Genomic DNA, 99,264 nt, shown 5'->3' with positions numbered 1-99,264 from the left:
ATTACAGTGAACATTAACACTGTTTATAGTGAACATTCTACTGGCTATAGTGAATAAAGTGCTGATTACAGTGAATACTTTGCTGATTATAGTGAACACGATCACCTTCTCAGCCCTTGTCCGGTGCGGCCTGCGACGATCCGGGATCTCTTAGGATCTCTTTAAGATCTATCTATGATCTTTCTTAGAGATCTAATCACTGTATAACTGAATAACTCTCAGAAAAATCCGCTGCATAGCAGACCAATCGCATATTCAGAAGCTGCAATGCCAGGGCGATATATTCAGGATCTAAACATTAGCGCGCTGCAAGCGACACTTCATCGTATTCATTTGCAGAGAAGAACTTCCTCATTAATATTCATTTTTCATCACTCCCGCCCAGGCGTAAGGTGGTTGCCAATCACCAGACAAACTTACGATGAAGGCACTTATGACTGACAATGTAATCTCACGCAATCCCACCAACGGCGAGATCCTTGCAAACTGGCCGCTGCAAAACCCTGCTGAACTGGAAACGGCATTACAACAAAGCACTCAGGCCTTCAGCCAGTGGCGTAATACCAGCATGGAACAGCGCGTGAAAGTCCTGCGTCAGCTTGGCGAGCAAATTCGTCAGCGCCAGGACGAACTGGCGAGAATGGCAACGCTCGAAATGGGCAAACCGATTGCGCAAGCGCGTGCTGAAGTCCTGAAATGCGCCAACCTGTGCGACTGGTATGCTGAGCAAGGCCCGGCAATGCTGGCAGACAAACCTACGCTGGTGGAAAACCAACAGGCATGGCAGGCATTTCGTCCACTGGGTGTGATCCTGGCGGTGATGCCGTGGAACTTCCCTTACTGGCAGGTTCTGCGTGGAGCCGTCAGCATGTTACTGGCAGGAAACACCTACCTGTTGAAACATGCACCCAGCGTAATGGGTTGTGCCAATCTGATCACCAGCCTGTTTGATGCGACCGATTTGCCTGAAGGAGCCTTCACTGTCATTAACGTGGATAACGATGGCGTCTCCATCGCCATCAAAGATCCACGTATCGCTGCGGTGGCGGTCACCGGCAGCGTACGTGCCGGGGGAGCTATTGCAGCACAAGCCGGAGCTGCACTGAAAAAAACCGTGCTGGAATTGGGTGGTGCCGATCCGTTTATCGTCCTTGCCGATGCTGATCTGGATGCCGCAGTGGCCTCAGCGGTCACAGGACGCTACCAGAACACCGGACAGGTGTGTATGGCAGCCAAACGCTTCATCATCGAAGAAAGTGTCTCACAAGCCTTTGAGGCGCGTTTTAGCGCAGCGGTACAGGCGCTGAAAATCGGTGATCCGCTGGAGGAGACAACCTATATCGGACCGATGGCGCGTTACGACCTGCGTGATGAGCTGGATCGACAGGTACAGCAAAGTATCGCTGAAGGTGCACGCGTCGTGCTGGGTGGCCATAAAATTGAAGGGGTGGGTAACTACTATGCCCCAACAATCCTCGCCGATGTCACGCCTGAGATGACCGCTTTCCGTCAGGAGATCTTTGGTCCCGTGGCCGCCATCACCGTTGCCCGCGATGCGCAACATGCGCTGGAGCTGGCAAACAACAGCGAGTTTGGCCTCAGCGCCACCATCTGGAGTGGTAACGAAGCACTGGCAAACGAACTGGCAAGCCAACTGGAAACCGGTGCGGTATTTATTAACGGCAATGGCGCATCGGATCCGCGTGTCGCTATCGGTGGTGTGAAGAAAAGCGGCTATGGCCGTGAATTGTCCAGCTTTGGTGTCTACGAGTTCTGCAACATCCAGACGGTATGGAAAAATCGTCGCTAATCATAACGGGGCGCGCGATACTGTGCGCCCCGACTCAGTCATGATAGATCCTCAGATGAACACACCCGGAATTATCATTCTTGCCGCCGGATTGGGGGCTCGATTTGCTCGCGCCGGAGGGCTGGGCAATAAGCTGCTGGCTCCACAGCATAACAAACAACCGCTGTTGGCCTTAACCCTGCAACAGGCGCAGAACTCTGGTCTGCCATTGCTGGTGGTTACCCGTCCTGAATATCACGCGATCCTCGATCTTACACAACAACGTCACATTCCGGCGATCACCGTTGCCAGCAATGGCAGTGGCGAAAGCATCGCGGCGGCGGTTCGCCACACCAGAAACTGGCAGGGTTGGCTGATTCAACCGGGCGATATGGCGTGGGTAACGGCAGAGGATCATCGTTGTGTAGCCGAGGCGCTGGCCGCAGGTGCTCAACAGGTTCGGTTATGCTGGGACCAACGGCCAGGGCACCCGGTAGGATTTTCCACGGGTTATGGTCAGGCGTTAAGTGAGTTAACCGGTGATAATGGCGCACGCGCATTGCTGGACCCGGGTATCCTGCAAACCATCCGCGCGCACGCCGGGGTCATTCGGGATGCAGACCTGCCGGAACCTATAAACCGTTCCTGACGCGAACAATATCTGCCAGCGTTGCCAGCGCAATCTCACCAGGGGTTTTGCTGCCAATTGGCAGGCCGATCGGCGCATGAATGCGCGCCAGCGCCTGATCCGATAATCCCCCCAGTTCAGCCAGACGTTGCAGACGTTTCTGGCTATTTTTTGCCGATCCCATCGCGCCAATGTAAAACGCCGGGGTATGCACCGCTTCCATCAGCGTTAAATCATCAACCCGTGGATCGTGAGTCAGGCAGAGGATCGCCGTTCCTGCCGACGCTCCCGACTGCTCCAGATAACGTGCCGGATGCAGCTGAACGCAATGGAGATTTTCACAGCTTCCCAACGCTGCCTGTAGCTGTTCGAATTCAGCATCACGATGTTCACACACCACCACGCGGAAACCGAGCATCAGCGCCATACGGATACAGTCACTGGCGACAGCAGAATATCCGGCGATCAACACCGTGGTCACTGCGCCAACCGGGAGCACCACGCTGTCATCGTCATACCTGAGCGAGGGCAGGGGAGCGCCTTGCGCCAGGGGCTGCCACTCATGATCGCAGCCGAGGGTGATATAACGCGTCAGCAACGGACCGCCACTCAATGCCTGCTGCATGGCACGCAACAACGCCAGAGAATGTTCCTGCGCTTCAAGGCGTTCCACCAGTACGTCCAGTACACCGCCACAGGGAAGCTGAACCGGAGGCGCCAATCCCTCTGCGCCATAACGTACCCGTTCACTGGCGCGCGGATACGCACCCTGTTGTACCCGTGCCAGGAAATCTTCCTCGATACAGCCGCCCGAGAGGGAACCACTCCAGTGACCGTCAGCATCTGCCACCAGCATCGCCCCTGGCGAACGCGGCGCCGATCCCCAGCTATGCAGTACGGTGCACAGCCAGATCACCTTGCCTTGTTGCAACCACAGCAGCCCCTGGTCAATCACACGTTGATCGAGTGACAACATAGCTTTCCTCCACCTCAGTGACTGCTGGGATTCGCGCGTACCTGCGCCACTTTTTCCGTTAAGTCAGCCCAGGCGGGTTCATCCGGGGCGTAACGCTGGCGCAGATATGCGGCGATATCAGCGACCTGCTTATCGGAAAGACTGGCGGCGAAGCCCGGCATATAACCCAGGTCATCGGTGGCCGGTTTATCAATCCCGTGTAGCACCACCTGCAACAGGTTATCCGGTGTGGCGCTGGTCAGACTGCTGCTGTTCGCCATAGAAGGACTGACGCCAAACAGCTTCGGTCCCCCTTCGCTGGCGCTATGACAGGCCTGGCAAGCACCCTTGAACAGACGTTCCCCGGCGGCGGTATTCCATGCGGGTTGCGCCAAAGGTTGTGCCACGGGCGCAGGCGTCTGACCATTAATATCCGCCAGATAGCTCGCCATCGCCCGTACATCCGCCTCCGGCAGTGTCGCCAGATGACTCACCACCGGTGCCATTGGACCGGCCGCCACGCCATGTTTGTCGTCGTAACCGTTGCGCAGATAGTTGTAAAGTGATGCCGCCGTCCAGGGCTGCGGTGATTTACTCAATTGATTGAGTGCCGGAGCTTCCCAGCCATCAACCCAGCCGCCAGCAAGGAACTGATCGCCGCCTTTTTCTGCCCCCATCACGTTGCGGGGTGAATGGCAGGCACCGCAGTGACCCGCGCCATTCACCAGATACGCCCCGCGATTCCATTCGGCACTTTTGCTGGGATCGTTCTGGTATTCGCCGGTGCGCAGATAAAGCGTATTCCAGCCAGCCATCAGGAAACGCATATTAAATGGAAAACGCATCTCATTGGCGGGCGGAGCCTGCTCCACTGCCGGTTGTGACATCAGGTAGGCGTATAACGCCTGCATATCGCCTTCACTCAGCTGACGGAATGACGTATAGGGAAACGCCGGATAGAGATGATGCCCGTCGCGGCTGATGCCCTGGCGCATCGCCCGGTCAAAGGCGTTAAACGACCAGTTACCAATGCCGGTTTTTTTATCCGGGGTGATGTTGGTGGTGTAGAGCGTGCCAAATGGCGTATCCATCTTCAGCCCGCCGGCATTGGTGGCACCACCTTCGGTGGTGTGGCACACCGCGCAGTCTCCGGCTGCCGCTACCTGACGCCCTCGTTCCAGCATCTCCAACGACCAGCTCCCTGCCGCAGGCGGGGTAACCGGCGCGATAGCCGCACGCCACGGCAGGGCGTTAGTGGCGATGCCAATTGCTGCACCCAGTAATCCCGCCGCGCCACCAAACGCCCATTTGCGGCGGCGAGTGGTTTTGTTACGTGCCGGCGCAGGCAGTTGTGGTTCAGGCTGTGGATCCGGTCCGTTCAGCGCCTGGCGCAGTTTATCTGAGGTGATCGGCAACTCACGAAAACGGATACCGGTGGCATCAAATACCGCATTGGCGATGGCGGCGGCACTGGGCACCGAAGCTGACTCACCCGCGCCGAGCGGCGGCTCATACGGACGCGGCATCATCATCACATCGATATCCGGTACTTCCGGGAAGGTGAGGATCGGATAGCTACCCCATTCCTGGCTGGCGATCATGTTGCTCTCGATCGTCACCTGTTCTTTCAACACGCGGCTGGTGGACTGAATCACGTTGCCGTGAATCTGGTGCTTCACGCCGTCGGGATTGACCATCATGCCCGCGTCATGGCCGACGGTAATGCGCGTAACGGCAATCTCGCCGCTCTGCTTATCAATCGCCACATCGGCGACCCACGCCGCCCAGGCGGCGCCAAAGCCGGGAAATTTGCTGTGAATATAACGTGCATAGGCGAAGCCACGGCCACGTAACACGCCGGGTTCGCTGCTGCTTTGCATCGGTTCGGTGCGTGGTGTCCAGCCTGCGCGATCGGCGGTCGAGCGGATCAGCTCAGCCGCACGTTCGTCCTGGATATAGCGCAAGCGATATTCGACCGGATCGACCCCGGCTGCGTGCGCCAGTTCATCCATATAGGATTCGTGGGCGAAGGTATTAGGCAGTGCCGAAACGCCGCGCATCCATGAAGCGCGCACAATCGGTGCCATATCTTCAATGGTGACGCGCATATGCGGAAAGTCGTAGGGCGGGATCGAGGTGCGGTCGCCCATCTCGTAGGCCAGCGCTACCGGGTCCACTCGCCCGGTCAACAGCAACGCCAGGGTTGGTGCACCGTTGGAAGGGTAGGAGGTGGTGAAATCGTACACCTGCGGATTACCTTCAGCATCGAGGCCGCCATCCACATCCATCAACTGCGCGGTACCTTTCGGTTCCCAGACGTGTTCCTGGGCGCGCGTCAACTGGACGCGCACCGGCTGGCCCACGGCACGGGACAACAGCGCGGCATCGGCGGCGACATCATCGGCGCAGTTGCGGCCATAACACCCCGCCGCCTCCATGCGGTTCACTTCAATGTCACTTTCCGGCATCTCAAACAGCCAGGCGAGATCGGCACGCAGCAGATGGGGATTCTGCGTGCCGCTCCACACCTGCAAGCCAACTGCATCAAAGGCGGCGACCGCGCAGGAAGGACCGATAGAACCGTGTAACTGATAAGGCCAGACATAGTTGCGGGTAAAGCGTTGCGCGACATTATCCAGAGCGGCATCCACCTCGCCGGTGTCGTGTACCACGCGTGAAGTGCGCGGATTATCGCGAATCGCTTTTTCCACGTCGCGCATATCCGGCAGCATATGCTCCCAGGGTTTCCAGCGTACTTTCAGGGTTTCCATCGCGGCGATGGCCTGATCTTCGCGTTCGGCGACTACGCCAACAAAATCGGCGATTTGCACCACTTTGACGATGCCTTCCAGATGGGCAATCGAACTTTCATCGATGCTGAGAAGCGAGGTCCCGACGAATTGCCCGGTGTCATAACCGGCATAAGGTGGGCGGATCACGCGACCATGCAGCATGCCCGGCAGACGCATATCGTGCACCCAGGTGAGTTCGCCGGTGGCTTTGCCCGGAATATCGACACGTTGTGAGCTGGTGCCCACCAGCCGGTATTCGCTGGCGGGTTTCAGCGGAGCATCATCTGAAATACGTAACTGGCAGCGCTGACCGTTAACCAGTTCGGCAAAATTCAGGGCGGTGCCATTGGCCAGGCGGAATTCTCCGGCATCCAGCGATAACTCGGCTTCGCCTACCTGTAAACGTGCTGCTGCCTGTTGCGTCAGCCAGCGGCGCGCTTCAGCAGCGGCTTTACGCAGCGGGACGGCGGATATCTGTAAGGTGGCACTGGCGATGGTCGCGCCCTGATTGGGTACGCGCAACGTATCGCCCAGCACCATCTGTACCTGGTCCATACGCAGGTTGAGTTCTTCGGCAACGATTTGCGTCAGCGAGGTTTTCACCCCGGTACCAAGATCGACGTGGCCGTTAAAAGCCCACACTTTGCCTTCGCCATCGATGGCGATAAACAACGCCAGTTCTTTGGGTTTGAGGGTAGGTGTCTGGCCTTTTGGCACCAGACCGGGCGGTGGCTGGATCTCATCGACGATCAGCAGCACATTGTCAGCCGCCAGCAGTTGTTGCTGGGTGGGTACATCGGCATGGCTCATGGCTGCTCCTCCGCCTGTTGCAGGCAGAGTTGCACTGCGCGCTTCACCGCGCAGAGGATCTCCTGATGGGTGCCGCAGCGGCACAGATTGCCGCTCAGGGCGGAACGAATTTGTTGGTCGCTGGGGCAGGGGAGATCGCGCAACAACGCGGCGGTGGTCATGATCATGCCATTCAGGCAGTAGCCGCATTGAGCGGCCTGTTCTTCGATAAACGCCTGCTGCACCGGATGTAGCGCATCACGGCTGCCTAAGCCTTCCAGGGTGGTGATAGCGCGCTGCCTCACGCCAAACGCCGGGATCACGCAGGCACGCGCGGCAACGCCATCAATCATCACGGTACAGGCACCGCATTCGCCCAGCCCGCAGCCATATTTCGGACCGTTAAGGGATAATTCATTACGCAGTACCAGCAATAACGAGGTGTCGCGATAGCTGGTGACTTCTCTTTCTTCGCCGTTAACCTTCAATGAATAACAGCGTAAACCTGCAGGTGAAACCGTCGTGGCAGACTGTTGTGCCATCATTTTCATTATTGACCGCCTTACCGAGGCGGCTCACTCGCCCCGGGTTATGACTGGCTCGTGTCGTCCAGCATTTTCCTGAGCAGATAAACCAGCGCGACTCGTTCGGCTGGATTCAACTGCCCATACGTCATTTCAGTAATGCGAACTGCGTTATCGGTGGTGTGTTGAATCAGTGCCTGTCCCGGCTCTGTCAGCATCACAATCACCTTGCGTTTGTCGGTGGGATCAGGGCCAAGGCTGACCAGATCGCGCGCCTTTAAACGTTCAACCACGCCGCGGATGGTGGCCTGATCGACAGCGGTGTAACGTACTAAATCGTTCTGCGCGCTGGGACCGTGGTCGCGCAGTGCGCAAAGCGTAATAAATTGCACCGCCGTGATCTGTGAATCACCCACATGTTGTTGAAAAATCGCCACATGGCGCTGGTAAACCTTGCGCAGCAGATGGCCAACCTGTTGGGTGTAGTCGTAATTGTCTTCCGTGGGGGAAGTGTGGTCGTGCGACATAAAAAGGTCCTTTTTCCCGGATACTGCCAGGCAGTGTAATGCATTGTCACTGCGCTGACAGCCGCTCCCTGCGTATGATTAACGTGCGCGTGAGGCTTCGGGTGCCACCACTTCGCCTTCGGCGACCACCAGCAGATCATCAACTTTGATGTCACAACGGCGCAGCGCGATATCCATATGGCATGGTGTTTTACGTTTGCCGCCCACTTCGGTGTTCGGACCGGTGGAGAACAGGAAGTTGCCGTAAAACGCGCGTGCATCCATACACATGCCGTCGTTTTTGTCGTGCAGGCCCATAGCGGTCCACTGTGCGCGTGGCTGTAATCCCCAACCGATATGTGAAATGCCATACACTTCCGGGTCGTTGAAATAGCTCATGTAATCACGCAGATATTCTGCTTCGAAGCCACCGTGAATCTTTGTCACAAAGCCTTTCTCGATTTCCAGCGTGATACGTTCGCGGGCATAGGATTTAAACGGCAGCAGGATATCTCCCACTTCCAGCACCAGCACCCCTTCCGCCTGATCTTCGTTCGGCCAGGTGAACAGGAAACCGCTCGGCCAATGGTCCCAGCGGCCCGGTTCATCGGCATAACCGTACTCGGTCACCGTCGGATACTGTCCCAGCGGGGCACGGAAATCGCTGCCGGCCTGAGATTTCACCGTCATCATGCGCGCTTTCTCCAGTACCGCGGCCGCGGCCAGCACACGCGACTTGTCCTCTTCCGTTGGCAACATTCGTGCCAACACTTCCGGGGGTTCAACTGCCAGCAGGATACGGGTACCGGTTTTCAGGATCTGTTCCTGCTCCGGTGAGTGCAGCAACATCATGGTATCGACAATCAGGTCTGCTGCTTCCAGCGCGCGTTGCGCTGCAATGTTGCCGGTTAACGCGGTATCGCCGCAGTAGGCGGTCATGTCGTTGCCCATCGCGGTGGGATGATTAAAGGCTGGTAGTTCCACGCAATACACTTTCGCGCCCAATCGTAGTGCAGCATCGGTCGCGGCCTGCACGGTGCGTGCATCAGAATAGTGACTTTTCAGAATAGCGACGCTTTGTGTGGCATCGACTTTCGACAGACGTAACACCTGCTCAAACATCTGTCCTAACTGACTCTGGTTAACTGCCATTGCGGGTTCCTCTCGGGTTCGATGTTGCTGTCTAAAACTTCATCTTTTTGTAGCGAATACGCTAGATATATTTGTTATAGACGTGTTGCGAAGAAGAGTGCAAGCATTTCTTTTTGTCATAAGAAAAGCCTATTTAACGCAGCGTATATGCTGTGATTAACATCATGACATGCAGTTTTCACCACAATAATCATTGCAATTCACAAAAAAATAACGCCAATAATTATAGTGTACACACTAGATAATTTGAGCGGGGTTAGAAACCAATACCGCATGTGTACCTTCAAATCAGCGTGAGTTTTGAGAGGAAAATATGAGCAATATGAAACGCATTGCGATCGTTGGCGCAGGTCTTGGTGGCCTGGCTGCTGGCTCGTTGTTACAGAAAGCGGGCTTCAATGTGCAGGTTTACGAACAGAGTCCGGCGTTTTCTCGTCTCGGTGCGGGCATCCACATGGGACCGAACGTCCTGAAAGTGTTCCGTCGCATGGGGATCGAACAACAGCTGGAAGATCTGGCCTCACATCCGGATTTTTGGTTCAGTCGCGACGGCGAAACCGGTGAATACCTCTCGCGCATTCCGCTGGGTGAATTTGCGCGCAAGGAGTACGGCGCAGCATACGTCACGGTACATCGTGGCGATTTGCAGGCGATGCAGATGACCAGCCTGGAGCCGGGTTCGGTTCACTTTGGCAAATGCCTGAGCAGCGTGGAAGACAGCGGCAGCGATGTGGTGCTGCGTTTCCAGGATGGTAGCGAAGAACGCGCCGATATCGTGATTGGTGCCGATGGTATCAACTCCAAACTGCGCGAACACCTGCTGGGCGTGGAAGCACCGACCTACAGCGGCTGGGTGGCGCACCGCGCGTTGATCCGTGGCGAACAACTGCGTAAGTACAACCTCGATTTCGAAGATTGCGTGAAATGGTGGTCGGAAGATCGTCACCTGATGGTGTACTACACCACCAAATCTCGCGATGAATACTACTACGTCTCTGGCGTGCCGCATCCGGCGTGGGATTTCAAAGGTAGCTTTGTCGACAGCAGCCAGCAGGAGATGCTGGAAACTTTCGGCCATTACCATCCGGTGGTCCAGGCGCTGATTGAATGCAGCGAAAACGTCACCAAGTGGCCGCTGCTCAACCGCCAGCCGCTGCCGGTGTGGAGTGAAGGGCGCATTGTGCTGTTGGGTGATGCCTGCCATCCAATGAAACCGCATATGGCACAGGGTGCCGCGATGGCGATTGAAGACGCCGCCATGCTGGCACGTTGCCTGACAGAAACCGGCCTGGAAGATTACAGCACCGCCTTCCGCCTGTATGAAGTTAACCGCAAAGAGCGCGCTTCGCGCGTGCAGTCGGTGTCGAACGCCAACACCTTCCTGCGCACGCAGGAAGATCCGGCCTGGGTGTACGGCTACGATGTCTTCGCCGCACCGCTGAAAAGCGAGGGGGCGTGATGAGCACGTTTGTCAGCGGTGGGCAGGTGCAGGCGAACGGCATTCGCCAGCACTATCTGCGTTATGGCGGGAAAGGCCCGACTCTGATTCTGGTACCGGGTATCACCAGCCCGGCGATTACCTGGGGTTTTGTCGCGGAAGTATTTGGTCAGCAATTTGATACCTGGGTGCTGGATGTGCGTGGACGCGGTTTATCCAGCAGCGGTGCAGGTCTGGACTACGGCACCGAGAGCTGCGCCGACGATATTAACGCCTTCGCTGAAGCTCTGGGATTGACGCAGTACCATTTGGTCGGTCATTCAATGGGGGCGCGTTTTATCATGCGTGCTGCGGTGAAACAGCCGGACGGTGTGTTGTCGTTGTCACTGATTGATCCGCCAGTGTCGGGACCGGGCCGTCGTCTCTATCCGGGCCAGTGGCCGTGGTATCAGGACTCGATCCGCGAGGCGGAGCAGGGCATGGACGCGGAAGCGATGAAAAAATATTGCCCGAGCTGGACGGAAGAGCAACGTCAGTTGCGCGCCGAGTGGCTGCACACCTGCTACGAACCGGCCATCCGTCGTGCCTACGACGATTTTCATCAGCTCGATATCCACCAATATTTTCGCCAGTTGCCCGCTAAAACCCTGCTGATGGTGGCGGGCAAAGGTGGCGTGATCCTGGCGGAAGATGAGGCCGAGATCCGCGAACTGCTGCCCTCAATTGAAATCGCTCACGTTGAAAATGCCGGACATATGATCCCCTGGGATGACTTCCCCGGCTTCTTCGCTGCCTTTGGTACCTTCCTTGGCGCAACCCTGCAACCGGAGATTCAGTTATGATCCGCCAGTACCGTATCGGCCAAATTGTGCCGAGTTCCAACATTACGATGGAAACTGAAATCCCTGCCATGTTGCAGGCTCGCCAGTTGATCCGCCCGGAGCGCTTTACTTTTCACTCCAGCCGCATGCGAATGAAGCACGTCAACAAAGATGAACTGGCGGCGATGGATAAGGAGTCGGACCGCTGCGCGCTGGAACTGTCGGACGCCAAAGTTGATGTGCTGGGATACGCTTGCCTGGTGGCGATCATGGCGATGGGCCCCGGTTATCACCGTCAGTCACAGGCGCGTCTTACCGCGGTCACACGAGAAAATGACGCGCTGGCACCGGTGATCACCAGTGCCGGAGCGCTGGTGGATGCGCTGCATATCATGGGTGCGAAAAAGATCGCCCTGGTCGCGCCGTATATGAAGCCCCTTACGGAGCTGGTGGTGGATTACATCCAGCGCGAAGGGATTGAGGTGAAAGTGTGGCGTGCACTGGAGATTGCCGATAACCTCGCGGTCGCCCGTCATGATCCCGCCAATCTGCCGGGCATTGTGGCCGATATGCCGCTGGACGACGTCGACGTGGTGGTGTTGTCAGCCTGCGTACAGATGCCTTCACTGCCGGCAGTCGCCAAAGTGGAAGCGCAAACCGGTAAGCCGGTGATTACTGCGGCGATCGCCACCACCTACGCGTTGCTGAAAGCGCTGGAACTGGAGCCGGTGGTGCCTGGTGCCGGTGCGTTGCTGTCCGGTGCCTGGTAAGGAGCGAACTGATGACACAAAGCGCCAGTGACAACTATGCCGGTGTCTGGGGCAACCGCATCGGATTTGGCAAACGACCGGCTCTGCTGATGATCGATTTTCTGCAAGGCTACACCACGCCGGGCGCACCGCTGTTTGCGCCGGGGGTGGTGGATGCGGTCCAGGAAGCGGAAGCCTTGCTGGCAACCGCACGCCGCTGCGCCATCCCGGTGATCCATACCCAAATCCGTTACCACCCGCAGCATCAACGTGATGGTGGCATCTGGGTACAGAAAGCGCCGGTGATGCGCGACATGGTGGAGGGCAATCCGCTGGCGGCGTTCTGCCCTGGCGTGCTGCCACTCGCGGATGAGGTGGTGATCACCAAGCAATATGCCAGCGCGTTTTTTGGCACCGCACTGGCATCGCTGCTGGTGACGGAAGGTATCGACACCCTGATCATCGCCGGTTGTTCCACCAGCGGCTGCGTGCGCGCCAGCGCCGTGGACGCGTTGCAATACGGCTTTCGCGCGATGGTGGTACGTGAATGCGTGGGCGATCGCCACGCAGCGCCGCATGAAGCCAACCTGTTTGATATCGACAGTAAGTACGGCGATGTGGTGTCCAAAGCCACCACGCTGGAGTATCTCGGACAGTTCAGCGCCCGTTAAGGGCGCTTATTCACCTGCACGGAGTGCGCAGACACAACAGGTTTCACGGTCAGTGAAACGCATAACAACACGCCCATCAGGGTTTATTGCGCCCGGAGAAAATCATGACTGTTGCTACAACCCGTCCTGCTGTGCTGGCAGCCGAGGACACTGCCGCGATTTACCGCAAGATCACCTGGAAACTGATTCCTTTTCTCTGTTTATGTTATCTGGCGGCGTATCTGGACCGTATCAACATCGGTCTGGCGAAGCTGCAAATGGCCAGCGACCTGTCGCTGAGCGAGACGGCGTTTGGTCTCGGTGCCGGGCTGTTTTTTGTTGGCTACATTCTGTTTGAAGTTCCAAGCAACCTGATTCTGCAACGCGTCGGGGCAAAAATCTGGATCGCGCGCATCATGATTACCTGGGGTTTGCTCTCCACGGCAACCTTACTGGTGCAAACGCCGATGCAGTTCTACATCATTCGTTTTTTACTGGGCGCGGCGGAAGCCGGGTTTCTGCCGGGCGTGTTGTTCTATCTCACTAAATGGTTCCCCTCCTGGCGTCGCAGCCGCATCATCGCGCTGTTTATGATTGGTCTGCCGCTCTCCAGTCTGATTGGCGGACCGCTTTCCGGTTGGATCATGGGCCATTTCCATGAGGTGTACGGGATGCGCGGCTGGCAATGGCTGTTCCTGCTGGAGGGTATCCCGAGCGTGCTGCTGGGGGTGATGACCTTCTGGTTGCTGCCGAATAGCGTGGAAAGCGCCAACTGGCTGAGTGCGGAAGAAAAGCAGGCGGTGCAAAACGACCTTGACAGAGATGAAGGCGAGGCGAAAGGGGTGAAGCATCGCCTGCGTGATGGTCTGCTGAATATCCGCGTGGTGATGCTCGGCGGGATCGACTTCTCCATTCTGCTCAGTGCCTATGCGATGGGCTTCTGGATGCCGACCTTTATTAAAAACGCTGGCACCACCGATATCAGCACCATCGGTTACCTGACGGCCATTCCCAGCCTGGCGGCGTTGATCGGTATGCTGGCCATTGGCAGCAGCTCGGACCGGACGCGTGAACGCCGCTGGCATATCATTGTGCCATTTATCATTGGCGCAGCGGCGATGGGAGCCAGCACCTTTTTCTCCCATAACGTGATGATGACGGTGCTGTTATTCTCAATTGCCCAGGCGATGATCATTGGCGCGGTGCCGGTGTTCTTCAGCCTGCCTGCGACCTTCCTGAAAGGCACGGCGGCAGCGGCCGGGTTTGCGCTGGCTTGCTCCATCGCCAATATCGCCGGACTGGTGAGTAACTCGGTGATGGGGATCGCACTGGATCTTACTGGCAGCGGCAATGGCGCGCTGTGGTTCTTTGCGGTCTGTCTGCTGTTGAGCTGCCTGCTGGTGATCGCTTTACCGGCCAAACTGGTTAACCGTTAATTCCTTCCTTTTCAGCGTGTGATACTGGTTCACACGCTGCCTGCTATAAAAATTCGCGCGATAAATCGCACCGCCACGGGCCAATGCTTACCTGTAGCGGCGCGATTTATCGCGCGTTTTATCATCTCCAACCCTGTTAACCATCGGTTAAAATTATGTGGGTGAGGTCAAACTATCAGCTAAAGGTATTATAAAGGTATTGTTAGTGGTGTTAGATTGGTTCTACCAACACCGGGGAGTAAGTTCGATGAAAAATACAATGCCAAAACTGTCGTTCATGATGTTCCTTGAATGGTTTATCTGGGGGGCATGGTTCGTGCCGCTCTGGGCCTTTCTGAGTAAAAATGGCTTCACCCCGATGGAGATTGCCTGGTGCTATGCCTGCACCTCCATCGCCGCCATCCTGTCACCGATTCTGGTTGGCTCGCTGGCAGACCGCTTCTTCCAGGCACAGAAAGTCTTGTCGCTGCTGATGATTGTTGGCGCGATTCTGATGTTCTTCGCTGCGCAACAGACGCACTTCGGCAGCTTCTTCCCGCTGCTGCTGTTATATGCGCTGACCTATATGCCGACCATTGCGCTGACCAACAGCATTGCCTTCTCCCACGTTGGTGATGTTGAACGCGATTATCCACGCGTGCGTGTGATGGGGACCATCGGCTGGATCGCTTCCGGCATTGCCTGCGGCTTCCTGCCGCCGCTGCTTGGTTTTGGCGATATCTCGGCGAGTAATGTTCCGTTGCTAATCACCGCTGCCAGTTCGCTGCTGCTGGGTATCTTTGCCCTGATGTTGCCGGCCACAGAACCGAAAAGCACCGGCAAATTCAGCCTGCGCGTGGCACTCGGTCTGGATGCGTTGCATCTGTTAAAAGATCGTAGCTTCCTCGTGTTCTTTGTCTGCTCGTTCCTGTTCAGCATGCCGCTGGCCTTCTACTACATCTTTGCTGAAGGTTATCTGACCGAAGTGGGTCTGCCGCATGCCACCGGCTGGATGACCCTCGGCCAGGTATCGGAAATCTTTTTCCTGCTGGCGCTGCCGTTCTTTATCAAACGTTTCGGCATCGGCAAAGTGCTGCTGTTGGGACTGGTGACTGCCGCGCTGCGCTATGTCTTCTTCGTGTTCGGCGGCGATCAGAACCTGCTAACCTTCGGCCTGCTGTTTATGGGTATCCTGCTGCATGGCGTCAGCTATGACTTCTACTTCATCACCGCCTACATTTACGTGGATAAGAAAGCGCCGGTAGCGATGCGTAACGCGGCGCAGGGTCTGATTACGCTTGCCTGTCAGGGTATCGGCAGCCTGCTGGGCTACCGTCTTGGCGGCTATCTGATGCAGGAGATGTTTGCTTACGATAAGCCGATCAACGGTCAGACCTTCAACTGGGCCGGGATGTGGATGTTCGGTAGCGTGATGATTGTGATTATCACCCTCGCCTTTATCGTGTTGTTCCGTGACGGCAAAAAACGCAGTGATGAATTAACCGCTTTTGATACTTCAGCACCCGCTGAAAGCCATAAATAAGAGAAGTAGCGATGACAATGACACTTCAGGAAAAACGGATTTTGGGCGCCTTCTATGGCCAGGCACTGGGCGACGCGATGGGTATGCCGTCGGAACTCTGGCCGCGCAGCCGCGTGAAACAGCATTTTGGCTGGATCGATCGCTTTCTGCCCGGCCCGGCCGAAAACAATGCCGCCTGCTATTTTGGCCGGGCGGCCTTTACCGACGACACCTCGATGGCGCTGGCACTCGCCGACGCTATCATCACCCATGATGGTGACATCAATGCCGAAACCATTGGGGCCAATATTTTGCGCTGGGCAGAAGCGTTTGATGCCTTCAACAAAAACGTGCTCGGGCCAACCTCGAAAATTGCCCTCAACGCGTTGAAAGCCGGAACACCTGTCGCGCAACTGGAAAATAACGGCATGACCAACGGCGCGGCGATGCGTGTCTCGCCGCTGGGCTGCCTGCTACCGGCGCGCGATCTGACGGGCTTTATTGATGCCGTGGCGCTGGCGTCCAGCCCGACGCATAAATCCGATGTGGCGATTGCCGGGGCCACGGTTATCGCCTGGGCGGTTTCGCGTGCCATTGATGGGGCAAACTGGGCAACTATCCGCGATGAGTTGCCGTCGATTGCCCGAGCAGCGCAGGAAAAACGTGTCACCACCTTCAGTGCTTCGATGGCGGCGCGCGTGGAACTGGCGTTGCAGGTTGTGGCGCAGGGCAGGGGGACAGAATCGACCCTGCAACAGATTTATGATCTGGTCGGGACGGGGACCAGCACCATTGAATCAGTGCCCGCCGCGATTGCGATGGTGGAACTGGCTGCCTGCGATCCTAACCGCTGCGCCATTCTCTGTGCCAACCTCGGTGGCGACACCGATACCATCGGTGCAATGGCGGTGGCGATTTGCGGCGCATTGCAGGGAATTGACGGCATCGATCCGGCATTAAAAGCTGAACTGGATGCTGCCAATAATCTGGATTTCACCCGTTACAGCATTGCGTTCAGTCGTTTCCGTCAGCAGCGTGAGGCCGCCTATGCTGACGCCAGATGATCTGACACGACTGGCTGGTCGCCTGCCGGTTTGCGTGGTGGGGGCGGCGGTGGTGGATGTGATTGCCGATGCTTACTCACTGCCGCATCGCGGCAGTGATATCGAGCTGCATCAGCAGGGCGTCAATGTCGGCGGTTGCGCCCTGAATGTGGCGATAGCGCTGCATCGACTTGGTGTACCGTCGATCAATGCTTTGCCGCTGGGTAACGGCGTCTGGGCCGGGATTGTGCGCCAGAAACTGGTGGAATATGGCATCGAAAGCGTGCTGGAAACGGCATCCGGCGATAACGGTTGGTGCCTGGCGCTGGTGGAGCCGGATGGTGAACGTACCTTTCTTTCGGTCAGCGGCGTGGAAAATCAGTGGGACGCGGCGTTGCTTGATACGCTACCGCAACCGGCGCATCGCTGGATTTATCTCTCCGGTTATCAACTCACCAGTAAAAGTGGCGAGGTGTTGATTAGCTGGCTGGAACGGCAGCCACAACCCTGGCAGCTGCTGGTGGATTTTGGACCTCGCCTGGCGGATATCGCGGATGCACAATTCGCACGTATCATGGCGCTCAATCCACTGATTACAGTGAACAGACAAGAGGCGGAGTTGCTGTGGCGGGAGCGCCTTGGTGCATCCGAACTCTTTGATGCGCATACGCTGCTGGCGCGCTGGCAGCAACGTTTTGGCAGCGCAATGGTGGTGCGGCTCGACAGCGATGGGGCAGGATACAGCGATGCGGCAACCCAGGGTTGGGTGCCTGCGCTGGCGACCACGGTGGTGGATACCATTGGTGCCGGCGACAGCCATGCGGGTGGACTGCTGGCTGGTCTGGCGTCCGGTTGGTCGCTGGCCGACAGCGTGGCGCTGGGCAATGCGGTGGCGTCCTATGTTGTCTCACAGCGCGGTGGGGACTGCGCGCCGGATCGCGCAACGCTGACCGCTTACTGGCAGCAGCGTCTTACTCGGCAATAAACACGTACATATCGCTGCGACAGTAGCTGATGCTGTACTCCAGCGGATTGCCCTGTGCGTCGAGTGCCAGTTGCTTAATCACCAACACCGGCACATTGGCAGGCAGGGCAATGTGCTGTTGCAGTGCCTCATCCGGCATACGTGCGCTGACACGGCTTTGTGACTTCACCGGCAGGATTTGTCGCTCACGAAAGTAGTCGTACAGCGAGATACCGATATCGTCAGCATCGGCAATCAGCTGGGTTGAAACCCACGACTCTTCAACCGACACCGCCTGTTGATCCACATAGCGAATGCGTTTCAACTGCCAGACATCGCTGCCGTTGCTCAGCCCAAGTTTCTCCGCAATCTCCGCGTTGCAACGGATTTTGCTTTTGTTGATCCATACCGTATCGGGCTTTTTGCCGCGTAATACCGCCTGCTGCGACAAACCTTTGGGTTCTTTCAGCGAATATTCAAACTGGCTACAGATTTGCGTACCGTAGCCACGCGAACGAAACACCACACCCTCTTTTTCCAGTTCATCCATCGCCTTACGCACGGTAATGCGCGAAATTCCCAGCGACTGGCTGAATTCGCGTTCTCCCGGCAGGATCTCTTCATGGACCAGCTGGCCTGCGCGCACGGCGTCTTTAATGGCAGCGGCAAAGCGTTTATACAGCGGCGTGCGGCTTTCCTCCGCCAGAATGGCGGCAAGCTGTGCAAACAGGGAACTGTATTGATGGGTCATACTCAATCCAGAAAACGACAGATCGGGCTATGATACTGAAAATTCGCTGGCTGCGAAGCGGAATTGCGCCGCTACGCATCTTTGCCAGTACAACCGTTACAGCGTTTTAATCATCTCATGCCACGCCATGCCGCCGTGGTCAGATTCCGACGGTTTGATATAAGCGAAACCAAACTTGCGGTACAGCTCGATATGCTGGGTCTTGCACATCAGGTGAATACTCTGCTTGCCCAGCGCTCGCTGCTCATCAATAAAGGTATGCATCAGCTGCGCCGCATAACCCTTGCCCTGCCATTGCGGGTCAACCACCACCGACATAATCACCACATTAGGCGCGGCTGCATCGTGTCCCACCAGTTCCTTAAAGGCTTCGTCGGACATCACGACTTCCCAGGCACAGCCTGAGTTGATAAAACCAACGGCCTGGCCGTCCACTTCCAGCAGTAAAAAACCTTGCGGATAGTCAGCGATGCGGGTGGCGATCTTCTCGCGCGTTGCGGCTTCATCACCCTCATAGGCGGTGATTTCAATTTCAAAGCAACGGTCAACATCATTCAGAGTGGGGCGGCGGAACAACGGCAGGGACATTGAGACTCCAGAAGAAAGAAAAGTGCGTGTGGCGGCGTGATTTATCGCGCGGGTTTTCACACCCCACGCACAGAATTGCGCGATAAATCACGCCGCTATGAAGTTGTACAAGTTAAGCGGCCCTAGGGTAGCGATATTTGCAGACGGGATAAAGGTAAGAAAGGGAAATCCTGCCCATCAGGATCATGGGCAGGAGAGGGGGCATCCGTTAACGCTCGTCAAACGGAATGCCACCCTTCGATTTCATATGTAACGGCGTTTCGACAATTGACACCACCACGGAATTTGCATCGATCTCAAACGAATCAGACACGGCAGTGGTGATAGCTTTCAGCAGTTTCTTTTTCTGTTCAGTGGTGCGGCCTTCCGCGGCATAGACAACAACTTCTGGCATAACGTCTTCTCCTGTAAGGGTAAATGCTGCAATTCAGCATACTCCTGACCTTGATGGAAAAGCGTAGCCATTTGTTGCTTTCTGTGCGATTACGCGTCCACGGCGTCATGCTCGAACCATTCCGGCAGCGGATCAGGCAATGTCACCCAACTTGCCGGGCCAGCCGCCATCTCTGTGGGGGTCAGCAGGGCGTGCTCAAGCGCATTGCGTACCTGATCTTCATCCATCTCGATACCGATAAACACCAGTTCCTGACGCGCATCACCGATGCCTTCCTGCCAGTGACGGGCGATAAACGCCAGCGATTCTTCATCCTGCGGCCAGCGTTCACGCGGGATACTGGCCCACCAGTGACCGGCATAGCCGTGGCGCGCCACGGCTCCAGCCTGTGACCACATTGCCGCATACTCCGGGCGGCTTGCCAGCCAGAAATAACCTTTTGAACGGATTACCCCTTCCAGTTGATGATTCACCGCATGCCAGAAACGCTGTGGATGGAACGGGCGACGTGCACGATAGACAAAACTGCGGATGCCGTACTCCTCCGTTTCTGGTTGATGTTCGCCGCGCAGTTCCTGCAACCAACCGGGCGCCTGGGATGCAGCGTCGAAATCAAAACGCCCGGTTTCCAGTACCTCATCCAGCGGCACCTGTCCAAAGTGTGAAAATACAATCCGGGCGCGTGGATTAAGTGAGCGCAGCATGGCGTACAGCGTTTGCTGATCGTCCTGATTAATCAAATCGGTTTTATTCACCACCAGCACATCGCAAAACTCAATTTGATCGACTAACAAATCGACCACCGAGCGGGCATCGGCCTCGCCCAGTGATTCGCCTCGCGCTTGCAGGGAGTCGGTTGAACGGTAATCACGCAGGAAATTAAAACCATCCACCACCGTAACCATGGTATCCAGTCGGGCGAATTGTGACAGGCTCTGACCGTCTTCATCCGCGAATGTGAAGGTTTCCGCGACCGGCAGAGGTTCGGAAATTCCGGTGGATTCGATCACCAACTGATCAAAGCGGCCTGCCTCGGCCAGGCGGCGCACTTCCAGCAGCAAATCCTCGCGCAACGTGCAGCAAATGCAACCGTTGCTCATCTCCACCAGCTTTTCATCGGTACGGGAAAGCTCCGCACCACCATTGCGAACCAGCGCTGCATCAATATTCACTTCCGACATATCATTGACGATCACCGCTACCCGGCGGCCTGCGCGGTTATTGAGAATGTGGTTAAGCAGCGTGGTCTTCCCGGCACCGAGAAAGCCAGAAAGAACTGTGACGGGGAGACGTGAATCCTGAATTAACGACATAGCATGACCTCTGAAGTGCATATTGTTATGTTATAACATAACAATAATAACCCAGAGATGACAAGGGAGATTGTTTTTCGCGTTGCCTTTATGCCGGGAGCAGACCCGGCAAAGACAGGATTACAGCAGACCCCAGTAAGCGCCGAATTCCGGCAGGATATGTCCCTGCAATGCCACCAACGCGCTGTCGTAGTCGTTATTACGCAGCGCGGTAACGATAGTGACGTGCTGATCCCATGAACGATGCATATGTTCGTCGTTACTGCCGAGATAATTACGGATAGTCGCCATGCGCGATGAGATTAGAGTGTAGGCTTGCTCAAGATAGGGATTCTGGCACCAGGTAAACAACGCCTGATGGAACAGGTTATCCAGGCGGATATATTCGACGCTCGAGCCGTTATTGATGCAGAACTCCATGTTATCAAGAATCGCCGAAATCTCCTGCACCAGCTGTTTCGGGTTCTTTTTCAGGGCCAGTTCCATCGCTTTCGATTCCACATAGAAGCGAAATTCGAGCAAATCTTTAAATTCCAGGTCATTAAGACTAAACACAAAGGTGCCGCTTTTAGGCTTAATCTGCACCAGGCCTTCGCTTTGCAAACGACGTAAGGCATCGCGTACCGGGGCTTTACTGGCGGCTAAGCGAGTAGCAAGGGCAGATTCTGAAAGCTTACCGCCCATCGGCAGCGAACCATTAACGATCATGTCCTTGATTCGTTTGTACACCACATCTTTCAGAAGATCCTGCGCCATAGTTCTGCTATCTGCTCCACACTGATTAGAGGAGTATGTATACCAGAAATGTTGCCACACGGACATGGAGGAAATCGCGCTATGTGCAGGCAGATTACGTAGCGACGCGATTTATCGCGCGGTAAAAATACGCGCAATAAATTGCGCCGCTACCGGTGTGTGCCTGCCGCCGCTAGCTGCGCGCCATAATGCGCCACCAAAACCGAGAATGTCTCTTCCGCTTTGATGCGATAAAGTTGCTCCGAAGGATGAACACAATCTGGTGATAACAACGACTGCCAGTTATTCATGTTCAGGATACGTTGGTATTGTCTCGACAATGGTACGGATTCTGCGCGCGCCAGCTTATCCAGTTGTGTGACATAAGGTCCGATATTCCACCTGGCTGCACCGCCGCAAATAGGGTGGGGTTCCTGTAAAATCACCTCCTTACCGGCAGCACGAGCAATATTCACCAGTTGCGCCATGACCTTAATGTATTGATCCGGGCTGACGCGATAGTCAGGTTCAATATCCTGGTAATGGAAATGTCTGGCATCGTTAGTGGCAAAGTTCAACAGGATGATTCTGGCTGGAGACTTTTTCATCTCCTCGCGCCAGCTTTTATTGTTCTTATAAAAGTATTTACCGTTCAACAGATCCATCGCCTGGGATGACGATGCGCCTTTATTCACAACCTGAATCCCATCGCCGTATTTGTCTTTGATAAATTGGTTGATCAGGCCTATTTCATTATTTTTTATAAAAATGGGGTGTACTTTGCCATTTTCCCGCACCGCCATTGCACCCTGAGTGCTGGAACCACCATAGGCTTCAATAATAAACTTATTGTCGGTATTGTTTGCTGCATAAACAAACGGACTCAATGCTGTGATGACAGGAGATAACGCGCTAAGGAAATAAAATATCGCTTTCATCGCTAATCTGCCTTTTCTATTGGGGTGTGAATAGCTTCTGATGAAAAGAGTATATATGCCACGTTCAGGCATAATAAATGCCATAAGAGCATTCCTAAACCTTGCGTAATTCTAAAGATATTGTTAATTGAATCTGGTGGTTTTTCCTTGTTTTATTTAAAATCATGGTGATACAATTATTTCCCCTTTCCTTTTTGAATTATTTGTTTAGCCGTATTTATTTTTATTATTTTATTTTGATCGAAAACTGATTATATATTCTTTACATTGTCATCATATGCAAACCTCTTGTAAGGATACCTGCTTTTTAGTGAAATGCTTTTCTCACATTAGATAAATCATCCAGTTAGTGAGTTTTATCTTAACCCCGATGATATCACGTTAATTCATCAAGTTACGCTTCGCTTTATCAGGTTAAACTTATCAGGATTAATTTTTCTTTAGAGTTGGCAATATTTTGCAATAGCGATTTTCCTAAAATGTGTAAACGAACGCTAAACAACCATACGAACTGTTAGCATCAATCTCATCAGCATCACGTCCTTTAAATAATTCATCTTCGAGGTGTGAACATGAATACGCCGTCGTTTTTGTCTGGCCGAAACATCGGCCTGGATTTGCTGCGCGCGGGATTAATTCTTGAGGGTGTTCTCTTACATGCTTCAAGAAGTCTTCCGGGTGAAAATGGCTGGTATTATGTTGCGCAGCGTGATCCATCGGAGTTATTTACCGCTTTCCTCAGTATGTTCCATACTTTCAGGATGGAGGTGTTTTTCTTTCTTTCGGGGATGTTTTCTGCCCTGGTGGTATTACGTAAAGGGCAGCAGATGTTTCGTGATAATCGCTTGAAGCGAGTTCTGGCTCCGCTTATTACCGCGTATTTATTCCTGCCACCGCTGATGTACATTATTGCCTGGCAAATGAAAGGAACGCCGTTAACGTTAGCTGGCTGGTTACACAGTTATTCAATGATGCATCACTTGTGGTTCCTGGTTTCACTGTCAGTGATGTCATTAGTCATCCCCCCGGTATTTTATCAATTTGCTGCCAGACAGCTCGAACGATTATCACTGCCGTGGCTACTGGTGACCCTGATTGCGCTTGCTAACATCTGTTTCTTTCTTAAGTTCCTGGTTAAAGGGCAGGGGGAGTTTATCGAGTTGGTCCCGGTGACTGCGCGTTTTCTGGTGTACTATGCGGCTGGCTATGCGTTGTACGTTAATCGCGAGAAAATAGCCACTTACGTCAATTCCTGGGTAATAAATAAGTGGTTGATTGCGGGAATGGCGCTGGTTACCTGGCTGGGATTTTACGTCGTTGCTCATCATCATATTGCCAGCGCGTTAAAATATCTGCCGGTGCTGGCAGGTAGCGTTCTCTCGTTCCAGCTTGCTTACTGGCTGGTATTTATCTTTGAACGCCTGCCGGTAAAGGAAAATCCGTTACTTACCGGCGTGGTCGATTCCGCGCTGATTATTTATCTGTTGCATTATCCGGTGGTGATCACTTTCTCCTGGCTGATGGATGTCTGGTTGCCAGCCAATCTGTCGATTATCTATGTCCTGATCAACTGCTTCATTGGCGTCGTTTTCAGTACCCTGTGCTATTTGCTCATCAAACGATCGCGCATCGCATCAATGTTGTTCGGGTTAAAGGTGAAGACGAAGAAAGCCGCCGTGCCGGTGGCGGCAAGACTTTGAGACCGTGCCAGCCCTGTCGAAAGTGGTGAGAACGGGCTGGCACAGGATTTAACGCGCCTGGTGCAAAAAGGCCTCAACCTGCGCACGGGTGGGAATTGGCGCGACTGCGCCATAGCCGGTGGTGGTAAGCGCCGCGGCGGCGTTAGCGTAGTGCAGGGCGTTTTGCGCGGCATCGCCCGCCAGCAATCGAGTCAGGAAGGCACCCGAGAAGCAATCGCCCGCGCCGGTTGCATCGACAGTGGCGACCTGGTGCCCGGTCGCCACCACGCGTTCCTCTGCGCTGGCATACATCGCGCCTTCACTGCCCATTTTCAATACGACGTGTTTCACGCCAAGATGCAGATAAAAATCGGCAACGGCATCGGCATCCTGTAAGCCGGTCAACAGTCGCGCCTCATCAAGGCTTGGCATACAAATATCCACCAGACGCGCAACCTCATGGATCACCGCACGAGCGCGGGCCAGCGGCCACAGTTTCAGGCGCAGATTGGTATCGAAAGAAGTCAACGTTTGATGGTTACGTGCCAGTTCCAGTGCGGCAAAGACGCTGTCGCAGGCGTTGTCACTGATCGCCAGGGTAATGGCGGAGGTATGCAGCAGTTTTGCCGCGGCAATCGCGGCTTCCGGTAAGTCCTTCGGACGCAGACGCGAAGCCGCAGAGCCTTTGCGATAAAAGGTGAAATGGTGGCCGCTGGCGTCGTGACTGATAAAATAGATACCGGTCGGTGCCTCTTCGTGGCGCAGCACCCAGTCGCATCGGACATTTTCCTGCTGCCACAACGCGACAAATTGATCGCCAAACACATCGTTGCCGAGCTGTGTAAACATCGCCACCCTGGCACCCTGACGAGCGGCGCTGACGGCAAAGTTCGAGGTGTCGCCGCCATAACCGCTAAGATAGCTGACCGGTTGTTGTGCCTGCGGTAACTGACTAAATTCGTACAGCGGTTCACCGAAGGAGAGAATATCCAGATCTTTCATTATGTTGTCCTGTCAGGCGGCCACAGCAGGGTGCCGGGCCGCTTCTCACGGTTAAATGCGGCCGTATTTAGCCAGGCCTTCGCGCAGCGATCCTGACTGGATAATCAGCTTAGCCTGCTCCAGCTCGCGCTGGTCGATGGATTTGGACAGTTCCAGCACCGCATCAACGTGGGCTTTCGGCACACAAACCACGCCATCAACATCACCAACAATCAGGTCACCAGGGTGAATGGTCACTTCACCCAGCTTCAGCGCGACATTCGCATCAAGGGTTTTGAAACGACCCAGCGTAGTGCCAGGGGTAACGGTTTTGGCGTAAACCGGGAAATCGTAATCACGGCGGATCTCAGTAAGGTCGCGTACGCCGCCCATCAGCACCGCGCCTTCATGTTTATTGGCGACCGCACCTGCGGTCATCAGTCCACCCCAGACGGCAACGTTCTCCAGTGCCGGGCTACCGCCAATGACAATCACTGAGCCCGCTTCGGACTCATCAATGGCATCCAGTGCGTGTTGCGGTGGTAATTTTTCGTCTGTGACATCTTCCAGAATCGTGACGGCCGGGCCGACGATCTTCTTGTCATTGATACGGTTTTTCACCTCAAACGGCAGAAACATGGTTTGACCGACAATCTGGTCGCAGGCATCGGCAATCGATGCGGTAGAAAAAATGGCGCGATAACCGTCAATAATCTCTTTGCTATACATCTTGTTTTCCTCTTGGCAGGGCGGGTGATTAGCGATTCACCCAATTCAGGGGTTTGTTGCCTTCAAAGACACGCAGCACTTCCTGCGCGGCTTTGCGTTGCAGTTCAATCACCGACTCTTCGGTGAACCAGGCGGTATGGTCGGTACAGATCACGTTGGATAACGTCAGCAGCGGATGGTCGGCGCGGATCGGTTCCTGTTCGAACACGTCAAGGCCAGCAGCAAATAACTGACGGTTTTGCAGTGCGTGGAACAGGGCGGTTTCATCGATCAGGCCGCCGCGTGACGTGTTCACCAGCACACTGGAGGGTTTCATCAGCGCCAACTGTTCAGCACCGATCAGATGGCGGGTTTTCTCCGACAATGGGACATGCAGGGAGATGAAGTCGGCTTCGCGACACAGCGTTTCCAGCGAGACACGCACCACACCGGCATCTTCAGCGGCTTGCGCATCCAGCAGCGGATCGCACACCAGCAGGGAGCGAAAACCGATGCCACGCGCTTTGGCGGCGAGGCAGCGCGCGATGCGGCCAAAGCCAACAATGCCCAGCACTTTGCCGCTCATGCGAAACATCGGCTCGGCCTGACCAATATTCCACTGGCCGTGATGGACCTGATGATCGCGCGAGGTTATGCGGCGCGTAGCGGCCAGCAACAACGCCAGCGCGTGTTCGGCCACGTCTTCGGAGCCGTAATCCGGTACGTTCGCGACATAAATCCCTTTCGCTTTGGCGGCCACGAGGTCAACGTTATCGACCCCCACGCCGTAGCGCACAATCACCTGACATTTATCGAGTGCGGCGATCAGGCTGCTATCAAGACGCGCTTCACGCAGCATCACGGCATCGGCGTCACATAGCTGCTCCCGTTTCGTTTCCTGGGAGGCATTGGCAGGGACGACCACAAATTCAGGATGAAAGGCGGCGAGAATGGCTTCTTCTTCGCGGTAATGCTCGTAACCCGGTTCAAGAACCACAATCTTTTTCATGACGACCTTCTTAAAAACTGACATGTTAGTTTTAATTTATGTTGCCGACACCAACTGGTATCAGCAACGGTTTATTCTGATAATGGTGATTTACTTCACATTTATTGTTTTAATCTGAAATGTCAGATTAGTGACCTGGCATGGGAGCGGCAGTGGCTGGTTCGCGCTGGCGTTGCAGCCATTTGATGATCATCACGGTGCTGATCCCACCGACCAACATGACGATGCTCAGATACACCATCGGTGCGGTCGCGCTTTGCATTTGGTCACGTACCAGTGGAATGGTGTTCTGGGCGAAGAAGCCGCCGAGGTTAGCCAGCGAGTTGATAATCGCGATTCCCGCCGCCGCTGAAGCACCGGAAAGGAATTTGGTCAGATTCCAGAAGCAGGGCTGGATAGCGAACACCGACAGCACCACCCCGCAGATAAAGGCGAAACTAATGACCGGCTGGCTGGCGAACCACACCGAACCAATCAGACAGGCGGCGGAAGTGAACATCGGCAGGGCGACGTTAACGAACGGGTTATTGGTGCGTTCCGGTTTGTGCGTCAGCCAACGCAACATGATCATCACCAACGCCCAGGGGATCATATTGACGAAGCCGTTGGTCATATCAGAGACGCCGAAGGATTTGACGATGGTGGGCATCCAGTAGCTGATGCCATAGGCACCGAAACAGATAAAACCGTACACCAGCGCCAGCGACAGCACGCGTTTATCGGTCAGCGATTTAAACAGGGTATCGACGGACTTATCGCTCTCCTGGCGGCGTTCTTCCTCCAGGCGCTGCGACAGCCACTGCTTCTGCTCGCGTGTCAGGAAGGTGGCATGGGTCGGGCTAATCGGGAACCAGGCCATCACCGGGATGATCAGCAAAATCGCCAGCAAACCGGTCATCAGGAACAACCACTGCCAACCCTCATAACCCATAATCCCGTGCATACTCAGCAACGCGCCGTTCAGCGGCGCACCAATCATATTGGCGAACATGCTGGCGGTAACCAGAAAACCGACGATGCGTGGGCGATATTTAGTCGGGAACCACTGTGTTGAGTAGTAAATCAGACCGGGGTAGAAGCTGGCTTCCGCCAGACCTAGCACGAAACGCAGGCTGTAGAACATGGTCAGGCTTTGCGTGAAGGCGAGGGCGACAGTGATGATGCCCCAGGCGGCAAGGCTTAAGGCAAACCAGCGTTTTGCCCCGACCTTCGACAGGATCAGGTTGCCCGGAACGCTAAAAATCAGGTAGCCGATAAAAAATAACGACGACCCTAAGCCAAAAGCCGATTCACTCCAGCCGAGGCTGCTGACCATCTGCAACTTGGCGAAACTGATGTTTTGTCGATCGATATAGGCCACCACATACATCGCCACCATCAACGGGACCAGCATGGTGATGATTTTACGGATGGTACTGTGTTCAAGGTCGCTAACGACGTCGCGCGCCTTATTCTCTGTCAAAGTGCTCATGGCTGCTTTCCTGATTCTTATACGATTGAATGACAGCGTGAGAAGCCGCGAAAAGCGAACGTCTGCTCCCTGGTGGGTGGCGGTACAAAGCAAGGTTGAGGTAATCCCTTTGCTTTGCGCTGACGTTAACTTCGCGCTGAATGTCACTGGGTTAAAACTGACATGTCACAAATCTATCAGGTGGCGGATATAAAGTTAGCTACATGTTAGTCATTTGCTAAATTGATCACAAAAACGGCAGCGGTTGACACGTTAGTGTGATGCTTATCACGCAGAGAGACGGGTTGAGCATGGATTTTGCAGGATCAGGAAAAATTCAGAAAATTATCAGTAACATGTTAGTTTTATAATTTCATTAATTTCTTTTTTTATCATATTGATAGATTATTTTTTGTTTCTTTAAATTCACCCAGCCGACCAGGTGAGCAAATGCCGCCAGCAAACAGAAGTGGGTCCATCCTCTCATATCATCCCGACTGATGGCCGCTATAAGCCACGCTGATGTCTGCAATCGATTTTGTGAGGCCGTATGCAAAATCGCCAGTTACCCCCTTTACCTGTTGCCAATGAATGCTAGATTCTGACATGTCAGAATTCGACAAATAATCACAATAAAACCATCCTTCAGGGGTAAAACTATGTTCTATGCATCTCCCTCCTATCCGCTAAAAAAATGGTCTGCATCTCTGCTGCTGTTGACCGCAGTCGGTGTTGGCTTACCGGCACTGGCGGCGACGCAACCTAAACTGGATGTGGTCGCAGAATGGAATCGCCTGCCGTATGACCTGAGCGATCCGGCAGCGGCGGCCGCGTGGAAAAACAATGACACCAAAGCGATGCTGCACGGCGTGAAGGTTGATGCACAGGGTAACCTGTACGTCAGCACCGCCCGCTGGGGCGGCCCGGAAGTCCCGGCAACCTTGTCGAAACTGGTGAAAAAGGACGGGCAATGGTTGCTGCAACCCTTTCCCAGCGAAGCGATGAACGACGTACATAATCCACAGGGTTTAAAAGCGGTGCTGGGATTTGAAATTGATCGCAACAACGTGATGTGGATTCTTGATCAAGGGCATATTGCGGGTGCACCCAATAAAGCGGGTGATGAAAAGCTGATCGCCTGGGATTTGAATAAAAATAAAGAAGTGGCGCGTTATACCTTTACTAACGATCAAGTCGACTTTACCTGTTCGTTCCTGAATGACGTCGCAGTGGATAACGACGCAGGCGTGGTGTACATCACCGATTCCGGCATCATGTGTCATCCGCTGAAAGGCGGTTTGCTGGTGTATAAAATGAAGACCGGGGAGGCAAAACGGGTATTATCTGCGCCGGAATGGGTTAACGATCAACCCGGTTTCACCTTCAGCATCCACGGCGAAAAGGTACTGAAGGACAAAGACGGCAAAGCTAATCCGATGTTGACCGGTGCTGACGGTATCGCGCTGTCTGGCGATAAGAAAACGCTCTACTGGACTAACCTTACCGGCAATCGGCTGCTGAAAGTACCGACTTCAGTGCTGCGCAATTTCAGCAACAGCGAAGCGCAAATCGAAAAGGCGATCAAAGTGGACACGGTGCTGCCGTCCAATACCGATGGCATCACGGCAGACCGTCAGGGCAATCTTTACCTGACGGCGCTGACGCTTAACGGCCTGATGAAACGGGATGGTAAAACCGGTAAGGTCACGCCTTTCGTCACCAGCGACGCGATTGCCTGGCCCGATACCATTGGTTGGGGACCGCACGGCGATCTCTATTTTGTCAGCAATCACCTTAACAGCTGGGTCGGTGGTGAGATGAATTTTGATAATCCGCCGGTGCCGAATTTCCGCATCTATAAAGTGCATGTGGGTGGTACACCTTATACCGCAAAATAATCCTGTACTGACGGGAAATATTGGCTGATTCCGTAGCGGCGCAATTTATTGCGCAATGCTGTGCATTATGTCGGCAAACCCGAACGGTAAACCGCGCCGCTATTAATTCTGCTCCGACAACTGCACGGCCAGGGTGTTTGGCTCCAGCGCTTCAAACAGATGCGGTTCATCAGCGGGATAACAAATATAATCGCCGGGGCCGAGCAGCACTGGCGCATCGCTGGGACCGACCAGTGCGCGACCCTGCGCGATAATCACATGTTCCACCGAACCCGGTGGATGGGGTTTAGAGGCACGCGGTGCGCCTGGCTGGCTGGTGATCAGATAAAGGTCGCGGCGGCCGCCCGGTGGGCAACTGGCCAGCAATGCGGCCTGATAATCGGCCAGTTCGGCAGACACCACCATCCCTTCGCCTTTGCGGATCACCTGCAAACGCTTCACTTCCGGCTCCATCAGTCGGGCAAACGGAATATTCAGCGCGACACATAACGACCACAGTGTTTCGATGCTGGGATTGCCGTTGCCTGCTTCCAACTGAGAGAGGGTAGATTTAGCGACACCGGCGCGGCGTGCCACTTCTGTCAGCGAAAGCCCGGCGCGCTGGCGTTCACGCACTAATCCGGCGGCGATAATGTCAATCGGCGGGGTCACAGCTACTCCTGTTCGTTATATCGAACAAACGTTCATCTTGTAAAACGGTATCGAGCCGTTCATTATAACGGCTTTCTTGTTCGATATGAGATGATTTTGTTATGCGTCTGGGAGCAGTGCCTCTGGATAAAGGGGTAATAAAAGCGATATTCCTCGTCTGTCTGGCTGACGGTATCGTCGGACTTTCTTATGGTTCACTGGCGGTGGCAGATGGTTTCCCGTTGTGGGTGCCGATGGCGCTGTCTACCCTGGTGCTGGCTGGCGCATCCGAATTTCTGTTCATCGGAATTGTTGCCGGTGGCGGCAGTCCGTTTACTGCCGCCGCAGCGGGTTTATTGGTCAATGCCCGTCATCTGCCGTTTGGCATTGCGGTTAAAGATTTGGTTGGACAGGGTGGGCGGGCGTTGTTTGGCTGCCACATTATGAATGATGAAAGCGTGGTCTTTGGCATCTCACAACCCAAACTGGCGCAGCGTCGGGCGGCCTACTGGATTTGTGGCCTGGGTATCTTCGCGATTTGGCCGCTCAGCGTGATCAGCGGCGCGGTGATTGGGCGTTTTATCCCGGATGTCTCGGTGATCGGTCTGGATGCGGTGTTTCCTGCCATCCTGATCGCATTGATTTTCCCGGCCCTGCGCCAGCGCCGCACCCGTATCCCGGCATCGCTCGGTGCGTTGCTTTCGGTGCTGGCAACCCCGTTTGTCCCTGCCGGTATGCCGGTGCTGTTTTCGTTGTTAGGTTTGCTGAGCTGGCGGGAGCGTAAATAATGGAAAACGGATTAGTCATTGCGGGGATTGCGCTGTTGGCAACCGGAACTTACCTGATCCGCTTCGCCGGTTTCCGTCTCGGTAGTCGTATGCAGATGTCAGAGCGGGCGCGCAGCATGTTATCCGATGCCGCCACCGTACTGCTGCTTGCGGTAGCGGTCACCACCGCGCTGTTTGAAGGTACGCATTTTGCTGGTGTCGCGCGAATCGCCGGGGTGTTGTTTGCGGTGTTCCTCGCCTGGCGCAAAGCCCCGTTGATTGTGGTGATCATCGGTGCGGCGCTGATGACGGCGATCCTGCGTTATCTCGGTGTGCCCTGATCGCGCCAGCTCTGCGCACGTAACTCATAAACCAGACTGGCGGGTGCGCCCGGTATATCTTCAACCCGGTCATAACAGCGCAAACCCGCCTTCTCCAGCACCTGCTGCGAGGCGAGATGATCTTCCCGTACCGCAGCATCAATCACCGTTAGCTGGCAGTGATCAAAGCCATAAGCAATCACCGTACGGGCAAACTCGGTGGCATAACCGTTACCCCACGCCGTTTTTGCCAGCCGGTAGCCCAAATTGTTTACCGGCCTGCCAGCAAACTCCCGCACCGTTAAACCACCAAATCCCAGTACCTCGTCGGATCGCTCGCGCAGGCAAATCGCCCAGTTGCCAAACGGATAGCATTGCCAGTGCGCCAGCCAGCGTGTTAACACTTCTTCGGTAAAAGCGAGATCAGGAAAGGGACCGGCAGGATTAAACATTTGCGTGCCGGGATCACCATAGATGGCGAACAGCGTATGCAGGTCGCGCGCTTCAACCGGGCGCAAAAACAATCGCGATGACAACAGTTGCATAGGATGGCCTCGTTCATCTTCCTGATAGCGGTTTTCGATTATAGGCACACCAGGAGACACCATGACACCTCGTTTAGCCCGCACCGATGAAACCGCCACGTTGTGGCGGATTCGAAATCTTGCCATCCGTCACGGTTGCCAGTCGGTTTATCCCGCAGAGCTGATCACCGCATGGACACCTGATGCTCTGCCAGAGGGATACTTCGAGGCCGTGCGTGCTAATCCCTTCTATGTGGTGGACGACCCCGATTACGGTGTGGCGGCGACCGGTTTTCTCGATCTGACTGGCGGTAGCGTGGAGGCGATTTTCACCTTGCCGGTGTGCAACGGTAAAGGCTACGCCAGCGCCATTATGCATACCCTGATGATGGAAGCACGGCAGCGTGGGTTCAGCCAATTGACGCTGGCGGCGACCCCTAACGCTTGTGGCTTTTATCAACGTCATGGCTTCAGCATCGTAAGGGAAAGCCTTTATCATTCGGCGTTGGCGGGGGCGGCGTTGCCCTGTGTTGAGATGATGCGGGAGCTTTAAGACTATGATTACAGGACGTCAGCCCTGGAAGGATCTGAAAAAGATGGTGATTAACTGCGTGGTCTACCGCCACGGACAGCGTGAAGAAAATGTCGATATCAGTGACATCAGTGAGGTGCTGAAAGAAGACAACACCTTTGTCTGGCTCGGTTTATACCAGCCCGATGCGGCCTTTATGCAGACGCTGCAACAGGAGTTTAGCCTGCATGAACTGGCGATTGAGGACGCGCTGGTGGCGCATCAGCGTCCGAAGATTGAACAATACGGCGAATCGGTATTTGTGGTGGTCAAAACGGCCCACCTGGATGCTCAGCAACGGATCAGCTTCGGTGAAACGCACTTCTTCCTCGGTAAACATTTCCTGATCACCGTGCGACATGGTTCGACTGATGGTTACGGTGGTATCCGGGCGCGTGCGGAAAAAAACCAGGCGATGATGAGCGAAGGTCCGGCGTATGCGATGTACTGCATCCTGGACTGTATCGTAGATAACTACAGCAAAATCACCGCCAGCCTGAGCCAGCGCATCAGCGCGATGGAAGATGAGATGTTCAGCACCCGTTTTCACCGCGATACGCTGGAGGAGGTTTACCACCTGCGGCGCGAACTGCTGTCGCTGCGCAATGCGGCGATGCCGGTGACCGAAATCTGCCCGCAACTGGTGCGCTTCCATGAAGATCTGGTACCCAAAAATCTGCGTGCCTACCTGCGTGATGTGCAGGACCATGCGCACCATGTCATGATCGATGCTGAAGATATGCGCGAAATGCTGACCAGTGCCATGCAGGTGAATCTGGCGCTGGTTTCGGTGCAGCAGAGTGAAGTGAACAAAAAGCTGGCGGGCTGGGGCGCGGTATTGATTGTACCCACCATCATTTTCAGCATGTACGGCATGAATTTCGCCGATATGCCGGAGTTACATACCCATTTTGGTTATCCGGTGGCACTGGGCGTCACCGTGACGATATGTGGTTTTATGTGGTGGCGACTTAAACGTTCGGGTTGGTTGTGATCGGCCATCAAACGATTTTGTTATCACTGTGCACGGTAAAGCGGCGATTTGCGTATCGCCGCATACTCCGCGCAATTATCCATCTGGCAACAGGCTGGCTGACATCTGTCCCGGTCGCTGCCTTCTCGCCAGCGAAACATACAGCTAACCGTCACCTGAATAACATTTCCTGCTGTATCCCGTCATCACGCTTTCTTATTACTTACCCACAATAAATACAACATATCCCACATTAACAACATAATTCGGTCTTGCATCCTGCTGCGACTATGCCACTATCTGCTCAACAGTTAGTCAGCCGTGAAGAGTGTGAAATATGCAGGATATGCCGGATTTATTGACCGCTGCGGCGCAGGTTAGTCAGGGTAAAAGCAGCAGCGTGGCATTGGTGGAATGTTGTTTAAGTCAGATAAAAACCCACAATACCACATTGAATGCGTTTGGCGATGTTTATGACCAGCAGGCGCTGGCGGAAGCGGAAATCTGTGACCGTGAGCGGCAGCAAGGAAAATTGCGCGGTCCGTTGCACGGTGTACCGTTTGGCATTAAAGACCTGTTTGCCACTGCCGGATTACGTACCACAAAAGGTTCGCTGACGGCGCTGGATAACGTACCGGACAGCGATGCGCCGATTATTGCGCGCCTCAAAGCGGCAGGGGCGATCATTATTGGCAAAACCGCCACCACTGAATTCGGCTGGACCGGTTCCAGTTATTCGCGCGTGTTTGGTCACGGCCGCAATCCGTGGGATCCCACATTGACCAGCGGCGGCTCCAGTTCCGGGTCGGCGATCAGCGTGGCGGCGCGGATGGTGCCAGCCGCACTGGGATCGGATGGTGGAGGATCGGTACGCATTCCTGGCGCATTTTGTGGCATTTTTGCGCTCAAAGCCTCGTTGGGGCGAATCCCCACCTGGCCGTGGTCAGCCACCGAGATGCTCAGCCATGCCGGGCCGATGACCCGCACGGTGCGCGACAGCGCGTTGCTGTTTGACTTGCTTTCCGGCCCGGATGCGCGAGACCACCAGGCGCTGCCCGCCAAAACGGAAAGCTGGCTGGCAAGGTGTGATGCGCCACTGCCCCGTCTGCGCGTGCATTACAGCCCGACCTTATTCAATACGCCGGTGGATGATCGCATCGCCGCTTGTGTTGAGCAGGCGGTTGAACACATGGCACACGCGCTGCCCGTGACGCTGACAGCTAAAGCGCTGAGCTGGCAAAGCCCGTTTGCCACCTTTGACACGCTGTGGAGCGGTGGGCGAGGGGTGGCGTATGGCGCGGCCCTGCAACACCAACATCATCAGCTGGACCCCGGTTTTGCCGCGCTGATTGAACGCGCACAACGGATTGAACTGGCGGATTACCTGGCTGCGCAAAAACAGCGCGCCGCCTTTGCCGGTCAGGTGCATGCGCTCTTTGACGAAGTGGATTTGCTGATCACCCCGACGCTGCCGGTGCTGCCGTTCGCTGCCGATCGTCACGTTCCTGAAGGCCAGGCGGATGGCGACAGCGGTGTCGAATGGGCGCGCTGGACGCCCTTTACCTGGCCGTTCAACCTGAGCGGCAATCCGGCCGCCACGGTGCCGTGCGGATTTACCCCGGAAGGCTTGCCGGTGGGGTTACAGGTGATCGGTCGTCGTTATGCCGAAGGGGATGTGTTGCAATTCTGTGCCGCGCTGGAAGCGTTAATGCCGTGGGATCAGCATCAGCCCAAATTATAAACGTCGCGCGATAAATCGCGCCGCGACCATAACGCACGATCTTTTGTAGCGGCGCGATTTATCGCGCAAGGCAGAGGCAGGGGACAGGTATACTGCGGTTTTCGCCGCAGAAACAGAAGGGTAAGTATGATTAACCAGCCGCGACTCGATGAGATCAAACGGGTATTGAGCCACGACAAACGGGTGCGCGTCACCGAACTGGCGCAGAAATTTGTGGTATCGGAAGAGACCATCCGCCGCGATTTGAAGTATCTGGAGGAGCAGGGCGTGCTGCGCCGGGTGCACGGTGGGGCGATTTTACCGGTGCCAAGCGAGGAACAGCCGCTGCAAATTCGCAGCCGTATTAAACCGCGCGCCAAACTGCGCATGGGGCAGTTGGCAAGTGAGCTGGTGGAGGAGGGCATGGCGCTGTTTCTTGACACCGGCACCTCCACACTGGCGCTGGCACAGCAACTGACGCGCTTCTCGCGGCTGAAGATTGTCACCAATTCACTGGATATCGCCACGCTGCTGACGCAGCAGAGCGAAAACGCTGTGACGCTAACACCAGGGCGCGTCAGGCGAAACGATAACGCACTTATCGGTCCCCATACGCTGGATTTTGCCCGGCAGTTCCATTACGACATCGCCTTTATGGGGATCGGTGCGGTGGACCGGGAAAATGGCTTTATGGACTACGAAGAACCGGAGGCGCTATTACGGCGCGTGCTGAGCACGCACTGCCGCCAGAGCGTGATTCTGGCGGATGAAGGCAAATTTGGACTGCGCACTTTTATTAACACGTTGCCGTTCAGCGCGGTGGACACCTTAGTGACCAACGCGCCGCCACCGGCAGCTTTTGTAGCAAGTCTGGAGAACGCACATGTCAACATCCTCCATCCCGGCAACGCTGCGGATGACGCCACGCGACTATCAGGCATTTGATGCGCTGTTTGAACTCAGCAGCCGCATTGGTGCCACGGCGGCGGGTGGTCTGCACCGCCTGACCGCCAGCGCCGAAGACCAACAGGTGCGTGATGCCTTTTGCACCTGGCTGACCCGGCAGGGTTTTGACGTAAAGATTGATGAAATCGGTAATATTTTTGGCCTGATCACGTTGCGGCCGGGGGCACCCTGGTTGCTGTGCGGCTCGCATCTCGATAGCCAGCCGCTCGGTGGTCGCTTCGATGGTGCCTACGGTGTCACTGCGGCGGCAGCCACCCTCGCGGCGCTGGCGCGGCAACTGCGTGAGCAGAACGAACCGGCGCAATACAACCTGGCGGTGGTCAACTGGACCAATGAAGAGGGCGCACGTTTCCAGCCCAGCCTGATTGGTAGTTCATTTTTCACCGGCGCGGTGACGCTGGATGAGGCACTGGCCTGCACCGACGCCGATGGCATCACGCTGGATGCGGCATTACAGGCGATTGGTTATCGCGGCACGGCGTTACCCCCGTTGCCGTTGCGCGCCTATCTTGAGCTGCATGTGGAACAAGGCCCGCACCTGGAACAGCAACGTAAGCAAATTGGCGTGGTGACCGAAACCTGGGCGGCGCTGAAATGGCAGGTGACGTTTCGCGGTGAGCAGAACCATACCGGTCCGGCATTGATGAGTCGTCGGCGCGATGCGTTGCTGGCGGCGGCCCAGACTATCGTAGCGGTGCGGGCGGAAGCAGATCGTCACGGCGAGGTGCTGCATACCTCGGTGGGGCGTCTCGCCACCACCCCCAATTCGCCCAACGTGGTCACCTCCGAAGCAACGATCTGGATCGAATTTCGCTCCGCCGACGAGGCGTTACTGCATCAGTTGCGCGCCAGTTTCAGCCAGCAGATGCAATCGATTGCTCTGGCAACGGCGACCGATGTCAGCCTGGATCGGGCGCAGTTCCGTCCCCGCCAGCAGTTGGATAGCTTGCTGGCACAACGCGCCCTGCACCTGGCGGAGCGCATCGGCCTGAGCGCCATACCACTGCGCAGCGTGGCGGGGCATGATGCCATCAGCCTGAGTTATCACTGCCCAAGCGCCTTGTTGTTTGTGCCAAGCGTGGGGGGCTTATCGCATAACGAGCGTGAATTCACCGCCACCGAAGATCTCCACCGTGGCCTGGATTTGCTGATGGCGTTGTTGAGTGATCTGCTTCTGGAGGAGACGGCATGAACGCGCGTTTAGAACAGGTGTTGCAGCAATGGCAGCCCGGCCAGCGCTTCATTATTCAGCCCGGCACCGCTGGTGTCGCTTCCCCCCATCGTCTGGCGACCGAGTGGACGGGGTTCTGGCTGGAGAGCGCTGGGCAACGTTTCTATGCCAAGGTGTTATGTGATGACCAACGCGCATTGCTCGACGTACGCCGCAGCGCAGAAATCAGCCGTCAGGCCGGTGAGCTGGGGATTGCACCGGTGCTGTGCCATGCCGATGAGGCGGCGGGCGTCCTGATTTTTGCGGCGCTGGATGATGATTTTCGCTGGGCGAAGCTGGCGCACTTCAGCGATCCGAGACAGTTTGGTGCGCTGACCCGTACCCTGGATCGTTTGCATGAAGCGGCATTGCCGCTGCCTCAGCACTCGCGTCAACAGGACATGCTGGCCCTGCGCCAGCAACTTCAGCAGGCACAAGTGGTACTGCCGGAGGAGATGGTATGGCTGGGCGAGTGCGTGGATCTCGCCTGGCAGGCGTTAAATGCATCGGCTTTTACCCCGGTATTGATTCACGGCGACCCGATCGCCAGCAACTGGATGGTGAACAGCCAGGGGGAGTGGCGTCTGCTGGACTTCGATTACGCGGCGCAGGGTGATGCCTGGCACGATATCGCCACCTTAATCCATGAACAGTTGCCAACCGATGACCGCTGGCGCGATGCCATCCGTAGCTGGCGTGGTGAATGCCGCGAAGCCGATGTGGCGCGCTGCCGCCTTTATGCGCTGGTGGATGATTATCACTGGACGCTGTGGGGTATGCTGAACGGCCATACCAGCCTGCGTGGGCTGGAATTTGCCAAGCTGGGTCAGTGGATGTTATTGCGCTGTCGCCAGAGCGCACGCGATCCCCGATTCGAACGTTGGTTAACCCTGACAGCGGAGCAGACAGCATGAGTAAACAACCCGGACAAGCCGTCAGTTGGCAGGAACAGCGTCTGGAACAGGCGATTGCCGCGATGTCAGGCTGGCAGAATAAAACCATCCATTATCGTCCGGTAAGCGGCGGGATTTCCAACGCCAACTGGCATGTTGCGGTGGAAGGTGCGCCCTGTGCTTATTTCGTCAAAATTCCCGGCGAAGGCACGGAACGTTTTATTAACCGCGACACGGCACATGAAGCCAGCCTGAAAGCGGCACAAACTGGTTACGGCGTGCCGGTGGTCGCTTATCTGCGCGAGTTGGGGGTCGAAGTTTTTGAGTTTATCGACGGCTGGCGTGCCTCCTCCAATCTCGACTTTCAACAGCAGGCGGTTCGCCATCGGGCGCTGCACGCGTTGAAGAGTTTTAACGATCAGCCGCTGCTCACCGAGGACAAAACGGTGTTTGCTATGTTGAACGAACATATCGAACAGGTGCGCGCCCTGAATGCGCCATTCTCTGCCGATGCGGTATGGCTGCATAAACAGGCACAACGTGCACAACAGGCGTTGGAAGCGGCGGGTATTGATCGCGTGCCCTGTATGAATGACACTCTGGCGGGCAATTTTATGCTCAATGCCAGCAATGATATTCGGCTGGTCGATTTTGAATATGCCTCGAATAACGATCGTTGTTATGAACTGGCATTATGGTTCGGTGAGATGTTCTTTACGCCACAAATTGAGCTTGAATTGCTGGAGGATTATTTTGGTAGGGTGGATGGCGCGATATTTGCTCGCGTGCAAATCCATAAATATCTTGCCGATATGAAGTGGTCAACCTGGGCAATTATTCAGCATCAGGTCGCGGATATTGATTTCGATTTTTCTAAATATGGCCGCTGGAAAGAGTTGCGCGCCCGTAGCGTATTAAACCATCCCGACTGGGAAAATTGGTTGCGCGCACTGTAATCATCTTATTTATTTTTTAACACCACAGGGGAAGGCTGTCTGACAGCAGGTAAAGGAGTGCGCACACCGTCATTGTAAATTTCGGAGGGGATTATGAGTACCATGATCATGGCACAACAGTTGCGTGCCCGCATAAGCATCAAAAATAAAATCTTTGCCATCTATCTGCTGGCGTTATTACTTCTGGCGCTTTGTCCACCGTTATATTTAAGCGTCAGCGGAAGCGGTGCGTTATTTCTGGGTGTTCCGTTGCCAATTATCTACTGGCTTTCTATTGCGGTATTTCTTGGCGTCGGATTATGGGTGATGTATCTCGCTGAATGTGCTTTTGGCGAAATTCCCGCGGATGAGGAAGTATCATGAAAATTAGCACCGCAGAACCACATTATTTAATTACCTTTGGCATGATCGGTTTATTTCTGGCGATCATGATTGCTGTCCTGTATGCCACGAACCGTAAAAGCACCTCGTTTTCCGATTATGCGGTGGGTGGACGCTCTTACGGTCCCTGGTACATCGCCATGAGCTACACCAACTCCTGGTGGCCGGGCGCAACCTTTACCGCGTTTTTTGCGCTGTCGGTCAGCGGCGTGATTGGCTTCTATGGCGCGGTTTACTCAACGCTCGGCGTTACCGCGATGTACCTGATGGCGCGGCGTGCCTGGAAATGGGGGCAACACTTTAATTTGACCACGCAGCCCGACCTGCTGGGTATGCGTTACAACAGCCCGGCGGTGAAACGTGTGGCGTCAATTATTGGCATCATTTGTGTCTTCCCGTGGGTGGTGATGGGAATTCAGGCACTGGCGCTGCTGGTGGAGTTCGCCAGCTTTGGCCGCTGGGGCGTGACCACCTGTCTGATCGCCGGCGTGCTGCTGATCCTGGTGCGTCAGTACTGGACCGTCAGCATGGGTATGCGTGGTTTGATTATGACCGACATGTATCAGGGGATTATCGCCTATGGCCTCGGTGCGCTGGTTTGCGTAGTACTGCTGTTCAGCGGTGATCACAGCTTTGGTCAGCTCTCGTCGCTGCCGCCTGCGATGTTGCAGATTCCGGGTGCAGAAGGCTCCCATTACGGCCCCTGGTATATGTTCAGCCTGATTTTTACCGGTGTGGTTGGTTCGATGTGTTGGCCAATGAGTTTCCAGCGCATTTACACCGCCAGCGGTATTCGCGCGGTGAAGAAGGGGACATTGCTGACAATCCTGCTGGTGGGCGGTTTCTACGCCATTCTGATGTTGTTCGCTACGGCGGTGAGCCAGGATCCCAATGTGCAGGCCAATCCGCAGAACGGTTTCTTCACGGCGTTGTTTGATCAGGGTGGTCCGTGGTTGCTGGCACTGGCGCTGGTGATTGTGCTGGCGGCGAGTATCGGCCATGTTGATGGATGTGTGCAGGTGTGCGGTACGCAATTTGCCAACGATCTTGCTACCTGGAATAAGCCGCGCAGCGATCGTCAACTGACGGTACTGGCGAAGTCCGGCATGGTGGTGTTTATTGCAGCGGCAGCGCTGCTGGCTTATTTCACCTTTAACTACTCGCGTTTGCAGTTGCTGGCGCAGATCTCCTATCAGGGGATCATCCAACTGGCGGTGCCGCTGTTCTTCGGTATCTTCAGCCGCTTTGGCAACAAGCAGGGCGCGCTGCTGGGGATGATGACCGGCATCATTATTGCGATCGTGCTGACGGTGTTTTTCCCGGATGACATCCCGGTGCTTGGTTCACTCACCAGCGGCATTGTTGGCCTGGCGGGTAACCTGCTGGTGTTTGTCGCCTGCGGTGTGCTGGTGCCGGTTGATGCAAAAGAGAAAGCGCGGGTTGATGAGCTGTTTGCGCTGGCAGAACGCCCGGCCCAACCGATGGCGAAACCGGTACTGAATTAACGTGTATTGCGTAGCGGCGCGATTTATCGCGCTGTTTAAACAACGCGCGATAAATCGCGCCGCTACGAATGAATACAAATTCAGATCGCGAACACGTCAGGCCCCTTAATCGCCATCGTATTTAGTACCCGCAATGCGGCACCATTAGGTTTTTTTTCACCGCGTTCCCATTTAGATACAGTGACAACCGACATATTTACATACAGCGCCAGCATGGCCTGACTGAGATGGAAGCGATCGCGTAAAGAACGTATGGTTTCGCCGTTCATCTCTTTAATCACCGGAAGACTGGCACGTAGTTCACGTAACTGTACTCGGGCATCAATCTGTTTTACCAGATCATCGGAAATCACACCGATTTCGTTGAAGTCGTGAGCAATTTCCTGCAAATCTTTAAGATGATCAATCATCACACCTAACCTCTCTCATTTTCCCTGCCTTTAAGGCTATTTGTGTCTGCTCTGGCGTCATGCTCAGTATTTGTATCGCGATGGCTTTTTAGAACACCAGAACATCATCAGGGATCTCTTTACAGCCTTTCTTCACGACGTTGTTTATCCAGCCATTAACGAAAAACAAATCGTTGTCTGATTTAAATGCAATGATCGCGCGCGCCGCAACTTTTACCACGCATCAGCGGTATCCGTTTTTTGTAGAGATTACCGCCCAGATTCGCTTCAAACTGACCGGCTCTGAGTTCCCGTGCCGCGTTGCATAACTTTTCGTCGTCAATTCCAACACTCTTAAGGCTTCTGTCGAATGGACGCAATACGTAATTTGCCATAACGCTTCCTTGTTGAAGTTTGAGTGGAGCTTCCTTGCCCGGGAAAACACATCTATGGTGCTTAGTATTATATCTGTGTTCAATAGTTTAAAATTCGCCCAATCAAACCAGATGCAACTTTCCCCAAACAAGTCCATGATAAGTCGATAATTCCCTCCCTGGAGTCGCTCATGGCAATGTCCACCCCCTTCAATATTGGTCTGCTGCTTTTCCCGGAACTGACGCAACTTGATCTGACTGGTCCGTGGGAAGTGTTTGCCCGTATGCCAGGCGTCAGCAACTATCTGGTGTGGAAAGACCGTCAGCCTGTGATGTCTGACCGTGGTCTGGCTATGTTGCCGACGACCACCTTCGCGGATTGCCCACCGCTGGATCTGATCTGTATCCCCGGCGGGCCGGGCCAGATTGCCCTGATGGACGATGAAGAGACGTTGGCCTTTGTGCGTCGTGTGGCGGAAAACGCGCAGTGGGTCACGTCGGTTTGTACCGGGTCGCTGGTGTTAGGGGCGGCAGGGTTGTTGCAGGGCTATCGCGCCACTTCACATTGGGGATCGATTGATCAGCTCAGTTTGTTTGGCGCAACGCCGGTGCAAGAGCGTGTGGTGCGTGACCGCAACCGTATTACCGGTGCGGGTGTCACCTCGGGCATCGATTTTGCGCTGACGGTGGCTGAGGAACTCCTGGGACGTGATGCGGCGGAGGCTATTCAGTTGCAGATGGAATACGACCCCGCACCGCCTTTCGATAGCGGTTCACCGCGCAGCGCTTCAGCGGAAAGGCTGACACAGGCCCAACAGCAGATGGCCGCGTTCATCGCCCGCCGTCGTGCGGCGAGCGAAAAGGCAGGGGAGCGCCTTAAGCGTTAATCAATTGGCCCAGTTCCAGTTTCAGGCAGCGATCGGCGAGGTGAAAATAGCGATCGTCATGGGTGATCACCAGCACCGTCTTGCCGCGGGCTTTAAGCGCGGGCAACAGTTGATGATAAAACACCTCGCGAAACGCCGGGTCCTGATCGGCGGCCCACTCGTCAAACAGATAGAACGGACGATCTTCCAGCCATGCCACCAGCAGCGCCAGCCGTTTGCGCTGTCCGGTGGAAAGCGCCAGCGTGGAAAACACGCCGTTTTCCAGCGTGACTTTGTGCTGTAGCTGCAAGGCTGTCAGCAATTGCTGCGCCTCGTCATTCCAGCGCGTGACATCAATCCCCTGTAAATCATCAAACAGATGAAAATCGTTAAACACCGCCGAGAACAACTGACGATAGCGTGCGCGGTTGGCGTCGGTGACGGCGACATTGTCGAGCAGCAACGCGCCGCCATCAGGTTGATACAGGCCGGTGATAAGCCGGGCGAGGGTCGTTTTGCCGCTACCGTTGCCCCCGGTGAGATACACCAACTCGCCGGGAGTGAATTGCAATGAAATAGGCCCAACCTGAAAGCCGTTTGGTGTGCCGTGATGATAGATCAGCTCGCGCAGCGCCAGCGTGTGAAAGGTCGACGGTGGTGTGTCGACGTGAGTTTGCTCCGGCGGCAGTTGCTGCTGCATGGTATTGATGCGTTTCAGGGCAACCTGGGTCAGCGTCAGGCTTGGCAAAGTGGAGAGGGCGCTCTCAATCGGCACAATCATATAAAGAAACACCATCGCGAAACCCGAAAGCACTGCGCCACGCAGATCCAGCACCTGCGCCAGCAAAAACATCACCACGCCGATAAAAGCAAAAAAGAACACGCTGGCCCAGATGTTCGCCAGCGAGTACAACACATAACCGCGTGTGCGCTCGACGCGTACCTGTTCAATGGTGGTAAACAAGCGGTTGTGCAGAAACGCTTGTTTGCGTGCGGCGTGCAGGCGCAGTTCTTTGGCTCCGCTGAACAGTGCGTTAACATCGCCAGTCAGGGTTTCTTCGCGCTGGCGTGACTGACGCATCAGTTGCAGAGCGCGGCGATGCACCCAACTGTAACCCAGTGAGCCGATAAATACGGTCACGATAGCAATCGCCATCACCGGCAGCGACAGATAGCCCAGATACGCCATGCAGCCGACAATCACCGCCAGCGACATAATGAACGCGGGCAGCGAGACAAAAAACACCACCACCTGATCGAGATCCTGCGTCAGGATACTGAGCGCGCGCGGCATGCCGTGTGTCTCCAGATCGGCGTAGCGTGCATCGGCCACCTGCTGCACCAGCATCCGGCGCAACTGTGCTTTGCTACGCTGCCCCATTGCCATAAACAGCGACTGACTCAGGGTGCGGGTACCAAGCATCAGTAACGCCAGCAGGGCAAATTGCCACGCCAGCTGTAAACGTTGCGCATCGCTGGCGTTGAGTCCCTGGTTGATCAGCGCCAGTAGTCCGGCATTGCTTAAACCGCCCACCACGCTACAACCGAGCGCGAGAAAAAACAGCGCACCGGTGGTGCGCAGTAACATCAGGTAAATCGCCACCTCATCTCCTATGAGTTTGTACTATTCAGCGGACGCCATAGCAGCAGCGCCAGCCACGGGCCGCCAATCAACGTTGCCATCAGTCCGGCCGGAATTTGTCGTGGATACAAAAGATTATTGCCTGCCCAGTCAGCCAGCATCATTAACACTGCCGCGATCAGCACTGCCAGCGTCAGTTGTTGGAGCGGTCGGCGCGCGCCCAGTTGCCGTGCCAGTTGTGGACCGAGCAGGCCAATAAACGACAGCGGGCCGACGATTAAGGTTGCGACGCCGGTCATGGCGGCCGCCAACACCATCAACAGCAGGCGCGCCTGCGTCACATCAAGCCCCAGCGAGGGGGATATGCTGCTCAAGGGTAACAACAGTAAAGCCCGCCTCAGCAACGGCGTCAGCGCCAGCAACAGCAGTGCCAGCACCAGCGCAATACCCGCGGTACTGGCGTTAACATAGTAGGTTGAACCGGTCATCAGTTGGCGTAACATCGCGGCTGCCATGCCGTTATTACTCAGTACCACCGCTGCGACTGACTGGAACAACGCCGTGATCGCCAACCCGCTCAATAACATCCGTTGTGGATTCAGCGCGTAGTGGCGCGCCTGCCACAAGGTCAGTGCCAGCGTCAGTAACGCACCCACCGCACTGCTTGCCAGCATGGCGACGACGCCACCCAGCGGCCACAGCAGCAACTGCACGGTGATTCCGAGCGCAGCACCCGCGCCAATCCCCAACAGTTCCGGGCTGGCCATCGGGTTGCGGCTGATGCGCTGAATAATCACGCCTGCTGCCGCCAGCAACATCCCGGCGGAGATCGCCGCCAGCAGACGTGGCAGGCGGAACGGTAGCATCGCCCGCAGTTCGTTAAGGGAACTCCACTGCCAGCCGTGAATACCACGGGCAAAATCGAGCGACACCGCCAGCATCAGACAAAAGAGCAGCGCGACCGGCAGCAGCGTATAGCGAGCGTCAGGGTAGGGGGGCTGGTGTGGTTCACTGACATCGGGTTGGAAAATATGGCGCAGACGGGGTAAAAACCACAACAGCAACGGGCCACCCGCCAGCGCCGTCATCATCCCGGTGGGCAACAGCAGGCCGCTAATACCGTTAAGACGGCTAACGCCCTGATCGGTTAACCACAGCAGACCGGCGGCCAGCAGCGGTGACCAGATCAGTTTTTGTCGTAAAGTTTTTGCCCCGGCCAGCACGGCAAGATGGGGGGCGGCGAGGCCAATAAAACCAATCACACCCACCACGCTGATGACCAGGCTGCTGATCACTAACGCCGACAACAACGCCACGCCACGCACGATGCCGGCAGGCAGACCAATGGAGCGGCTCACCTGTTCATTCAGTGTCAACAGCCGCAGCGGGCGCAGAATAAAGCATACTGGCAGCGCGGCTATCACGACCCTTGGCAGTAACCACGCTAGCTGGCTGGCGTTTTCCTGCGCCAGCGTGCCACCCCCCCAGATAAATACGGCGGCCAGCGAACGGTCATAAATCACTGACAGCAGCAGATTGACCGATCCGCAATAGAGATTGACCAGCATACCCGCCAGCGTCAGCGCCAGGGGGGTGAAACCCTGGCGCAAACTCAGCAGAAACACCACGGCAAAGGCGAGCAGCGCACCGCTGAACGCCACCCATTCACGTCCGGCCAGCAACCATGACGGACCAATTAGCGCGGCCAGCGACAATGCCAGCGTGGCCCCGGAGGCGATACCTAACGTCATCGGTTCGGCCAGTGGATTGCGTAATGCTTGTTGCATCACCACGCCGGTAAAGCCGAGCGCCAGGCCGCACAGCCACGCCATGCCCTGGCGCGGTAGCCACATCTGGCTGAAGATCTGTTGTACAAGGCTGAGTTGTACGCTGCCCTGTAGCGCTTGCCAGGCGGCTGACCACGTCAGTTGTTGATGGATTTGATGCAGGCTGAGGGCCAGCGCGACGGCAAACAGCAAACCACAGAGCCAGCCTGGATGTCGTCCGGTCATGCGTGGGCTTCCTGTAGCGCGTTCACCAGCGTTTCGGCAAAACGCACCGCCGTGAGTACGCCGCCTTCCGTCGATAGCCCATCTGGCAGAACCACTCTCTGATGGCCGCCACGCATCAGGGTATGCCACAACGGAGAGGTCAGCATCGGGCTAAGATCCACTTCCGGCCAGGACGGCAGCAGCACCAGCCAGCCAGGTGGCATTTGCGCCAGTTGCTCCAGTTCCAGCGTTGCCACGCCCTGCGCACCTACGGCAAACGGGACGTGATGACCCAGGCCCAGCAACGCCAGCATGTCATTGAACAAACTACCCGGTCCGAACGCCAGTACATGCAGGGTATCCAGCGGATGCAGCAGATAGAGGGGACGAGGCTGAAAATGTGCGGCGCGCTGACGTGCCTGATTAAGACGTGCCAGCAGGGTGGCCATCACGCGATTAGCCTGACCGGGATCCCCTGCCAGTTCGGCCAATGCGTGCAGATTTTGCTGCGTCTGCTGCCAGGGATGTGGGCTGTAAGTCGCAAAGTAATGCAGCGGGGCGATACGCGATAACTGCGCTTCAGCCATGCGGTGCGCGGGCGTCACCAGCAACTGAGTGGGGCGCAGCTCAAACAAGGTTTCATAGTTGGGCTGAAATAGCAGGCCGACATCGACCACCTGTGACGGCAATGTTGGCTGGCTAAACAGGCGGCGATACCAGTCGGTCGCCGCAACCCCCACCGGCGTGATACCGAGCAATAGCGCCATTTCGGTTAATCCCCAATCGAGGATCACCCAGCGGGGCGCGCTGGCGGCCCGCAGTGGAAATGAAAGCAGGGCAGCGCTTGCCAGCGCGCCCTGGATCAGTTGCCGACGACGGATTACCACTGATAACTCACCGTGGCGATCAACTGGCGGCGCAGGCCAAAGTGGCAACCAAGATCGTTACAGTTACTGATGTACTGTTTATCTGTCAGGTTTTGCAGATTTAGCGCCAACTGCCACTCCTGCCAGCGATAACGCATCATCGCATCGTAGATGGTTCTGGCCGGGACTTTCAGGCTGTTGTCGGTGGTCGCGTAGTTGGTGCCGACATAGCGGGCGCCGCCGCCGAGGGTGATGCCATCGAAGATGCCGGGTAACGCGTACTCGGTCCACAGACTGGCGGTCTGGCGCGCAATCGCCACCGGCTGTTTGCCTTCGGTATCATCGTTTGCTGAGATCACTTTCGGGTTGGTCAATGCATATGACGCATTCACCAGCCAGCGCGAAGTAATATTGGCTTTGCCTTCCAGCTCGAAGCCCTGCGAACGAATCTCACCGGTCTGCACCGAGTAGTTGACGTGATCCGGGTCAGCAGTCAGTACATTGGTCTGACGCAGGTCGTAAAGCGCAGCGCTGAACAACGCATTAAAGCCATTCGGCTGATACTTGATACCCACTTCCGATTGTTTGCCTTTAGTCGGTTTGAAGGGGTCCCCGCCGTAAGTGGTGCCCGACTGTGGCTGGAACGACGTACCGTAGCTGATATAGGGGGCGATACCGTTATCAAAATGGTACATCAATCCGGCACGTCCGGTGGTTGCATAGTCGTTCAACTCGGTGCGGGTTCCGGTGTTCCAGTTCTGCGCCCGACTCTGCGCCTGGTCATAACGGCCACCGAGGTTCAGGATCCAGTGGTTCCACTTCATGCTGTCCTGCACGTAGAAACCAAGCTGGGTCATAAAGGAACGGTTGTGGTAGTCAATCGATGGACTGGCCACCGGAGTACTGTAATCCGGGTTGAGATAGCTGATATCGGACGCAGTACCGTAGCCGCTGTTTTGTCGCAGATCGTCATGTACATAATCCATCCCCAGCGTGATGGCATGATTAACCGGGCCGGTGTAGAGGTTGCCCTGCACATTGGTATCAACATCAAAGGCGTTAAAGGACTCGATGATGCGCATACTGTCGCGGCTGACGGTGGCCGAACCATCGACGTTGGTGCCGGTGGGATAGACCATCTGATAATCGCTGCTGGTATGCAGATAACGCAGATTCTGATGCACGCTCCAGGTGTCATCGAATTTGTGCATAAAGTCGTAGCCAACACTGGCCTGCTCACGGCGATAGTAATCAAAACCGGGCTGACCGCCGTAGAAGTTGTCGGAGAAATTCCCCTGAGCCAGGTGGATCAGGCTGCCTTCCAGCGGCATTTGGTTGTAAAAACCGGTGTAAGGGTCCTTGCGGAATTGGGAAAGCAGCGTCAGCCGCGTGTCATCATTGGGCTGCCAGGTCAGCGCCGGGGCGATGTCATAGTGCTTGTATTTAGTGTAATCGACCTGAGTATCGCTGCGTGACCAGGTTCCGGTAATGCGTCCTAACCAATGTTCATCATTATCCAGCGCGCCTGAGAGATCTAACCCGGTTTCAAACAGATTATGGCTGCCGGTACTGACAAAAATCTGGTGGATCGGTTCGGCGGTGGGGCGCTTGCTTACCATATTGACCACACCGCCAGGGCTGGCCTGACCAAAGGTGACGGAGTCCGGGCCTTTGACCACTTCGACGCGATCCAGCAGGAAAGTATCGAAATTCGGACGCGACCAGTACGTCACCGTCGGCAAGCGCAGGCCATCGAGAAACTCATCGGCTGAAAAGCCGCGAATGGTGATGTCATCAAAACGATAATCCGCACCGCCGCCCTCTGAGCCGATCCCGCTGTTGTAGCGCAACGCCTGCGCCACGTTCAACGCGCCTTGTGAGGCCATCTGCGCCTGGGTGATCACCGAAATACTTTGCGGCGTTTCGATTAACGGACGGCTGCTTTTGGTGACAGAATCGGCTTTCTTCGCCACCTGGTTCCAGCTATCGGCATCGCCGCCATCGCTATCGACATTATTATTGGCGGTGACGGTCAGCGTGGTGTCGTGCGTATTATTGTTATCTGCGGCCCATGCAGGTGCGCTGCTGAACAGAATCAGCAGCATTGCGCTCAGCGGTGTGCGCTGAAAAGTGCGATGACGCATTAAATTAATCCCCGATATAGTCCAATACCCTAAAATAGTGATACAAATGATAATCATTCCTATTTTATTTCATAGCGCCCCGCTGGCGGCTTTGCGACACCACACACCGGAATGACGCAGAGCAGACAGCAATCGGCAATCTGACAGGATTGGGTGAGATGGTATTGAACAAACCACGGTTAGCTGACGATTCCCCGGCGCTACCGTTATTGACCACACGGGAAATGCATTATCACGCGGGACGTGAGGAGCGCTGGCATGCGCATGAAGTGGCACAACTGGTGTTGTGTTTACAGGGGGTGATGCGGGTACAGACGCACACCGCATCCTGGACCTTAACGCCTGGCAGGGCGTTATGGCTGCCGGGCACGGTTCCTCATGCGCTGACGGCGTTAAGCGATATTCGCAGTCTGAGTTTGTATCTGGAACCGGTAGTGGCACGCGCCTTTTGGCCGGAAGCGCACAGCATGATGATTTCGCCGCTACTCCAGGCGTTGATGCAGACGCTGGTGGAGATTGGGTTGCAGCCACATCCCGATCTACAGCGTGTTGAACTGGTAACGCCGCTGCTACTGGATGAATTGCGCCGCGCCCCGGAGGGTCCGGTGTGTGTATTACCGTTACCCGCGGATCGTCGCCTGATGAACATTTGCCAGCAGCTACTGCAAAGCCCGGCCAGCAGTGACACGCTGGAGGAGTGGGGCAGTCGTGTTGGCGCCAGTTCACGGACTCTCGCGCGGTTGTTCCGCGATCAAACTGGTATCACCTTTACCCAATGGCGACAGCAGTTACGTTTGTCGGAAGCGTTGGTCCAACTGGCGCAGGGCCAGCCGGTGTTACGCATTGCCAGTCAGCTTGGCTATCAAAGTCCCAGCGCCTTTATCTCCATGTTCCGCCGTTTACTCGGCGATACACCGCAACGCTTTTTGCGAATTTCAGGCTGAAATCGCCAGCCTGAAAGTCGGTCGTCCCCGCGTATCACGCGGTTGAACCCAGGGATGGCGCTCTCAGGCTCGCCAGCAGTGTGGCATGGATTCTACACGCCGCGCGTCACGCCACCGTCGATAGAGCGTGAAATGAGTGGCCGGGCGGGTCCGATTGCGATGGGATTTTTTGTTCGGTAACAAAATCAGAAATGCTGATGATTCCGGGCCAGTTATGAATGTTATAACTGGTTCATTTGCCTGACGCGGTTTTTTATCCTGCTTTCGCAGGGGATTAGCAAAATATCACGAAAATTCAGCAAGTAACCCGCGAGATTGCGCGTTGCATTCTGCCAGGGGCTGTGAATAAATACAGAGACTTTCTTCATAAAAATGCCATAAAGGCCGGGCGTAAGCCTGAGAAAAGAACACCGCACTTATGACAGACCATAAAGCCACGTTGGCTCGGGAAATCAGCGCCAGAAGCGAAAGCCTCGAAGCGCATCTCATCGCTATCCGCCGTGATATTCACGCCCACCCGGAACTGGGTTTCGATACCATCCGCACCGCAAAAATTGTTGAGCAGGAACTGCTGGCACTGGGCCTGACGCCACAAACCGGCGTCGGCAAAACCGGTGTGATGGTGGATATCAAAGGTGAGTATCCCGGCAAGACCTTGCTGCTGCGCGCCGATATGGACGCGTTGCCAATTCACGAACAAACCGGATTGCCCTTCAGCAGCAACTATCCCGGTAAAATGCACGCCTGCGGGCACGATATTCATACCGCAACCATGTTGGGCGTGGCGGCGATCCTGCCGCATTACCGCCACCAGTTGCATGGCACTGTACGCCTGATTTTTCAACCCGCCGAAGAGACGCCAGAAAGTGGCGCGGAAGCGATGATTGCTGACGGTGCTGCCGATGGCATCGATCTGGCGGTGACGCTGCACAACAAACCTGAGCTGGCGGCCGGTGAAATCGGTCTGACGCGCGGGGCCAGCACGGCATCCAGCGATGAGTTTGATTTGGTAGTGCACGGCGTCTCTACCCATGCGGCACGCCCGCATATGGGGACCGACCCGATTATCGCTGCCGTGCATCTGATTACCCAGTTGCAGACCATCATCTCGCGTGAAGTCGACCCGTCGAACTCAGCAGTACTGACCGTTGGCCATATTCACGGTGGTACCACGCATAATATCGTCCCAGATAGCTGCCTGATTCAGGGCACGGTACGTGCCAAATCACCGGCCACGCGCGCGCATATCGAGACGGCGTTTAAACGTATTTGTGCCGGGGTGGCGCTGGCGCTGAACACGCGTATCGAGGTCAATTATCAGCGCGGCGTGCCGCCCCTGATGAATGATGATGCGTTGATTGATCAGCTGGAAACCATTCTGTCGCACCAGTTCGGTAAAACGATTGTGGCGAAACCCAGTGCCAGCTTCGGTGCTGAGGATTTCTCGCTGTTTACCGAACGTGCGCCGGGTTGCCAGATCCATATCGGTTCTGGCGCACCGGGTCGCGACGATCATCTGCACAACTCGGACTACCAGCCCGACGAGCGCAGTATTCACGCAGGCACTCAGGCTTTAGCCCGTTTAGCCATCGATCTACTCTCCAACAATCAATAACAAACTTTGAGGTTTTATGATGCGTAAAGGGCTTTTTACTGCTTCCGTTGGCATGCTGTTGCTTGCCTCTTCTGCTCTGGTCCAGGCGAAAGATTTCGGCACCCTGAAATTTGCTACTGAGGCGGCTTATCCTCCGTTTAACCAGTCCACACCGAGCGGCAAAATTGTCGGTTATGAGCCGGATATGGTGGCGGAACTGGCAAAGCGCGTTGGCTTTAAATATGAGCTGGTGGCGCAGAAATGGTCTGGCATGATCCCAGGCCTGGTAGACGGCAAATATGACGCAGTGGTTGATGCGGTTACCGTTACGCCGAAGCGTGAAGAGGTGGTGGATTTTACCCATCAGTACACCGTGAGCGTTTCAGGTTTCGTGACCCTGAAGGGCAGTGCGCTGGATACCCTGCCGGGTAACAACGAAGTGGTCACGGCGGGCGATGAAGCGGGTATGACCAAAGCCATCGACGCGCTGCGCGCGAAATTCAAAGGCAAAACCATTGCCGTGCAGGTTGCCACCATTCAGGCTGACTTCCTGAATAAATACCTGGCCGATGTTGCCACCATCCGTACTTATCAGGGCGGCCCGGAAACCTTCGCTGACCTGCTGAATGGTCGTGTTGATGCGGTAATGGCGTCACGCACCAACCTCAACGCCTACGTGAAAAAGCACGCGGATACCGTAAACAGCACCGGCTACGGTTTTGTCGGCGGTGTGCTGGGTCAGGGTTCGGCGATTGCCTTGCGTAAAAACAACCCGGAATTGAAAGCCGCGCTGGATGCTGCGCTGGTATCGATGATCAAAGACGGCACCCTGAAACAGCTTTCTATCAAGTGGTTCGGCGAGAACGTCGCACCTGCGGAGTAATGCCTGACGCTTATGACTATCGACTGGCAACTGTTAGGGTTTGGTGACGAAGGCTGGGGCGGCGTGCTGCTCAATGCCGCCACCGTCACCGTGACCGTTTCTCTCTGCGCCTGGCTGCTGGGCGCAATTCTTGGCAGCCTGTTGTGCTGGATGCAGATTGGTGGATCGCGCTGGCAACAAAAGCTGGCGGGTGGTTACATCACGCTGTTTCGCGGTGTGCCGGAACTGTTGGTGATTTACCTGTTTTACTTTGGTGGCCGCCAGGTGGTGGCCTTCTTTGGTGAAATCCTCGATATCCCCGGCCCTTACGATGTAAACGGCTTTGTCGCCGGGGCCATCGCTATCGGCCTGATCTCCGGTGCTTATCAAAGCGGCGTGTTTCGCGGTGCGTATTACGCCATCCCGAAAGGCACGCTGGAAGCGGCCACCGTCACCGGTATGGGCCGTTTGATGATGTTTCGCCGCATGATTGTGCCGCAGGCGCTGAAAACGGCGCTGCCCGGCATGGGTAATCAGTGGCAATCGGTGATTAAAGAGTCGGCCCTGGTTTCGGTCACTGGCCTGGTGGAAACCATGAACCAGATTTCGACCGCCTCCAACTCAACGCAAATGCCGTTCTTCTTTTACAGCGTGGGAGCGGTGATTTATCTGATCATCACCACCTGTTCCGATTTTGTCTTTCGCTATGTGGAAAAAGTGGCCATGCGCGGGCAACAACGCGCCCGGTTGTAAGGAGGCCTGATGGATTTTTCCTTTTTGCAGCACACTCTGGTGGCGCTGCTGCGCGGATTACCGCTGACGCTCAATCTTGCCGTGCTGTCGCTGGTTGGCGGTGGCGTGTTGGCGCTGCTGCTTAATCTGCTACGTCAGAACCGAGCAGGCAGCTACGTGGCGCGTTTTTACGTCTGGCTGTTTCGCGGTACGCCGCTGCTGATCCAGATTTTTATGATCTACTACGGACTCGGCAGCTTACCGGCGGTGCGCGAAAGTATTTTCTGGCCGCTGCTGCGTGATCCTTACTGGTGTGGCCTGATCGCGTTAATTCTTAATGATGCGGCTTATACCTCAGAAATTCTGCGCGGTGGTTTGAACGCGGTAAGCGTGCAATCGCTGGAAGCGGCGAAGGTGTGCGGCATGTCGCGCTTCACCACCCTGCGGCGCATCACGCTGCCGATTGCCATCCGTCAGGCGCTGCCGGCGTATAGCAATGAAATCATCTCGATGATCAAATCGACCTCTCTGGTCAGTACCATCAGCCTGATGGAGATGACCGGAATTGCTGATTCGATTGTCTCCGAGACGTTCCGCGCGCTGGAGGTGTTTCTCAGCGCGGCGATTATTTACCTGCTGCTGACCGTGCTGGTGAGCAAAGGTGTGGCGCTGCTGGAGCGCCGTTTGTCCCCTTACTACGCTGGAGCACGTTAATGAGCAAACCGACTATCGCCCTGAGCCATCTCAGAAAAAGTTACGGTGGCCATGAAGTGCTGCACGACATCAGTCTGACGGCGCAGGACGGCGACGTGATTTCGCTGATTGGTGCCAGCGGCTCGGGCAAAAGTACCTTGCTGCGCTGTATTCCGTTCCTCGAAGTGCCGCAGGGCGGTGAAATTGCGGTGGGTGATGAGTTGGTCACCATCGATAACCCGCATGAAAAGCTGAATCGCGAGCAGCGTCGCAGCATCAAATTGATGCGTATGCAGCTCGGTTTTGTCTTCCAGAGTTTCAACCTGTGGCCGCATAAAACCGTGTTGCAAAACATCATGGAAGCGCCGGTCCATGTGCAGAAACGCAGCCATAAAGAAGCGCTGGAGGAAGCCGAAGCGTTGCTGCATAAAGTTGGCCTGTATGAGAAACGCAACGCCTGGCCGTCGCAGCTTTCGGGTGGTCAGCAACAGCGGGTGGCGATTGCTCGTGCCCTGGCGCAACAGCCCAAGGCGATTCTGTTCGATGAACCCACCTCAGCACTGGACCCGGAACTGGTGGGTGAAGTGCTGCGCGTAATCCGTGGTCTGGCGGAAGAGGGGCGTACGATGATTATCGTCACCCATGAAATGGGTTTTGCCCGTGATGTTTCCAATAAAGCGGTGTTTTTGCATCAGGGTAAAATTGAAGAATCCGGCTCACCGCAGCAGGTGTTCAGTGACCCGATCTCGCCACGTTGTAAGGCCTTTGTCAGCAGCCATCTGCACCGCAACAGTTAATATGTAGCGGCTCGATTTATCGCGCAATTTCGTGTTTACTGCCGGAAAAAACCGCGCGATAAATCGCGCCGCTACACGATGAGACCTTCTGTGCAGGGAAGGCATTTTTCCCCGCACCTGACCTTCCTGTTGTCTGAAAAATTTCGTTATAAAAAAAAGTGACGCCCTTCTCATCAGCACTGCGCTGAAATAACGCGACCACCGTACTGCTGGAGTCGCAAGCTGACATGTCCGTTATTGTTGATGTGAGGAGAAGTCACTGTTTTTTAAGGTGGAACTATTATTTATCATTGCAACTATCACTAAAGGAAATTAAGCGGCACGGCACGCTGTTTATCTGGTGGAGATGCGGCTACGCGCAGACTATTATCAGCCCTCGCGGCGCGGGATTAGGCTGATATTTCAACTGCGGGGTAGTTTGATGAGTGCAATAATCTGGCTGGTGGACGACGATACGCCATTACGCGAATCCATCGCGTTCCTGTTAAAAACGCTCGGTTACGACGTGGTGGATTTTGCCGAACTCGGCGGATTTGAAGCCTGTCTGCCCGACCCTGATGCGGAGCCTTTTTCGGGGTGTCTGTTACTTGATGTCCCGCTCGCCGATTTTAATGGCCCCGGTTGGCTGGAAGAGAACAAGCGGCGGCATCCGTTGCTGCCCGTCATCATGATGGCCGATCATGATATCCCGGAAGCTTTTCGCCAGGATGCTTTTGCCTCCTTTACCAAACCGCTTGATGTTGAGCAATTGCTGGAGAGTATCAAACAGGCGATGGCGGAAAGCGCGCGACGTGTTGAGAGCTGGCGATCGGGATAATGTTAAACCAACACGTTTTTCCCTTGCTGCAACCGTCGCGAAGTGACGAAACACAGCAGCGGCACCGGCAGGGTAAAAAACAACAGCAACCACAACAGCACGTAAACCGCATCGACACCGTCATTTTGCAGGTTGTTGTAGAGTTGCACCGGCATGCCTTGGGGAAAGTAAGCAAAGATCATCACAATGCCAAATTCACCCATGACGCGCACCCAGGCGAGGGCGGTCGCTGAAGCCAGACCGGGCGCGGCAATCGGTACTGAAAGCCGCCAGAAACGTTGCCAGGGCGGTGCGCCGAGGGTACGTCCGGCTTCGAGAATCTCTTTTGGTACGCCGGCAAAGGCGGAACGCGCGGCGGTGACAAAGTAGGGCAGTGCGCCATACCATTGCGCCAGCACAAAGGCTGCCGGGTTATTCACCAGCGTCATACCAAAACGGCCAAGCAATTCGCCGGCCAGGCTGTAAGGCCCATAGGCGCTGACCAGCAAAATCCCCATTGCCAGCGGCGGCGTCAACAGAGGGATTAGCACCACCAACTCCACGACCAGGCGCGCTTTGCCACGCGCCTGTGATAGCCACCAGGCCACCGGTAAACCGCTGATAAAAATCAGTAGCAAGGCCACCGCCCCCAAACTGAGCGACGTGGCGATGGCATGGCTATCGCCCCACGCCAGCCGCAGATGTTGCCAGTGCGTCACACCAATCAGGGTGACGAACGGCACCGCCAGCAGCAGTAAGGCAGGGAGGGAGAGCCACAGAGCGGTGGGCTGGCGTTTTCTCATTGCGGGTACAAGGCTCCGCCTTTCGGTGCGGCATAGCCATTCTGTTTAAACAGCGCCTGGCCCGGCTGGCTCAACATAAAGTCGACGAAGGCTTTCCCGGCGGCGGTGCCATTCGGGGCATTCTTCAGCACGGCTGCGTAGTACACCATCGGCTGGGTATGCAGCGTTTTATCGTTGCCCTGGCTGTCTTTCACCTGGAAGCTGACGGTGTCATACCACTGTTTGGCTTGATCCGGGTTACTGAGGTTGATCTCATCCGGCAGGGCAATGTAAGGCAGATGGGCGGAGATCACTTCGCTTTCATAACCGGCAGCGGCATCCACCTGTCCACTTTCCAGACGCGCCAGCAGGCCACCTTCCAGATGAGTTTGCGCCGGGTTCTGTACGCCGCCCATGATTTTTTCTGCAATACCCGGCTGATGGTAATACTTCTCAGCCAGCAGCAGGGTAAACACGATGTTCTGACCTTTCGGATCGTTAATGGGGTCGGTGCGGCCAAATTTCAGACCTGGCGTTGCCAGTACCTTCAGCCAGCTGGCATCGCTGCCTTTGGCGTGTGCGAATTGCTGGGCATATTTCCCTTTCGGGCTATAGGCGATCACCATGCTGGTACTGGCGACCGGGACGGCGGTGTCAATCAATCCGGCATCCTTCAGGATCTGCATCGGGCCGGGGGTGATGGAAACAAACACATCGGCGGTGATCTTCTTACTCGCCAGTAACCGCGCCATACCGTAAGCGCCCTGACCTTGACCCTGATAGTTGCCATTATGCTCTTTAGCAAAGGCTGGACCTAAAGCCTGGTCCATCACTTTACCCATCGAACCGGCGTAAGTGACGCGAATGTCGGTATTCGCCAGAGCATTGAGACTGACAGTTGCGCCAGCGGTGAGCAGTAGCGCGCTAAGAAGTTTAGATTGCATTCCATTTCTCGCTATATAATTAGGTAAATAACGATTAACAGGATACCCCCTTAAGGGCAAGGGGTAAACTATTGCGAAATATAGCGAAAGGCCCGCACCGGCGGGCCTGAAGGTCAGGCAAGGATGCGTTTTGCCCAGGATTCAATCTCATCTCCGCTGCCAATATCCAGTTGCACCAGCCCATTGACAATAAAGGTTGGCGAAACGTGGATACCGTTCTGGCGCGAATATTTGCAGTGCCATTTGATCTCATTCTGCAATTCGGCACGGTCAAAGGGCGCGCGGGCATTGATGCCGCTGTACTGCTCCAGACGGTCGATGATCTGATTTGGCGTGGTATCCATATTCGGTCCACGCGCGTGATCGGCAAACTCAAACTCTTCACGGTGATCAGCCACCGCTTTTAACACCGCTTTGGCGGCGGCTTTTCCTTCCGGCAAGGTGGATGCCGCGAGGATATAGCGCACAATCAGACCGGAGTACATATGCCAGGGCTGTGATTGCAAACGGATTTTCAACGTCATCTGATCTTCGCCGACCAGATTCAGCAAGGCATCGAACTTATTAAAGGCGCGAACGGAATACGGGCAGGTGGGTTCAAGAAACACTTCAAACACCTTCGGGCCGTGGCCCCACACCAGTGGATCGGCATGCAATGCGGTTGACTGACTCATCATGACTCCCTTGAGTGAGAAAAAGTTTTCCTACTTTGACAAAGCGTTGCGGTGACGACCAGCACAAGCTGAGGCTTTTTTGTTACAAAGCCATTCTCTTCCGTCATAATCCGTACCAAAGAAAAATCAGGTTATAGATCCGAGAGCTACGAAATTGACAGGCACTGCGCCGTCTGCGAGTGAAATAACCAACTATAGTTATCTTACTTTCTCTCTTTCAGACGCCGCGTTCGCCGCGCCTTTAAACTCACTTGCCCGGAGCCGATAGCAAAAAAGAGGTTTACTGTGTTTGCCGATATTTCCTGGAAAAACATCCATCAGGTAATCAGTCAAACGATCGCGGAGATGGTGGATGAGCAGCAAACGCTGGATGTGTTAACCCTGCGTGGGCGGTTAAGGGAAATGGCCGAAAATGAAACCGATGAAGAGATGGTGCTGTGCTACTGGCAGGCGATGAAGGTGTTGACGCGGTTACCGCCTACGGTGACCGCCAGCCAGTTGATCGAAGCCGCACGTCATGCTTTTCGCAGTCCAATCAACCACGATCCGCTTTAACTCTGCGTGCTTTTCAACGCAACAGCAGCAGGTGCTGACGTAATCGCATGATTATTCGGCATAAAAATGGGTGATGGTTTGATAGACTCCTGTCATCAGAGACCAACCACTGAGGACAGCGATGAAAATTACGAGCTATGCCGCCATGCAGGCGGGTGAGGCGCTGGTGCCTTACGAATACGATGCCGGTCCACTGGCTGCTGAGGATGTGCAGGTCGAGGTGGACTACTGTGGCGTCTGCCATTCCGATCTTTCAATGATTGATAACGAGTGGGGCGGCTCAACCTATCCGTTGATTGCCGGTCACGAAGTAATTGGCCGGGTAGTGGCATTGGGCGATGCGGCGCAGCATAAAGGCTTGCGCCTTGGTCAGCGTGTTGGCATTGGCTGGACGGCCAAAAGCTGCCAGCACTGCGACGCCTGTATCAATGGCGATCAGGTTAACTGCGAGAATGGCAAAGTCTCCACCATTAATAACCACGGTGGTTTCGCCAGCCATTTGCGTGCCAACTGGCAATGGGTGATTCCGCTACCGGATGCGCTGGACATCGCGACCGCCGGTCCGTTGCTGTGCGGTGGCATTACCGTATTCAAACCGTTGCTGATGAACAACATCACCGCCACCAGCCGTGTCGGTGTGATTGGTATTGGCGGCCTGGGGCATATGGCGATCAAATTGCTGCGAGCAATGGGGGCAGAAGTCACTGCTTTCAGTTCCTCTGCGGCCAAAACCGATTCTATTCTGGCGATGGGGGCCGATCGTGTGGTGAACAGCCGCGATCCTGAAGCGTTGAAAGCGCTGGCCGGGCAGTTCGATCTGATTATCAGCACAGTCGCGGTGGATCTGGATTGGGCACCGTATTTCCAGGCGCTGGCGCGTCAGGGCAAGTTCCACACCGTGGGCGCGGTGATGAAGCCGTTCGAAGTGCCAGCGTTTAGTCTGATTGTCGGCGATCGCGCGGTCACGGGTTCGTCGACCGGTTCGCCGGGACAATTACGTGCGCTGCTGAAGCTGGCGTCGCGTGCCGATATCGCGCCAACCGTGGAAGAGTTTCCGATGTCGCAGGTGAATAAGGCGCTCGATCACGTACGTGCCGGTAAGGCCAATTATCGCGTGGTGTTGAAAGCGGATTTTTAATCATTAAGGTTAATCATAGCGGCGCGATTCCGGCGCGCCGCTATGGCCAGTTAAGTTTATTGTTGTGACTCGTCCTTCTCGCCAAGGAACCAATACCACAGTGGGATCGACATCAGCGCGGTAAACACCGTGGTATACAGCGCAATCATAAAGCCCTGCGTCAGATACATTGCCAGCGACCAACGCCCGAACGGAATACCGTATTGATCAATCACCCCACCAATGATGGCATTGCTGATCACCGTCCCCACAATCAGCGCGAGCACGCACAGCCCATAGAGGAAATGGCGCATCTCCTTGCGTTTCACGGCAAAACGCGCACGAATAATGCCAAGCGGAGATTGTTGGGAAGCCAGCAACGTCTGTTGATCAACCGGCTGGCGCTGTTGTTTGCGCCAGCGCAGAATATCGACCAGCAAAAATGCCAGCAGGCTGATCCCCATCACCGGCAACGCATAGCCCAGCGCCAGCGCTACCAACAGGCAGGCACCTTGCACGTAATGAGGTAGCGCCAGCCAGGCGGCGGTGAGGGTTTGGGTTGGGCTGGCTTCGGCCTGCTGCGGGCGGCGCAGCCACCACATGCGGTAACCCAGTACAATCATGGTGCACAACCCAAGACCAAACGCCGCTAACAACAACTGATTTGCCAAACCGAACAACACGCCCATATGCGCATCCACCCCCCAGCGCGTTAGCCTGGCAACCAGCGGGAAGCGATCAAACCAGACATGATCGACAATGGTGAAATCCTGCGGATTAACCGAAACGGCATCTACCTGAGTTGGCCAGCTACGATCAATTTCGCTCACCGTCCAGGCTTTACCGACGCTTTTCGGCTGACGCAGTTCAACTTTGGCGGCTGAGATACCGTTGGCACGCGCGGCGTTGAGTACGCGGTCCCAGTCAGCATCAGCTCGGTTCACCGGTCCCTGTTGTACGGGCATCACCATCGTCGACATATCCATCCCCGGCATACTTTGATGGTCGGCATGGGGATCGGCAGGACGGGTCGGTTCATCGTTATTCAGCGCCGTGTTGACCTGCGGCGTCAGCCAGTTCAGTTCGGTACGCCAGCGATCGATATTGCCGCCTGCCCACTGTGACCAGGTCAGCCCGGTTACCGAGAAAAACACCAAACCAAGGAGCAACGTCAGGCCGAGGGTGATATGCCAGTGGCGGCTGAAGGCAAAACGTCCTCGCGGTGCTTTCGCTTTACGGCGCGGGCGCGTACCCAGCCACAACAGCACGCCGCCCACTGCGGCCAGCCACAGCCAGGATGCCGCCAGTTCACTGTAATTACGCCCAAAATCACCCAGCAGCAGGCTACTGTGAAGCAGGTCCAGGGTGGTACGCAGCGGCAACACGCCGCTGGTGCCGTACACCGTCATATCGCCTTTCACCTGCAAGGTATAAGGATCGATAAACACCGCCCGCGATTGTGACGCCCCCAGCGTCGGGTCACTAAATTGCACCCGCGTGGTATCGCGGGCCTCGGGGGCCGGGCGTACCGCATAGATGCGTTTGTTCTCTCCGGCATAAGCACGGGCAGCCGTGATTTGCGCCGACAACGGCTGCGCCTCGCCGTTGGGTTGCACGTACAGCGCATCTTTATACAACAGGTTTTCCAGTTGCGGTGTCAGCACATATAAGGTGCCGCTCAGGGCGGCAACGAAGATAAAGGGAGCGACAAACAGGCCAATGTAAAAATGTAAGCGGCGTAGCAGATTAAGCACCGCGCCGCGCGGTGCTGCAGAGTGAACAACAGACAAAACCGTCTTCCTTCCGATAAAAGAATACGTAAGCGTCATCCTGGCGGATGCGCTGCGGATCAAATCGTATCAGCAGAAGGATGTTGCTGGCGGTGCCCGTGGTCGGTGGATGCCCGTCGGGCGGCGGATCACCGGGGTGATAAGGCAGGGGAGAGGCGGCGCGCGGGAGATCACCAGCATCAACCAGATGAAGGGGATAAATACCCACATCATCAGCGGCACATGTACCAGCAGGTCACAGTAGCCGCAGGCGAACTCACCTTCGTCCATCCGGTGATGGTCCATGCCAGGCATGGCCATATCCGGCATTACCGCGTGGTGCATCGGCATATCAGCCATCATGCTTTGCGCACGGTTTTCTCGTTCCAACAGCGTTTTCGACACCACCGGGGCGACAAACAGCAGCAACACCGCCACGATGGCGATGCAGGCAGTCAGGCGCTGGCGAAATGTGGCTGAAAACGTCATGGTAAAAACGGAGGTGACTGATTAAATTGGGCGGAAGTGTAACGCGATTACCCTGGAAGGGTTAAAAAAACTGGCGGCATTTAAGAAAAAATTCGCACCTTTTGAAAATAATCACTTAACACCCAGCTTTTGTTAACCTTAATGCAACTTAAGCAGATCACTAAGGAAACAATAACGCGATGAAGATTGTTACCCTCGACGGCGATACCTTGCCGCATGCGCCACAACGCCCACATTGGTGCACCGACTGGCGCTATCGTGGCACCACCTCACTGGCGGAGATTGTTCATGTGTTACATGATGCGGAAATAGTGATCACCAACAAGGTGCCGCTGCGTGCAGACACGCTCCGCCAGTTACCCGCGTTACGTTACGTGTGTGTCGCGGCAACTGGGTACGATTGTATTGACCTGACCAGCTGTCGTGAACGCGGTGTGGTGGTGAGCAATGTGCCCGGTTACTCGACGCGTAGCGTGGCGGAGGGGGTGATCGGCTTTTTGTTTGCTCTGCGGCGTCATCTGGTCGATTACATCAACCACACGCGCAGCGCCTGGCCGGCCTCAACGCATTTTTGTGTCCATCGTCAGCCGATTCAGGATATCTGTGGCGCAACGCTTGGCGTTGTGGGTAAAGGCGATATTGGCCGCGCAGTGGGGGAGATGGCACAGGCGCTGGGGATGAAGGTGCTTTATGCCGATCGCCAGGGCAGTCAGGAAGTCCGCCCGGGCTATACCTCTTTCGAACAGGTGCTGGCGCAGAGCGATGTTGTGACGCTGCACTGCCCGCTGACGCCTGAAACCAGACAACTTATCAATCTGGCGGCGCTGGCGCAGATGAAGCCGTCTGCCTGGCTTATCAACACCGCGCGCGGTGGGTTGATTAACGAAACCGATCTGGCCCATGCGCTGCGCCAGGGCGTGATTGCCGGTGCGGCGCTGGATGTGTTGAGCAGCGAACCCCCCGCAGCCTCTCATCCCCTGTTGCAAGCGGATGTGCCAAACCTGCTGTTGACCCCGCATATTGCCTGGGCCAGCCAACAGGGCGTCGCTAACCTGCTGCGCGGCATTGAAAACAACCTGGACGCGTTTTGGCAGGGGACGGCGCGAAATGTGGTGAGTTAATGTGTTAAAACCCGCGTGATAAATCACGCCGTTACAGACGAGTGATACGGAATGCGCAGCAAACCGTAGCTGCGCGATTTATCGCGCGTATCTGGGCATGACTAAAAAATCGATCGCCCCAGACGCTCCGTTAGCTTCTCCAGCATCACCGTTCCCGCCAGTGAGTTGCCCGAACTATCCAGTGCGGGTGACCACACCGCGATACTCATCACGCCGGGGATCACCGCGACAATGCCGCCGCCCACACCTGATTTTGCCGGCATCCCCACGCGCCAGGCGAATTCACCGGCACCGTCATACATTCCGCTGGTCATCATCAGGGCGTTCACCTGACGGGCATGGCGGGGAGAAATCACCGTGACATCCTCACCCAGGCTGCGCCCCTGATTGGCAAGATAGAAGAAGGTGCGGGCCAGCTCATTGCAACTCATTGCCAGCGAGCAGTAGTGGAAATAGGTTTCCATCACTTTGCTGACATCATTTTGGAAATTGCCGAAGGATTTCATCAGCCAGGCAATCGCCGCATTACGCGCCGAATGTTCATACTCGGAACGTGCCACCACCCGGTCATAGTTGATGTCATTCTGCTGTGCCAGACGCCGTACAATCTCCAGCATACGCAGGCGCGGTGCGGTCAGACGGCTCTCCAGCAGATCACACATCACCAGCGCCCCGGCATTAATAAACGGGTTACGCGGCTTGCCCTGTTCCAGCTCCAGCTGCACCAACGAGTTAAATGCCTGGCCCGAAGGCTCTTTGCCAACACGCTGCCAGATCTCTGGTTCGTCATATAACGTCAGTGCTACCGTCAGCGACAGCACTTTCGAGATCGACTGAATCGAAAAACGCGTATCGGCATCCCCGGCCTGATAATGGCTGCCATCGGCGGCATAAACCGCCATCCCCAGTTGGTCGGGCGAGATACCGGCCAGCGCCGGGATATAGTCAGCGACTTTTCCCTGGCGGGTAAGTGGCCGAACTTCTTCAATAATTTCTTCCAGCAATGCGTTACTGAGTTCTGACACCGTGATGCTCCATGCATAGCCATTTTCGGCGGGGATGATCGGGATTTGTGTGCTGAACGTCAATTGGTGCAACAAAAAACTGTGAGCAATCAGGGTTAAGCCTGCGTTACAGTGCAGCATATTTGCAGCCATGATGAGATCCCCGCATGTTAACCAACCTGTTGCAGGCATTCCCCGCCGCCGCTCAGGCAGGCAGTGCCGAAACTTTTGAACAACTGCTTTCCGCACCCAATTTGCTTATCGAACGTATCGTGTCGACCGGTCAGGCCAGCCCGCCGGATTTCTGGTATTGCCAGACACAGGGCGAGTGGGTGTTGATCGTCCAGGGTGAAGCCGGATTGCAGTTGGAAGGCGAGTTACAGGAGCGCCACCTGCGGGTGGGGGATTTCGTTGCTATTCCGCCCGGTTGCCGTCATCGCGTTAACTGGACGTCAGCAGAACCGCCAACCGTATGGCTGGCAGTGCATTACGGAGACATCGCCGACACGGCGGCGTGAAAAAACTGAGGATGGGTATGTCTGTTACAGAAAATTCGGCACAACCGATCATGCGTGAAGGACGCTTTTTGTTGCTGCAACGTTTATTGCGGCGCGATAAAACACCGGTGGCGTTGTTATTGTTGGCGGCGCTGGTTGGGGTGCTGACCGGGCTGGTGGCGGTGGCATTTGATAAAGCGGTGAACTTCATTTTTGCTTCGCGGGTGAACTGGCTGGCTGACCAGGCGGATAATCCGCTGTTGAATGTCTTGTGTGCCTTCTTTGCCGCCGCGCTACTCGGGGCGTTAGGTTACTGGCTGGTGCGACGTTTTGCGCCTGAGGCAGGAGGCTCCGGCATCCCTGAGATTGAAGGGGCGCTGGAGGAGTTAAGGCCGGTGCGCTGGTGGCGCGTGCTGCCAGTTAAATTTATCGGCGGCATGGGGGCGTTGGGTTCCGGCATGGTGCTGGGACGCGAGGGGCCGACGGTGCAGTTGGGCGGCAATATTGGCCGCATGTGTCTGGATATGTTCCGGGTGAAGTCTTCTGAATCGCGTCATACCCTGCTGGCAACCGGTGCGGCGGCAGGACTCGCAGCGGCGTTTAATGCGCCACTGGCGGGTATCCTGTTTATCATTGAAGAGATGCGCCCGCAGTTTCGCTACAGCCTGATTTCAATTAAAGCGGTGTTTGTCGGTGTCATTATGTCGAGCATCGTGTTTCGGTTGTTTAACGGCAATGAGGCGATTATCAATATCGGCCAGTTAAAGGATGCGCCGACGCAGACGCTGTGGCTTTATTTGCTGCTTGGTGTGGTGTTTGGGGGCTGCGGCGTGGCGTTTAATCGCCTGATTTTCTGGACGCAGGATCAGTTTCAGCGCTTGCATCACGGACGCACCACCCCGTGGGTACTCTGGGGCAGCCTGCTGGCAGGCATATGCGGTGTGCTGGGGCTGGTGCTGCCGGAGGCGATTAGCGGTGGTATTACCTTGATCCCTGATTTCTCCGCCGGTCATTTCACTGCCCTTAGCTTGTTTGCCTTGTTCGCCCTGCGTGTGGTGATCACCATCTGCTGCTTTGCCTCCGGTGCGCCTGGTGGGATTTTCGCGCCGATGTTGACGCTCGGCACCTTGTTAGGCACCTGTTTCGGCCAGCTGTGCGCCCACTGGTTTCCTGGCTATCAGCTGGAAGCGGCGACCTTTGCTGTCGCCGGAATGGGAGCGTTGTTTGCCGCGTCGGTGCGTGCGCCGCTGACCGGGATTGTGCTGGTACTGGAGATGACCAATAACTATCAACTGATTTTACCGATGATCATCACCTGTCTTGGCGCAACGCTGGCGGCGCAATTCTTCGGCGGCAAACCCCTGTATTCCTCGCTGCTGGCCCGTACGTTGGCGAAAGCGCAACGCAGCGAGAATATGCCTGATAAGGCGTGATGTCACACGTATCGGCGCGATAAATCGCGCCGCTACGGATGGCGACCGATCAGGGGCGTTTACCCACGCTGTGCGTCAATGTGGTCCAGCGCCGCGCCTGTTCGCTCAGGCTGAAGCCGAGGCCGTGGCGGTCAGAGATCCACATCCGCCCGTCACGCAGCTCCAGCTGTTCATTAAACAGCGGATTGAGCCACTCAAAATGTTCCAGCCAGGGTTCAATCGGATAGGTCGCCGCCAGGTGAATATGGATTTCCATGGCAAAATGCGGTGCCAGCTTGCGTCCGTGGCGTGCGGCCAGATCCATAATCTTCAAAAAGGGCGTGATACCGCCGACGCGCGGCGCATCGGGCTGCACAAAGTCGCTGGCGTTACCGAGGATCAATTGTTCATGCTCGCGGAAGCTGGTGAGCATCTCACCGGTGGCGATCGGGGTATCCAGCGCGGCCGTCAGAGCAGCGTGCCCCTCCACGTCGTAAGCGTCCAGCGGTTCTTCAATCCATACCAGATTGAATTGTTCCATTTTACGGCCCATGCGGATGGCGGTTTCACGATCCCACTGCTGATTGGCATCGACCATCAGTGGGAAATCGTCGCCTAAAGTTTGGCGTACTGCCGTCAGGCGACGCAGATCCTCGGCAGTATTGGGCTGTCCGACTTTTATCTTGATGCCGCCAATGCCGTTTTCGCGTGAGATCGCCACGTTCTTGATCACCTGATCAAGCGGGGTGTGCAGGAAGCCACCAGAGGTGTTGTAGCACTGCACCGAATCACGATGCGCACCGAGTAGTTTCGCCAGCGGGAGCCGGGCGCGGCGTGCTTTCATATCCCACAGCGCGATATCGAACGGAGAAATCGCCTGTACCGCCATGCCACTACGGCCTACCGAGGCACCGGCCCACAGCAGTTTAGTGTAGATCTTGTCGATATCGTTGGGGTCTTCCCCGAGCAGGGCATCCGCGATTTCACAGGCGTGGGCATAAATACCCTGGCCCCCGGCACGTTTGGAGTAGCTAAAACCAATGCCTTCAAAACCATCACGGGTGGCGATCTCCGCCACGATGATCGCCACTTCGGTCAGCGGTTTTTGGCGCCCGGTCAGCACCTTGGCATCGCTTACCGGCGTTGCCAGCGGCAGGAAGGCCAGCGACAAATTGACCCAGACAATGCGATCGCCGCTCTCGGCAGCAGTACCTGAACCCTGAGCTTTCGCATAACTCACTGCGGTGGAATTAACACCTGACATATGATTCTCCCGTTAAATGATTGCGCTAACATTTTTGTGTTGAGAGGACTATGCGCCATTGTTACCCACCATTAATGTATTGCAGATCACACTTTCATCATTCTTGTGATTTTAATGATAGCCCTAACATTAACCGGGTTGTTTCGTTTTGCGTTATGCTGTGCACCTTCCATTCTGATTCTGAGCTGCCATGAAACAACGCAACCCGGCGCGCAAAAGTGCGCCTACGCTGGAGGATGTGGCGCGAGTCGCCGGCATTTCGCCGATGACCGTCAGCCGTGCGTTAAATTCTCCCCAGCAGGTACGTCCCGCTACCGTGGAGAAAGTGCTGGCGGCGGTGAATGCCACCGGTTATATCCCCAATGCGCAGGCAGGCGGTCTGGCCAGCAATCGCAGTCGTCTGATTGCCGTGGTGGTGCCGCAAATTAATAACAACATGTTTGTCGATACCATCCAGAGTCTGAACGATACGTTGAGTGCGAACGGCTACCATATGCTGCTGTGTGTCACCGGTTATGGCACCGAAACCGAGGCAGAAACCGTCGCCACTTTGCTGTCGCGAAGGCCGGATGGCATCGTTCTGACCGGTATCCATCACAGCAGCCAACTGAAGAAAGTGTTACTTCAGGCTGATGTGCCGGTGGTGGAAATTTGGGACATGACGCCGACGCCGATAGATATGCTGGTGGGTTTCTCGCATGAAAAGGTGGGGGCACGCGTTGCGGCTTATCTTGCGGAGCGTGGTTATCAACGCCCGGCGTTGATTTGGACCGATGACCGTCGTGCGCTGCAACGTAAGCAAGGCTTACTGGAGGCGCTTCAGACGCAGGGTATAGCACCGCTGGCGGATGCGGCGGTCGCGCTTCCGGCATTGATGGTACGTGGACGTGAGGCCTGTGCCGAGTTGCTGAATGCCGATCCTACGGTGGATGTGATGGTGTGCAGTTCCGATACCCTGGCACAGGGGGCGTTGATGGAGGCACAGGCGCGTGGTTTGGCTGTGCCGCAGCAACTGGCGGTGATTGGTTTTGGCGATCTCGATTTTGCTGCTGCAAACTTTCCAGCGATTTCGACGGTGAGAGTTGACCGACAAGCAATGGGACGACTGGCGGCGCAGCAGCTCCTGACGTGTTTGCAGGGGGAGGCTGTCGCCACCCCGATTATCGATATGGGCTTCGAAATGATTTCTCGCGCTTCCGGTTAAGCCGTGTGATCCTTTTCACTTATGAAAAATATTTTCCATGTTATAAAATGTGGAAATTATATTTCATATGGAGAGGAAGTCGCTATGTCATCATCGCCCAGTCTGGAAAGCCTGTTACAGCAGGAAGCGGAACATCGTCTGCCGCAGTTTGATTTTGACCTCGCCTGGCAGATTGGCCAGCGCATTCAGCAGCGTGCGCGTGAAGCGCAGGCACCGGTGTCCATCGAAGTCTATGGGTTTGGTCAGGTGTTGTTTCTGGCGGCGTTGCCAGGTTCCTGTGCGGAAAATCTCGAGTGGATGCGCCGTAAACGTAATACCGTGCTGCGTAGCGGTCACTCTTCGCTGTACGTCGGGATGCTCAATGAGCAGAAAGGTGAACGGATGGAAAAACAGGCGTTTATCAATCAGGCGGATTACACCGATCATGGTGGTTCTTTCCCACTGCTCAATCCGCAAGGCGCGGTGTTTGGTGCGGTAAGCGTTAGCGGTTTACCGTCAGAAGATGATCACGCATTAGCGCTGTGGGGCATTGCTCAGCTGCTGTGATGAAAATCCGTAGCGGCGCGATAAATCGCGCCGCTACGGTTCCTGCCTGACAGACTTGATGATTACTTCATGGCCGGTGTTTTTAATTTGTCTCCCGCGCCGGTGGTTCGACGTAGCGTTGCGACATCGCTGGCCTGCACTTCCTCCGCCTGGTTACCCCAGGAGTTCCGCACGTAATTCAGTACATCCGCCATCTCCTGGTCATTTAATTTCCAGGCGAAAGCGGGCATTCCGGCGGCGGTCGGGCGGCCTGTAGTATGCGGTGCGCGCGCACCATCCAACAACGCATGGATCATGTTGGTGGGATCGTTCAGCATCGCGCTGTTACCGGCAAAGGCGGGTACCATGCCATGAATCCCTTCACCCGCCAGACCGTGACATGCTGAGCAATCAACTTCATAACGCAGGGCCGCCAGCTCGTGACGGGTTTTATTCATCTCGAAGTGGGTGGGTTGCGGCGTTGTCGAAGCTGGCAGACTGCGCAGATAGGTTGCGATAGCTTTCAGATCCTGGTCGTTGAAATATTGCGTTGAATGTTCAACCGCTTCGGCCATTGGCCCGGCGGCCACATTGGTGCCGTTAGAGCCGGTTTTCAGGTAATCAGCGATCTCTTCGTCCGTCCACTTGCCGATTCCGGCATGGGGATTTGGTGAGATATCCGGCGCATACCAACTGCCAAGATTGCCGCCCTGCAAATACTGGTTACTGATTTCACCGCCAAGAGCATTACGCGCCGTATGGCAGACGCTACAGTGCGCCGGACCATCGACGATATATTTGCCGCGGTTCCACTCATCGTTCTGCGCGCTTTGCGGTTGAAATGGGCTGTTGTCAAAGAACAACAGGTTCCAGCCCGCCATCGCCAGACGGATGTTATACGGGAAATGCATCCCGGCATTTTCGTAGATGGCATTTTTCACCGGTTTCTGCGCGGAGAAATACGCCCAGAGATCGTGCATGTCCTGATCGCTCATCTGGGTGTAGGCGGTGTAAGGCATGGCCGGGTAAAGGAAGCCGTGTTTACCGCGTCCCTGACGTACCGCATTGAAGAAATCGCGTTCGGTCATGTTGCCAATCCCGGTGTCGCGATCCGGGGAGATATTGGACGTCAGTAACGCGCCAAATGGGGTATCGATTTTATATCCGCCGGAGAAGTCTGCGTTGTGGCAGGCGGCGCAGTCGGCGAGACGCATCACGTATTCACCGCGTTTGATGGCAGCATCGTCATTGCTGTGAAAATCCGCCAGTTGCACCTTATTGTCAGCTACGTCCGAGCGTGCGTTATCCAGCACCACCCACATTCTGCCGGTCACGCCAAGCGCTGCCACCACCGCCAGCGCTGCGAAGGTATAAGTAATCTTTTTCGCCTTAGCCATGATTACGCTCCCACCAGCGGTGCCGGATTTTTGACGTAGGTCTGGTGGATGGCCTGCGCGGCACGCACCGCCAGCGCACCCACGGTGACCGTTGGGTTGTAGCCACCGTTATTCGGAAATGCTGACGCACCGACGACAAACAGGTTGTGCGCATCCCAGCTTTGCAGATACGGGTTCAGGGCGGAGGTGGTAGGATCGGCCCCCATCACCGCACCGCCAATGGTATGGGAACTGTGCTGCATATACGGGTTCCAGCTTTTTTCCGCCTGGTTGTCCACCACCAGATGCTGACCGCCGATCTCACGCATGATGTTGATGGCGCGATCGGTGACATATTTCGCCATACGCACATCGTTCTGATTCCAGTCAAAGGTCATTCGCAGCAGCGGCTGGCCGTGGCGATCTTTGTAGTGGGTATCGAGGTCAAGGTATGCCTCACGCATCGGCATTGAGGTGCCCTGGCAGAAAATGGTGCCTGCGGTCTGGTAATCGCGCGCATAACCGGCTTTCCATTCGCTGCCCCAGCGTTTGGTGCCGGGACGTAAGCCATTCATGTTCTGAATTGGGCGGCCATTGGTGGAGAAGCCCATAATTCCGGCTCCACCGATAAAATCGAGGTCACTATGGTCAAAGTTGTCGCCGTTGAAATCGTCGATTTGCACCGCCAGCGCGCCACCGCCGATAAACGGATTCATATATTCGTTATCAAAGAAGCCGGTGACGCTGGAGCAGGTTTGATAGTTGTAGTTACGACCAATGGTGCCGCGTCCGGTGCGCGGATCGTATTGCTCGCCAACTTGTGACAGCAGCATCAGACGGACATTATCCATCTGATAGGCGGTAATACAGACGATATCGGCGGGCTGGAAACCTTCCACCCCTTCTTTGGTGATAAATTTCACCCCCTTCACCGTCTTACCGTCGTCGTGTTTGACCGCGTGCAGCACTTCTGTCTCCGTCAACAACGTAAAGTTGGGACGGCGCATCAACACAGGGAGAATGCAGGCCTGCGGCGAAGATTTAGAGAAGTTGCCGCAGCCGTGAAAGTCACAGAAGCCGCAGTAGGTGCAGGGGCCCATGCTGACACCGAGCGGATTGACATAAGCCTGTGACAGATTGCCTGCCGGAACGGTAAACGGGTTATACCCCATGTTTTCCGTGGTCTGGCGGAATTTGCTCATCCAGTGGGTATCTTGCAACGGCGGAGTGGGATAGTCGCGGGTGCGCGCACCTTCGAACACGTTGCCGCCTTTGCGGCGTTCGCCGTTGAGATTGCCAGCATAGCCGGAGGTGCCCGCGATACGTTCGAAGCGATCGTAGAAAGGGGCCATTTCATCATAGGTGACGCCCCAGTCCTGCAACTGCAATCCCTGCATTTTTCCTGCACCGTAGCGCTCACGCGTACGGGTGGCGACTTCAAAATCCCACGGGGTAAAGCGCCACGACATCCCAGCCCAGTGTGTACCGGCACCGCCGACGTTCCAGCCATACTGGAAGGCTGACCAGTTACGTACCGGTGCTGCCAGTTGATCGTGGCGATTGCGGAAGGTGGTGGTTTCCACGCTCATTGGTTGCAGGATTTTACGCCGGGTGTGGAAGCGCAGTTCATCGGCATCAATTGACACCGGAAAATCGGTTGAGGTATCACGCCAGGCACCACGCTCAATCGCGACGACATGTAATCCGGCGCGGGTCAGTTCTTCAGCCATCACCGAACCGGCCCAACCCAGACCGACGATAACCACGTCAGCCTTATTTCTGATTTGTGACATTAACTCAGCTCCGGCGTATTAATCGTTGGGAATCAGACTGACAGGAATAAGTGCCAGATTTTCATTGCGGCGCGTAATATAAGGACGGTAGTCATAACGGGCGCCGGGGAAGCCAATCATTTTCCAACCCGCCATATTTTTATTTCCGCCGTAAATTGGATCCGCCAAATAGCTTTCGCGCGCGTTTTGTAGCATTAATTCAAAAAATGCCTGGCTGTTCACTTCACGGCCTAAATCAATCTTTCCGTCTTCCATGTTTGTCAGGAATTCGTCGATTTGCGGCGCGGTTAAAGTATGAAATGATGCCTGGTGATTTTTTTGCGCCCAATTCTCTAATGCGGTCAGTCCGGTTAAATAACGTTCTTTAGGTGTGGCAAGAAATTGCGGACTACCCATGATTTTCTCTTCATTTTCCGGGTGCAAAGGTGCTGCTAAATAAAGTGCCGCCCCCGTGCCATAATCTCCGGCCAGTTGGTTATCGAGAAATTCGATAGCACCGGCCTCACTGGCCGCAGGGCCCAGGTTGTCGGCAGGGATCAAGCGGTCAAAAATCGCCGCCAGATTCTGGCGATCGAGCGGGCTGATTAAGACCTGATAGCCCTGCTGCCAGGCGGGTTGCGGCAGGTGGTCGGGACTCATTTGGGTGCTTAGCGGGACATTATGCAGTTCCTTCGCGCGCAGTTGCGGTGCAACGGCCAGTGACGCCACAATCGAACTGAGCGAAAAAAGCGCTTCTCTTCGGTTCATACAACTTTCCTTTCATCATTCCGTCTGATGACGGATACGGCAGATAAATTTTACAGAGCACGACGTTCAAAACTTTCAGACGTAATTACGCCGCGCGATAATTCGCGTAGAGGCGTGGTGTTTATATTTATTCTGTAGCGGCGAAATTTATCGCACGGTGCGAGGTGCGCGATAAATCGCGCCGCTACAATTTTTGCAGAGAGTATTTAAATATGAGGCGGGCGATTCATCATGTGGGTCGCCATTTATATTAATTAATATATTTTCTCATGCTGTCTAAACAACTGCGGGAAATATCCCACAAGTCGTGTTCCCAATGACGCGGGCTTAATAATTCTGGTGACCATACGCCGTCGTAACCGGTGGCTTTGACCGCCGCGACCCAGGCAGCAATATCAACATCGCCTTCACCCGGCGCATAGTTTCGTTGCACCCATTCATCCCAGGCTTCGTCTGGATGAGCCGCACGACCATCACAAAAGTGGACGCCGTAGATCAGGTTTTTATCCATCTGCGCCACCTCGTCAGGAGTGGTTCCACCTCCGGCGTGCAGATGCCAGAAATCGACCACTACACCGAGGTTGTCTTTACCGCTGCGGGCGATAAGGTCCAGTGCCTGTTGCAGGGAATTAAACGCGGTGAAGGCCACCACCTCGATTTGGAATTTGATGCCGTGGGCTTTGCCGATATCGGCAATGGCGGAGATGTTGTCGAGCAGAATGGCATCACGCTCGGCAGCAGGCAGCTGATCCAGCTCGGTCAGTGCCATAATTTGCACCACCGGGCAGCGCAGCTCCACCGCCGCCTGACAAATCTGTTCCGCTTCGCGCAGCAATTCAGCGCGTGCTTCAGGTTGGTGGCGACCGATGCGTTTTAGCGCGTTGATGCAGGTAACGTCGATGTGATGTTGCGCCATCAGCTGACGAAATGCGGCGTAACTGCCGCCATTGTCGAGATAGCGATACAGATGCTCCGGCAGAATCTCCAGACCGCTAAAACCGGTTTCCTGCGCGATACGTAACTGGGTGACGGCATTGCTGTACCAGACAGAAACGCCATGTAACGACAACTTCATCTCTCCTCCTTTCGCTTACGGCTTCAGGTGAGAGCGTCGTACACGCAATTCTCCCTGAGACCAGGCACCACCCGGTGTGGCATGTTCATCAATCAGCCGGTTAAGGGCTTCTTCAATTAACAGGTCAATCCGCTGGCTCCAGGTGGTCAGTTGCCAGCCGGGCAGGGCGGCTTCGTCAATTCCGTCGAAACCCACCACCGCCATATGTTTGTTACCCGCGCCTTCGCGCAAGGCTTCGAGTGCACCCAGCGCCAGCGCATCGTTTTCGCAAAACAGCGCATCGATGCGATCGGCAGGCGCATGTGCGTTGAGATACTCCGTCAGAACCGCGTAGCTGCGTTCCTGCGCATAACAACCGGCGGTCAGCATCTCTTCCAGTGTCAGCCCGGCTTCGGTAAGCGCCTGCTGTAAACCCTCCAGCCGTTGCAAATGATTGCTGTTGGTTGCCGGGCCGCGCATGTAGCCAAAACGTGTATATCCCTGAGCCAATAGCAACTCACCAAGCTGCTTACCGGCGTGGTGATCATCGATTTTCACCACATCAATGCCCGGTACATCGTTGTTGCGGCACAGCTGCACCAGCGGGATGTGGTGCAGGTCCTGTGCTATATCCACCAGTTCCTCGGTCAATACCGTGCCCAGAAACAATAAGCCATCAACCTGCAATTGATCGGCCAACAGCATCACCGATTTATGGTTCTCGCTATTGGTGATGTTGAGCAACAACGCCATGTAACCGCGCTTTTGTAACTGGTTGGTCACTGTGTCGATCAACAGTAACGAGTGCGGGTTTCTCATCTCATCGATCACGACGCCAATAATGTGCGTTTTCTTCTGCGACAGACTGCGCGCCAGCAGATTGGGGCGATAGCCCAGCTCGGTGGCGACAGCCAGCACGCGTTCGCGCGCTTTGTCGGAGATGGATGCACCGGGCGTAAAGGCACGCGAGACCGTCCATTTCGACACACCAGCGTGACGTGCGACATCACTGGCGGTGGCTTTGTGAGATTTTGCGATGGGTTTGCTCATAGCACCTGCATATCGGAGTTGGCGAAAGACCCCTGCATTGAACGTGAATCCCAATCGAAAATAAACACCCAAAGCGTAAGTGCGTTGAAACCTTATGCGAAATAACCCTGTTTTTATGATGTTGCGATTATGTTTGATCTTTGCACCCGATTGCAACGATTTTTGCAATCGGGTGCATTTCATCAACATTTTGTGATCACCTCCGCTGATTTTCGTTTTGCCGGATTGACTAAAATGGCTGCATGGCTGACATTTTCGTCAGTAACTCGCCCGAAGATTTGACTGATCGTCTCTTTTTTTTACTTATATTGCACCCGGGTGCAAAAGTAAAAATCAGCAGTGTCTCTCTTCCGGTCGGATCATCACAACATGACCCTACAGGAAACGACCATGAAGACTTTGAAAACCCTGGTGCTGGTATTGAGTGTGCTGTCCATTGGCACTGCGCAGGCAAAAACCTGGCAAGTGGGCGTTGCGCTCGCCAATTTCGATCTCAATTTTGTTTCGATACTGCGTACGCAGATGGTGCATGAGCTGGATGCTTCCGGCATGAAAGGCCAGTTTTCTGATGCCAAAGGGGATGTGGCGCTCCAGGTGCAGCAGGTAGACGATTTTATCAACCAGGGCGTTGACGCAATAATCCTTAATCCGGTCGATACCCAGGGAGTACGCCCGATGATGGAGGCGGCCAAACGCGCCAAGATTCCGCTGATCTTTGTCAATCGCAAACCCGAGGTAAAACTGGACGGGCAGATGGCGTATGTCGGATCCGACTCCGCGTTGAGTGGCAAAATGGAGATGGAAGCGCTGGCGAAGCGTATGAATTACAAAGGCAATGTCGCCATCATTATGGGGGCGCTGTCAAATGAAGAGGCGCGCGAACGCACCCGGGCAACGGAAGAAGTGATTGCCGCACACAAAGATATGAAGGTGGTGGAGAAACAGACTGCCAAATGGCAGCGCAATGAGGCGGTAGATGTGGTTTCCAGTTGGTTGCTGAACGGCACGCCGATTGACGCCATCGCCGCCAACAATGATGAAATGGCGATTGGTGCCATCATGGCGCTGAAGCAGGCGAAGAAAAGCAATGTGCTGGTGGCGGGGATTGATGGCACACCCGACGGACTGCAATTTATCAAAAACGGCGACATGGCGGTAACCATCTTCCAGGATGCAAAAGGGCAGGCGACCGGGGCGGTGCAGGTCACGAAAGCGATGCTGGATAAGCAGAAAACCGCCGCCTATAACTGGATCCCTTACGCTACGGTGACGCAGGCGAATTATCAGCAGTTTGAACAGAAAAACCAGAAATAAACCCTTGTCTCTGACCTCATTTGCACCCGGGTGCAAAATAATTAAGGAGTGACTATGCTCAATGGTGAAAAGAAAATCCCCCGCCCGTTACGCTGGGCAATGATCGGTGGCGGTCGTTTAAGTCAGGTTGGCTATAAACATCGCTCCGGCGCACTGCGCGATAACACCGCGTATCAACTGGTCGCCAGTGCCTTTGATATCGATGCCGAACGGGGGCGCGATTTCGGCGTCAATCTCGGGCTGGCAGCCGAACGTTGTTACGACAATTATCAGCAACTGCTGGCAGAAGAGGCGAAACGGGAGGATGGGGTGGAGGTGGTCACCATCGCCACGCCGAATGGCACCCATTATGAGATTACCAAAGCGGCACTGAATGCCGGTATTCATGTGATCTGTGAAAAACCGCTGTTTTTTACCACCGCCGAAGCACAGGAAATTAAAGCGTTGGCAGAGGCCAAAGGGCTGATCGTTGGTGTCACCTATGGCTTCTCCGGGCATCCGCTGTTGATGCAGATGCGTGCGATGATCGCCAAAGGCGAGATCGGCGAGGTACGCATGGTTGAGCTGCAATATACCCACGGCTTTAGTGCAAACGACAGTGCCGACAAGTTTAACGATGCGCAGAAGTGGCGCGTTGATCCCAAAATTGCCGGTCCCTCCTTCGTGCTGGGGGATATCTCCACCCATACCTTCTACATCTCACAACTGGTGCTGCCGCATTTGCAGATCACATCGTTGTTATGCGACCGCCAGAGTTTTATCCCGTCGCGCGCGCCGCTGGAAGATAACGCGATGGTGTTGATGCACTACGACAACGGTGCCGTCGGACGGATGTGGGCCTCCTCGATCAACGCCGGTTCCATGGACAGTCAACGTATCCGGGTGATCGGTTCACGCGCCAGTCTGGAATGGAGCGATTACAACCCCGGCGAGTTGAAATATGAAGTGCAGGGGCAGCCTAATCAGGTGATGCATCACGGTATGCCGTATCTCGATGACAGCGCGCTGGCTGAGGAGCGTCTCGGGGCGTTGCATACCGAAGGGCTGGCAGAGTCCTGGGCCAATATCTACCTCAAATTTGCCATTGCCATCAGCGCTGCGCAGCGTGGCGATCAGCAGACGCTGGCGAACCTGATCTATCCCGACATTAACGCCGGGCTGGAAGGGGTGCGCTGGATTGAAAACTGCGTGCGCTCGGCGGATAACGGCGCGAGCTGGGTTAATTACCAATAAGGAAACGTCATGAGACTCTCATTTTGTACTGACAGCCTCGGGCATCTGCCATTTGAAGCGATGCTGGATAAATTACTCGAACTTGGCGTTTGTGGTGTGGAGATGACCACCGGTGGCTGGTCATCCGCCCCGCATCTGCGTACCGAGGAATTGCTCGCCAGCGCCAGCCAGCGTCAGCAACTGTTGCGGGCGCTGGAGAGTCGCGGTATGTCGATCGCCGCGCTGAATGTCTCCGGCAATCCGCTCGACGTGGGCGAACTGGGCCAGCGCCATAAACGTGATACCGAACAGGCCCTGGCCCTGGCCGGTGAGCTGGGGGTGAAGAAAATTGTGATGATGAGTGGACTGCCGCCTGCCAGCCCGCATGACACCATCCCCAACTGGATTACTTATACCGTCAGTTGGCCGCCCACACTGAAGAATTGTCTCGATTATCAGTGGAACGAAGTGGCCATTCCTTACTGGCTGGGATTGGTGGAACGTGCCAAAAACCACGGCGTGGAACGTTTCGCGCTGGAGAATTTCAGTTCGATGCTGGTGTGGAACCCGGAAACGCTGTTCCGTCTGCGTGATGCGGTGGGGCCAATGGTGGGGCTGAATCTCGACCCGAGCCATCTGCTATGGATGGGGGCGGACCCGATTGCCGCGGCGCGGGCGCTGGGCCCGGCGATCCACCATGTGCACGGGAAGGATGTACGGCTGGAGCGCGGGTTGGTGAATATCAACGGCTTGCTGGAAACCAAACCGGTGGAGGATGTCGCTAACCGTGCCTGGAACTATGTCGCGGTGGGCTGCGGCCAGGATCTGCAATGGTGGAAGGAATTCTTCTCAGTGGTGCGCATGATGGGATACAACGACTGGGTGTCGCTGGAGATGGAGGATCTCACCATGTCGGTTGAGGCGGGGGTGACCTCGTCGATTGCCGCCCTTCAGCAAACGATCAGCCAGTGACGCCTGACGGCGCGATAACTCGTGCCGTTACAGCAGGGTTGTTATTGCAACAGCCAGTCAACAGCGGTTGTTGCAAATACCACAGCGTTATTTCCAGGTCGTTGTCATAAATATCGATAAATCATTGCGTTATCCGTACAACAAAACTGGCATAGCCACTGCATAGCGATATATATCCAAAAGATTTAAGTGGTAATTAATCTTTTGATTTTCGATATAAGCCACACATCGCATGAGGATTCGCTATGTCTGTACCACAACCTGCCAGTAAACCCCTGCAATTTGCCTATTGGGTGCCAAATGTCTCTGGTGGCCTGGTGATCAGCCAGATTGAACAACGCACGCGCTGGGACGCGGATTACAACCGTCAGCTGGCGAAAATCGCGGAAAATGCCGGTTTTGATTATGCGCTGACGCAAATCCGCTTTACCGCTGGATACGGCGCAGACAATCAGCACGAATCGGTGACGTTTTCCCAGGACCTGCTCAGCCACACCTCACGGTTAAAGGTCATCGCCGCGTTGCTGCCTGGGCCGTGGAATCCGGTGCTGGCCGCCAAACAAATCGCCACTATCAGCCATCTTTACGGGCCGCGTATTGCGGTGAATATTGTGAGCGGTTGGTTCCGTGGCGAATTTAAAGCCATTGGTGAACCCTGGCTCGACCACGAAGAACGTTACCTGCGTTCGGAAGAGTTTATTCGCTGCCTGCGCGGTATTTGGGGAGAGGAAAGCTTCACCTTTGCCGGGGATTTCTATCGTTTCCGTGACTACGCGCTGAAACCGAAACCGCTGTCACCACAGCCGGAAATTTTCCAGGGTGGCAGTTCGCGTGCCGCGCGTGATATGGCGGCGCGGGTGTCCGACTGGTATTTCACCAACGGTAATACGCCGGAAGGGGTGCGCCAGCAAGTGGAAGATATCCAGGCGAAGGCGCGCGCCAGTCAGCACAGGGTAAAAATCGGCCTGAATGGTTTTGTCATCGCCAGAGAAACCGTACAGGAAGCGCAGGCGGTGTTGCAGGAAATCATCGCCAAAGCCAACCCGGATGCAGTGAAAGGCTTCCAGCATGAAGTGAAAAATGCAGGCAGCGCTTCGCCGGAAGGGGAAGGGAACTGGGCGAAATCCTCGTTTGAAGATTTGGTGCAGTACAACGACGGGTTTAAAACCAACCTGATTGGCACGCCGCAGCAGATTGCGGAACGCATTATCGCGCTCAAGCGTGCCGGGGTGGATTTGCTGCTGCTGGCGTTCCTGCATTTCCATGAAGAGGTGGCATTCTTTGGCCGCGAGATTATCCCGCGGGTACGCGAGCTGGAACGTCAGGAAGCGGCAACGCTGGTGTGATCAAATATGACGGTCGCGGCCTGCCAGAGTCGCCACCACCATTTGTAGGGCAGAGATCACCAGCAGCAATGCCAGCGGTAGCATCCAGTTGCCGCTGGCATCATGCAGCATCCCGAAACACAGTGGTCCCAGTGCGGCGACGCCATAGCCGACACACTGCGCCATCCCCGAGAGCTTTGAAGCCTGACGATGATCCTGAGTGCGTAAATTAAACAGCGCCAGACAAGTCACCATCGATGCTCCGGCTCCCAACCCCGCCAACAGCAACCATATCAAGGCCCATGTGGGGGCCAGCAGCAATCCCGTCACGCCAGTAAAAATTGCCAGCGATGCCAAAAAACCGATGGCGCGTTGATCGCGTAATCGTTTCAGAGCGTTCATGCAGACCAGGTTGGCGACAATCGCCACAATTTGATAGACGAACAGCAACCAGCCCGCCGCCAGTTGGCTGATCCCCTCATCCTGAGCAAAGGGGGTAAACCAACCAATCAGGGTATAAAACACCAACGACTGGCAGGCCATAAATAAAGATACCTGCCAGCCAATGGCTGAACGCCACGGCGAACGTTGCAACGGCTGCGAGACGGCTGGCTGCGCATGCCCGGCGGCGTGTTTGAGTTGCGGCAACCAGGCCAGCAACGCAACCACGCCGGGCACCAGCCAGATACCTAACGACAGAGGCCAGCCCGCGTCAGTGAGCTGCGCCAGCGGCACCGCCACGCCGGATGCGATGCTGGCGGTGATCGCCATAGTGGTGGCATACAACCCGATGTAACGCGCGGTATGCGCAGTGAAATCGCGCTTAATCAGGGGTGGCAATAAGACGTTAGCGGCGGCGATACCGGCGCTAAGCAGCAATGTCCCCGACCATAACGCATTTTCGCTGCCGGTGATGCGCAGCAACGAGCCGAGGGTGATAAGCAGCAATGCGCTCCACAGACTGCGTTCAAGTCCGAAGCGGTTGCCCAGCCAGGCGGCAGGTGGCGCTAGAGTGGCGAACATCAGCAGCGGTAAGAAATTCAGCACGCCAGCCGCGCTGGCACTCAACCCGAACGTCTGGCGAATGTTTTCCAGCACCGGACCGGTGGCGGTGATCGGTGTGCGCAAATTGGCCGCGGTCAACAGCAGCAAAAACAGGAAAAAGCCGGAACGACGCAGGACAGGATTTACGCTAACAACGGTATGGGTCATCTTTTCGCACCATAGAAAAAAAGCAGAGCAATCCTGCACATGGTGCGTTGGTTAACGTTAACGCTTACGCAGCGACAGAGTGGCGCTGGGAGTCGGCCATACTAGCGGGGGTTAATCGGGATGTAAAGTCGGGATGAAGCAGCGCGATTTATCGCGCTGTTACTCAGATTACGACTCAAGCGGTGGTATTAATATTGCGCCCAATAGCCGGATTAGCAGGCAACTGCGGGATTGAGGCGAGGATACTGCTGGCCGCAGACTCCTGGTTATCCAGTGCCTTTTTCAATACCAGGGTATTCACCTGACTTTTCAGATCCAGGTTATCAAGGCCGGAAGCCAGTGAAGTCACTTGCGATACATCCATTTTGCTCTCCTGTTTAGTACAAACAAAAAGGGAACCTATTAAAGCTTGTCGGGTTATCGGCAACGCTGAAGAAGACTTTAGGGCTTATGCAAGAACATGTTCCTGATAGGTTTCAGTTAATTGTGTAATCTGGATTGGCTGCCCGATCAGATAGCCTTGTAAAGCATCACAATTGAATTTCTGCAATTGCTCTTTTTGTTGTAATGTCTCGACACCTGCGGCGGTGATCACCAGAGAATAGGCTTTGCCCAGACTTATCAGATTTTCGACAATTTTCAAGGTATTATCAGTAATTTCAATCTCAAGGCGATGGCTTGCAAAATCCGTTTTATCAAGGGTCCTCGTTATTTTTTTGCTTTATAAAGGGCAAAGTCTGAATATCTTAATATATCCGTAATATTGTCAGCATCTTTGGGGGTGGTAGCGATGCCCATGCTGACCCCAATAGAAATTTCAGTGCCATTGATGTGAAAGGGAGTGTTTATTTTCCCGATGATTTTATCACACAGGTTACTTATTTCCTCCGTGTCCATTGCGGGAACGATAATGACAAACTCATCACCGCCAAGACGAGCGGTAAAACCAACATCATCAACACAGTCGCGAAAACGCAAAGAAACCTCATGCAGAACCGCATCACCCATAGCCTGACCATAAATATCATTTACCGGTTTAAATTTATCTAAATCAACCATAATCACAGCAAGGGGGTTGTCGCAGGTACGGTGAATCCATATATCGCTGCTGTAGCCCGTGATGGCAGAAAACCTTGACGATATCCAGTTGAATGCCAGATTGTTGTCAGCTTCCCAAATCCAGTCGGTACTTGTCTCAGCAACATCGCGAAAACGCATTGTCAGTCAAATGAGAACTGATGTCGTCTTGCTGATTCTGGATAAGTTTCCTTATCAGAACGCTATCCTCCATATCTGATATGGAATTTAAATCACTGGCGATAAAAAATATCATTCCCAACGTTATTATGAATCCAAAAAACATTCGGAGGATCATGATTATTAATGGTTGCCTGATCAATTTCCGGCTGCTTGCAGATGAAAAGTTCGTGAAGGATTTCAGCATATCGACAACCTTTGTAAGCTTCAGGATTTGAGTAAGGTTGGGATAATAGTCTAATGTTAAAGTATATCTTATTGTTTGATAAGAACATTCCCACTTTTGATATCTCGTTATCGTTTTTTGCAGCATAATTTATGTATTCCAGAATAAGGCGGAAGTTCCGAACTGAATCGCCGGGCAGCAGAAAATCGGTGCTGGCTAAGGGGGCATGGTCAATAAATTGATCTGTGGCACGGCATTTTGGATGTTTGCCATGTCGACGGTGGTCATGATTTTCCTGGGCGTTAATGGCCTGTGGCCGTTGCAGGGCAAAGAAGTTTGCGTGTCATTGGGCTTTTTGTGTGCACCGGCATGCAAAAGTTACAAAATCACTGCGTCAGCACCATGATAAAAAGCCTGCGTAGCTGCAAAGACGTAGTGTACATCGGCATTGTGTTTTACACTGCGCGCTGCAAAACTGAGTAGATAAACGATTAAATAGGCGGTAATGGCGATGAACGGTACGATCACAACCTGGTTTCAGGATAAAGGTTTTGGATTTATCAAAGATGAAAACGGTGATAACCGTTATTTTCATGTCATTAAGGTCGCCAACCCTGAACTGATTAAGAAAGATGCCGCGGTCACTTTCGAGCCCACGACCAACAATAAGGGGCTATCAGCGTATGCGGTGAAAGTTGCGCCTGAAAGTAAATACATCTTTATCGCCGGGGAGCGCATCAAGCTGACCTCGATTAAGTCTTTCCTTGTTTACAGCGAAGAAGTGCCGGTCGAAACTCGAATCGATAAAGACAATGCGGTGCTGTCTGTTGGGGTACTGATGAGCAGCATCAGGCCCAAATCAGCCGCTCAACCAGGTGCCATGCGCTCACTGAAGAAACTGGCGATCACTACTTTCCAGGGCACAACGTTAATTTTCTCGGAAGAGGAGATCGACATAGACAGCACGGTGAAGTTGCTGAAGGTCTGATCCTGACTACCGGGTTGGATGACGAGATTAGCTTTGCTGTTTGTTCCAGGGCATGACTGCCAGCAACTTTGCCATCCCGCACCAGCCCGTCACTCCGGCAAACAGCAGGCCAGCCCCGACAAAACCAGGGATGATATAAAATTCCGGTGCCAGCGCCGCTCCGGCTAGCGTGCCTCCCAGCGCCAGTACCCCGGCTGATATTTGTACCTGCCGCATCAGCGGTAGCGGCTGACGGCGGTCAGTTATCACCGGATAACCGGCTGATTTCCAGGCGTTCAAGCCGCCCTGCATAATCAGAACCTTTGCCGGATGTACCGCTGCGATCAATTGTGCCTGGTATTGTTCGGTTCGCATGCCACTCTGACAATGAAAAATAACCGTATCAATCTGGCTCAACTCCTCCTTACCTAAACAACCAGGCGTGATGTCTTCAACTGGCAGAGAACGGGCACCGGAAATATGTTCCCGACGCCATTCGTCTTGCCCTCTGATATCAAACAGCATGGCATGATCAGAAAGTGCATTTATCTCAGCGGGTGTCGCAAAAGTAGCAGGCATATTATTCTCCGGGACAGTAAATATTTTTAAGCGTTTGCACCACGGCGAATATCGCTTCGTTCTTAATGTGGTAGCGAATAAATCTGGCCTCGCGTATCCCTTCTATCAATCCTTCCGATTTCATTCTCGCCAGATGCTGAGAGGTTGCGGAGGCACTCAAACCGCTGATCCTGGTCAGCTCTCCGGCTTCGGTTCCGGGTTTATCAATCAATACACATAAAATCATTAAGCGCTGGGTATGGCTCAATGTCTTAAGCAGAGCAGCAGCTTTATCTGCCTGTGTCTGTAGAAGGTTCAGCTCGGTCATATCGCAACAATTTAGAATTTTCTAAATTTAGATAATGCTAAAATGTTGCGACGCTTGTCAAGAGGACGTATTGAAGAAGAGGGGGTCAGGGGGTGACGCCGCGATCGCTTTCCCATCTGAGTTGATCCACGCGGAAGCCGAGTTTACGCGCGGTGTTAACGTAATCCTGCTTGATGGCTTGCGGGATGTCAGGCGTTCGGGACAGGATCCACAGATAACCTCGGTCAGGACCGCTGACCAGCGCGTACTGATAATTTTCATCCAGTTTGATGACGTTATAGCCGCCATAGAAAGGGCCGAAAAACGAAACCTTAAGCGCAGCAGTGGTTGGGGCCCCGATAAAGTACGCTTTGCCTTCACTTTCGCGCCATTTTTGTTGCTGCGGATCGTAGCCCCGGTTGAGGACGCGAATTCCGCCATCGCTACGTTTACTGTAGGTCGCCGTGACATGATCCAGCCCTCGTTCGAAGCGATTTTCCAGACGGGCAACTTCGTACCATTTGCCAAGATAGCGATTGGCATCGAAGCCAGTGATCGGCTCGACACCTTTTGGCGGCGTTGGGGATTGGCAGGCAACCAGACTCAATGCAATGGCAACACCTGCCACAACAGGCCATAACTTCATGAAAACTCCTTTCAGCAGCACAGTTGGGGTTACAGTGTAGTGCAAAACGCCTGGCGTGAATCGGCAGGGAGTGAGGTGATTGGGTATTTGCCTTTACTGGGCCGCCTGTTTGCAAATAACCTGGACATATATCCGACAAAAGTACCGACTGTGGTGAGAGGCAGCTTTGAGCGAAGAGCGGACATTCAAATTCAGTTTGAATTAACATTCGTTGCTGATTAGTTGCCTTTGTCACTCTCCCTAAGAGATTCTGAATAATTATGGTGCAGCATTGCCACCAGAGGCATCAGATGATTTTCCGTCAGCGGTGCCAGTAGCTGAGATTTAGAACCGTCAGTGGGATACCAGATAACTTCTTCGATCTCCGCCGCTGGCTGAATATCGCTCGCAGTAAGGACGCTGTGATAAATCTCAGCAATAACGACACGTCCTGGCTCGTTTATCGCCTTATCTGTGAAACGCCCAACATAGCTAAAGTCCTGACCAGTCAGGTTAAGATTCAGCTCCTCTTGCAGCTCTCTCATCAAGGCTGCGACGGGGGTTTCATCTGGTTCCATTTTACCACCCGGCTGAATAAAGTGCGTTGTGCCACGTTTTCTGACCAACAGACAGCGCCCGTATTCGTCAGTAATGATGGCTGAGGCAATGCAGATATCTTGATTGGTGCTCATGGTTCCCTCTTTACGATAACTGGGTTAGTAAAATCACGCGGCGTTGAATCCAAAATGGAGTGAAAAGCAGCTGTGAATGACGCCGGGCATGAGAAGCCAAGCTGATAAGCGACCTGTTTAATTGGGATACCGTTCGCGAGAAGATCTAACGATGCACAAATTCTGGCTCTCTGCTTCCAGGTTCTGTAAGTGAAGCCAGTATCCTTAATAAACAATCGAGAAAATGTACGTTCAGACATGGCCGCGATTAAAGCCAAATCGCTCATCGATGCATCCCAGCGCTGATTAATCAGTAACTCTCTGGTCGCACAAAATAATCTCTCATCATGCGGCATTGGAAGCTCTGTAGTTAAAGGTGGAGCCTCGCTGAGGATTTCCAGAAGCAACAGAGCCATTTTTCGTTGACTCGCTTTGTGGTAATCCTCACTGAACAGCCCGGCTATCAACTCTTTCACCAGTGCCGTGGCAGTAATCACATGCACCTGATTACTCTTCGTAAAGTTCGTGCATTCAGCGATAAGGCTGCTACTGAAATAGACAGCTCGTAGGTCTGTTTGTGAAAGCAGGTTGTAGCTATGGATGTGAAGAGGCGGTAGCCATAATGCACGCTGAGGAGGGATGACCCATCGATCACTCTCTGTTTCAACCAGCATAACCCCCCTTGAGGCAAACAGTAACTGTCCCTCAACATGATGATGCGGAGGATCTGCCTCCCCGCGTTGATAACTTATCGCTGTGCTTGACCAGCCTGTTGCTTCATCATGTCTTGGCGCTTTATCTATACTACCTGGCATTTCAGATTTAGCCCTTGCAATTATGATATCGAAGTTAGAGCCACCCGCAGTATAGCCTTAATGGATGGGTGAGTGGTTTATCATTCAAATTATCATCGATATTACAGGAGCATAGCCTGATGCGAGTCCACTTTATCGTACATGAAAGTTTCGAAGCCCCGGGGGCTTATGAAACATGGGCAAAAAATCAAGGTCATGATGTGACGTATTCATGTGTGTACGCCGGTGACGTGCTGCCAGCAGACGCCGAAGGCATCGATTTCCTGATCATTATGGGCGGTCCGCAAGATCCAGTCACTACCCTAAAAGAATGTCCGCACTTTGATTCCAAAAGTGAACAGGCGTTGATTGCTTCTGCAATTCAGACTGATAAGGCCGTGATCGGTATCTGCCTCGGCTCTCAGCTGATCGGTGAATCCCTGAGCGCGCCATTCGCGCACAGCCCTGAAAAAGAAATTGGCAAATTTCCGATTACACTGACGGAAGATGGCAGCAAAGATGAGATGTTCTCTCACTTTGGCAGTACGCTGGAAGTCGGACACTGGCATAACGACATGCCGGGTCTGACTCCGGATGCAAAAATCATTGCTTACAGCGAAGGTTGTCCACGACAGATCGTTGCGTATTCAGATCGTGTATTTGGTTTCCAGTGCCATATGGAACTGACGCTGGAAGTAGTTGAACTGCTGATTGCGCATTCTGAAAAGGATCTGAGTCGCGCCGCAGAATATCGCTTCGTTAATACGCCTCATGAACTTCGTGCGCACGATTACAGCGAAATGAATCAGGTGTTGTTTGGCTTTCTGGATAAGCTGGAAGCACGTTACAAATCAGCTTAAGTACAGACCGTTGCCCGGAGAAATATCTCCCCGGGCATTCTTGATTAAATCCATAAGCATTCAGGATAACCCTCTGATGTATCCTTCAATCAGCGCTCACTGAGAGCTGTCAGACATCCTCACTTGCTACGCCCAAAGTTGATGGCATCGCCTTTAAACTATTACGAACTTCAACTTCCGCTTATGGCACACAGCTGACGTTCAGATGAAACTTTTTCTCCTTCGAGTGTACGATCAGATTTAGTTGGGGATGCTCAAGTAAATTGCCAACCGTCACCAGGTAAATTGCAAATAGCCAGGCAAGTCAGAGGCAGTTCCACAGTCAAGATACGGCGAGTGGTCACCCGCCGTTTACTGCGTTTATTTTGCCAACAACGGCGGAATACTCGGCACTTCCGGCGCATTATCGATATCGCTTTGCGTCATCCGAAATGCTTCCGGGTAATGCTCGCGTTGCGTGCGGCGGGCCGGTTCTGTATCGCGCCAGGTGTAGAGGCAGTGCTGGCACTGGAATACCGTCCAGACCCCTTTAACCGGTGAGGTCGCCATGATTTCAATATGTTCTTCGGCACAACGTGGACAGATCATCTTTATCTCCTTATTTACGGTTGGCCAGTAAGGCGGTCAGTTTCTCTACCCATGCAGCGGTTTCCGGCAAATCTTTTACCGGCTGGCTGTAGTGACCACGGGTATCCGGGGCGACCGGGGTGGTGGCATCAATAATCAGTTTGTCAGTGATCCCCGCCGGGCTGGAGCCGGGGTCCAGTTCCAGTACTGACATGTTGGGGAGTTGCACCAGGTCACCGGCTGGGTTCACTTTTGATGACAGCGCCCACATCACCTGCGGCAGGTTGAAGGGATCGACGTCTTCATCGACCATAATCACCATTTTTACGTAGCCGAGGCCGTGTGGCGTGGTCATTGCGCGCAACCCGACCGCACGGGCAAAACCGCCGTAACGTTTTTTCGTTGAGATAATGGCGAGCAGCCCGTGGGTATACATGGCATTGACCGCCTGCACTTCCGGGAAATCGGCTTTCAGCTGTTGGTAAAGTGGTACGCAGGTGGCGGGCCCCATCAGATAATCGATTTCGGTCCACGGCATGCCGAGATACAGCGATTCGAAAATCGGTTTTGTACGGTATGAAACCTTGTCGATACGGACCACAGTCATATTACGACCGCCAGAGTAATGGCCGGTAAATTCGCCAAACGGGCCTTCGATTTCGCGTTTGCGCCCTTCAATCACCCCCTCGAGGATCACTTCAGAACCCCAGGGTACGTCGAAGCCGGTTAGTGGGGCGGTGGCGATAGGATAGGGGCTTTCTCGCAGTGCGCCCGCCATCTCGTATTCAGATTGGTCGTAGCGCAGCGGCGTGGCACCCATCAACGTGATGATGGGATCGTTTCCGAGGGTGATAGCGATCGGCAAATCCTCACCGCGCTCCTCGGCTTTATGCAAATGCAGCGCAATGTCATGCATCGGCACCGGTTGCAAACCCAGTTTGCGTTTACCTTTGACCTCCATACGGTAAATGCCGACGTTCTGTTTACCAAAATGGTCAGGATCGAGCGGGTCGCGTGACACGACGCAGGCTTTATCAAGATAGAATCCGCCATCGCCGTCGTTCAGGCGAAACAGGGGCAAAATGTCGAACAGATTAATCGCGTCGCCATCCACGGTGTTTTCTGACCAGGGGGCATTTTCCCGACGTTCAGGAGCAACCGGGAAGTTATCCCAGCGTCGAATGAATTCATCAATTTGCTGTTTCACCGGCGTATTTGCCGGTAGCCCGAGGGAAATGGCGTGGTTTTGCCATGAACCGATGGTATTCATCACCACATGTGCGTGGTTAAAACCCTTAATTTTAGTGAAGGAGATGGCAGGGGCACCTTCGCCGATACGTCCGGTAGCGTTGGCAGCGGCGGCGATATCCGGTTCTGCCTGGACTTCTTCATCGATATTCAGTAACTGGCCCTGTTCATCCAGGGCATGTAGAAAACTACGCAGGTCATCAAAGGCCATTCTTAACTCTCCTTTTGCAGAACATGTTGTGAAGTTGCTTCGCTTAAGCCTTGCCAGCGCCGGGCTTTGGGTGACGCGATGCCGAATTGATCGAGCACGCGAGCTACGATGTGGTTGGTGACGTCATCTATAGTGGCGGGATGGTTGTACCAGGCGGGCATGGGTGGCACCATCGCCACGCCCATGCGGGACAGGGCCAGCATATTTTCGAGGTGGAGGGTACTGAGTGGGGTTTCGCGTGGCACCAACACCAGTTTGCGTCCTTCTTTCAGCACCACATCAGCCGCACGTCCGACTAAACCTTCGGCGTAACCCGCGCGGATACCGGCCAGGGTTTTCATGCTGCACGGGATAATGATCATCCCATCGGTGTGAAAAGAGCCGGAGGAGATGGACGCAGCCTGATCCGCTGGATTGTGTACCACATCGGCCATAGCAGCGACTTCGCGTGCGCTGTAACGCGTCTCCAGTTCAATGGTGGTTTTGGCCCATTTGCTCATTACCAGATGGGTTTCCACTTCTTTGATGGTTTGTAACGTCTGGAGCAGCGCCACGCCTAAAGGTGCACCTGTGGCACCGGTCATTCCGATTATCAGTTTCATCTCGACCCTCAAACATTTTGTTCGTATACGAACGTTAAAATTAAAATAACGCCACGTCCAAGGATGCGCAAGGGGTGAGCACGAAAAAAGTTCGTGTACGAATTTTATGATTGCAACGATTGATGCAGAGGTTGTTGGCGCGAATTGTTGTTGCTGCATTACAATCAAACGCTTAGCGATCTTCTTCTTCTTAACGTCAGGCGAACCTCATGCAAAAAGAGTTGGGCAATGTCTTCTTTCACCTGATGCGCGAGCTGCTTCAGGACCATACTGCGCTATGGCAGAAATCGTTGCCGGAACTGACCAAACAGCAATACGCGGTGTTGTGTGCGGTCGCAGCGGAACCGGGGATTGAGCAGCTCGATCTTACCGAAGCGGCCTTAAGCACCAAGGCGACGCTGGCGGAGTTGCTGGTGCGTATGGAGAAAAAAAACCTGATTGAACGACAGCAGGGCACCACTGACAGGCGTCGGCGGTTTATTTTTCTCACCACTGAAGGCAAACGTGTGTTGCAGGAAGCGCGTCCCATTGCCGAGCAGGTTGATACCTTTTTCCTTTCACGCCTTGGGGAACAGCAGCAAAATGAGGTGGTTGTCCTGTTGAAATCCATGCTGGCGAAGGGGGAAAATGGGCGATGAAATTACCTGTGGTGCTGATCCCCGGATTTATGCTCGATGAAACGCTATGGGACGATTTTGTCGACGCCTTCCCTGACGATCGCGAGTTTATCTATGCCAACCTCTCCGGTGGCGACAGCATCAGTGCCATTGCCGAGGCGATTGCCGCTCAACTGCCCGAACGTTTTATTGTGGCCGGATTTTCCCTTGGCGGTTATGTCGCCCGCGCGATTGTTGAAGCATTTCCCGCACGGGTGGCAGGAATGATCCTGATTGCCACCTCATTGCGTGAGGATACTCCCGCACAGCGACACGCCAAACAGGATGCGGTGGGGGCGATCAACAGGGGAGACTTTCGTGGTATCAGCAGCGGCGCGATAAAAAAATCGCTGCATCCCGCCCGGTATGACGACACCGGGTTAATCGGCAAGATACAGAATATGGGCCAGCGGCTTGGGGCGGCAGCCTTCATCAACCAGTCGGGGCTTATCCGCGATCATATTACGCAGCACCCGATTCCTTGTCCGGTTGCTATTATTGCTGCTCAACAGGATCAATTACGTTCTTATCAGGAAGCGCTGGAACTCGCGCAACTGACCGGCAGCGGTGTCGAGTTGATTGAGGAGAGTGGACATATGATCCCATTGGAAAAACCACAACAACTCGCTGCGCGGGTTGCGGCCTGGCTGAGAAAGGTTGACCTGTAAAAAGGAGGAACCATGATGTGGTTAGTCAATACTCTGATCCTGCTTTTCTCCGTGGTGCTGATGGAAGTCGTCGCAGCCCTGGCGCATAAATACATCATGCATGGCTGGGGATGGGGTTGGCATCTGTCGCATCATGAACCCCACGATGGCGGTTTCGAACTCAATGATCTCTACGCGGTGATTTTTGCGCTGATGGCGGTGGTGATGATTTACCTCGGCGTCAATGGGCTGTGGCCGTTGCAATGGGTCGGTGCGGGCGTGAGCCTGTATGGCGTGCTGTATTTTATGGTGCATGATGGCCTGGTGCATCAACGCTGGCCGTTTAAATACATTCCACGTCGTGGTTATCTGAAACGTTTGTACATGGCGCATCGCATGCATCATGCGGTGCGCGGCAAGGAAGGTTGTGTGTCGTTTGGTTTTCTGTATGCGCCACCGTTGCCGAAGTTGCAGCAGGCGCTGCGTCAGCGACAAAAACCGCCGCGATAAATCGCGTTACTACGGACGTTGCCACAGCCCTTCGGGCCGTTGCGCCGGGCGCGTCAAGCGTGAACTGAGTGCCAGGCCTGCCCCTTTTAGCAGTAAGCCCAGTTTTTCTCCCTTGCTGGTACGCTGGCGTCTGTCCCAGGCATGTGAGCCGGCCTGCTGGACTTTGACGCCAATCTCACGATACACGCCATGCGCAGTGGCGATGGCCCATGCCGATCGCAGCGATAAGCCCGATAACCCGGCATGCGCTGACTGATAATAGGGTTCCGCCTCTGCCACCAGCCGTGCAGCCAGGGTGGCGAGCGCAGCACGGTGCTGCGTTTCCGCCAGATTCGCAGCGTGCAGACCCAGCGGATGCAGCCACTCTTCCGGCAAATAACAGCGTCCCTGGTGCGCGTCCTCCACGATATCACGGGCGATGTTGGTGAGCTGAAATGCCAGCCCCAAATCACAGGCGTGATCCAGTACGCGTTCGTCACGTACCCCCATCACACGGGCCATCATCAACCCCACAACCCCGGCAACGTGATAGCAATAGCGCAGGGTATCCTCAAAGCGCAGATAGCGCTGCTGGTGCACATCCATAGCAAAACCTGCGAGGTGGTCAAATGCCAGTTGTGGTGGAATACGGTGCATCAGCGCCACCTCCTGAAAGGCGGCAAAGGCCGGTTCTTCCATAGCGGCACCACTGTAAGCTCGACGCGTTTCCAGCTCCAGATGCGCCATGCGCGCCTGTGCATCATCGCGCGGGTGCTGCACGGGGGATGCGCCTAACGTTTGTCCATCAATGACGTCATCGCAGTGGCGACACCAGGCATACAGCATCAGCGTGCTGCGTCGCGTTGAGGCATCAAACAGTTTGGCAGCGGTGGCAAAACTCTTAGAACCAACCGTCATGGTTTGGCTGGCATGTTCCATTAACGGCATACTCATCCTGCAAGATCCTCCAGCATCAGTTGTGCGGTGGCTTTGGCGGAACCGATCACGCCAGGCACGCCTGCGCCAGGGTGGGTGCCTGCACCGACCAGATAAAGATTGCGAATCACATCGTCGCGATTATGTGGCCGGAACCACGCGCTTTGCGTCAGAATCGGTTCCAGCGAAAAAGCCGAGCCGTGGTGGGCATGCAGCCTGTCGCGAAAATCAAACGGGGTGAACATCCGTTCCGTCACCAACTGGGAACGTAAACCCGGCATGTAATGCGTCTCCAGATAAGCAAAAATGCGGTCACGCAGGCGTGGACCCTCTTGCCGCCAGTCAATATCTGCGGTGCCAAGATGTGGCACCGGGGTCAGCACATAAAAGCTGGCGCAGCCCGGTGGTGCCAGGCTTGGATCGCTATTGCTGGGCGCATGCAGATAAAGCGAAAAATCTTCCGCCAGCTGGGCGCTATTGAAAATCTCATCAATCAACTGACGGTAGCGCGGACCAAAGCAGACGGTGTGATGCGCCAGCTGTGGATGCGGCTGGTTCAGCCCGAAATAGATCACAAACAACGAGTTACTCATTCGTTTGCGTTTCAGCGCTGCGGCGCGCTTTGCGACGGCCGGATGATGTGCCAGTAAACAATTATAGGTATGGACGACGTCGGCATTCGAGGCGACGGCCTGCGCATGAAAACGCCGACCATCGGTCAACTGCACGCCGCTGATACGATTGCCGGTGGTATCGAGCCGTTGTACTTCGGCATTCAGCAACACCTCGCCGCCCAAATCCTGCAATAACTTCACCATGCCATTGACCAGCGCGCCGGTACCACCGCGCGGAAACCACACGCCCCATTCACGCTCCAGCGCATGGATTAAGGTATAGATCGAGGATGTGGCAAAGGGATTACCACCCACCAACAAAGAGTGAAAAGAGAAGGCCTGACGCAGGTGGTCATCCTGAATAAACTTCGCCACCATGCTGTAAACGCTGCGCCATGCCTGCAACCGCCCCAGTTGCGGCCCGGCGCGTACCATATCGCGCCACGACAGAAAGGGCACGCTGCCCAGCTTGAGATATCCCTCGTTAAACACCTCGTGTGAATAAGCGAGAAACTGGCGATAACCGGCAACATCTTGCGGGTTAAAGGTGGCAATCTGCTGCTCCAGACGCTGCGGATGGTTATCGTAATCCAGCCTGCGTCCATCTTCCCAGCACAGACGATAAAAGGGCGTCACCGGCATCAACTCGACATAATCGTGCAGGGATTTCCCCGCCAGGGTAAACAGCGCCTCGATGGCGCTGGGGTCGGTAATGACCGTTGGTCCGGCATCAAAGGTAAACCCCTGATCCTGCCAGACATAAGCGCGCCCGCCGGGTTTGTCGTGCTGTTCCAGTACGGTGGTGGCAATGCCCGCCGCCTGCAAGCGAATAGCGAGGGCGAGACCGCCAAAGCCTGCGCCAATAACAAAAGTCCGATTCATGGTTGCTTCCCTGTATGTGTCGTCAGTAACACGCGCAGCGCGGCACCCGGCGGGACCGGGGGTTTACCGCACAAAATGCGGGCTTTGTCAGTCAGGGTGAGTTGACCGGCATAAAAGCGGGCGATCAAATCCGCATCAAGCTGGTAAAAACGTTGCATCACACGCCAACGCTGTTCCGGGCGGGCGGCGAGAAACAGCATGCGATTCAGCAGCCGAAAAAAACGCTGTTCGCGCCAGTGGCGGCGGGCGAAAGCCTCGATATGCTGGCTGAGGGTGCTGGCATCGCAGGGCAGCATCGCGACGATGAGCTCCGCCAGCCTGAGTGCGGTTGGCAAAGAATAACCGGTGGTGGCGTGAAACAAACCGGCGCGCAGACCGCTGCACGGCTGGCCGCGTTGTTGTTGCCAGAAAGCATCAATATCGCCGCTCAGGGTGATGGGCAACGCGCCACGTTCTTCGCGCATCAGCAGGCTCAGGTGCCAGCCTTGTTGCTGGGCGTAATCGGCGATATGTTTGCGCGTTTCGCCATCATCCAGCAGTGGGGTATCGATGTAGTGTGTATCTTCAATCAGCACGCGATCCGCGCTCAGCGGCAGGGTATAGACAAAGCGGTATCCCTGTTGCTGCGGCACGGTGGCATCCATCAGCAGCGGTTGCGTCAGGCTATGTGGTTTTGCCAGTTGCCACTCCTGACCGACAAAAACCTGATAACCGAGACGCACATAGGGCGAGTAGCGCACGCCGCGCCCATCAATCACCGCTCTGGCGTGTAACTGGCGGCCATCAGCCAGCGTCACGCTGGTGGGGGTGAGGTGGTGTACCGCGCAACCGGTACGCAAATTATCCCCCAGCGCGGCAATCAGTTGACGGGCAAAGTGGGCCGATGAGATGGAAAAGTAGTCACCTGGCAAGTGACGTTGTAGCGCCGGGAAGCGCACCTGATAACCAGACCAGCGTGCGCTGACCAGGGGCGCGATCCAACGGTGCTGCCCGGCATGCAAATCCCCCTGATGAAATGACCAGGTATGATTGCTGTCAGCCTGTGGGTTGCTCTCCAGTAGCAGGCATTGCAGCGTGGGATGTTGTTGACGTAACCGCAGGGCTATCAGGCCGTTTGCCAGCCCGGCGCCCACCAGAATCACGTCATAGTGGTTGTTTAACGGCAATCAGTTGCGCCTCGCCAACTGTTGGTTAAACAACGCGTGCATATATTGGCGGGTAGCCATACCGCGATGGCAGGCGCAGGCCAGATGGGCATCCGCACTCCGCAGATGGTCACGCAGGCGACGTTCAGCACCCTCCACCCCCAACATCGCCACCAGCGTGGATTTACCCTGATCCTGATGGCGATCTTTTCCGGTGTATTTATCGCCATCGGTCAGATCGTCGAGCAATTGAAACGCCAGACCCAAATCCTGCGCAAAGGAGCGGAGATCTTGCCGTACTGTCGGGGACGCATTGGCGGCAATCGCGGCCATTTGCAGCGTGGCGCGGAACAGCACGCTGGTTTTGAGCTCATTGGTTAGCTCAATCGCTTCTGCGCTGCGGGCGTGCGCGCCATCATGCAGGTCCTGAAACTGCCCCTGAACCAAACCCTGTAAACCGACCGCCGCCGAAAGCTCGGCGATGGCGTCAGATTTACGCTGCGCCGCCAGGCCCGGGGCCACGGCAATCACCTCAAAAGCGCGGCTGACCAGCGCGATGGCGGCGAGAATCGCGACGTTTTCACCGAATTCGCAGTGCACGGTGGGGCGACCTCGTCGCATCTGTGCGTTGTCCATGGAGGGGATATCATCGAGGATCAGCGACGCCGCGTGGACCATCTCCACCGCACACGCCAGGTCAAGCAGGCCCGGTTGTCGGCTGTCACAACCCATGTCGTGCGCTGCCAGCAACAGCAGCAGGGGGCGAATGCGTTTGCCCGGTGCCAGGGTGCCTGCACGCATTGCCGCGCGCACCTGATCCGCCTGCTGCCCACACGGCAGCAATTGTTCAAGGTGGGTTTGCAGCCGCTGATGCAACTGAGGTAATTCACTTTGTGGGTTCACAGCGGTATCGACACGGACGATCATAACGTCTTCCAAAAGTGGTGAGATCTTTGTGGTTTTTTTAACCGTAGTCTGCCGGGGGAGAGTTCGCCAGATAAGCGAAGCGATTTGTCCCGTGACTCTGGGGTGGGGTGGCACGATACGGATAGGTCACCACATGGCGTAGCGGCGCGATTTATCGCGTCGCAACGGGGCAGGGGCAACGTGATCGCTGCGACGAAATAAGTAACCATTCGCCGTAACATTAAATTTATCCGTTAGTCTGACGCTAAATCCATTTGTTAACGCGGAAAGAAAAATGTCAATTACGTTACCTGAAGTTCTGATTATTCAACCGTTGATGCCTCAGTTGGATGAAAAGTTAACGCAACATTTCCACTGTCACCGTTTATATGAATATGCCGATCCGGCGTTATTTCTTCAGCGCCAGGGGAAATCAATTCAGGCGATTGTTACGCGCGGTGATGTGGGGGTGGAAAATACCCTGCTGGAACAATTACCGGCTTGTAAAGCAATTGCAGTTTTTGGTGTGGGCACCGACCGTATCGACTTAAGCACCACCAAGGCACGTCAGATTCAGGTCAGTATCACCAAAAATATTCTTACCGATGACGTGGCCGATCTGGCATTGGGCTTGACGCTGGCATTCTCACGTAAGCTGCTGCAATACGATCAATTTGCCCGTTCGGGCCAGTGGGAAACGCAGGGGCCGGTGCTTTCCAGTAAAGTCAGTGGCAAAAAGCTGGGGATCGCCGGTCTGGGTGCGATTGGGCTGGCGATTGCCCGTCGTGCAGAAGCCTTTGGTATGGAGGTGGCGTATACCGCGCGCAGTGCCAAAACCACGCCGTATCGCCGTTGTGACAACCTCGAACAACTGGCGGCATTCAGTGATTTTCTGGTGCTGGCACTGCCGGGCAGTGCGGAGAATCAGCACATTGTCGACCGCAACGTGCTGAAAGCGCTTGGTGCAGACGGGGTATTGATTAATGTGGCGCGTGGTAATGTGGTCAATGAAGCGGATTTGATTACGGCATTGCAGCAGGGGGTAATTAAAGGGGCGGCACTGGATGTGTATCCACAGGAGCCGGTTATTAATCCAGCGCTGCGGCAGTTGGAGAATGTTATTCTGATGCCGCATATTGCCAGCGCCACGTTTGAAACCCGTGAGCAGATGGCAAATAATGTGCTGGAGAATTTGTTGTCCTATTTTTCTACCGGAAAAATTATCAGCCCGACATAATTTTTTAATCTGGACCCAGAGGAAAAACTTATATCCTTTGCATCATCGTGCGCGGCGGGAATTTCATTCCCGCTGTCTGAGATTGATTATGCTATGGTGAGTTTTTTTTCAGGGAGCCAGATATGACAGCACAGAAAATCGCAATTATTGGCGGCGGCGTCATCGGTATGGCGGTGGCGCGGGCGCTTGCCTTACAGGGGGCACAGGTCACCCTTTTTGAACAACAGCACCTCGGGGCGGGCACCAGCAGTACCTCCTTTGCCTGGCTCAATTCCAACGGCAAACAACCCGACAGTTACCATCAGCTCAATGCGCTGGCGATGGAAGAACATGTCAGGCTGCAACTGTCCCAACCCAACGGACTGCGCTGGCTGGAAACCTGTGGGACCTGGGAATGGGCGTCAGACAGCGACCAGCACGCACTGAAACAGCGAGCGGAGCGGTTGCAGGCTTTGGGGTATCCGGCGCGTGAAGTCACCTTCAATGAGTTGCAGCGCGAAGTCCCCGAATTACGCACTACCGCTGTCAACGGCAGTCTGTGGCATTTCCCTTCCGAATCGATTCTCTATCCATCGCTATATCTGGCGCGCCTGTGGGCCGACGCCCGCAGCTCCGGTGCGGTGTTGCATCAGCAATGTCGGGTTACCGATGTGCAGGAGAGTGCAACGGAGGTCAGGCTAAGGCTGGATGATGGCGGGCAGTGGCGGGGGGATCGGCTGGTGGTGGCGAGTGGACGCTGGTCAGCGGAAGTGATGCAGCATCTTGGCCTGCAATTGGCGATGACCGACGCCAGCCAGCCGAATAAAGTCGCCTGTAGTTTCCTGGCGCGCACTGCGCCGCAGCCGCTCTCGCTCGCCACGAACCTGATTACCCCGCAGTTGAATGTACGCCCGGATGGCGGTGGGCGTCTGTTGTTACAGGCGCTGGACCTCGACGACCAGGCTGATCCCGCAGCGCCGCCCGCCGTTGATAGCGCCATCGCGCAGCAGATGCAGGCGCGTTACCGTGAATTGTTTGATGACGCCGGTTCGCTGCACATCGAACAGATTGTGGTGGGACAGCGAGCGCGTCCCGCCGATGGGTTACCGGCGCTGGGCTTTGTCACGCCGCAGCAGCGAGTCTATCTGGCGGTGATGCACAGCGGGATGACGCTGTCGCCGCTGATTGGCCGCCTGGTGGCGGAGGAGCTGGGCAGCGATACTCTCAGCCCGTTATTGCGGGATTTTCGCCCGCAGCGGTTGCTGGGAAAAACCGCTGCCGATTTCCCCACGCCGGTTCAT

100 protein-coding genes (1 of these 100 running past the window's edge) are annotated in these 99,264 nt (G+C 55.1%); 49 read left to right on the top strand and 51 right to left on the bottom strand.

Annotated elements, in window-relative coordinates; translation table 11 throughout:
- Positions 1 to 433: 433 nt before the first annotated feature.
- A complete protein-coding gene (locus AC6I8N_RS23305; protein ID WP_497830924.1) occupies positions 434 to 1,810 on the top strand; it encodes an aldehyde dehydrogenase family protein in 1,377 nt (458 codons plus the stop codon).
- A gap of 55 nt (positions 1,811 to 1,865) precedes the next feature.
- Entirely contained in the window at positions 1,866 to 2,438 is a 573-nt protein-coding gene (locus AC6I8N_RS23300; RefSeq protein WP_497830923.1) for a nucleotidyltransferase family protein, read from the top strand.
- Here AC6I8N_RS23300 and AC6I8N_RS23295 read toward each other — a convergent pair.
- The 5 genes from AC6I8N_RS23295 to AC6I8N_RS23275 all read right to left on the bottom strand — a co-directional run bounded on the left by AC6I8N_RS23295 (position 2,422) and on the right by AC6I8N_RS23275 (position 9,135).
- A complete protein-coding gene (locus AC6I8N_RS23295) occupies positions 2,422 to 3,393 on the bottom strand; it encodes an XdhC family protein (protein WP_497830922.1) in 972 nt (323 codons plus the stop codon). The genes AC6I8N_RS23300 and AC6I8N_RS23295 overlap by 17 nt on opposite strands.
- Before the next feature lie 14 nt (positions 3,394 to 3,407).
- Entirely contained in the window at positions 3,408 to 6,974 is a 3,567-nt protein-coding gene (locus tag AC6I8N_RS23290; protein WP_497830921.1) for a molybdopterin cofactor-binding domain-containing protein, read from the bottom strand.
- Complete coding sequence (locus tag AC6I8N_RS23285; RefSeq protein ID WP_415173024.1) at positions 6,971 to 7,498, bottom strand: (2Fe-2S)-binding protein; 528 nt, start codon at positions 7,496 to 7,498, stop codon at positions 6,971 to 6,973. The genes AC6I8N_RS23290 and AC6I8N_RS23285 overlap by 4 nt, the downstream gene beginning before the upstream one ends.
- A gap of 44 nt (positions 7,499 to 7,542) precedes the next feature.
- On the bottom strand, positions 7,543 to 8,004 hold the full coding sequence (locus AC6I8N_RS23280) for a MarR family winged helix-turn-helix transcriptional regulator (protein WP_208726053.1): 462 nt from the start codon (positions 8,002 to 8,004) through the stop codon (positions 7,543 to 7,545).
- Positions 8,005 to 8,082: 78 nt separating this feature from the next.
- Positions 8,083 to 9,135 (bottom strand): 2,5-dihydroxypyridine 5,6-dioxygenase NicX family protein, encoded by a 1,053-nt coding sequence (locus AC6I8N_RS23275; protein WP_208726051.1) that lies wholly within the window; start codon positions 9,133 to 9,135, stop codon positions 8,083 to 8,085.
- A gap of 313 nt (positions 9,136 to 9,448) precedes the next feature.
- On the opposite strand from AC6I8N_RS23275, the gene AC6I8N_RS23270 reads away from it, so the two are divergent.
- The 8 genes from AC6I8N_RS23270 to AC6I8N_RS23235 all read left to right on the top strand — a co-directional run bounded on the left by AC6I8N_RS23270 (position 9,449) and on the right by AC6I8N_RS23235 (position 17,758).
- Positions 9,449 to 10,594, top strand: coding sequence for an FAD-dependent monooxygenase (locus AC6I8N_RS23270; protein WP_415173001.1), 1,146 nt, complete (start codon positions 9,449 to 9,451; stop codon positions 10,592 to 10,594).
- Positions 10,594 to 11,415 carry an alpha/beta fold hydrolase gene (locus AC6I8N_RS23265; RefSeq protein WP_497830920.1) on the top strand — a complete coding sequence of 274 codons (822 nt, stop codon included), beginning with the start codon at positions 10,594 to 10,596 and terminating at the stop codon, positions 11,413 to 11,415. The genes AC6I8N_RS23270 and AC6I8N_RS23265 overlap by 1 nt, the downstream gene beginning before the upstream one ends.
- On the top strand, positions 11,412 to 12,164 hold the full coding sequence (locus AC6I8N_RS23260) for a maleate cis-trans isomerase family protein (protein WP_497830919.1): 753 nt from the start codon (positions 11,412 to 11,414) through the stop codon (positions 12,162 to 12,164). The genes AC6I8N_RS23265 and AC6I8N_RS23260 overlap by 4 nt, the downstream gene beginning before the upstream one ends.
- A gap of 11 nt (positions 12,165 to 12,175) precedes the next feature.
- A complete protein-coding gene (locus AC6I8N_RS23255) occupies positions 12,176 to 12,814 on the top strand; it encodes an N-carbamoylsarcosine amidohydrolase (RefSeq protein WP_497830918.1) in 639 nt (212 codons plus the stop codon).
- Between the two features lie 104 nt (positions 12,815 to 12,918).
- On the top strand, positions 12,919 to 14,229 hold the full coding sequence (locus AC6I8N_RS23250; protein WP_208726036.1) for an MFS transporter: 1,311 nt from the start codon (positions 12,919 to 12,921) through the stop codon (positions 14,227 to 14,229).
- A 247-nt stretch (positions 14,230 to 14,476) separates the two neighbouring features.
- Positions 14,477 to 15,751 (top strand): nucleoside permease, encoded by a 1,275-nt coding sequence (locus AC6I8N_RS23245; RefSeq protein ID WP_208726035.1) that lies wholly within the window; start codon positions 14,477 to 14,479, stop codon positions 15,749 to 15,751.
- A gap of 17 nt (positions 15,752 to 15,768) precedes the next feature.
- Positions 15,769 to 16,794, top strand: a complete 1,026-nt coding sequence (locus AC6I8N_RS23240; protein WP_497831153.1) for an ADP-ribosylglycohydrolase family protein — start codon at positions 15,769 to 15,771, stop codon at positions 16,792 to 16,794.
- Positions 16,778 to 17,758 carry a PfkB family carbohydrate kinase gene (locus tag AC6I8N_RS23235; protein ID WP_497830917.1) on the top strand — a complete coding sequence of 327 codons (981 nt, stop codon included), beginning with the start codon at positions 16,778 to 16,780 and terminating at the stop codon, positions 17,756 to 17,758. The genes AC6I8N_RS23240 and AC6I8N_RS23235 overlap by 17 nt, the downstream gene beginning before the upstream one ends.
- Here AC6I8N_RS23235 and AC6I8N_RS23230 read toward each other — a convergent pair.
- The 6 genes from AC6I8N_RS23230 to AC6I8N_RS23205 all read right to left on the bottom strand — a co-directional run bounded on the left by AC6I8N_RS23230 (position 17,745) and on the right by AC6I8N_RS23205 (position 22,540).
- Positions 17,745 to 18,488, bottom strand: a complete 744-nt coding sequence (locus AC6I8N_RS23230; protein WP_497830916.1) for a GntR family transcriptional regulator — start codon at positions 18,486 to 18,488, stop codon at positions 17,745 to 17,747. The two genes, AC6I8N_RS23235 and AC6I8N_RS23230, sit on opposite strands and share 14 nt — an antisense overlap.
- A 96-nt stretch (positions 18,489 to 18,584) precedes the next feature.
- Complete coding sequence (locus AC6I8N_RS23225; RefSeq protein ID WP_208726032.1) at positions 18,585 to 19,076, bottom strand: GNAT family N-acetyltransferase; 492 nt, start codon at positions 19,074 to 19,076, stop codon at positions 18,585 to 18,587.
- A gap of 208 nt (positions 19,077 to 19,284) precedes the next feature.
- Positions 19,285 to 19,470 (bottom strand): tautomerase family protein, encoded by a 186-nt coding sequence (locus AC6I8N_RS23220; protein WP_208726031.1) that lies wholly within the window; start codon positions 19,468 to 19,470, stop codon positions 19,285 to 19,287.
- A gap of 89 nt (positions 19,471 to 19,559) precedes the next feature.
- Positions 19,560 to 20,783, bottom strand: coding sequence for a zinc metallochaperone GTPase ZigA (zigA, locus tag AC6I8N_RS23215; protein ID WP_497830915.1), 1,224 nt, complete (start codon positions 20,781 to 20,783; stop codon positions 19,560 to 19,562).
- A 120-nt stretch (positions 20,784 to 20,903) separates the two neighbouring features.
- Positions 20,904 to 21,539 (bottom strand): GntR family transcriptional regulator, encoded by a 636-nt coding sequence (locus tag AC6I8N_RS23210; RefSeq protein WP_208726029.1) that lies wholly within the window; start codon positions 21,537 to 21,539, stop codon positions 20,904 to 20,906.
- A 149-nt stretch (positions 21,540 to 21,688) separates the two neighbouring features.
- The gene (locus tag AC6I8N_RS23205; protein ID WP_497830914.1) at positions 21,689 to 22,540 is read right to left on the bottom strand and encodes an SGNH/GDSL hydrolase family protein; all 852 of its coding nucleotides are present in this window, start codon (positions 22,538 to 22,540) and stop codon (positions 21,689 to 21,691) included.
- Between the two features lie 488 nt (positions 22,541 to 23,028).
- Here AC6I8N_RS23205 and AC6I8N_RS23200 point away from each other — a divergent pair, with 488 nt between their 5' ends.
- Positions 23,029 to 24,156, top strand: coding sequence for an acyltransferase family protein (locus tag AC6I8N_RS23200; RefSeq protein WP_497830913.1), 1,128 nt, complete (start codon positions 23,029 to 23,031; stop codon positions 24,154 to 24,156).
- Positions 24,157 to 24,204: 48 nt separating this feature from the next.
- Here AC6I8N_RS23200 and AC6I8N_RS23195 read toward each other — a convergent pair whose 3' ends face one another.
- The 4 genes from AC6I8N_RS23195 to AC6I8N_RS23180 form a co-directional block, all read right to left on the bottom strand.
- Positions 24,205 to 25,137 carry a sugar kinase gene (locus AC6I8N_RS23195; protein ID WP_497830912.1) on the bottom strand — a complete coding sequence of 311 codons (933 nt, stop codon included), beginning with the start codon at positions 25,135 to 25,137 and terminating at the stop codon, positions 24,205 to 24,207.
- Between the two features lie 51 nt (positions 25,138 to 25,188).
- Positions 25,189 to 25,845 carry an RraA family protein gene (locus AC6I8N_RS23190; protein WP_208726025.1) on the bottom strand — a complete coding sequence of 219 codons (657 nt, stop codon included), beginning with the start codon at positions 25,843 to 25,845 and terminating at the stop codon, positions 25,189 to 25,191.
- Positions 25,846 to 25,873: 28 nt separating this feature from the next.
- Positions 25,874 to 26,833, bottom strand: coding sequence for a C-terminal binding protein (locus AC6I8N_RS23185; RefSeq protein ID WP_497830911.1), 960 nt, complete (start codon positions 26,831 to 26,833; stop codon positions 25,874 to 25,876).
- Positions 26,834 to 26,960: 127 nt separating this feature from the next.
- On the bottom strand, positions 26,961 to 28,304 hold the full coding sequence (locus tag AC6I8N_RS23180; RefSeq protein ID WP_497830910.1) for an MFS transporter: 1,344 nt from the start codon (positions 28,302 to 28,304) through the stop codon (positions 26,961 to 26,963).
- A 638-nt stretch (positions 28,305 to 28,942) separates the two neighbouring features.
- Here AC6I8N_RS23180 and AC6I8N_RS23175 point away from each other — a divergent pair.
- Positions 28,943 to 30,181, top strand: a complete 1,239-nt coding sequence (locus tag AC6I8N_RS23175) for an L-dopachrome tautomerase-related protein (protein ID WP_497830909.1) — start codon at positions 28,943 to 28,945, stop codon at positions 30,179 to 30,181.
- Between the two features lie 102 nt (positions 30,182 to 30,283).
- Here AC6I8N_RS23175 and AC6I8N_RS23170 read toward each other — a convergent pair whose 3' ends face one another.
- The gene (locus tag AC6I8N_RS23170; protein ID WP_013511189.1) at positions 30,284 to 30,832 is read right to left on the bottom strand and encodes a helix-turn-helix domain-containing protein; all 549 of its coding nucleotides are present in this window, start codon (positions 30,830 to 30,832) and stop codon (positions 30,284 to 30,286) included.
- A 101-nt stretch (positions 30,833 to 30,933) separates the two neighbouring features.
- Here AC6I8N_RS23170 and AC6I8N_RS23165 point away from each other — a divergent pair, with 101 nt between their 5' ends.
- Positions 30,934 to 31,599, top strand: coding sequence for an AzlC family ABC transporter permease (locus AC6I8N_RS23165; RefSeq protein ID WP_208726021.1), 666 nt, complete (start codon positions 30,934 to 30,936; stop codon positions 31,597 to 31,599).
- Positions 31,599 to 31,919 (top strand): AzlD domain-containing protein, encoded by a 321-nt coding sequence (locus AC6I8N_RS23160; RefSeq protein ID WP_013511191.1) that lies wholly within the window; start codon positions 31,599 to 31,601, stop codon positions 31,917 to 31,919. The genes AC6I8N_RS23165 and AC6I8N_RS23160 overlap by 1 nt, the downstream gene beginning before the upstream one ends.
- On the opposite strand, the gene AC6I8N_RS23155 is transcribed toward AC6I8N_RS23160, so the two are convergent.
- Positions 31,901 to 32,443: a GNAT family N-acetyltransferase gene (locus AC6I8N_RS23155; protein WP_497831152.1), complete on the bottom strand. Its 543-nt coding sequence runs from the start codon at positions 32,441 to 32,443 to the stop codon at positions 31,901 to 31,903. The two genes, AC6I8N_RS23160 and AC6I8N_RS23155, sit on opposite strands and share 19 nt — an antisense overlap.
- A gap of 61 nt (positions 32,444 to 32,504) precedes the next feature.
- Between AC6I8N_RS23155 and AC6I8N_RS23150 the strand changes: the two genes are divergently transcribed.
- The 9 genes from AC6I8N_RS23150 to AC6I8N_RS23110 all read left to right on the top strand — a co-directional run bounded on the left by AC6I8N_RS23150 (position 32,505) and on the right by AC6I8N_RS23110 (position 41,597).
- Positions 32,505 to 32,975 carry a GNAT family N-acetyltransferase gene (locus AC6I8N_RS23150; RefSeq protein ID WP_497830908.1) on the top strand — a complete coding sequence of 157 codons (471 nt, stop codon included), beginning with the start codon at positions 32,505 to 32,507 and terminating at the stop codon, positions 32,973 to 32,975.
- A gap of 43 nt (positions 32,976 to 33,018) precedes the next feature.
- Positions 33,019 to 33,987, top strand: a complete 969-nt coding sequence (gene corA, locus AC6I8N_RS23145; protein WP_497831151.1) for a magnesium/cobalt transporter CorA — start codon at positions 33,019 to 33,021, stop codon at positions 33,985 to 33,987.
- 325 nt (positions 33,988 to 34,312) lie between these two features.
- On the top strand, positions 34,313 to 35,707 hold the full coding sequence (locus tag AC6I8N_RS23140) for an amidase (protein WP_497831150.1): 1,395 nt from the start codon (positions 34,313 to 34,315) through the stop codon (positions 35,705 to 35,707).
- A 126-nt stretch (positions 35,708 to 35,833) separates the two neighbouring features.
- Positions 35,834 to 36,631 carry a DeoR/GlpR family DNA-binding transcription regulator gene (locus AC6I8N_RS23135; RefSeq protein WP_415173018.1) on the top strand — a complete coding sequence of 266 codons (798 nt, stop codon included), beginning with the start codon at positions 35,834 to 35,836 and terminating at the stop codon, positions 36,629 to 36,631.
- The gene (locus tag AC6I8N_RS23130) at positions 36,570 to 37,844 is read left to right on the top strand and encodes a Zn-dependent hydrolase (protein WP_497830907.1); all 1,275 of its coding nucleotides are present in this window, start codon (positions 36,570 to 36,572) and stop codon (positions 37,842 to 37,844) included. Before AC6I8N_RS23135 ends, AC6I8N_RS23130 begins: the two co-directional genes overlap by 62 nt.
- Positions 37,841 to 38,776 (top strand): phosphotransferase, encoded by a 936-nt coding sequence (locus tag AC6I8N_RS23125; protein ID WP_497830906.1) that lies wholly within the window; start codon positions 37,841 to 37,843, stop codon positions 38,774 to 38,776. The genes AC6I8N_RS23130 and AC6I8N_RS23125 overlap by 4 nt, the downstream gene beginning before the upstream one ends.
- The gene (locus AC6I8N_RS23120; RefSeq protein ID WP_208726016.1) at positions 38,773 to 39,711 is read left to right on the top strand and encodes a choline kinase family protein; all 939 of its coding nucleotides are present in this window, start codon (positions 38,773 to 38,775) and stop codon (positions 39,709 to 39,711) included. The genes AC6I8N_RS23125 and AC6I8N_RS23120 overlap by 4 nt, the downstream gene beginning before the upstream one ends.
- Before the next feature lie 93 nt (positions 39,712 to 39,804).
- Entirely contained in the window at positions 39,805 to 40,074 is a 270-nt protein-coding gene (locus tag AC6I8N_RS23115) for a hypothetical protein (RefSeq protein ID WP_208726015.1), read from the top strand.
- Positions 40,071 to 41,597, top strand: coding sequence for a sodium:solute symporter family protein (locus AC6I8N_RS23110; protein ID WP_497830905.1), 1,527 nt, complete (start codon positions 40,071 to 40,073; stop codon positions 41,595 to 41,597). The genes AC6I8N_RS23115 and AC6I8N_RS23110 overlap by 4 nt, the downstream gene beginning before the upstream one ends.
- 80 nt (positions 41,598 to 41,677) lie before the next feature.
- Here the strand turns inward: AC6I8N_RS23110 and AC6I8N_RS23105 are convergent, their stop codons facing one another.
- On the bottom strand, positions 41,678 to 42,007 hold the full coding sequence (locus AC6I8N_RS23105) for a helix-turn-helix domain-containing protein (RefSeq protein WP_497831149.1): 330 nt from the start codon (positions 42,005 to 42,007) through the stop codon (positions 41,678 to 41,680).
- A gap of 182 nt (positions 42,008 to 42,189) precedes the next feature.
- Positions 42,190 to 42,381 (bottom strand): type II toxin-antitoxin system RelE/ParE family toxin, encoded by a 192-nt coding sequence (locus AC6I8N_RS23100; protein WP_497830904.1) that lies wholly within the window; start codon positions 42,379 to 42,381, stop codon positions 42,190 to 42,192.
- A 176-nt stretch (positions 42,382 to 42,557) separates the two neighbouring features.
- On the opposite strand from AC6I8N_RS23100, the gene AC6I8N_RS23095 reads away from it, so the two are divergent.
- Positions 42,558 to 43,247 carry a DJ-1/PfpI family protein gene (locus AC6I8N_RS23095; RefSeq protein ID WP_497831148.1) on the top strand — a complete coding sequence of 230 codons (690 nt, stop codon included), beginning with the start codon at positions 42,558 to 42,560 and terminating at the stop codon, positions 43,245 to 43,247.
- On the opposite strand, the gene AC6I8N_RS23090 is transcribed toward AC6I8N_RS23095, so the two are convergent.
- The 4 genes from AC6I8N_RS23090 to AC6I8N_RS23075 are packed head-to-tail and all read right to left on the bottom strand — an operon-like array spanning position 43,237 to position 49,809.
- On the bottom strand, positions 43,237 to 44,829 hold the full coding sequence (locus AC6I8N_RS23090) for a cyclic peptide export ABC transporter (RefSeq protein ID WP_497830903.1): 1,593 nt from the start codon (positions 44,827 to 44,829) through the stop codon (positions 43,237 to 43,239). The two genes, AC6I8N_RS23095 and AC6I8N_RS23090, sit on opposite strands and share 11 nt — an antisense overlap.
- 8 nt (positions 44,830 to 44,837) lie before the next feature.
- Entirely contained in the window at positions 44,838 to 46,820 is a 1,983-nt protein-coding gene (gene fhuB, locus AC6I8N_RS23085) for a Fe(3+)-hydroxamate ABC transporter permease FhuB (RefSeq protein ID WP_497830902.1), read from the bottom strand.
- Positions 46,817 to 47,686, bottom strand: a complete 870-nt coding sequence (locus AC6I8N_RS23080; protein WP_497830901.1) for an ABC transporter substrate-binding protein — start codon at positions 47,684 to 47,686, stop codon at positions 46,817 to 46,819. The genes fhuB and AC6I8N_RS23080 overlap by 4 nt, the downstream gene beginning before the upstream one ends.
- The gene (locus tag AC6I8N_RS23075; RefSeq protein WP_497830900.1) at positions 47,680 to 49,809 is read right to left on the bottom strand and encodes a TonB-dependent siderophore receptor; all 2,130 of its coding nucleotides are present in this window, start codon (positions 49,807 to 49,809) and stop codon (positions 47,680 to 47,682) included. Before AC6I8N_RS23075 ends, AC6I8N_RS23080 begins: the two co-directional genes overlap by 7 nt.
- Before the next feature lie 158 nt (positions 49,810 to 49,967).
- On the opposite strand from AC6I8N_RS23075, the gene AC6I8N_RS23070 reads away from it, so the two are divergent.
- The 7 genes from AC6I8N_RS23070 to AC6I8N_RS23040 all read left to right on the top strand — a co-directional run bounded on the left by AC6I8N_RS23070 (position 49,968) and on the right by AC6I8N_RS23040 (position 56,248).
- Complete coding sequence (locus tag AC6I8N_RS23070; protein ID WP_208726009.1) at positions 49,968 to 50,753, top strand: AraC family transcriptional regulator; 786 nt, start codon at positions 49,968 to 49,970, stop codon at positions 50,751 to 50,753.
- 418 nt (positions 50,754 to 51,171) lie between these two features.
- The gene (locus AC6I8N_RS23065; RefSeq protein WP_208726008.1) at positions 51,172 to 52,368 is read left to right on the top strand and encodes a M20 metallopeptidase family protein; all 1,197 of its coding nucleotides are present in this window, start codon (positions 51,172 to 51,174) and stop codon (positions 52,366 to 52,368) included.
- A 16-nt stretch (positions 52,369 to 52,384) separates the two neighbouring features.
- A complete protein-coding gene (locus AC6I8N_RS23060) occupies positions 52,385 to 53,230 on the top strand; it encodes a transporter substrate-binding domain-containing protein (protein WP_208726007.1) in 846 nt (281 codons plus the stop codon).
- A gap of 12 nt (positions 53,231 to 53,242) precedes the next feature.
- Positions 53,243 to 53,962, top strand: coding sequence for an ABC transporter permease (locus AC6I8N_RS23055; protein ID WP_208726006.1), 720 nt, complete (start codon positions 53,243 to 53,245; stop codon positions 53,960 to 53,962).
- 9 nt (positions 53,963 to 53,971) lie between these two features.
- Positions 53,972 to 54,655 (top strand): ABC transporter permease, encoded by a 684-nt coding sequence (locus AC6I8N_RS23050; protein WP_415175452.1) that lies wholly within the window; start codon positions 53,972 to 53,974, stop codon positions 54,653 to 54,655.
- Positions 54,655 to 55,431: an ABC transporter ATP-binding protein gene (locus AC6I8N_RS23045; protein ID WP_013511216.1), complete on the top strand. Its 777-nt coding sequence runs from the start codon at positions 54,655 to 54,657 to the stop codon at positions 55,429 to 55,431. The genes AC6I8N_RS23050 and AC6I8N_RS23045 overlap by 1 nt, the downstream gene beginning before the upstream one ends.
- A 421-nt stretch (positions 55,432 to 55,852) precedes the next feature.
- On the top strand, positions 55,853 to 56,248 hold the full coding sequence (locus AC6I8N_RS23040; RefSeq protein ID WP_497830899.1) for a response regulator transcription factor: 396 nt from the start codon (positions 55,853 to 55,855) through the stop codon (positions 56,246 to 56,248).
- 2 nt (positions 56,249 to 56,250) lie between these two features.
- Here AC6I8N_RS23040 and AC6I8N_RS23035 read toward each other — a convergent pair whose 3' ends face one another.
- From AC6I8N_RS23035 to AC6I8N_RS23025, 3 genes are all read right to left on the bottom strand, one after another.
- Positions 56,251 to 57,030 carry a molybdate ABC transporter permease subunit gene (locus tag AC6I8N_RS23035; protein ID WP_497830898.1) on the bottom strand — a complete coding sequence of 260 codons (780 nt, stop codon included), beginning with the start codon at positions 57,028 to 57,030 and terminating at the stop codon, positions 56,251 to 56,253.
- Positions 57,027 to 57,953, bottom strand: coding sequence for an extracellular solute-binding protein (locus AC6I8N_RS23030; RefSeq protein WP_208726001.1), 927 nt, complete (start codon positions 57,951 to 57,953; stop codon positions 57,027 to 57,029). The genes AC6I8N_RS23035 and AC6I8N_RS23030 overlap by 4 nt, the downstream gene beginning before the upstream one ends.
- Positions 57,954 to 58,066: 113 nt before the next feature.
- The gene (locus tag AC6I8N_RS23025) at positions 58,067 to 58,627 is read right to left on the bottom strand and encodes a DsbA family protein (RefSeq protein ID WP_208726553.1); all 561 of its coding nucleotides are present in this window, start codon (positions 58,625 to 58,627) and stop codon (positions 58,067 to 58,069) included.
- 285 nt (positions 58,628 to 58,912) lie between these two features.
- Here AC6I8N_RS23025 and AC6I8N_RS23020 point away from each other — a divergent pair, with 285 nt between their 5' ends.
- Positions 58,913 to 59,182, top strand: coding sequence for a hypothetical protein (locus tag AC6I8N_RS23020; protein ID WP_013511221.1), 270 nt, complete (start codon positions 58,913 to 58,915; stop codon positions 59,180 to 59,182).
- A 121-nt stretch (positions 59,183 to 59,303) separates the two neighbouring features.
- Positions 59,304 to 60,320 carry an NADPH-dependent aldehyde reductase Ahr gene (gene ahr / locus AC6I8N_RS23015; protein WP_208725999.1) on the top strand — a complete coding sequence of 339 codons (1,017 nt, stop codon included), beginning with the start codon at positions 59,304 to 59,306 and terminating at the stop codon, positions 60,318 to 60,320.
- Positions 60,321 to 60,376: 56 nt separating this feature from the next.
- Here the strand turns inward: ahr and AC6I8N_RS23010 are convergent, their stop codons facing one another.
- On the bottom strand, positions 60,377 to 62,128 hold the full coding sequence (locus tag AC6I8N_RS23010) for a DUF2534 family protein (RefSeq protein WP_497830897.1): 1,752 nt from the start codon (positions 62,126 to 62,128) through the stop codon (positions 60,377 to 60,379).
- A 30-nt stretch (positions 62,129 to 62,158) separates the two neighbouring features.
- Positions 62,159 to 62,557 carry a DUF2946 domain-containing protein gene (locus AC6I8N_RS23005; RefSeq protein ID WP_497830896.1) on the bottom strand — a complete coding sequence of 133 codons (399 nt, stop codon included), beginning with the start codon at positions 62,555 to 62,557 and terminating at the stop codon, positions 62,159 to 62,161.
- Between the two features lie 179 nt (positions 62,558 to 62,736).
- On the opposite strand from AC6I8N_RS23005, the gene AC6I8N_RS23000 reads away from it, so the two are divergent.
- The gene (locus AC6I8N_RS23000) at positions 62,737 to 63,678 is read left to right on the top strand and encodes a D-2-hydroxyacid dehydrogenase (protein WP_497830895.1); all 942 of its coding nucleotides are present in this window, start codon (positions 62,737 to 62,739) and stop codon (positions 63,676 to 63,678) included.
- Positions 63,679 to 63,779: 101 nt separating this feature from the next.
- Here AC6I8N_RS23000 and glsB read toward each other — a convergent pair whose 3' ends face one another.
- Complete coding sequence (glsB, locus tag AC6I8N_RS22995; RefSeq protein WP_497831147.1) at positions 63,780 to 64,703, bottom strand: glutaminase B; 924 nt, start codon at positions 64,701 to 64,703, stop codon at positions 63,780 to 63,782.
- A 146-nt stretch (positions 64,704 to 64,849) separates the two neighbouring features.
- Here glsB and AC6I8N_RS22990 point away from each other — a divergent pair, with 146 nt between their 5' ends.
- Complete coding sequence (locus AC6I8N_RS22990; protein ID WP_497830894.1) at positions 64,850 to 65,200, top strand: cupin domain-containing protein; 351 nt, start codon at positions 64,850 to 64,852, stop codon at positions 65,198 to 65,200.
- A gap of 17 nt (positions 65,201 to 65,217) precedes the next feature.
- A complete protein-coding gene (gene clcA / locus AC6I8N_RS22985; RefSeq protein WP_497830893.1) occupies positions 65,218 to 66,612 on the top strand; it encodes a H(+)/Cl(-) exchange transporter ClcA in 1,395 nt (464 codons plus the stop codon).
- A gap of 49 nt (positions 66,613 to 66,661) precedes the next feature.
- Here the strand turns inward: clcA and AC6I8N_RS22980 are convergent, their stop codons facing one another.
- Positions 66,662 to 67,855 (bottom strand): L-talarate/galactarate dehydratase, encoded by a 1,194-nt coding sequence (locus AC6I8N_RS22980; RefSeq protein WP_497830892.1) that lies wholly within the window; start codon positions 67,853 to 67,855, stop codon positions 66,662 to 66,664.
- A gap of 190 nt (positions 67,856 to 68,045) precedes the next feature.
- Between AC6I8N_RS22980 and AC6I8N_RS22975 the strand changes: the two genes are divergently transcribed.
- Together AC6I8N_RS22975 and AC6I8N_RS22970 are read left to right on the top strand one after the other, a co-directional pair.
- Positions 68,046 to 69,059, top strand: coding sequence for a LacI family DNA-binding transcriptional regulator (locus AC6I8N_RS22975; RefSeq protein ID WP_497830891.1), 1,014 nt, complete (start codon positions 68,046 to 68,048; stop codon positions 69,057 to 69,059).
- Positions 69,060 to 69,143: 84 nt separating this feature from the next.
- Positions 69,144 to 69,605: a heme-degrading domain-containing protein gene (locus tag AC6I8N_RS22970; protein ID WP_208725990.1), complete on the top strand. Its 462-nt coding sequence runs from the start codon at positions 69,144 to 69,146 to the stop codon at positions 69,603 to 69,605.
- Between the two features lie 62 nt (positions 69,606 to 69,667).
- Here the strand turns inward: AC6I8N_RS22970 and AC6I8N_RS22965 are convergent, their stop codons facing one another.
- The 5 genes from AC6I8N_RS22965 to AC6I8N_RS22945 all read right to left on the bottom strand — a co-directional run bounded on the left by AC6I8N_RS22965 (position 69,668) and on the right by AC6I8N_RS22945 (position 75,604).
- On the bottom strand, positions 69,668 to 70,981 hold the full coding sequence (locus tag AC6I8N_RS22965; RefSeq protein ID WP_497830890.1) for a cytochrome c: 1,314 nt from the start codon (positions 70,979 to 70,981) through the stop codon (positions 69,668 to 69,670).
- A gap of 2 nt (positions 70,982 to 70,983) precedes the next feature.
- On the bottom strand, positions 70,984 to 72,753 hold the full coding sequence (locus AC6I8N_RS22960; RefSeq protein WP_415173343.1) for a GMC family oxidoreductase: 1,770 nt from the start codon (positions 72,751 to 72,753) through the stop codon (positions 70,984 to 70,986).
- An 18-nt stretch (positions 72,754 to 72,771) separates the two neighbouring features.
- On the bottom strand, positions 72,772 to 73,500 hold the full coding sequence (locus AC6I8N_RS22955; protein WP_208726111.1) for a gluconate 2-dehydrogenase subunit 3 family protein: 729 nt from the start codon (positions 73,498 to 73,500) through the stop codon (positions 72,772 to 72,774).
- A 250-nt stretch (positions 73,501 to 73,750) separates the two neighbouring features.
- Positions 73,751 to 74,575 (bottom strand): sugar phosphate isomerase/epimerase family protein, encoded by an 825-nt coding sequence (locus AC6I8N_RS22950; RefSeq protein WP_497830889.1) that lies wholly within the window; start codon positions 74,573 to 74,575, stop codon positions 73,751 to 73,753.
- A gap of 15 nt (positions 74,576 to 74,590) precedes the next feature.
- Positions 74,591 to 75,604, bottom strand: a complete 1,014-nt coding sequence (locus AC6I8N_RS22945) for a LacI family DNA-binding transcriptional regulator (protein WP_415173346.1) — start codon at positions 75,602 to 75,604, stop codon at positions 74,591 to 74,593.
- 390 nt (positions 75,605 to 75,994) lie between these two features.
- Here AC6I8N_RS22945 and AC6I8N_RS22940 point away from each other — a divergent pair, with 390 nt between their 5' ends.
- The 4 genes from AC6I8N_RS22940 to sfnG all read left to right on the top strand — a co-directional run bounded on the left by AC6I8N_RS22940 (position 75,995) and on the right by sfnG (position 80,448).
- On the top strand, positions 75,995 to 76,918 hold the full coding sequence (locus tag AC6I8N_RS22940) for a substrate-binding domain-containing protein (protein ID WP_497830888.1): 924 nt from the start codon (positions 75,995 to 75,997) through the stop codon (positions 76,916 to 76,918).
- A 54-nt stretch (positions 76,919 to 76,972) separates the two neighbouring features.
- Positions 76,973 to 78,151 carry a Gfo/Idh/MocA family protein gene (locus AC6I8N_RS22935; RefSeq protein WP_497830887.1) on the top strand — a complete coding sequence of 393 codons (1,179 nt, stop codon included), beginning with the start codon at positions 76,973 to 76,975 and terminating at the stop codon, positions 78,149 to 78,151.
- Positions 78,152 to 78,160: 9 nt separating this feature from the next.
- Positions 78,161 to 79,102, top strand: coding sequence for a sugar phosphate isomerase/epimerase family protein (locus AC6I8N_RS22930; RefSeq protein WP_497830886.1), 942 nt, complete (start codon positions 78,161 to 78,163; stop codon positions 79,100 to 79,102).
- A gap of 245 nt (positions 79,103 to 79,347) precedes the next feature.
- A complete protein-coding gene (gene sfnG, locus AC6I8N_RS22925) occupies positions 79,348 to 80,448 on the top strand; it encodes a dimethylsulfone monooxygenase SfnG (RefSeq protein ID WP_497830885.1) in 1,101 nt (366 codons plus the stop codon).
- Here sfnG and AC6I8N_RS22920 read toward each other — a convergent pair whose 3' ends face one another.
- The 4 genes from AC6I8N_RS22920 to AC6I8N_RS22905 all read right to left on the bottom strand — a co-directional run bounded on the left by AC6I8N_RS22920 (position 80,449) and on the right by AC6I8N_RS22905 (position 82,857).
- The gene (locus AC6I8N_RS22920) at positions 80,449 to 81,639 is read right to left on the bottom strand and encodes a CynX/NimT family MFS transporter (protein WP_497830884.1); all 1,191 of its coding nucleotides are present in this window, start codon (positions 81,637 to 81,639) and stop codon (positions 80,449 to 80,451) included. It lies immediately after the preceding gene.
- Between the two features lie 175 nt (positions 81,640 to 81,814).
- Positions 81,815 to 82,003 (bottom strand): YjfB family protein, encoded by a 189-nt coding sequence (locus AC6I8N_RS22915; protein ID WP_208726128.1) that lies wholly within the window; start codon positions 82,001 to 82,003, stop codon positions 81,815 to 81,817.
- 84 nt (positions 82,004 to 82,087) lie between these two features.
- Positions 82,088 to 82,282: an EAL domain-containing protein gene (locus AC6I8N_RS22910; protein ID WP_497830883.1), complete on the bottom strand. Its 195-nt coding sequence runs from the start codon at positions 82,280 to 82,282 to the stop codon at positions 82,088 to 82,090.
- A gap of 65 nt (positions 82,283 to 82,347) precedes the next feature.
- The gene (locus AC6I8N_RS22905) at positions 82,348 to 82,857 is read right to left on the bottom strand and encodes a GGDEF domain-containing protein (RefSeq protein WP_497830882.1); all 510 of its coding nucleotides are present in this window, start codon (positions 82,855 to 82,857) and stop codon (positions 82,348 to 82,350) included.
- Between the two features lie 710 nt (positions 82,858 to 83,567).
- Between AC6I8N_RS22905 and AC6I8N_RS22900 the strand changes: the two genes are divergently transcribed.
- Complete coding sequence (locus AC6I8N_RS22900; protein WP_208726131.1) at positions 83,568 to 84,050, top strand: cold-shock protein; 483 nt, start codon at positions 83,568 to 83,570, stop codon at positions 84,048 to 84,050.
- Between the two features lie 27 nt (positions 84,051 to 84,077).
- On the opposite strand, the gene AC6I8N_RS22895 is transcribed toward AC6I8N_RS22900, so the two are convergent.
- From AC6I8N_RS22895 to AC6I8N_RS22875, 5 genes are all read right to left on the bottom strand, one after another.
- A complete protein-coding gene (locus tag AC6I8N_RS22895) occupies positions 84,078 to 84,608 on the bottom strand; it encodes a rhodanese family protein (RefSeq protein WP_497830881.1) in 531 nt (176 codons plus the stop codon).
- A 1-nt stretch (position 84,609) separates the two neighbouring features.
- The gene (locus tag AC6I8N_RS22890) at positions 84,610 to 84,915 is read right to left on the bottom strand and encodes an ArsR/SmtB family transcription factor (protein ID WP_208726135.1); all 306 of its coding nucleotides are present in this window, start codon (positions 84,913 to 84,915) and stop codon (positions 84,610 to 84,612) included.
- Positions 84,916 to 85,000: 85 nt separating this feature from the next.
- Positions 85,001 to 85,540, bottom strand: coding sequence for an outer membrane lipoprotein Blc (gene blc / locus AC6I8N_RS22885; RefSeq protein ID WP_497830880.1), 540 nt, complete (start codon positions 85,538 to 85,540; stop codon positions 85,001 to 85,003).
- A 218-nt stretch (positions 85,541 to 85,758) separates the two neighbouring features.
- Positions 85,759 to 86,211 (bottom strand): NUDIX hydrolase, encoded by a 453-nt coding sequence (locus AC6I8N_RS22880; RefSeq protein ID WP_497830879.1) that lies wholly within the window; start codon positions 86,209 to 86,211, stop codon positions 85,759 to 85,761.
- On the bottom strand, positions 86,208 to 87,005 hold the full coding sequence (locus AC6I8N_RS22875; RefSeq protein ID WP_497830878.1) for an AraC family transcriptional regulator: 798 nt from the start codon (positions 87,003 to 87,005) through the stop codon (positions 86,208 to 86,210). Before AC6I8N_RS22875 ends, AC6I8N_RS22880 begins: the two co-directional genes overlap by 4 nt.
- Positions 87,006 to 87,124: 119 nt before the next feature.
- Here AC6I8N_RS22875 and AC6I8N_RS22870 point away from each other — a divergent pair, with 119 nt between their 5' ends.
- Positions 87,125 to 87,844 (top strand): type 1 glutamine amidotransferase, encoded by a 720-nt coding sequence (locus tag AC6I8N_RS22870; RefSeq protein ID WP_497830877.1) that lies wholly within the window; start codon positions 87,125 to 87,127, stop codon positions 87,842 to 87,844.
- A 360-nt stretch (positions 87,845 to 88,204) separates the two neighbouring features.
- Here AC6I8N_RS22870 and AC6I8N_RS22865 read toward each other — a convergent pair whose 3' ends face one another.
- The 3 genes from AC6I8N_RS22865 to AC6I8N_RS22855 are packed head-to-tail and all read right to left on the bottom strand — an operon-like array spanning position 88,205 to position 90,472.
- Positions 88,205 to 88,432 carry a non-oxidative hydroxyarylic acid decarboxylases subunit D gene (locus AC6I8N_RS22865; RefSeq protein ID WP_415175620.1) on the bottom strand — a complete coding sequence of 76 codons (228 nt, stop codon included), beginning with the start codon at positions 88,430 to 88,432 and terminating at the stop codon, positions 88,205 to 88,207.
- Positions 88,433 to 88,442: 10 nt separating this feature from the next.
- Entirely contained in the window at positions 88,443 to 89,870 is a 1,428-nt protein-coding gene (locus AC6I8N_RS22860) for a non-oxidative hydroxyarylic acid decarboxylases subunit C (protein WP_497830876.1), read from the bottom strand.
- Between the two features lie 2 nt (positions 89,871 to 89,872).
- Positions 89,873 to 90,472: a non-oxidative hydroxyarylic acid decarboxylases subunit B gene (locus tag AC6I8N_RS22855; RefSeq protein WP_208726146.1), complete on the bottom strand. Its 600-nt coding sequence runs from the start codon at positions 90,470 to 90,472 to the stop codon at positions 89,873 to 89,875.
- Between the two features lie 209 nt (positions 90,473 to 90,681).
- On the opposite strand from AC6I8N_RS22855, the gene AC6I8N_RS22850 reads away from it, so the two are divergent.
- From AC6I8N_RS22850 to AC6I8N_RS22840, 3 genes are read left to right on the top strand one after another with little or no spacing between them, the layout of a single operon-like run.
- Complete coding sequence (locus tag AC6I8N_RS22850; protein WP_497830875.1) at positions 90,682 to 91,110, top strand: MarR family winged helix-turn-helix transcriptional regulator; 429 nt, start codon at positions 90,682 to 90,684, stop codon at positions 91,108 to 91,110.
- Positions 91,107 to 91,796, top strand: coding sequence for an alpha/beta fold hydrolase (locus tag AC6I8N_RS22845; protein WP_497830874.1), 690 nt, complete (start codon positions 91,107 to 91,109; stop codon positions 91,794 to 91,796). Before AC6I8N_RS22850 ends, AC6I8N_RS22845 begins: the two co-directional genes overlap by 4 nt.
- A gap of 12 nt (positions 91,797 to 91,808) precedes the next feature.
- Complete coding sequence (locus AC6I8N_RS22840) at positions 91,809 to 92,285, top strand: sterol desaturase family protein (protein WP_415175617.1); 477 nt, start codon at positions 91,809 to 91,811, stop codon at positions 92,283 to 92,285.
- A 9-nt stretch (positions 92,286 to 92,294) separates the two neighbouring features.
- Here the strand turns inward: AC6I8N_RS22840 and crtB are convergent, their stop codons facing one another.
- From crtB to AC6I8N_RS22820, 4 genes are read right to left on the bottom strand one after another with little or no spacing between them, the layout of a single operon-like run.
- Positions 92,295 to 93,218, bottom strand: coding sequence for a 15-cis-phytoene synthase CrtB (gene crtB, locus AC6I8N_RS22835; protein ID WP_497830873.1), 924 nt, complete (start codon positions 93,216 to 93,218; stop codon positions 92,295 to 92,297).
- The gene (locus AC6I8N_RS22830) at positions 93,215 to 94,696 is read right to left on the bottom strand and encodes a phytoene desaturase (RefSeq protein WP_497830872.1); all 1,482 of its coding nucleotides are present in this window, start codon (positions 94,694 to 94,696) and stop codon (positions 93,215 to 93,217) included. Before AC6I8N_RS22830 ends, crtB begins: the two co-directional genes overlap by 4 nt.
- Positions 94,693 to 95,862 (bottom strand): lycopene beta-cyclase CrtY, encoded by a 1,170-nt coding sequence (gene crtY, locus AC6I8N_RS22825; RefSeq protein ID WP_497830871.1) that lies wholly within the window; start codon positions 95,860 to 95,862, stop codon positions 94,693 to 94,695. Before crtY ends, AC6I8N_RS22830 begins: the two co-directional genes overlap by 4 nt.
- Positions 95,863 to 96,768 carry a polyprenyl synthetase family protein gene (locus tag AC6I8N_RS22820; protein ID WP_497830870.1) on the bottom strand — a complete coding sequence of 302 codons (906 nt, stop codon included), beginning with the start codon at positions 96,766 to 96,768 and terminating at the stop codon, positions 95,863 to 95,865.
- A 274-nt stretch (positions 96,769 to 97,042) separates the two neighbouring features.
- Between AC6I8N_RS22820 and AC6I8N_RS22815 the strand changes: the two genes are divergently transcribed.
- Positions 97,043 to 97,984 (top strand): 2-hydroxyacid dehydrogenase, encoded by a 942-nt coding sequence (locus AC6I8N_RS22815; RefSeq protein WP_497830869.1) that lies wholly within the window; start codon positions 97,043 to 97,045, stop codon positions 97,982 to 97,984.
- Between the two features lie 122 nt (positions 97,985 to 98,106).
- A protein-coding gene (locus tag AC6I8N_RS22810) for an NAD(P)/FAD-dependent oxidoreductase (RefSeq protein ID WP_497830868.1) crosses the window boundary here: on the top strand, positions 98,107 to 99,264 show its 5' portion. 21 nt of this gene lie beyond the right edge of the window; 1,158 of the gene's 1,179 nt are visible here — the first part of the coding sequence; its start codon is at positions 98,107 to 98,109; its stop codon lies off the right edge, out of view.

The sequence above is a fragment of the Pantoea sp. X-Soil-TKNS-1279 genome, assembly GCF_059730565.1.
The sequence above is the reverse complement of the archived record's forward strand: the minus strand, read 5'-3'. Positions and strand labels throughout refer to the sequence as shown.

Bases quoted from the DNA above. Each gene is read 5' to 3' on its own strand.
- AC6I8N_RS23160 (WP_013511191.1), top strand. From the start codon at position 31,599: ATGGAAAACGGATTAGTCATTGCGGGGATTGCGCTGTTGGCAACCGGA.
- AC6I8N_RS23175 (WP_497830909.1), top strand. From the start codon at position 28,943: ATGTTCTATGCATCTCCCTCCTATCCGCTAAAAAAATGGTCTGCATCT.
- AC6I8N_RS23075 (WP_497830900.1), bottom strand. From the start codon at position 49,809: ATGCGTCATCGCACTTTTCAGCGCACACCGCTGAGCGCAATGCTGCTG.
- AC6I8N_RS22935 (WP_497830887.1), top strand. From the start codon at position 76,973: ATGCTCAATGGTGAAAAGAAAATCCCCCGCCCGTTACGCTGGGCAATG.
- AC6I8N_RS22955 (WP_208726111.1), bottom strand. From the start codon at position 73,500: ATGAACCGAAGAGAAGCGCTTTTTTCGCTCAGTTCGATTGTGGCGTCA.
- AC6I8N_RS23280 (WP_208726053.1), bottom strand. From the start codon at position 8,004: ATGTCGCACGACCACACTTCCCCCACGGAAGACAATTACGACTACACC.
- AC6I8N_RS23095 (WP_497831148.1), top strand. From the start codon at position 42,558: ATGTCCACCCCCTTCAATATTGGTCTGCTGCTTTTCCCGGAACTGACG.
- crtB (WP_497830873.1), bottom strand. From the start codon at position 93,218: ATGAGTATGCCGTTAATGGAACATGCCAGCCAAACCATGACGGTTGGT.
- AC6I8N_RS23025 (WP_208726553.1), bottom strand. From the start codon at position 58,627: ATGAGTCAGTCAACCGCATTGCATGCCGATCCACTGGTGTGGGGCCAC.
- AC6I8N_RS23115 (WP_208726015.1), top strand. From the start codon at position 39,805: ATGAGTACCATGATCATGGCACAACAGTTGCGTGCCCGCATAAGCATC.
- AC6I8N_RS23305 (WP_497830924.1), top strand. From the start codon at position 434: ATGACTGACAATGTAATCTCACGCAATCCCACCAACGGCGAGATCCTT.
- AC6I8N_RS23255 (WP_497830918.1), top strand. From the start codon at position 12,176: ATGACACAAAGCGCCAGTGACAACTATGCCGGTGTCTGGGGCAACCGC.
- AC6I8N_RS23250 (WP_208726036.1), top strand. From the start codon at position 12,919: ATGACTGTTGCTACAACCCGTCCTGCTGTGCTGGCAGCCGAGGACACT.
- AC6I8N_RS23030 (WP_208726001.1), bottom strand. From the start codon at position 57,953: ATGCAATCTAAACTTCTTAGCGCGCTACTGCTCACCGCTGGCGCAACT.
- blc (WP_497830880.1), bottom strand. From the start codon at position 85,540: ATGAAGTTATGGCCTGTTGTGGCAGGTGTTGCCATTGCATTGAGTCTG.
- AC6I8N_RS23225 (WP_208726032.1), bottom strand. From the start codon at position 19,076: ATGTCCCTGCCGTTGTTCCGCCGCCCCACTCTGAATGATGTTGACCGT.
- AC6I8N_RS23155 (WP_497831152.1), bottom strand. From the start codon at position 32,443: ATGCAACTGTTGTCATCGCGATTGTTTTTGCGCCCGGTTGAAGCGCGC.
- AC6I8N_RS23010 (WP_497830897.1), bottom strand. From the start codon at position 62,128: ATGACGCTTACGTATTCTTTTATCGGAAGGAAGACGGTTTTGTCTGTT.
- ahr (WP_208725999.1), top strand. From the start codon at position 59,304: ATGAAAATTACGAGCTATGCCGCCATGCAGGCGGGTGAGGCGCTGGTG.
- AC6I8N_RS22830 (WP_497830872.1), bottom strand. From the start codon at position 94,696: ATGAATCGGACTTTTGTTATTGGCGCAGGCTTTGGCGGTCTCGCCCTC.
- AC6I8N_RS23060 (WP_208726007.1), top strand. From the start codon at position 52,385: ATGATGCGTAAAGGGCTTTTTACTGCTTCCGTTGGCATGCTGTTGCTT.
- AC6I8N_RS22880 (WP_497830879.1), bottom strand. From the start codon at position 86,211: ATGAGCACCAATCAAGATATCTGCATTGCCTCAGCCATCATTACTGAC.
- AC6I8N_RS23050 (WP_415175452.1), top strand. From the start codon at position 53,972: ATGGATTTTTCCTTTTTGCAGCACACTCTGGTGGCGCTGCTGCGCGGA.
- AC6I8N_RS23035 (WP_497830898.1), bottom strand. From the start codon at position 57,030: ATGAGAAAACGCCAGCCCACCGCTCTGTGGCTCTCCCTCCCTGCCTTA.
- AC6I8N_RS23295 (WP_497830922.1), bottom strand. From the start codon at position 3,393: ATGTTGTCACTCGATCAACGTGTGATTGACCAGGGGCTGCTGTGGTTG.
- fhuB (WP_497830902.1), bottom strand. From the start codon at position 46,820: ATGACCGGACGACATCCAGGCTGGCTCTGTGGTTTGCTGTTTGCCGTC.
- AC6I8N_RS23190 (WP_208726025.1), bottom strand. From the start codon at position 25,845: ATGTATAGCAAAGAGATTATTGACGGTTATCGCGCCATTTTTTCTACC.
- AC6I8N_RS22845 (WP_497830874.1), top strand. From the start codon at position 91,107: ATGAAATTACCTGTGGTGCTGATCCCCGGATTTATGCTCGATGAAACG.
- zigA (WP_497830915.1), bottom strand. From the start codon at position 20,783: ATGTCGTTAATTCAGGATTCACGTCTCCCCGTCACAGTTCTTTCTGGC.
- AC6I8N_RS23270 (WP_415173001.1), top strand. From the start codon at position 9,449: ATGAGCAATATGAAACGCATTGCGATCGTTGGCGCAGGTCTTGGTGGC.
- AC6I8N_RS23125 (WP_497830906.1), top strand. From the start codon at position 37,841: ATGAACGCGCGTTTAGAACAGGTGTTGCAGCAATGGCAGCCCGGCCAG.
- AC6I8N_RS22875 (WP_497830878.1), bottom strand. From the start codon at position 87,005: ATGCCAGGTAGTATAGATAAAGCGCCAAGACATGATGAAGCAACAGGC.
- AC6I8N_RS22865 (WP_415175620.1), bottom strand. From the start codon at position 88,432: ATGATCTGTCCACGTTGTGCCGAAGAACATATTGAAATCATGGCGACC.
- AC6I8N_RS23220 (WP_208726031.1), bottom strand. From the start codon at position 19,470: ATGCCAGAAGTTGTTGTCTATGCCGCGGAAGGCCGCACCACTGAACAG.
- AC6I8N_RS23055 (WP_208726006.1), top strand. From the start codon at position 53,243: ATGACTATCGACTGGCAACTGTTAGGGTTTGGTGACGAAGGCTGGGGC.
- AC6I8N_RS22840 (WP_415175617.1), top strand. From the start codon at position 91,809: ATGATGTGGTTAGTCAATACTCTGATCCTGCTTTTCTCCGTGGTGCTG.
- AC6I8N_RS23230 (WP_497830916.1), bottom strand. From the start codon at position 18,488: ATGACCCATCAATACAGTTCCCTGTTTGCACAGCTTGCCGCCATTCTG.
- AC6I8N_RS22990 (WP_497830894.1), top strand. From the start codon at position 64,850: ATGTTAACCAACCTGTTGCAGGCATTCCCCGCCGCCGCTCAGGCAGGC.
- AC6I8N_RS23205 (WP_497830914.1), bottom strand. From the start codon at position 22,540: ATGGCATTTATTATGCCTGAACGTGGCATATATACTCTTTTCATCAGA.
- AC6I8N_RS22895 (WP_497830881.1), bottom strand. From the start codon at position 84,608: ATGCCTGCTACTTTTGCGACACCCGCTGAGATAAATGCACTTTCTGAT.
- AC6I8N_RS22890 (WP_208726135.1), bottom strand. From the start codon at position 84,915: ATGACCGAGCTGAACCTTCTACAGACACAGGCAGATAAAGCTGCTGCT.
- AC6I8N_RS23240 (WP_497831153.1), top strand. From the start codon at position 15,769: ATGACACTTCAGGAAAAACGGATTTTGGGCGCCTTCTATGGCCAGGCA.
- AC6I8N_RS23235 (WP_497830917.1), top strand. From the start codon at position 16,778: ATGCTGACGCCAGATGATCTGACACGACTGGCTGGTCGCCTGCCGGTT.
- AC6I8N_RS22860 (WP_497830876.1), bottom strand. From the start codon at position 89,870: ATGGCCTTTGATGACCTGCGTAGTTTTCTACATGCCCTGGATGAACAG.
- clcA (WP_497830893.1), top strand. From the start codon at position 65,218: ATGTCTGTTACAGAAAATTCGGCACAACCGATCATGCGTGAAGGACGC.
- AC6I8N_RS22815 (WP_497830869.1), top strand. From the start codon at position 97,043: ATGTCAATTACGTTACCTGAAGTTCTGATTATTCAACCGTTGATGCCT.
- AC6I8N_RS23135 (WP_415173018.1), top strand. From the start codon at position 35,834: ATGATTAACCAGCCGCGACTCGATGAGATCAAACGGGTATTGAGCCAC.
- AC6I8N_RS22905 (WP_497830882.1), bottom strand. From the start codon at position 82,857: ATGCGTTTTCGCGATGTTGCTGAGACAAGTACCGACTGGATTTGGGAA.
- corA (WP_497831151.1), top strand. From the start codon at position 33,019: ATGGTGATTAACTGCGTGGTCTACCGCCACGGACAGCGTGAAGAAAAT.
- AC6I8N_RS22915 (WP_208726128.1), bottom strand. From the start codon at position 82,003: ATGGATGTATCGCAAGTGACTTCACTGGCTTCCGGCCTTGATAACCTG.
- AC6I8N_RS23070 (WP_208726009.1), top strand. From the start codon at position 49,968: ATGGTATTGAACAAACCACGGTTAGCTGACGATTCCCCGGCGCTACCG.
- AC6I8N_RS22900 (WP_208726131.1), top strand. From the start codon at position 83,568: ATGGCGATGAACGGTACGATCACAACCTGGTTTCAGGATAAAGGTTTT.
- AC6I8N_RS23180 (WP_497830910.1), bottom strand. From the start codon at position 28,304: ATGAGCACTTTGACAGAGAATAAGGCGCGCGACGTCGTTAGCGACCTT.
- AC6I8N_RS22975 (WP_497830891.1), top strand. From the start codon at position 68,046: ATGAAACAACGCAACCCGGCGCGCAAAAGTGCGCCTACGCTGGAGGAT.
- AC6I8N_RS23265 (WP_497830920.1), top strand. From the start codon at position 10,594: ATGAGCACGTTTGTCAGCGGTGGGCAGGTGCAGGCGAACGGCATTCGC.
- AC6I8N_RS22850 (WP_497830875.1), top strand. From the start codon at position 90,682: ATGCAAAAAGAGTTGGGCAATGTCTTCTTTCACCTGATGCGCGAGCTG.
- AC6I8N_RS22960 (WP_415173343.1), bottom strand. From the start codon at position 72,753: ATGTCACAAATCAGAAATAAGGCTGACGTGGTTATCGTCGGTCTGGGT.
- AC6I8N_RS23185 (WP_497830911.1), bottom strand. From the start codon at position 26,833: ATGAAAAAGATTGTGGTTCTTGAACCGGGTTACGAGCATTACCGCGAA.
- sfnG (WP_497830885.1), top strand. From the start codon at position 79,348: ATGTCTGTACCACAACCTGCCAGTAAACCCCTGCAATTTGCCTATTGG.
- AC6I8N_RS23210 (WP_208726029.1), bottom strand. From the start codon at position 21,539: ATGGCGCAGGATCTTCTGAAAGATGTGGTGTACAAACGAATCAAGGAC.
- AC6I8N_RS23130 (WP_497830907.1), top strand. From the start codon at position 36,570: ATGTCAACATCCTCCATCCCGGCAACGCTGCGGATGACGCCACGCGAC.
- AC6I8N_RS23290 (WP_497830921.1), bottom strand. From the start codon at position 6,974: ATGAGCCATGCCGATGTACCCACCCAGCAACAACTGCTGGCGGCTGAC.
- AC6I8N_RS23260 (WP_497830919.1), top strand. From the start codon at position 11,412: ATGATCCGCCAGTACCGTATCGGCCAAATTGTGCCGAGTTCCAACATT.
- AC6I8N_RS22970 (WP_208725990.1), top strand. From the start codon at position 69,144: ATGTCATCATCGCCCAGTCTGGAAAGCCTGTTACAGCAGGAAGCGGAA.
- AC6I8N_RS22945 (WP_415173346.1), bottom strand. From the start codon at position 75,604: ATGAGCAAACCCATCGCAAAATCTCACAAAGCCACCGCCAGTGATGTC.
- AC6I8N_RS22870 (WP_497830877.1), top strand. From the start codon at position 87,125: ATGCGAGTCCACTTTATCGTACATGAAAGTTTCGAAGCCCCGGGGGCT.
- AC6I8N_RS22930 (WP_497830886.1), top strand. From the start codon at position 78,161: ATGAGACTCTCATTTTGTACTGACAGCCTCGGGCATCTGCCATTTGAA.
- AC6I8N_RS23005 (WP_497830896.1), bottom strand. From the start codon at position 62,557: ATGACGTTTTCAGCCACATTTCGCCAGCGCCTGACTGCCTGCATCGCC.
- AC6I8N_RS22940 (WP_497830888.1), top strand. From the start codon at position 75,995: ATGAAGACTTTGAAAACCCTGGTGCTGGTATTGAGTGTGCTGTCCATT.
- AC6I8N_RS22855 (WP_208726146.1), bottom strand. From the start codon at position 90,472: ATGAAACTGATAATCGGAATGACCGGTGCCACAGGTGCACCTTTAGGC.
- AC6I8N_RS23105 (WP_497831149.1), bottom strand. From the start codon at position 42,007: ATGATTGATCATCTTAAAGATTTGCAGGAAATTGCTCACGACTTCAAC.
- AC6I8N_RS23120 (WP_208726016.1), top strand. From the start codon at position 38,773: ATGAGTAAACAACCCGGACAAGCCGTCAGTTGGCAGGAACAGCGTCTG.
- AC6I8N_RS22920 (WP_497830884.1), bottom strand. From the start codon at position 81,639: ATGACCCATACCGTTGTTAGCGTAAATCCTGTCCTGCGTCGTTCCGGC.
- AC6I8N_RS23110 (WP_497830905.1), top strand. From the start codon at position 40,071: ATGAAAATTAGCACCGCAGAACCACATTATTTAATTACCTTTGGCATG.
- AC6I8N_RS23165 (WP_208726021.1), top strand. From the start codon at position 30,934: ATGCGTCTGGGAGCAGTGCCTCTGGATAAAGGGGTAATAAAAGCGATA.
- AC6I8N_RS22820 (WP_497830870.1), bottom strand. From the start codon at position 96,768: ATGATCGTCCGTGTCGATACCGCTGTGAACCCACAAAGTGAATTACCT.
- AC6I8N_RS23245 (WP_208726035.1), top strand. From the start codon at position 14,477: ATGAAAAATACAATGCCAAAACTGTCGTTCATGATGTTCCTTGAATGG.
- AC6I8N_RS23140 (WP_497831150.1), top strand. From the start codon at position 34,313: ATGCCGGATTTATTGACCGCTGCGGCGCAGGTTAGTCAGGGTAAAAGC.
- AC6I8N_RS23150 (WP_497830908.1), top strand. From the start codon at position 32,505: ATGACACCTCGTTTAGCCCGCACCGATGAAACCGCCACGTTGTGGCGG.
- AC6I8N_RS22980 (WP_497830892.1), bottom strand. From the start codon at position 67,855: ATGTCAGGTGTTAATTCCACCGCAGTGAGTTATGCGAAAGCTCAGGGT.
- AC6I8N_RS23200 (WP_497830913.1), top strand. From the start codon at position 23,029: ATGAATACGCCGTCGTTTTTGTCTGGCCGAAACATCGGCCTGGATTTG.
- AC6I8N_RS23285 (WP_415173024.1), bottom strand. From the start codon at position 7,498: ATGATGGCACAACAGTCTGCCACGACGGTTTCACCTGCAGGTTTACGC.
- AC6I8N_RS23040 (WP_497830899.1), top strand. From the start codon at position 55,853: ATGAGTGCAATAATCTGGCTGGTGGACGACGATACGCCATTACGCGAA.
- AC6I8N_RS23275 (WP_208726051.1), bottom strand. From the start codon at position 9,135: ATGGCAGTTAACCAGAGTCAGTTAGGACAGATGTTTGAGCAGGTGTTA.
- AC6I8N_RS23195 (WP_497830912.1), bottom strand. From the start codon at position 25,137: ATGAAAGATCTGGATATTCTCTCCTTCGGTGAACCGCTGTACGAATTT.
- AC6I8N_RS23100 (WP_497830904.1), bottom strand. From the start codon at position 42,381: ATGGCAAATTACGTATTGCGTCCATTCGACAGAAGCCTTAAGAGTGTT.
- AC6I8N_RS23000 (WP_497830895.1), top strand. From the start codon at position 62,737: ATGAAGATTGTTACCCTCGACGGCGATACCTTGCCGCATGCGCCACAA.
- AC6I8N_RS22950 (WP_497830889.1), bottom strand. From the start codon at position 74,575: ATGAAGTTGTCGTTACATGGCGTTTCTGTCTGGTACAGCAATGCCGTC.
- AC6I8N_RS23300 (WP_497830923.1), top strand. From the start codon at position 1,866: ATGAACACACCCGGAATTATCATTCTTGCCGCCGGATTGGGGGCTCGA.
- AC6I8N_RS23065 (WP_208726008.1), top strand. From the start codon at position 51,172: ATGACAGACCATAAAGCCACGTTGGCTCGGGAAATCAGCGCCAGAAGC.
- AC6I8N_RS22965 (WP_497830890.1), bottom strand. From the start codon at position 70,981: ATGGCTAAGGCGAAAAAGATTACTTATACCTTCGCAGCGCTGGCGGTG.
- AC6I8N_RS23045 (WP_013511216.1), top strand. From the start codon at position 54,655: ATGAGCAAACCGACTATCGCCCTGAGCCATCTCAGAAAAAGTTACGGT.